The 86,564-nt window shown below is 69.8% G+C and carries 70 protein-coding genes, 4 pseudogenes and 1 riboswitch; of the genes and pseudogenes, 43 read left to right on the forward strand and 31 right to left on the reverse strand.

Features of this window, described 5'->3' with window-relative positions:
* Positions 1–31: 31 nt before the first annotated feature.
* Positions 32–415, reverse strand: coding sequence for a hypothetical protein (locus tag KBX63_RS26440; protein ID WP_210915880.1), 384 nt, complete (start codon positions 413–415; stop codon positions 32–34).
* A gap of 79 nt (positions 416–494) precedes the next feature.
* Here KBX63_RS26440 and tnpA point away from each other — a divergent pair.
* Positions 495–898 (forward strand): annotated as a pseudogene (gene tnpA / locus KBX63_RS26445) (IS200/IS605 family transposase).
* A gap of 107 nt (positions 899–1,005) precedes the next feature.
* Positions 1,006–1,416 carry a glycosyl hydrolase family 65 protein gene (locus KBX63_RS26450; RefSeq protein ID WP_374102268.1) on the forward strand — a complete coding sequence of 137 codons (411 nt, stop codon included), beginning with the start codon at positions 1,006–1,008 and terminating at the stop codon, positions 1,414–1,416.
* A 78-nt stretch (positions 1,417–1,494) separates the two neighbouring features.
* Here the strand turns inward: KBX63_RS26450 and KBX63_RS26455 are convergent.
* Positions 1,495–2,949 (reverse strand): annotated as a pseudogene (locus tag KBX63_RS26455) (CoA-acylating methylmalonate-semialdehyde dehydrogenase).
* Here KBX63_RS26455 and KBX63_RS36875 point away from each other — a divergent pair.
* On the forward strand, positions 2,950–3,090 hold the full coding sequence (locus KBX63_RS36875) for a DUF4326 domain-containing protein (protein WP_374102270.1): 141 nt from the start codon (positions 2,950–2,952) through the stop codon (positions 3,088–3,090). It abuts the pseudogene before it with no gap.
* Positions 3,091–3,110: 20 nt separating this feature from the next.
* Here KBX63_RS36875 and KBX63_RS26465 read toward each other — a convergent pair whose 3' ends face one another.
* Positions 3,111–3,506, reverse strand: coding sequence for a nitroreductase family deazaflavin-dependent oxidoreductase (locus KBX63_RS26465; protein WP_210914668.1), 396 nt, complete (start codon positions 3,504–3,506; stop codon positions 3,111–3,113).
* A 321-nt stretch (positions 3,507–3,827) separates the two neighbouring features.
* On the opposite strand from KBX63_RS26465, the gene KBX63_RS26470 reads away from it, so the two are divergent.
* On the forward strand, positions 3,828–4,982 hold the full coding sequence (locus KBX63_RS26470) for a hypothetical protein (protein WP_210915885.1): 1,155 nt from the start codon (positions 3,828–3,830) through the stop codon (positions 4,980–4,982).
* Positions 4,983–5,052: 70 nt separating this feature from the next.
* On the opposite strand, the gene KBX63_RS26475 is transcribed toward KBX63_RS26470, so the two are convergent.
* Entirely contained in the window at positions 5,053–5,502 is a 450-nt protein-coding gene (locus KBX63_RS26475) for a VOC family protein (RefSeq protein WP_210915887.1), read from the reverse strand.
* 123 nt (positions 5,503–5,625) lie between these two features.
* On the opposite strand from KBX63_RS26475, the gene KBX63_RS26480 reads away from it, so the two are divergent.
* Complete coding sequence (locus KBX63_RS26480) at positions 5,626–6,060, forward strand: TIGR03668 family PPOX class F420-dependent oxidoreductase (RefSeq protein WP_307871855.1); 435 nt, start codon at positions 5,626–5,628, stop codon at positions 6,058–6,060.
* Positions 6,061–6,076: 16 nt separating this feature from the next.
* Here the strand turns inward: KBX63_RS26480 and KBX63_RS26485 are convergent, their stop codons facing one another.
* The 3 genes from KBX63_RS26485 to KBX63_RS26495 are packed head-to-tail and all read right to left on the reverse strand — an operon-like array spanning position 6,077 to position 7,890.
* Positions 6,077–6,988, reverse strand: coding sequence for a TIGR03619 family F420-dependent LLM class oxidoreductase (locus KBX63_RS26485; RefSeq protein WP_307871856.1), 912 nt, complete (start codon positions 6,986–6,988; stop codon positions 6,077–6,079).
* Between the two features lie 41 nt (positions 6,989–7,029).
* Positions 7,030–7,422 carry a DUF2267 domain-containing protein gene (locus KBX63_RS26490; RefSeq protein WP_210915894.1) on the reverse strand — a complete coding sequence of 131 codons (393 nt, stop codon included), beginning with the start codon at positions 7,420–7,422 and terminating at the stop codon, positions 7,030–7,032.
* 48 nt (positions 7,423–7,470) lie between these two features.
* Positions 7,471–7,890: a DUF2267 domain-containing protein gene (locus tag KBX63_RS26495; RefSeq protein ID WP_210915895.1), complete on the reverse strand. Its 420-nt coding sequence runs from the start codon at positions 7,888–7,890 to the stop codon at positions 7,471–7,473.
* A 563-nt stretch (positions 7,891–8,453) separates the two neighbouring features.
* On the opposite strand from KBX63_RS26495, the gene KBX63_RS26500 reads away from it, so the two are divergent.
* A complete protein-coding gene (locus KBX63_RS26500) occupies positions 8,454–9,683 on the forward strand; it encodes a CdaR family transcriptional regulator (protein ID WP_210915896.1) in 1,230 nt (409 codons plus the stop codon).
* Positions 9,684–9,727: 44 nt separating this feature from the next.
* On the opposite strand, the gene KBX63_RS26505 is transcribed toward KBX63_RS26500, so the two are convergent.
* The gene (locus tag KBX63_RS26505; protein ID WP_210915897.1) at positions 9,728–11,641 is read right to left on the reverse strand and encodes a CocE/NonD family hydrolase; all 1,914 of its coding nucleotides are present in this window, start codon (positions 11,639–11,641) and stop codon (positions 9,728–9,730) included.
* A gap of 376 nt (positions 11,642–12,017) precedes the next feature.
* Here KBX63_RS26505 and KBX63_RS26510 point away from each other — a divergent pair, with 376 nt between their 5' ends.
* From KBX63_RS26510 to KBX63_RS26535, 6 genes are all read left to right on the forward strand, one after another.
* The gene (locus KBX63_RS26510; protein WP_210915898.1) at positions 12,018–12,851 is read left to right on the forward strand and encodes a carbohydrate ABC transporter permease; all 834 of its coding nucleotides are present in this window, start codon (positions 12,018–12,020) and stop codon (positions 12,849–12,851) included.
* Positions 12,848–14,149 (forward strand): sugar ABC transporter substrate-binding protein, encoded by a 1,302-nt coding sequence (locus KBX63_RS26515; protein ID WP_210915900.1) that lies wholly within the window; start codon positions 12,848–12,850, stop codon positions 14,147–14,149. Before KBX63_RS26510 ends, KBX63_RS26515 begins: the two co-directional genes overlap by 4 nt.
* Positions 14,142–15,152, forward strand: a complete 1,011-nt coding sequence (locus KBX63_RS26520; protein ID WP_210915902.1) for an ABC transporter ATP-binding protein — start codon at positions 14,142–14,144, stop codon at positions 15,150–15,152. The genes KBX63_RS26515 and KBX63_RS26520 overlap by 8 nt, the downstream gene beginning before the upstream one ends.
* The gene (locus KBX63_RS26525; protein WP_210915904.1) at positions 15,149–16,030 is read left to right on the forward strand and encodes a carbohydrate ABC transporter permease; all 882 of its coding nucleotides are present in this window, start codon (positions 15,149–15,151) and stop codon (positions 16,028–16,030) included. Before KBX63_RS26520 ends, KBX63_RS26525 begins: the two co-directional genes overlap by 4 nt.
* Before the next feature lie 18 nt (positions 16,031–16,048).
* Positions 16,049–16,516 carry a hypothetical protein gene (locus tag KBX63_RS26530; protein ID WP_210915908.1) on the forward strand — a complete coding sequence of 156 codons (468 nt, stop codon included), beginning with the start codon at positions 16,049–16,051 and terminating at the stop codon, positions 16,514–16,516.
* Positions 16,517–16,657: 141 nt separating this feature from the next.
* Positions 16,658–19,045, forward strand: a complete 2,388-nt coding sequence (locus KBX63_RS26535) for a sialidase family protein (protein WP_247663171.1) — start codon at positions 16,658–16,660, stop codon at positions 19,043–19,045.
* A 176-nt stretch (positions 19,046–19,221) separates the two neighbouring features.
* Here KBX63_RS26535 and KBX63_RS35550 read toward each other — a convergent pair whose 3' ends face one another.
* Entirely contained in the window at positions 19,222–20,109 is an 888-nt protein-coding gene (locus tag KBX63_RS35550) for a hypothetical protein (RefSeq protein WP_247663173.1), read from the reverse strand.
* 45 nt (positions 20,110–20,154) lie between these two features.
* Between KBX63_RS35550 and KBX63_RS26545 the strand changes: the two genes are divergently transcribed.
* The gene (locus KBX63_RS26545) at positions 20,155–20,475 is read left to right on the forward strand and encodes an alpha/beta fold hydrolase (protein WP_210915912.1); all 321 of its coding nucleotides are present in this window, start codon (positions 20,155–20,157) and stop codon (positions 20,473–20,475) included.
* Positions 20,476–20,532: 57 nt separating this feature from the next.
* Here the strand turns inward: KBX63_RS26545 and KBX63_RS26550 are convergent, their stop codons facing one another.
* The 5 genes and pseudogenes from KBX63_RS26550 to KBX63_RS26570 all read right to left on the reverse strand — a co-directional run bounded on the left by KBX63_RS26550 (position 20,533) and on the right by KBX63_RS26570 (position 25,666).
* A complete protein-coding gene (locus tag KBX63_RS26550; RefSeq protein WP_210915914.1) occupies positions 20,533–22,965 on the reverse strand; it encodes a M14 family metallopeptidase in 2,433 nt (810 codons plus the stop codon).
* A gap of 301 nt (positions 22,966–23,266) precedes the next feature.
* Positions 23,267–23,956: pseudogene (locus tag KBX63_RS26555) on the reverse strand (transposase); the annotation flags it as partial.
* Positions 23,957–24,076: 120 nt separating this feature from the next.
* Positions 24,077–24,919 carry a hypothetical protein gene (locus KBX63_RS35555; protein ID WP_247663175.1) on the reverse strand — a complete coding sequence of 281 codons (843 nt, stop codon included), beginning with the start codon at positions 24,917–24,919 and terminating at the stop codon, positions 24,077–24,079.
* A gap of 196 nt (positions 24,920–25,115) precedes the next feature.
* Positions 25,116–25,367: a hypothetical protein gene (locus tag KBX63_RS26565; RefSeq protein WP_210915915.1), complete on the reverse strand. Its 252-nt coding sequence runs from the start codon at positions 25,365–25,367 to the stop codon at positions 25,116–25,118.
* On the reverse strand, positions 25,364–25,666 hold the full coding sequence (locus KBX63_RS26570) for a DivIVA domain-containing protein (protein ID WP_210915916.1): 303 nt from the start codon (positions 25,664–25,666) through the stop codon (positions 25,364–25,366). The genes KBX63_RS26565 and KBX63_RS26570 overlap by 4 nt, the downstream gene beginning before the upstream one ends.
* A 232-nt stretch (positions 25,667–25,898) precedes the next feature.
* Here KBX63_RS26570 and KBX63_RS36880 point away from each other — a divergent pair.
* The 3 genes and pseudogenes from KBX63_RS36880 to KBX63_RS26580 all read left to right on the forward strand — a co-directional run.
* Positions 25,899–25,988 (forward strand): annotated as a pseudogene (locus KBX63_RS36880) (XRE family transcriptional regulator); the annotation flags it as partial.
* A gap of 126 nt (positions 25,989–26,114) precedes the next feature.
* On the forward strand, positions 26,115–26,321 hold the full coding sequence (locus tag KBX63_RS26575; RefSeq protein ID WP_210915917.1) for a DUF397 domain-containing protein: 207 nt from the start codon (positions 26,115–26,117) through the stop codon (positions 26,319–26,321).
* A 40-nt stretch (positions 26,322–26,361) separates the two neighbouring features.
* Complete coding sequence (locus tag KBX63_RS26580) at positions 26,362–27,573, forward strand: PD-(D/E)XK nuclease family protein (protein WP_210915920.1); 1,212 nt, start codon at positions 26,362–26,364, stop codon at positions 27,571–27,573.
* Between the two features lie 288 nt (positions 27,574–27,861).
* Here KBX63_RS26580 and KBX63_RS26585 read toward each other — a convergent pair whose 3' ends face one another.
* Positions 27,862–28,953, reverse strand: a complete 1,092-nt coding sequence (locus KBX63_RS26585; protein WP_210915921.1) for an IS630 family transposase — start codon at positions 28,951–28,953, stop codon at positions 27,862–27,864.
* A gap of 146 nt (positions 28,954–29,099) precedes the next feature.
* Between KBX63_RS26585 and KBX63_RS36530 the strand changes: the two genes are divergently transcribed.
* Genes KBX63_RS36530 through KBX63_RS35570 form a run of 3 tightly spaced genes read left to right on the forward strand, consistent with a single transcriptional unit; the run spans position 29,100 to position 30,188 of the window.
* Positions 29,100–29,366: a helix-turn-helix domain-containing protein gene (locus KBX63_RS36530; RefSeq protein WP_307871857.1), complete on the forward strand. Its 267-nt coding sequence runs from the start codon at positions 29,100–29,102 to the stop codon at positions 29,364–29,366.
* Entirely contained in the window at positions 29,305–29,769 is a 465-nt protein-coding gene (locus KBX63_RS35565; RefSeq protein WP_247663177.1) for a helix-turn-helix domain-containing protein, read from the forward strand. Before KBX63_RS36530 ends, KBX63_RS35565 begins: the two co-directional genes overlap by 62 nt.
* Positions 29,766–30,188, forward strand: a complete 423-nt coding sequence (locus tag KBX63_RS35570) for a transposase (protein WP_247663179.1) — start codon at positions 29,766–29,768, stop codon at positions 30,186–30,188. Before KBX63_RS35565 ends, KBX63_RS35570 begins: the two co-directional genes overlap by 4 nt.
* Positions 30,189–30,299: 111 nt before the next feature.
* On the opposite strand, the gene KBX63_RS26595 is transcribed toward KBX63_RS35570, so the two are convergent.
* Positions 30,300–32,450, reverse strand: a complete 2,151-nt coding sequence (locus KBX63_RS26595; RefSeq protein WP_210915922.1) for a UvrD-helicase domain-containing protein — start codon at positions 32,448–32,450, stop codon at positions 30,300–30,302.
* A 260-nt stretch (positions 32,451–32,710) separates the two neighbouring features.
* Here KBX63_RS26595 and KBX63_RS26600 point away from each other — a divergent pair, with 260 nt between their 5' ends.
* On the forward strand, positions 32,711–35,713 hold the full coding sequence (locus KBX63_RS26600) for an N-6 DNA methylase (RefSeq protein ID WP_210915924.1): 3,003 nt from the start codon (positions 32,711–32,713) through the stop codon (positions 35,711–35,713).
* On the opposite strand, the gene KBX63_RS26605 is transcribed toward KBX63_RS26600, so the two are convergent.
* On the reverse strand, positions 35,694–36,125 hold the full coding sequence (locus KBX63_RS26605) for a hypothetical protein (protein WP_210915926.1): 432 nt from the start codon (positions 36,123–36,125) through the stop codon (positions 35,694–35,696). The genes KBX63_RS26600 and KBX63_RS26605 overlap by 20 nt on opposite strands.
* Entirely contained in the window at positions 36,122–36,640 is a 519-nt protein-coding gene (locus KBX63_RS26610; protein WP_210915929.1) for a hypothetical protein, read from the reverse strand. Before KBX63_RS26610 ends, KBX63_RS26605 begins: the two co-directional genes overlap by 4 nt.
* Positions 36,641–36,758: 118 nt before the next feature.
* On the opposite strand from KBX63_RS26610, the gene KBX63_RS26615 reads away from it, so the two are divergent.
* A complete protein-coding gene (locus KBX63_RS26615; RefSeq protein ID WP_210915933.1) occupies positions 36,759–36,995 on the forward strand; it encodes a GntR family transcriptional regulator in 237 nt (78 codons plus the stop codon).
* A 113-nt stretch (positions 36,996–37,108) separates the two neighbouring features.
* Here KBX63_RS26615 and KBX63_RS26620 read toward each other — a convergent pair whose 3' ends face one another.
* The 3 genes from KBX63_RS26620 to KBX63_RS26630 all read right to left on the reverse strand — a co-directional run bounded on the left by KBX63_RS26620 (position 37,109) and on the right by KBX63_RS26630 (position 50,446).
* Positions 37,109–41,203, reverse strand: a complete 4,095-nt coding sequence (locus KBX63_RS26620) for an Eco57I restriction-modification methylase domain-containing protein (RefSeq protein WP_210915936.1) — start codon at positions 41,201–41,203, stop codon at positions 37,109–37,111.
* On the reverse strand, positions 41,203–44,145 hold the full coding sequence (locus KBX63_RS36085) for a DEAD/DEAH box helicase (protein ID WP_210915937.1): 2,943 nt from the start codon (positions 44,143–44,145) through the stop codon (positions 41,203–41,205). Before KBX63_RS36085 ends, KBX63_RS26620 begins: the two co-directional genes overlap by 1 nt.
* 64 nt (positions 44,146–44,209) lie before the next feature.
* Positions 44,210–50,446, reverse strand: a complete 6,237-nt coding sequence (locus tag KBX63_RS26630; RefSeq protein WP_307871858.1) for a protein kinase — start codon at positions 50,444–50,446, stop codon at positions 44,210–44,212.
* 241 nt (positions 50,447–50,687) lie between these two features.
* On the opposite strand from KBX63_RS26630, the gene KBX63_RS26635 reads away from it, so the two are divergent.
* Both KBX63_RS26635 and KBX63_RS26640 read left to right on the forward strand, forming a co-directional pair.
* Entirely contained in the window at positions 50,688–50,987 is a 300-nt protein-coding gene (locus tag KBX63_RS26635) for a hypothetical protein (RefSeq protein ID WP_210915940.1), read from the forward strand.
* A 14-nt stretch (positions 50,988–51,001) separates the two neighbouring features.
* A complete protein-coding gene (locus KBX63_RS26640; RefSeq protein WP_210915942.1) occupies positions 51,002–51,385 on the forward strand; it encodes a hypothetical protein in 384 nt (127 codons plus the stop codon).
* A 2-nt stretch (positions 51,386–51,387) separates the two neighbouring features.
* Here KBX63_RS26640 and KBX63_RS26645 read toward each other — a convergent pair whose 3' ends face one another.
* Positions 51,388–53,292: an N-6 DNA methylase gene (locus KBX63_RS26645; protein ID WP_210915944.1), complete on the reverse strand. Its 1,905-nt coding sequence runs from the start codon at positions 53,290–53,292 to the stop codon at positions 51,388–51,390.
* Positions 53,293–53,394: 102 nt separating this feature from the next.
* On the opposite strand from KBX63_RS26645, the gene KBX63_RS26650 reads away from it, so the two are divergent.
* The 7 genes from KBX63_RS26650 to KBX63_RS26680 all read left to right on the forward strand — a co-directional run bounded on the left by KBX63_RS26650 (position 53,395) and on the right by KBX63_RS26680 (position 59,577).
* Entirely contained in the window at positions 53,395–53,919 is a 525-nt protein-coding gene (locus KBX63_RS26650) for a DUF4352 domain-containing protein (protein ID WP_210915946.1), read from the forward strand.
* An 82-nt stretch (positions 53,920–54,001) separates the two neighbouring features.
* Entirely contained in the window at positions 54,002–54,745 is a 744-nt protein-coding gene (locus tag KBX63_RS26655) for a hypothetical protein (protein WP_210915947.1), read from the forward strand.
* A 27-nt stretch (positions 54,746–54,772) separates the two neighbouring features.
* Positions 54,773–55,591: a ribonuclease HI gene (locus tag KBX63_RS26660; RefSeq protein ID WP_210915948.1), complete on the forward strand. Its 819-nt coding sequence runs from the start codon at positions 54,773–54,775 to the stop codon at positions 55,589–55,591.
* A gap of 203 nt (positions 55,592–55,794) precedes the next feature.
* The gene (locus KBX63_RS26665) at positions 55,795–58,251 is read left to right on the forward strand and encodes an AAA family ATPase (RefSeq protein WP_210915951.1); all 2,457 of its coding nucleotides are present in this window, start codon (positions 55,795–55,797) and stop codon (positions 58,249–58,251) included.
* Positions 58,248–58,637 (forward strand): hypothetical protein, encoded by a 390-nt coding sequence (locus tag KBX63_RS26670; RefSeq protein ID WP_210915953.1) that lies wholly within the window; start codon positions 58,248–58,250, stop codon positions 58,635–58,637. The genes KBX63_RS26665 and KBX63_RS26670 overlap by 4 nt, the downstream gene beginning before the upstream one ends.
* Positions 58,638–58,667: 30 nt before the next feature.
* Positions 58,668–59,066, forward strand: a complete 399-nt coding sequence (locus KBX63_RS26675; RefSeq protein WP_210915956.1) for a DUF4190 domain-containing protein — start codon at positions 58,668–58,670, stop codon at positions 59,064–59,066.
* A gap of 91 nt (positions 59,067–59,157) precedes the next feature.
* Positions 59,158–59,577 (forward strand): PPOX class F420-dependent oxidoreductase, encoded by a 420-nt coding sequence (locus tag KBX63_RS26680; RefSeq protein ID WP_210915958.1) that lies wholly within the window; start codon positions 59,158–59,160, stop codon positions 59,575–59,577.
* 50 nt (positions 59,578–59,627) lie between these two features.
* Here the strand turns inward: KBX63_RS26680 and KBX63_RS26685 are convergent, their stop codons facing one another.
* Positions 59,628–60,512: a bile acid:sodium symporter family protein gene (locus tag KBX63_RS26685; RefSeq protein ID WP_210915960.1), complete on the reverse strand. Its 885-nt coding sequence runs from the start codon at positions 60,510–60,512 to the stop codon at positions 59,628–59,630.
* 144 nt (positions 60,513–60,656) lie between these two features.
* Here KBX63_RS26685 and KBX63_RS26690 point away from each other — a divergent pair, with 144 nt between their 5' ends.
* Positions 60,657–62,000, forward strand: a complete 1,344-nt coding sequence (locus tag KBX63_RS26690) for a glycoside hydrolase family 18 protein (protein ID WP_210915961.1) — start codon at positions 60,657–60,659, stop codon at positions 61,998–62,000.
* Between the two features lie 102 nt (positions 62,001–62,102).
* Here KBX63_RS26690 and KBX63_RS26695 read toward each other — a convergent pair whose 3' ends face one another.
* Positions 62,103–62,474, reverse strand: coding sequence for a hypothetical protein (locus KBX63_RS26695; protein WP_210915962.1), 372 nt, complete (start codon positions 62,472–62,474; stop codon positions 62,103–62,105).
* 166 nt (positions 62,475–62,640) lie between these two features.
* Here KBX63_RS26695 and KBX63_RS26700 point away from each other — a divergent pair, with 166 nt between their 5' ends.
* Complete coding sequence (locus KBX63_RS26700; RefSeq protein ID WP_210915963.1) at positions 62,641–65,460, forward strand: M14 family zinc carboxypeptidase; 2,820 nt, start codon at positions 62,641–62,643, stop codon at positions 65,458–65,460.
* Between the two features lie 1,890 nt (positions 65,461–67,350).
* Here the strand turns inward: KBX63_RS26700 and KBX63_RS26705 are convergent.
* Complete coding sequence (locus KBX63_RS26705; protein ID WP_210915998.1) at positions 67,351–69,438, reverse strand: cellulose binding domain-containing protein; 2,088 nt, start codon at positions 69,436–69,438, stop codon at positions 67,351–67,353.
* Positions 69,439–69,772: 334 nt separating this feature from the next.
* Here KBX63_RS26705 and KBX63_RS26710 point away from each other — a divergent pair, with 334 nt between their 5' ends.
* On the forward strand, positions 69,773–71,176 hold the full coding sequence (locus KBX63_RS26710) for a serine hydrolase (RefSeq protein WP_210915964.1): 1,404 nt from the start codon (positions 69,773–69,775) through the stop codon (positions 71,174–71,176).
* Positions 71,177–71,226: 50 nt separating this feature from the next.
* Positions 71,227–71,937 (forward strand): vancomycin high temperature exclusion protein, encoded by a 711-nt coding sequence (locus KBX63_RS26715; RefSeq protein WP_210915965.1) that lies wholly within the window; start codon positions 71,227–71,229, stop codon positions 71,935–71,937.
* Between the two features lie 63 nt (positions 71,938–72,000).
* On the opposite strand, the gene KBX63_RS26720 is transcribed toward KBX63_RS26715, so the two are convergent.
* A complete protein-coding gene (locus tag KBX63_RS26720; protein WP_247663181.1) occupies positions 72,001–72,987 on the reverse strand; it encodes a LacI family DNA-binding transcriptional regulator in 987 nt (328 codons plus the stop codon).
* A 273-nt stretch (positions 72,988–73,260) separates the two neighbouring features.
* Here KBX63_RS26720 and KBX63_RS26725 point away from each other — a divergent pair, with 273 nt between their 5' ends.
* The 4 genes from KBX63_RS26725 to KBX63_RS26740 all read left to right on the forward strand — a co-directional run bounded on the left by KBX63_RS26725 (position 73,261) and on the right by KBX63_RS26740 (position 76,672).
* The gene (locus KBX63_RS26725; protein WP_210915969.1) at positions 73,261–74,883 is read left to right on the forward strand and encodes a glycoside hydrolase family 43 protein; all 1,623 of its coding nucleotides are present in this window, start codon (positions 73,261–73,263) and stop codon (positions 74,881–74,883) included.
* A gap of 53 nt (positions 74,884–74,936) precedes the next feature.
* Positions 74,937–75,089: riboswitch (cobalamin riboswitch) on the forward strand.
* 34 nt (positions 75,090–75,123) lie between these two features.
* Positions 75,124–75,327 (forward strand): CbtB domain-containing protein, encoded by a 204-nt coding sequence (locus KBX63_RS26730; protein WP_210915972.1) that lies wholly within the window; start codon positions 75,124–75,126, stop codon positions 75,325–75,327.
* Positions 75,318–76,088 carry a CbtA family protein gene (locus KBX63_RS26735; protein ID WP_307871859.1) on the forward strand — a complete coding sequence of 257 codons (771 nt, stop codon included), beginning with the start codon at positions 75,318–75,320 and terminating at the stop codon, positions 76,086–76,088. Before KBX63_RS26730 ends, KBX63_RS26735 begins: the two co-directional genes overlap by 10 nt.
* Complete coding sequence (locus KBX63_RS26740) at positions 76,085–76,672, forward strand: histidine phosphatase family protein (RefSeq protein WP_210915974.1); 588 nt, start codon at positions 76,085–76,087, stop codon at positions 76,670–76,672. Before KBX63_RS26735 ends, KBX63_RS26740 begins: the two co-directional genes overlap by 4 nt.
* A gap of 22 nt (positions 76,673–76,694) precedes the next feature.
* Here the strand turns inward: KBX63_RS26740 and KBX63_RS26745 are convergent, their stop codons facing one another.
* Both KBX63_RS26745 and KBX63_RS26750 read right to left on the reverse strand, forming a co-directional pair.
* Positions 76,695–77,525 carry an ABC transporter permease gene (locus KBX63_RS26745; protein WP_247663183.1) on the reverse strand — a complete coding sequence of 277 codons (831 nt, stop codon included), beginning with the start codon at positions 77,523–77,525 and terminating at the stop codon, positions 76,695–76,697.
* A 57-nt stretch (positions 77,526–77,582) separates the two neighbouring features.
* Positions 77,583–78,782, reverse strand: a complete 1,200-nt coding sequence (locus KBX63_RS26750; RefSeq protein WP_374102269.1) for an MFS transporter — start codon at positions 78,780–78,782, stop codon at positions 77,583–77,585.
* A gap of 68 nt (positions 78,783–78,850) precedes the next feature.
* Between KBX63_RS26750 and KBX63_RS26755 the strand changes: the two genes are divergently transcribed.
* Complete coding sequence (locus tag KBX63_RS26755) at positions 78,851–80,140, forward strand: ROK family transcriptional regulator (RefSeq protein ID WP_247663191.1); 1,290 nt, start codon at positions 78,851–78,853, stop codon at positions 80,138–80,140.
* On the opposite strand, the gene rpsD is transcribed toward KBX63_RS26755, so the two are convergent.
* Positions 80,128–80,736: a 30S ribosomal protein S4 gene (rpsD, locus tag KBX63_RS26760; protein WP_210915980.1), complete on the reverse strand. Its 609-nt coding sequence runs from the start codon at positions 80,734–80,736 to the stop codon at positions 80,128–80,130. The two genes, KBX63_RS26755 and rpsD, sit on opposite strands and share 13 nt — an antisense overlap.
* A 113-nt stretch (positions 80,737–80,849) precedes the next feature.
* Between rpsD and KBX63_RS26765 the strand changes: the two genes are divergently transcribed.
* Entirely contained in the window at positions 80,850–81,524 is a 675-nt protein-coding gene (locus KBX63_RS26765) for a DUF2470 domain-containing protein (protein WP_210916001.1), read from the forward strand.
* A 92-nt stretch (positions 81,525–81,616) separates the two neighbouring features.
* Here the strand turns inward: KBX63_RS26765 and KBX63_RS26770 are convergent, their stop codons facing one another.
* Positions 81,617–82,222 (reverse strand): TIGR03086 family metal-binding protein, encoded by a 606-nt coding sequence (locus KBX63_RS26770; RefSeq protein WP_210915981.1) that lies wholly within the window; start codon positions 82,220–82,222, stop codon positions 81,617–81,619.
* A 120-nt stretch (positions 82,223–82,342) separates the two neighbouring features.
* Between KBX63_RS26770 and KBX63_RS26775 the strand changes: the two genes are divergently transcribed.
* The 3 genes from KBX63_RS26775 (at position 82,343) to KBX63_RS26785 (ending at position 85,251) form a co-directional block, all read left to right on the forward strand.
* Positions 82,343–82,723 (forward strand): YccF domain-containing protein, encoded by a 381-nt coding sequence (locus KBX63_RS26775; protein WP_210915982.1) that lies wholly within the window; start codon positions 82,343–82,345, stop codon positions 82,721–82,723.
* Positions 82,724–82,837: 114 nt separating this feature from the next.
* The gene (locus KBX63_RS26780) at positions 82,838–83,635 is read left to right on the forward strand and encodes an SAM-dependent methyltransferase (protein ID WP_210915984.1); all 798 of its coding nucleotides are present in this window, start codon (positions 82,838–82,840) and stop codon (positions 83,633–83,635) included.
* A gap of 197 nt (positions 83,636–83,832) precedes the next feature.
* Entirely contained in the window at positions 83,833–85,251 is a 1,419-nt protein-coding gene (locus tag KBX63_RS26785; RefSeq protein WP_210915985.1) for a WGR domain-containing protein, read from the forward strand.
* Positions 85,252–85,354: 103 nt separating this feature from the next.
* Here the strand turns inward: KBX63_RS26785 and KBX63_RS26790 are convergent, their stop codons facing one another.
* On the reverse strand, positions 85,355–86,203 hold the full coding sequence (locus KBX63_RS26790) for a peptidoglycan-binding domain-containing protein (RefSeq protein WP_210915986.1): 849 nt from the start codon (positions 86,201–86,203) through the stop codon (positions 85,355–85,357).
* Positions 86,204–86,564: the final 361 nt, after the last annotated feature.

Here is an 86,564-nt window from a genome sequence, read left to right on the forward strand (position 1 = left end):
GGGAACAACCGGACCTGCACGACGATCTTCACTAGGCGTCCTGGTCGGCGTAGTCCTCTTCGGCGGCCATCGACTTCGGCCACCGCCGCCAGGCAGCCCGGTCCGCTTCGTCTTCGGAGCAGCGAGTCACGGTCGTCAGGTGGGTCACGGCGTCGTCGATGTAGAGCGCAGCCTGATCAACCGTGCCGAGGTCCGGGGCGTCGTAGCCGAGCCGCGCCAGTTCCGCGTCCAGCTCTGCGGCCCGCGCCTCGCTGGCCTGCTGCACACTGCCCGCGTGGCGACGTCGCGCTTCGATCAGCCAGTCCGGCCTGCTCTCACGCAGCGACCGCACGTCCCGTTGGCTCCAGGGGCGGTCAAGTTTCGGCAGGTCCGCGTCGTCGATGCCGAGGACCTTGGCCGCCCAACTCGGCTTCACGACCTCGTCCAGTTTTTCGCAGGCATGACCACACCGTCTCATCTTATCTATGTCACCACCATGAACCCCGGACCCGAATATTCGCAGAGGTAGAAGCGTTGTCTACAACCTGCACCTACATCTTGTCTTCGTCACCAAGTATCGGCGGGACGTCCTCAACGACCCGCGATGCTCATCCACTGCGAACAGGTCATGCCACAGGTCTGCGCCGACCTGGGCGCCGAACTGCGCGAGTTCAACGGCGAGGACGACCACGTCCACCTGCTCGTGCACTACCCGCCCAAACTGCCGATCTCCACACTGGTCAACCGACTCAAGGGCGTCTCAGCGCACTACCTACGCAAGGAGTACACCGACCGGATCAACCGGCACGTCATGCACGGGCACCTATGGTCCCCTTCGTACTTCGCCGCGTCCTGCGGCGGCGCCCCACTAGAAGTGATCAAGGACTACATCAAAGAACAGAAACGTCCCGGTCCGTGACGCGACTCCTCCCAGCCCTGAAGGGCCAGGATTCCTCGCTAATCCAGTTGAGCCGGGTAGCGCACGCATGGGTTCTGGCCCGCACCGATCGCGGCCGATCCTTCGAGATGCTGCTGACCGCACTCGGCACCGACCTCGCGGATCCGGAGCACAGCTCGACGCGGAACGGCATACACCTCGGCGCCACTGCCGGAACGCTGGACATCCTGCAACGCTGCTACACCGGCCTGGAGGCCCGCGGCGACGTGCTCCGGCTCAACCTGCTGCTGCCCGAAGGGCTCGACCGGCTCGACTGCGTGATCCGGTACCGAAACCAGCTGATCTCCCTGCATGTCTACCACGAGCGGTTGCGGATCTCGGCCGCCCCCGGGTCGGGGCAGCCCGTCCCGGTGGCCGTCCGGGGCAGGTCCTTCATGCTCTGCCCCGGTACGATCGTCGCCGTCGCGCTCCACGGCCGCGCCGAGCCCGCGAGTCGACCGGATCAGGGCAGTGCACCGCCCGACGCGGCGGAATCGTGACGAGACCTGGCACGGGCAGCGGGCCGCCCGATGCCGGCGAGATGGCCGTCCCCGGGCGCAGTTGATTCAGGCCGGTGCTCAGCTGTTCTGTGGGAAGCCGAGGTTCACGCCACCGTGGGACGGGTCGAGCCACCGGCTGGTGACGACCTTGGATCTGACGAAGAAGTTCACTCCCTCTGGCCCGTACGCGTGAGCGTCACCGAACAGTGAGTCCTCCAACCCCCGAAGGAGTAGTACGAGACCGGGACCGGGATCGGGACGTTCACCCCGATCATGCCGATCTCGACCTCATTCTGGAACCGGCGAACTGCGCCACCGTCGTTGGTGAAGATCGCCGTACCGTTGCCGTACCGGTTGGCGTTGACGAGTTCGACGGCGGCGCCGTAGCTGGGCAGCCGGAGCACCGAGAGGACCGGTCCGAAGATCTCGTCGGTGTATATGGACATGTCGCTGTCGACATGGTCGAAGAGAGTCGGTCCGAGCCAGAAGCCGGCTTGCTCACCGTCGATCGGGTGGTTCCGCCCGTCGACCACCAGCTGCGCCCCCGCGGACCGACCAGCGTCCAGGTAAGACATCACCCGGTCGCGGTGAGCGCCGGTGACCAGCGGCCCCATCTCGCAGCCCGGGCGACGGCCGTCGCCGACGTGGAGTGCCGCGATCCGTTCGCTGATCTTGCCGACGAGCTCGTCACCGACCGGGTCGACGGCCACGACGACGGAGATGGCCATGCAGCGCTCGCCGGCCGAGCCGAAGCCGGCCGAGACGGCGGCGTCGGCGGCCGAGGTCGAGGTCGGCGTCGGGCAGCACGACCATGTGGCTCTTCGCGCCGCCGAGCGCCACCCGCTTGCCGTTACGGGTGCCCGTTTCGGAGCCGACAAACGAGATAGCCTTGACCGTCGGGTGTTCGAGAATCCGGTCGACCGCCTCCTTGTCGCCGTGCACGACGTTGAGAACGCCGTCCGGCAGCCCGGCCTCCGCGAACAACTCCGCCAGGAAGTTCGACGCGGACGGGTCCTTCTCGCTCGGCTTGAGCACCACCGTGTTGCCGCACGCGATGGCGTTCGGCACGAACCACAGCGGGACCATGGCCGGGAAGTTGAAGGGGGTGATCACCCCGACCACGCCGAGCGGCTGCCGGATGGAGTACACGTCCACCTGGGCCGAGGCGTTCTCGCTGAACCCGCCCTTCAGCAGTTGCGGGATCCCGGAGGCGAACTCGACCGCCTCCAGCGCACGCTGGATCTCCCTCGCGGCGTCGGAGAGCACCTTGCCATGCTCGGCGGTGATGATCTGGGCGAGGTCGGACTTTCGGGCGTTGAGCAGTTCCCGGAAGGAGAACATGACGCTCATCCGCCGGGCGAGGGATGCGCTACGCCATCGGGTGAACGCCTCGTCGGCGGCGGCGACCGCCTCATCGACGACCGAGGCGGTTGCGAAGTCGACCTGTCCGGAGACCTGGCCGGTGGCGGGGTCGTAGTCCGCCCCGACCCTGACGGCACCCGAAACGAGATCCTCGACAAGTACCGGGCGTATCTGCTCGGCCGACCCGACCTCCTCGCCCTCCGCGCCGGCCTGCGCGGACGCCGGCTCGGCTGCTGGTGCGTGCCGGAGCGCTGCCACGCCGAGGTTATCGCCGAACTCGCCGACTCGCTGCCACCGTCGAGCCTTCGGTAGAAAGCCCGGCGGAGATCTGCCTAGCGGACGTGGTCTGCATCGGGCACGGTGTCGAGATAGAGGAAGTCGGTCACGCCGATCACCCCGACGACCTGGCGCACGACCGGCGGCATGTCCCGGCGGGTGGGGTCGTGCACGAGGCGGGGACCGGTGAGGGGCACTCGCCGGCCGCGGGTCTCCAGCTCACAGCCGCCGGCCGCCAGTACGTTTCTCGCCCAGTCGGTGACCCCGTAGGTCAGCGCGGCGACGTAACCGTCGGACGTCCGGAAGATATTGATCGGAGTCCGGTACACCCGACCGGAGCGGCGGCCCCGGTGGATGATGACGCCGAAGCCGGGCAGCCGCCCGGCCAGCGGACCGGTCACGCGGTTGGTGACGACCCAGTTGAACCGCGCCAAGCGTCTGGGTAACACCATGGCCACCATGTTCGCCCAGGTGCGATCGACGCGTCGGCCGGACACTTCGATCGCTGCACTGGTTTTGCTAACCGCCGACCGGGCGGCATGGTGCTGCCAGGATTCCAGAACGCCCACATTCACCCGCCCTCGGCCCGGCGCAACCGGCCACGGGTCTGGCTCAACGACCTCGGGGGCGTCTGCCGACCGGCTCGCCGAGTGCGGCGGCGACAATAGCACGATTAATGCTATTTGGCGGCACATGTGGCGTTGCAAACATAGCAGCACCCGTATGGCCAGCCGGAGAGATGTGAAGCAGCATGTAGACAAAGTTTTAGTGGGGTGGTTCAGGTGGTCAGTACCTGTAAAACAATTCGCAATTTTCGCCAGTTCCCCGTGGAGGCCCAGCGATCGGCGGATGGGGCGGCACAGGAGCGTGAGCGGCGCCTCCAGACGATCACCAAAAAGCGCAGCAGCAAAGCTGCGAAGCTGTCGGCTCACGCAAGCCAGCGGCTGCAGCGCCTGCTAGGAGACGACACCTGGGCGGACTTGAGGCAACTGATGCAGCAGGAACGGCTGACGTTTCGTGACCTGCTCCAGCCGCCCCAAGGGTTGAGGTCGCCCTACGCGAAACTCAACAAAGCCAGGAAACATAAGGCCGACGCATTCCTGCGAAGTCGAGACGTCAGACGCGAGGCCATTGCCGCAATAGCGACGGATTACCACGATTCAATAACCGACGTCTTCACGGTCGACGACAACATCAGCACCGGATTCCACCTCTCGAGCAACCTCGACAAGTGGTTGAGCCTGTCTCCGTTCCACGATCATGCGCTCCCCTGGGGAGTCTTCGAACCCGACGACAGCCAGGACCCGCACCGGTGGGAAGTGTTCCGGCCGCCGTTCTTCGGGTTCAACTTCGGCTTCACCCCGGTGCACAACGACAACTTCGTCGTTGATCGCATCCATACGCTCAACCCGTCGGTCGGCGACGTCGGCATCTCGATCACAATGGACAACAGCGACGCAGGCGACTTCGACTACGCGTCCGGCGACGCGTTCAGCTCGATAGCGTTCGGCTTCGTGCCGCCCACCACCGGCCTGGTCGAGGTCCTCATCGACGCGCAGTGCGTCGAGGCGACGCACCGCCTGGAAACAGAGGACGAATGGGGCTGGTCGAACTCTGGCACAGGCCAGCGGAACTTCCTGATGCTCGACGTCCTGCATCCCAACGTGGCCGAGCCCTCGTATGCCGAGATGTCGGTCTTCCACGAGGAGACCGACGATGACGAGAGCTTCCTGCAGGAGAAGTTGACCCGTGGCGCCCACTACTTCGCGCAACTGTTCAGCGCGGGGCCGGTGCCGGCAGGTCAGTCCGTCGTCGTGTGCGCCGGGACGCGTTCGTTCGACATCAGCGGCACAAACGACGTGTCCATTGACAGCACGTCCGACTTTAGGTGGTTCATCAGCTCGGTAGAGGTACGAGTCTCGCCCTGATCACCAGGGGCCCGATCACGATGGTTGGTCTGGCCGTGACCAAGGGTGCCGGCGGCGCCTGTCGTCAGGCTCAGGCAGAGGCTGCCCGACCCATCTCGGCGAGGATCCCGGTGCCCTGGCCGAGCTCGATCAGGTAGCCGTCCGGATCACGCAGGTAGCACCGGATCTCGACGCCATGGTCCTTCGGCTCGGTCAGGAACTCCCCACCCCGTGACCGCCACTGCTCATAGACCGCCCGGACGTCGGTGACCCGGACGTTCATCGCGCCGCTGAGCGTCCGCGAATCCGGCGGCGCCTGCGCCTGCACATCCGGCTTGTCGTCGGTCGGACCACCCTCGTCGTTGATCACGATGTAGCTGTTGTGGAACCGCAGGATCGCCGGCTGGCGTTCCCGCACCACCGTCGCTCCCAGCACCCGCTGGTAGAACTCCCGTGAACGGTCCACATCCCGCACGATCAGCAGGTGCGTCAGCACCAGCCCAGCCTCGGGCTGGAAGTAGTCGGGCGCCTCGCTCGCCATCACGCCTCCCCCGGGTCCGATCGGCACGGCGTACCCGAGTGCGGCGCTGGCACACCCACCGGCTCGACGATGCCGCGGCCACAACGAGTCACCATGGCCGGGTCGGCTGTTACCGTCGGGTCTGTGCCCGCCGACGAGATCCGGCATCGGGTCCGGTCGGCCAGGGTGGCCCGGTTGGCCACCGTCGCGGCGGATGGGCGTCCCCACCTGGTGCCCGTGTGCTTCGTGCTGCTCGACGAGGTCGTCTACCACGTGGTGGATGAGAAGCCCAAGCGCCACCGGCGGCTACGCCGGCTCGAGAACATTCAGGCGACGGGGCACACCTGCCTGCTGGTCGACGAGTACGACGAGGACTGGTCGCGGCTGTGGTGGGTCCGGCTGGACGGGCACGGCCGGCTGGTGCAGGACCGCGCCGAGGAGGCTACGGCCCGCGCGGCCCTGGCCGACAAGTACCCGCAGTACGTCCAGCGGCCACCAGCCGGACCGGTGGTCGCGATCCGGGTGACCGGCTGGTCGGCGTGGACTGCGGCGGACGCGGCGACCGACCCGGCCGGGTGAGCGCCGGTCAGGGGTGTCAGCGGGTGGGAGCGAGGGCGTCGAGCACCTCGTCGGCCCGGCGCAGCGACGCCTGCGCGTCGGCGCGGGGTGAGCCGATCTCCGGATCGAAGTTGAGGTCCACGAACAGTTCCGTGATGCCGGCTTCGGCAAGCCTGCCGAGATCCGATCGGATCTGCTCGAGCGTGCCGGTGAGCGGCTCGCGATCGGGCGGGCCGGTCGGGCGTACGCGGACCGCGCCGCGGCAGACGAATCGCAGTGAGCCGGGATCGCGGCCGGCCTCCGCAGCGGCGGCCTTGACGGTCGCGACCGCCTCGCCGATGCCCGTCAGGTCCGCCTGGCTGCCACTGACCCAGCCGTCGGCGAGCCGGCCGGCCCGGCGCAGCGCGGCGGGCGCCTGGCCGCCGAGCAGGATCGGCGGGTGTGGCCGCTGCACGGGTTTCGGCTCCAGGCGCGTCGGCGGGACCTGGTAGAACTCGCCGCGATGCTCGGCGACGTCGTCCTGCCAGAGAGCGCGGAGAACGGCGAGGAACTCCTCGGCGCGCTGGCCCCGCCGATGCTTGCTCACCCCCGTCGCCTGGTACTCCTCATCCGCCCAGCCCAGGCCGAGACCCACGTCGAGTCGTCCGCCGGCGAGGATGTCGAGAGTCGCTGTCTGCTTGGCCAGCAGCACCGGAGAGACGAACGGCATGTTGAGCACCGCGACGCCGAGCCGGATCCGCGTGGTGTGGGCCGCCAGGAACGCCAGCGTGGTCAGCGGGTCCTGGACGCCGTGGTAGGTCTCGCTCCAACCGAGGTCAGCGGGGACCAGGAGCCGCTGGAACGTCCAGAGCGAGTGGTATCCGAGCTGCTCGGCGCGGCGGGCGACATGGATCATGTTCTCCGGTGTGGCCCACGAGCCGGAGACGGGCGGGGCGAATCCAACCTCCACCCGCGCACCGTACCCGGATCGGACCAGAGAAGTGGCTAGGTTCAGGCCCCGACGCTGCGGTCCACCGGACGCAGCAGCCGCCGGAAGTCCTTCGGCAGCTCGGATTCCAGGCTCTCAAGGTCTTCCGCGCTCACCGCCTCGCGCAGGGTTGTCAACACGGCGCGGGCAACCTCAGCGGTCCGGTCGCCATCCGTTCCCGCGCGGACCCCCACCTCATTGAGGAACTCCACGAGGTCGAGCTGTTCGGCGAAGTCCACGTCCTTGTGCAGGTACCCCCGCAACTCCTCGGGGACCTGGGAAGCCAGGTGCCGCGCCTCGCCGCCACTGACGCCTTCCCCCAAGGTCGTGAGCGTGGCCCCGACGATCTTTGCCGCCTCCGCCGCCGGCATGCCCGCCCGCTTCCCCACCGATTCGAGAAACTCGGCGTAGTTCACCAGTTCTCCTTCCCGACCAGTTGGTGTGCCTCGCAGCGTCCGTGCGTGCTACGAGCCGAGGTGCTGCCGGCCACCGGCGCCCACCGGTTCGATCACCTGCTGGAACTCCTTCGGCAGCTGGGCCAGCGCGTCCTCGAACTGGTCACGGGAAACAGCCTCACGGAGCGTGGTGAGCACCGCGCCGACCCCGGCAGCGGCGAGCGCACGGTCGATGGCCGGGTGGTCCGCCACCCGCCGCACGAACTCGTCGAGCCCGAACGACTGGGCATGTTCCTGCCTTCTATGCGGTAGGGGTCTGCGCAGGTGATCGTCAAGCCCTCCGGGAAGCTGATACGCAAGGTTCTCAGCCTGGCCGGCACTGATCCGATCTGCCAACGTCTCCAACGTCGCGCGGCTGAGTGTCGCCGCCTGATCGGTCGACACCTTCGCCCGCGTGGCCACTGCGTTGATGAAATCCTGGTATTCCACCTGATTCTCCTTCCAAGCCGGATCGCCGTCGAACCGCCAGTTGCGAGCCCCTGACCTCAATGCGCCGCGATCGCACACTTCACCTCTCGGGTGCCGAGCGAACTGGTACCTCGACAGCCTCCTGGGACGGGGGGTGACCCCGCCTCATCCCCATCGGGCGAATCACCGAGCCGCGCTACGGTGACATCCTCAACATTCCGATGGACGGCACGGGCGGCAGCGCCGGCCCCGCCTGTCGGGCTTGGGCGGGCGAGCAGCAGCAGGCCATCGGCGCAGCTCGCCGCCATCCTCAGCTCGCACAGGTCCGCGTGTGGTCTCCTCGCCCACGGCACCACTGTCGGTATGTCCGGCCAACGGCCGATCTCGGCGGGTGGCCGGCAAATGGCCCGGCGGTGTCCACGGCCGGAATCACCGGCTACGGCCCGATAGACGGTTGTGAAGGTCCGCGTCGCCCAGCATGATCGTTCTGTGGCGCGGTGGCCACCCGGTCGCCGGGAGACTCGGGCAGCCCCTCGGGGTGCTGCCGCGGTGACGACCCAGTGAGGAGGTGACGGGACGATCTCATGCAAGGGGAACTGCAACGCCTCGTCGACGCACTCGCCGCGTACGCGGGCCGCCCGGCGCTGATCGAGGACCGCCGTCAGCGGGTGGTGGTCTACAGCGAGCACACCGGGTTGATGGACGACGTGCGCAAGGCGTCAATCCTGCGCCGGCAGAACACCCCGGAGGTGATGGCGTGGTTCCGGGACGTCGGCGTCATGGACGCCCGTACCGCGGTGCGTACGCAGGCGTCGCGAGAGCTCGACCTGCTGCCGCGGGTCTGCGTGCCGATCCGTCACCAGGACCTGCTGCTGGGGTTCGTGTGGTTCATCGACCCGGACGGCACGATGGCCGACGCGGACATCACCGCCACCGGCCTGATGAGCGAGCTGTCGCTGGCGCTGTACCGGGAGAACCTTCTCGGTGAGCTGGCCTCCCAACGGGAGACCGAGGCGGCGCGGACCCTGCTCTCCGACAGCGACGTCAGCCGGGACCAGTCGCTGCGGACCCTGCGCGAGACCGGCCTGATCGTCGGGGACGGGCGGGTCACCGCGCTTGTCGCGCAGCTGGTGCCGCCGCACGGCGAACTGCCCGACGAGGTTGCCCGGCTGGCCCTGGAGCAGGCGCTGGTCACCACCCGGCGGTGGATCGGCACCCGGGAGGCGCTGCACCTGGTCCGCGACGACCACGGGGTGCTGCTGCTCTGCGGCGAGCGGGGCGCCGGGCGCCCTTCCCCCGAGGTCGTCGCGAAGCTGCTCGACGACAACCTGCGGCAGGCGACCCGCGGGCTCGGCTCGGTGGAGCGCGTCGTGGTCGGGGTCGGGCAGCCGCGGCCCCGGCTGACCGAGGCGATCGCGTCGTACGGGGAAGCGCTGCAGTCGGCCCGGGTGGGCGTGCGGTTGCCGGCGCTCGGCCCGGTGGTGTCGTGGGCGGGGTTGGGCATCTACCGCGTGCTGTCGCGGATGGAGGGTCGGCACCTGGACATCGCCGACGTGCACCCCGGGCTTGATCGGTTGCTGCGGGAGCAGCCGAATCCGGTGTTGCTGCAGACCTTGGAGCGCTATCTGGATCTGGCCGGGAACGCGCACGCCACTGCCAAGCAGCTACGCCTGCACCGCACCACGCTCTACTACCGGCTGCAGCGGATCGAGGAGTTGGCCGACACGGACCTGAAGAACGGAAACGAGCGGCTCTGTCTGCACCTGGCGCTGAAGCTGGGCCGGTTGACCGGCGCCTACCGGCCGCAGGAGTGACGCCGGTGGGCAGGGCGCTACCGCCCCGCCCACCGGGTCCCCAGTTACAAGCCTGCGGCCACGGCCGCCGACCGGCCACCGACGATCGGTAGCTCGATCCGGCTGCGGTCGAAGTGGACGCTGATGTCGGCCCGGTTCTGCTTCGCCCGGCTGCTGTAGCCGGAGTACGAGCCGAGTAGCACGACGCCGACCTGGTTGCCGGCCGCGAAGACGTAGTCCTCGGGGAGCAGCGGCACGTCGACGGAGTTCTTCCTGCCCGGCACCAGCGGCGTGGCCACGGACGGCGACTTCAGGTTGAGGCCGTCCAGGATGCCCTTGGTCACCAGCTCCTGCGGATCGGTGACGACGGTCTTCTCGGTCTGTCGGTAGCAGGCGTCCTCGGCGTGTCCGCCCCAGGTGGCCGAGTCACCCCAGCAGTCCTCGGTGGTCAGCGTCCGGATGCCGTCGCCCGAGGTGCTGAACCGCGGCCGGGTGCCGTAGTCCACCAGCAGGCCGGCGAAGCTGGTGTCCTCGCCGTTCACCGATGCGTTGATCTTGACGATCGGGGTGCCCGAGATGTGCAGTGGCTGGCGCAGCGGTTGGGAGAGCAAGACCAACCGGTTCTCCGTGTTCGCCGCCGGGTCCGACGGGTGCCGGATCGCGTTGGTCTGGCTCATCGACGGGGTGTCCTGGAACGTCCGGGACGCCTTACCCGGCTGCGGGCGGACCGACAGCCCGCCGGCCGCCCCCTCGTCGCCGGGGCGCAGGAACACCTGGGTGCTCCGGACGGCCGGGACCGGCCAGCTGCGGTAGGTCTCCCAGACGTCCGGCGTCCGCTCGATGTCGGCCATCGGCTCGGCCATGATACCGTTCTTCACCCCGTGCAGCCAGAAGTCGAACCACCGGTGCAGGGTGTCCACCCACTCACCCCGCCGGAAGTCGAACGGGTCGATGTGACCGGTGCCGGTCAGCCAGAGCTTGCGCGGCACGTTCTCCTCGGCCAGCGCGTCCCACCACTTGCTGAAGTGGTCCGCGCGGACGTTGTTGTCGTTGATGCCGTGGACCACGAACACACTCGCCCGCACCCGGTCCGCGTGCGGGACGTAGTCCCGCTCGGCCCAGAAGGCGTTGTAGTCGCCGGTGACGTCGTCGCCGTCGACGCCGAGCTGGGTCCGCACCGGCGCACAGTGCTCCCGCCGCTCCGGGTTGGTGACCGTGTTGGAGAGACTGCCGGAGTAGTTGTTCGCCCGGGTGACCAGGCCGTTGCTGCGCGAGTAGTCGTACCAGCTGGAGATCGCCGAGATCGGCACGATGGTGGTGAGCCCTCGCACGCCGCTGGCGGCAGCCGCGTTGGCCAGCGTCCCGTCGTACGACTTGCCGATCATGCCGGTCTTGCCGTTGTGCCAGTCGGCGACGACCCGCTCGCCGGTCGCGTCGGTGCCGGCCCGACGACCGTTGAGCCAGTCGATCGCGGTCGGCGCGCTGACGTTGTCGGCGCGGCCACCGGTGACCGGACAGCCGGTCGAGTTGTTGGTGCCGATCATGTCGAGCAGCACCACCGCGTAGCCGCGCGGGACGAAGTAGTTGTCGTAGAAGAGCGGCCACTGGTCGTTGAGGCCGTCGCCGTCGATGTCAGCCTTGCACTCGCTCTCGTTGCCTCGACACACGGTGGAGTAGTAGGGACTGGCATCCATGATCACCGGCACCCGCAGGCCGGCCTGGCTGGCTTTGGGCCGGATGATGTCCATCGCCACGACGTCGCGGGCGCCGTCGCCATCGGTGTCGACGTCGGAGGTGACGAACACCCGCTCGCGGATCGCGTCGGCATACCCGAACACCGGCTGGGTGACTCCGTGCTGAATGACCGGCCTGACCCGGCCCGCCGTCGGGTTCGCCGTCGCGGTTGCCGCCGGCAGGCCGACGGCGATGGCCGCAACGACCACCACCGACGCTCGCCACCAGCTCCTTGTGGTTCGCATGGTGCTCCTCCCCATCTCCGGCACCGGCCGTGGACCTGGTCGTCCCGGGCGAGGACGACGTGCCGGCGGTGCGGCAGTTGTCTCGCACCCTAGAAACCGATTCACGGATGGTCATCGGACAGATGCGGGAGGTGATCGCCGTCCGGTCCTACGTCTGTCGCATCTCGACAGGCGTAGGACCAGAGAGCGGGTGATTCCAACAGGTGCCCGATGACGCGCCGGCCGCCCGGCCATAGGTTCGCCGCACCACCTCCGCCGGCCGACCCGACCGTCACCCAGGATCACCAGCGGAGCCCATCGGCGGCATCGGAGACGAGCGCGCCAACTAGTCGACGGGCGACGGGAAGGGCGGGATGTGCGGTTCTCGGGTCCAGCCGTGATCCCGCGGTTCATGGGGCGGTTCCTGGTGCCGGCGGCGTTCGCGGCGCTCTTCGCCGCACCACTGTGGTTCATGGTGGTCGGCTCACTACGACCCGCAGGCCTGCCCCCGCCCCGCACCTTCGAGGTACTCCCACCCGAACCGAGCGTGGCCGCGTACGCCCGGCTGCCTGAGCTGATCCCACTGTTCCGATACCTGGCCAACTCCGCGCTGGTCGTCGCGGTCGCCGTGCCGCTGACCGTCATCGTCGCCTCACTGACCGGCTTCGGGCTGCGGCTGTTGACGCCGGCGGCCCGCCGCCGGGCGGTCCTGGGCCTGCTGGCGGTGCTCCTGGTGCCGGTCACCGCGGTGTGGGCCACCCGGTTCGAGCTGTTCCGGCTGGCCGGCGTGGTCGACACGTACGTCCCGTTGCTGGCCCCGGCACTGCTCGCCGGCAGCCCCTTCCTGGTGCTGCTCTACGCGTGGAGCTTCGGCGGCGTACCGGACACCCAGCTCGGGGCGGCCCGGCTGGAGGGCGCCGGTTGGTTGACGATCTGGCGCCGGGTAGCGCTGCCGCAGGTGCGCCCGGCGACGCTGGCCGTCGGCGTGCTCGCCTTCACGCTGCACTGGTCCAACCTGATCGACCCGCTGCTCTACCTGCAGAGCGGTGACCGCTACACATACCCGCTCGGCCTGCAGTTCCTGCGGCTGCTGAACCCGACGGACTGGCCGCTGCTGATGGCCGCCTGCGTTGTCGCGACAGCGCCGTGCGTGGTGGTGTTCCTGCTCGCTCAGCGAATCCTGCTCAACGACGATCCGCTGGCGGCACTGAGATCTGGAGGTCGTAGGTGAGCACGTTCCGCGCTCGACGATGGGTTGCCCTGATCACCGCCGCGCTGTTGCTCGGCTACGCGGCCGGCTGCGGCGCAGGCGACCGCGCGGTCGACCGGCCAGGGATTACGGTCGTGCTCTTCGGCGACGCTGAGGAGATCGCCGGCTACCGCAGCCTCGTCGCCGCCTTCGAGCAGGCCCACCCCGACGTGCCCGTCAACCTCTCCCCCGTCGCCACCCAGGACGATCTGATGGCCCGCCTGACCACCTCGTTCGCTGGCGGGCAGCCACCGGACGTGTTCCTGCTCAACTACCGCCGTTACGGCCAGTTCGCCGCCCAGCAGGCGATCGAGCCGGCGCAGGCGTACCTCGACCGCAGCGAGGCGCTGAAGGAGAGCGACTTCTCCCCGCGGGCACTGGACGCCTTCCGGTTCGACGGCAAGACGCTGACCTGCCTACCGCAGAACATGTCCTCCCTGGTCGTCTACTACAACGCCGACCTGTTCGCGGCGGCCGGCGTGCCACTGCCGAAGGCCGGCTGGACCTGGGACGACTTCCTGGCCGCCGGGCAGGCCCTGACCGGCGACGGAAAGTACGGCGTGGGCGTGGAGCCGTCCCTGCCGCGGCTCGCCCCGTTCGTCTGGTCCAACAGAGGTGAGCTGGTCGACCACCCGGACAAGCCGACCACCCTGACCCTCACCGGTGACCCGGCCAGCCGCGCCGCCGTCGACTGGTTCCTCGACCTGCAACTGAAGCACCACGTCGTGCCGCCGGACGCCGAGGAGCAGAGCGAGTCGAGTGAGGCCCGGTTCCTGCGCGGCACGCTCGGCATGTACCTCAACAGCCGGGTCGCCGTGCCGACGCTGCGCACCATCGACGGCTTCACCTGGGACGCGGCACCGCTGCCGATCGCGCCGGGCGGCGTACCCGCGTCGATCCTGCACAGCGACGCCTACTGCATGAGCGCCGGCCTACCCGACCACGACCAGGCCTGGCGGTTCATCGAGTTCGCGATGGGCGGGCAGGGCCAGCGGATCCTCGCCGGGTCGGGCCGCACGGTGCCGTCCCGGCTCGACGTGGCCAACTCCCCCGACTTCCTCAACCCGCAGCAGCCCCCTCGGTCGTCGCGGGTGTACCTCGACGCCGAGCCGCACCTGCGCGCCACCCCGCGCACCGGCACCTGGTCGCGGGTGGAGCGCGAGGCCGGCGGCCTGCTCGAGGAGGTCTTCTACGGCCGGATCGGACGCGAGGAGGGGCTGCGACAGCTGGAGGAGAAGCTCCGGCCGCTCTTCGCGCTCCCGGTGGGCGCCGGTGGCTGAGCAGGGCGTGATCCGACTCGAATCGCTGACCAAGTCGTACGGGAAGATCATTGCCCTCGACGGCGTCGACCTGGCGGTGCGCGCCGGCGAGATGGTCACCCTGGTCGGCCCGTCCGGCTCCGGCAAGTCGACGATCCTGCGGCTGATCGCCGGGCTGGACCGGCCGGACCGTGGTCGCGTCGTCGTCGACGGGCAGGACGTGGCCCAGGTGCCACCGCACCGCCGCGCGGTGGCAATGGTCTTCCAGGACTACGCGCTCTACCCCCACCTCACCGTCCGCGGCAACCTCCTGTTCGGGCTGCGGGTCCGCCGCGTCCGGCGCGCGGAGGCCGAGGAGCGGGCCCGGGCGGCGGCCGACCGGCTCGGCATCGCGGATCTGCTCGACCGCTACCCCGACGAGACCTCCGGCGGGCAGCGCCAGCGCATCGCCCTGGCCCGCGCGCTGCTACGCGAGCCGACCGTCTATCTGCTCGACGAGCCGCTGGCCAGCCTGGACGCGCCGCTGCGCTTCGCCACCCGCGCCGACCTGCTCACCCTGCACCGCGAACTGGGCACCACCACCATCCACGTCACCCACGACCAGGCCGAGGCGATGACGCTCGGCGACCGGGTCGTCGTCCTCGACCACGGTCGGGTCCGTCAGATCGGCCCGCCGCAGCAGGTCTACGACGAACCCGCGGACACCTTCGTGGCCGGCTTCCTGGGCAGCCCGCCGATGAACCTGGTACGCGGTGGCGGCGTGCTGGGCGGCGCCACCGACGGCATCGTCGGCGTACGCCCGGAGGATCTGCGGATCGACCCCGACGGACCGGTGGCGGCGACCGTCGAGGCGGTGGAGGCGCTCGGCAGCGAGGCCATCCTGCTGACCCGCTGCGACGACGGCACGCGGCTGACCGTCCGCACCGGCCCCCGGCCCGGCGTGTGGCCGGGCGACCAGGTGCGACTGCGCGCCGACCCGGGCCGGGTCCACCGCTTCGACGCCGACACCGGGCGACGCCGGTGAGCACCGGCCGGGTCAGCCGGCCGCTGACCGCGTGGGCGTTCCTCGCGCCGTACGCGGTGGCGGTCGCGCTGCTGATCGCGCTGCCCGCACTGCTCAACCTCGGCTACGCGTTCACCGACCACACCGGACTGACCCGGGACCCGCGGTTCGTCGGCTTGGACAACGCGCGCCGCCTGCTCGCCGACAATTTCCTCGCCGACAGCATCCGGGCCTCCGCGATCCACCTGGCGCTGGCCGTACCGCTGCGGCTGCTGGCCGCCATCGGGCTCGGGCTGCTGCTGGCCGCGCCCCGCCCTGGCGGCCGCTGGTTCCGCGTCGCGGTCTACCTGCCGACCGTCGTACCCGACGTGGCCCTGGCGGTGCTCTTCCTGTGGGTGCTCAACCCGCTCTACGGCCCGCTCAACCAACTGCTCGGGCTCTTCGGCCACCCGGGCATGAACTGGCTCGCCGAGCCCGGCTCCGCGCGGCTGGCGGTGGCGCTGATGCTCGCGTTCCCGATCGGTGAGGGGTTCATCGTCGTGCTCGCCGCCCGACGGATGCTCGACGGACGGCTGTACGAGGCGGCGGCGCTGGAAGGTTGCGGCCCGTTCGGCCAGCTGCGCCGGCTCACGCTGCCGCTGCTCGCGCCGGTGCTGGTGCTACTCGCCGTCCGCGACACGATCCTCACCCTGCAGGTCAACTTCGTGCCGGCGTACGTCCTCACCGACGGCCGGCCCGCCAACGCCACGCTCTACCTGCCGGTCTACATCTTCGACCAGGTCTTCGAGTTCTCCGGCTTCGCCTACGGGGCCATGATCACGAGCGTCCTCATGGTGGTCACCGGGGTCATCATCACCGCGCTGCTGCTGATGGTGCGACGCTGGCGGGTGCTGCGCTGAGCATGACATCCTGCTGCGGTGAGACTCCGGATGTTCGCCGTCGTCGTCACGGTTCCGCTGCTCGTCGCCTGCGGCGGCACGGACGCCGGGCAGCCCACCGACCGGGGGCCGGGAATGCTCGCGAACCTGCCCAGCTGCGACCGAGTGCCACTGGACGCCGACGCCGAGGTTGACAGCCAGGTCACCGGCCTGCTCCTGCCGGAAGGCGCGCGGGTCACCTCGGTGGTCGAGCAGGGCGCCCTGACCACGGTCGCGGCCACCATCCGGATGACCCCGCTGGACGTCCGCGCCCACTACGAGAGCCGTGGCGACATCGACCTGCTGCGCGCCGAGGACGAGGTGTTCGAGGCCGAGGTGCTGATGCGGGCGCAGGAACGACGGACGTACCTGCGGGCCACCGCGCTCTGCGCGGACGGAACGACGCTGACCGCGGTGGTCGGTCCGGACTCGGAAGATGCCGGCCTACCCGAGTTCCAGAGCAACTGACCATCAAACCGCTCTCGACAGCTGTCCTAATCAGCCAGGTCGAATCGCAACAGATGCTGGGTGACGTCGGCCACTCCACTGTCTAGCGTGCGCACTGAAGACCACTTTCCGGTCGCCATGGCGCGTGGACAGGGAGACTGCATGAGACTCACGCTCGCCCGAAGGTACCGCGGCCTCGCGATGACAACGAGCCTGGGGCTGGTCGTCGCGCTCGCGCTGACGGCCTCGTCCGCACCCCGGCCGGTCCAGGAGTCGCTGGCCACCAACTCGCCCACCGGTCCGATGGAGATCCCCGACGAGTGGATGACCGCCCAGCGGATGAGCGACGGCAGCCGGGACCTCTCGGTGGCCAAGTACGCGAAGGCTCGCGGCGAGGCCCACGATCTCAACCTGCGCACCCGCCTCCTCTACCGCGACCTGGCGCAGCGGAAGTGGAACTTCTTCGGGCCCAGCAACATCGGCGGCCGGGTCGTGGACATCGCCGTCGACCCGCAGGTCCCCGACCAGATCTTCATCGCCGCCGCCTCCGGCGGCGTCTGGAAGTCCGACGACGCCGGCGCCACGTTCGAGACGGCCTGGCCGGACGACGGGACGCAGAGCATGGGCGCGGTCGCGATGACCAGCGACGGCGTCCTCTTCGCCGGCACCGGCGAGGCCCAGCCGGGTGGCGGCTCGATCACCTTCGGCGGCGACGGCATCTACCGCTCGAAGGACCGAGGCAAGACGTGGCGGCACGTCGGCCTGAAGGACAGCCACGCCATCGGCCGCTTCGCCATCGACCCGAGCAACGAGGACCGGATCTTCGCCGCCGCCAGCGGCAACCTCTTCGTACCGGGTGGCCAGCGCGGCGTCTACCTCTCGGAGAACGGTGGGAACAGCTGGAAGCAGGTGCTCGCGCCGCCGAACGCCACCACCGGCGCCACCGAGGTCGTCATCGACCCGAGCAACCCGCGCCGGATGTACGCGGCGATGTGGGACCACCTGCGCGAACCACATCAGCGCACCTACGGCGGGCTCGGCTCCAGCCTCTGGCGCTCCGACGACGCCGGCCGCACCTGGTCGCGGATGACCAACGGCCTGCCCACCGACGCCGACCAGGGCCGCTGGGGCATCGCGGTCGCCCCGGACAACCCCCAGCGGCTGTACGCGTACGTCGGCACCGCACTCGGCCCGTTCCGCGCCTTCTACCGCTCTGACGACGGCGGCGACAGCTGGACGCAGACCCCGGTGACCGCCGGTCAGGCATCCCAGTCCACGTTCAGCTGGTGGTTCGGCAAGCTCTTCGTCGACCCCGGCAACTCCGATCACGTCTTCCTCACCGGGGTCAACCTGATGCGCTCGACGAACGGCGCGCAGAGCTTCTCGTCGGTGAGCGGCGTTCACGCCGACCAGCACGCGATGCGCTGGGACCCGAAGGTGCCCGGGCGGGTCTACCTGGGCAACGACGGCGGCCTCTACCGATCCGAGGCGAACGGCGCGAGCGGCTGGGTCAAGGCGACCTACGAGCCCTACACCCAGTTCTACACCGTGGACGTGGCGCAGACCGATCCGGTGTTGAAGGTCGGTGGCGCGCAGGACAACGGCTGCAATCGCGGCTACAACGGCGTCGGTGGCCCATGGAACGCCATCGGCTGCGGTGACGGCCTCCAGGTGGTCATCCACCCGCAGTTCCCGAACATCGTGTTCGGGTGCAGCCAGTACGGCTCCTGCTACCGGTCGGAGAACTCCGGCGGCACTCCCCGCCAGAGCATCGGCACCGGCCAGACGACCTCAGAGCGGCGCAACTGGCTGACCCCGCTGCAGTTCGACCCGAGCGACCCGAACGTCATGTACTACGCCGGGAACATCCTCAACCGCTCGACGGACAACGGCCGCACCTGGACGCCGATCAGCCCGGACCTCACCGGCGGCGGCCCCAACGACCCGAACGGCTACCCGTGGGGCACCATCACCACCGTCGCCGCCGCGCCCACCGACGGCAACAAGCTCTACGTCGGCACCGACGACGGGAGGCTGTGGTGGACCGACGACCTCGGGCAGAACTGGCAGCAGGTCGACCCGGGGCAACTGCCCGGCACCTGGGTCACCCGGGTGGCGGTGAACCCCGCCGACAAGAACATCGCCTACGCCACCTTCTCCGCATTCCGGTCCGGTAGCGACCGGTCGCACGTGATGATGACCCGCGACGGCGGTCGTACCTGGAGCAACATCGGCCAGGGCCTGCCGGACGCGCCGGTGAACTTCGTCGTCCCGACCGCCGACGGCCTGCTGCTGGTCGGCACCGACGTCGGGGTGTTCATGTCGGCGTGGAACGGTGGCGAGTGGGCGGCGCTGGGCACCAACCTGCCGCAGGCGGCCGTCATGTACCTGCGTTACCACGAGCCGAGCCGGCAGCTCACCGCGGCGACCTTCGGGCGGGGCGTCTACGACCTCACCGTGCCCCGCTGCCCCGCAGCGTCGACCAAGCTGCCGCTCAAGCGGACCGGTGTCGGCGTGATCGGCGTGCTCGCCTCCTGCCGAGCGGGCTGATCAACCGGTAGTTCGTCGCGTCTGACGCGGCTCGCAGGCCACCTTCCGGACCCGGGAGGTGGCCTGCTCGTTGACGCGCAACGCAGTCGACACCCGAAGCCCTTCGACTGGTCGGCCAACGCCCACCGACGGTGATCGGCCAGCCCAGCACGAGCCGGCTTCTCCGTGGCTAGTGCTCACCGCCGGCGCTTGTTCAGACTCGGCAGACCGCCGGACGCGGTCCGCACGCTGCCGTCCGGGTTGCTCCGGCCGGGCTTTTGTTGGGCCTCAGTCACCCGGCGCCCGGCCAGGTCGGAGGCACTCAGGTTGACGACGACCCGGTCTGACCGCCGCCAGCTCCGTAGGTGAGCCAGAGCTTGCTGGCTGTCGGCTGCGCCGGTCAACGCACGGATGGCCGGCATAGCCCTGGATGGGTCAGCGAGCAGGAGATGGGCGACATCGGCGGGGCTCAGCCGGTGTTGCGAGGCGTTGGCTACCGGCACGAGGAAGGCGTGGATCTTCCCGTTCCGGGACCACAGCCACACCGGCCGCTTGCCATCGCCGGCTCGCATCACCGGAGTTGTCGACGGGGTAGCTGGTCTGGACGACGGCGTGAACGAGGCCGGCTTGGCCGAGATGTGGGCTTGCAGAGCGGCCGGCGGCTGCACTCGTCGCCGCGACTGTGCCGGGACGTCGACAGTCGGGCAGGACGAGGCCGCCCCTTGCGACGACCTGCCCGCGCCAGATTGCGGCGGCTCGGTCGGGACCGCTTGCCGTTCCCCCACGAACCAGCCGGCGAATTCCCACTGCTCCGGCGTGAACCTGACCGGGATGATCTCGGTCAGGTCTGGTGCCGACGTGTCCCACTGGTCTGCGGTGCTGATCCGCCCGATGGGGCTCACACACCGCACGACGAGGTGCGCGCCTTCCCGTTCGAGTTGCAGACTGAACGGCTGCTGCCGCCCGCCGGTGAAGACGACCGTGCCGAGGAGCGCGCCGTCTCCGGGTTGGTTCCGCTCCCACTCGACCGCGAGGCCGGGCAGTACCACGCGTGCCAGCGCGTTGAAGCGCTTGAGCTGCTCCATGGCGCGCGTCTCGTCCACCGCCAGCGGCCGGTCCTGCCCATCGAGGTGCTCGGGGCGTACGGGAAAGGCGGTCCGGAGCGGTTCGGCCGGCGGCGGGCGGGGCAGCGCAACGATGACGCAGCGGCCGTCTACTACTCGGCCGGGGCCGTCGACCCGGAGGCTGTCAGGTCCGCCCTCGGTCACCTTCAGGCGCCGGTCTTGCTGCTCGCCGGCGAGTACGACGTCGGGCGCCCGCCGAAGCGCGCCGCCGAGTACGCCGGCCTGTTCCCGCGGGCCGAGTTAGCGGTGCAGCCGGGCGCCGGGCACTATCCGTGGCTCGACGATCCGGAGTGGTTCGTGGAGACGATGGCCGGATTCCTGCGTTGAGCGGTGACGGCCGCGGCGCCCAGGAGCGCCGCGGCCGTCCCTACCTGCCGTGATTCGTCAGCTGGTCGGCAGGACCGCCTGGCCCTTGCGGTAGTTCTTGCCGCTGCCGTCCGGGGTGTAGTTGTTCTCGACGTTGCCGGCCGAGTCGACCGAGAACCAGTTGATCCGGGTGCCGGCCGGGATCGTCAGGGTCTCCCCACCCTCGCGGATGCCCGCCGAGCCGTAGAGCGTCGACGAGTACGTCGGCGTAGCGCCGTCGAGGGTGTAGAAGACCGAGGCGGGCTCGGAGACGCCGAAGGTCACGTTCACCATGCCCGGTGTCGAGCTGGGGGCGACGGTGAGGGTGCTCTCCGGGCGGGTCCGGTCCTTGGCGAAGTCCCGGGCTACCCGCATCAGCTCGACCAGGCCATTGGAGAACTCCATCGCCTCGGCGTGCGCCTCCTCCCAGTTCGGTTGGAAGGACGTGCCGACCTCGAAGTTCCAGGCGTAGATGCCGTACTTGTACCAGAGCATGTCGCCGGAGTTGCCCGCCGCCGAGTAGAGCACGTCGGAGATCGGGCCCGTGCGGGCCGGGGTGACCGCCATGTTCCGGTGCTGCTTGATGGCGGTCAGGATCCGCGAGGACGCACCCCAGAAGGCCGACTCCTCGGCCAGCGTCGGCCGCGGCGCCGAGGTCCGGTCCGGCAGGGCGTACGCGCCCGGCGACCACATGAAGTAGTTCCCGGAGGAGTGCAGGTTCATCGAGAACTTGATGTTGGGGCGGGCAGCCAGCCAGTCGACATTGCGGTTCTCCGGCTCGGAGAGCTCGCTCGGCCCGGCGTAGGTGCCGCTGGTGCAGCTGCTCGACGCGCCCGAGTACCCGTCGAAGAGGCTGTACTCGGTGTAGTTGCGGTTGTTGTCGACGCCCCACGAGTCCCGGCCGAGGAAGTCTGCGGCCCCGGTCGACGGGCAGTGGTTGGTCATGTTCTTGCGCTGCGAGTTGAAGTCGTGGAAGGAGTAGTGGCCGCCGTCCGGGTTGACCGACGGGGCGATCCAGATGTCCAGGTTGTTCAGCAGCTGCTTGGTCTGCCCGTCGTGCGCGTAGTTGCGCAGCAACCGCTCGGCGGTTTCGACGGCGACCAGCGGCGGCACCCACTCCCGCGCGTGCTCCTGCGCGTAGGCGAGCACCCCGGGCTTCGAACCGTCCCTAACCTTGCCGATCCGGATCGCGTACACCGGGTGCGGATCGCGGGAGACAGAAGCCGGCGCACTCAGGTCGTCGGTGAGCGGGGTCCGCGCCGCCGGCGCGACCACGCCGTTGCCCGGGCTGCCGCGATAGGTGTACGCCTTGACCAGCGACCCGGCTGCGGCGTTGAGCGCCGCGACGACCTCGGCGGCGGTGCTGGTCACCGCGCCCGCGCCGTCGGTACCGAGGGCCACCCGGATGGCCTTACCGCTCACGGTCACCGCCAGCGCCGCGTTGCCGGCGCCCGGGTTCACCAGCTCCACCGAGATGTCGTTGCCACCCTGGTGCCCCCAGGCCAGGGAGTCCACCGCGACCCGGCTGGCGTTGGCGCTGCCGAGGACGGCCTGGGCGTGCCGCCGGTAGCCGTTGGTCTTGTACGGCAGCTCGACGATCTCGGCCAGGTTGGGGAACTCGGCGGCGAGCTGGTGGATCCGGGCGTACAGCTCGGTCGGGGTGAGGTAGCTGGTGACGAAGTCCTTCTGGTAGCCCGGTCCCTCCGGGCTGGTCTCCGGGGTGGGCAGCCACTCCTGCACCTTGACCTCGGCCACGTCCCCGGTGGGGCTGGTGATCCGGATACGGTCCGGCCGGCTGGTCACCGCCGAGGCACCACGGTGGTAGAGGTAGACGCCGGCGTCGACGAAGCGGGAGATGGTCTGCGTGCCGCCGGAGCCGATCACGGTGCCCGGCCCACTGTCCCGCTCGACGGTGAGCGTGTTGCTGGCCGTCTGGCCCTGCGCCCACTTCGCCTCGACGGAGAGGACCTGGCTGGCACCAGAGGTGTAGTAGTCCGCGCGGATGATCTTGATGTCGGAGACGTCCGGAGCGGTCGGGTCGGCCGCAGCGGCGGCGAACTCCCGGTTCTCGGCGAGGTGCGCGGCGATGGTCGACTCGCGCTCCTCGACGCGGGCCCGGGCGTCCTCGGGGCGATGCAGCACGTCGCCGAGGGTGAAGCCGGCCGCAGTCAGCCGGGCGGCTTCGCTCGGCGTGAGCACCGCGTGCGCGACCACGCCGTTCTCCGAGCGTTCGACATGGTGGTCGAGGTCCACTCCGGTGGCGACCAGCGCGTCCAGCTCCGCGGTGCCGGCGAGCAGCACCTCCACGACGTTCGCCGGCTCACCGGCGACCGGGCCGGAATCGGCCGGCGCGGCGGCGTCGGGCGCGGTCGCCGAGGCCGGACTGACCAGCAGCACGACGGCCATAGCGGCGGCCAGCGCCGCCGGGACCGGGAGACGGCGTCGCCACCGCGCGGGTAGGGATTTCGGCATGGTGATGTCTGCCCTTCTGGCTACTCGGCCTGATGGCCGTAGGAGATGGCCGAGGGGCACGCCCGGGGTACGCGGCTCCATCCGTTGGGTCGCGCGCGGTCGTTGCGGCAACCGAGCGCGCGACACGCTGACAAAGGGAAGGTGACGTCGTCCGGCTCCGTCGCCTCGACAGGACCCGCATCGCCGAATTGCGGAGCGTCGAACGATGGTGACGGAGGCTCTCCGGTGACAGTTGGTGGACTGAAACAATCCTCAGCTGTCACAGCGTGAACTGTCAATCCTCTGCTGGGCCCGTTGACTCTCGGGCGGTAGTCCTCACCGAACACGCCGAAGAGGTGGGGTAGGTGGGGCGGTCCCGCGCCACGCCCAGCCGGGGCCCGTCGTACCCAGCATCCGCGACAATCCATACGTCCGGACCACCGGACTGCCACTGCCCGGCAGCGATCAGCCGCTGCACCACGTCCCGCAACTGGCCGGCGGTGACCGTGGCAGCACCGGCGCCAGGCGCCAGCCGCCGGGCGTCCAACGGCGCGGTCCACGAGGTGCGCCCGGTCTCCAGGGCGGTGACCAACGAGTACGGCCAGCCCGGAACGCCGATGTGGGTGTCCTTGCCGCGTCCGTAGTTGTGGCACAGCACCCGCTCCGGGCAGGTGTGTGCCTCCGGCCGCAGCCAGCAGGTCACGTCCACCGCCAGGCCGATCCGCCCGTCCGCGGCCCGCGGCAGCGGCACCGCCGCCACTGCGGTCCGCAGCCGCGCGATGTCGATCCGGCCGCGGTTCAACGCCGCGTACAGCGAGCCGTGACCGCGGCGGTGCTCACCCACCAGCGACAATTCCACGAGGGACCGCACCGGCGCGTCCGCGCACAACAGCGCGTCTGTCAGCTCGAACAACGCGTCCTCGCGAGCGGTCAGACAACGGTGGAACGCGCGCCGGAACGTGGCCAGCCGCCCGACCTCGTCGGTCGTCCCGGCATCGTGCACACTGATCACCAGACAGCCCTTGGTTCTCGATCTTCTTCCCTAGACAAGAGGAATGATCGATCAAGGGCTGTCCCCATGATCAGCCGGGGTCGATGCCGCCGCCCAGCAGGTTAAAGATCAAGTTAGTGCTCAGCGCCGGCGGTTGTTCAGACTCGGCAGACCGCCGGACACGGTCCGCACGCTGCCGTCCGGGTTGCTCCGGCCGGGCTTTTGTTGGGCCTCCGTCACCCGCCGCCCGGCCAGGTCGGAGGCACTCAGGTTGACGACGACCCGGTCTGACCGCCGCCAGTTCCGTAGGTGAGCCAGAGCTAGCTGACTGTCGGCGATGCCGGTCAGCGCACGAATCGCCGGCATGGCCCTGGTCACGTCTGCGAGCAGGAGATGGGCGACGTCGGCTGGGCTCAGATTGCGCGGTGAGGCGTTGCCCGCCGAAACGAGAGACCCGTGGATCTCCCCATTCTCAAGCCACAGCCACACCGGCCGCTTGCCATCGCCGGCCCGCATCACCGGAGTTGTCGACGGGGTAACTGGTCTAGACGACGGCGTGGACGAGGCCGGCTTGGCCGAGAGGTGGGCTTGCAGAGCGGCCGGCGGCCGCGCTCGTCGCCGCGACTGTGCCGGGACGTCGACAATTGAGCGAGGCAAGGCCGCCCCTCCCGACGACGTCCCCGCGCCGGATTGCGGCGACTCGGTCGGGACCGCCTGCCGTTCCCCCACGAACCAGCCGGCGAATTCCCACTGCTCCGGCGTGAACCTGACCGGGATGACCTCGGTCAGGTGCGGTGCCGACGGGCCCTGAACGGTGAGTTGCGCGCGTCGCTTCGCATGGTCGGCCGCGGTGAGTGACCCGATGTCGAGGATCGCGGCCAGCGGTATCCGTCTGACGTAGGTCCTCGGCCACGGCAGTAACCGCCAACGCCGGAGGGCAAGGTGCTCCTCCTCGAACCAGGCGTCCCAACGCTGAGCGACCATCCCCGTCACCTCCCGTGCTGCGCACGTTAGCGGCGTGATGATCACGACAGCACTCGGCTCAACGGCCAGTTGAGATGACGGATCATCTGGTTGTGTCAGCGATGCAGGCGGCGCGAGCAGTCGTCATCGTGACGGCCGCGGAGCACCGGGCACCGACTACTGGTGGCGAAGGAACTGCCGGCCCTCTCGGGGACGGTCATCTACGCAGCCGGCGGGCGCAGGGGCCGTCGTGGCGGTCGCGGAGGAGACAGCGCCGGCCGCCAGGTAGTCGCAGGTCGCAGAAGACCCGGTGCCGGAGGAACTGCTGGTCCTCTTCGGAGACGGTGGTCTCCCCCGGGTCAGCCATCGGGAGCACCAGCATCCACCGCCCGATGACCCGGGCCAGGCGTTGTGCGGCAGACAGGTCGCTGGCAACCACGGGCAGGTGGATGACGTACCGCTGGCTCATCTCGTGTTGTCCCGCTCGTTGCGGGCACGGGCCTGGTCGGTCTGCCAGCGGCGCAGCGCGTTTTTGATCCGGACAGTCTCGAGGCGGCTCTCGGCGAGAGCGGCGTAGACGGCGGCCATGTCGACGGCGACCCGGTCGAGGAAGGCGTACACGTCGTCGGGGTTCAGACCGCGACGGCCGAGCCCGGTCGGCGCGAAGCGGCGCTCACGCACCTGCCACGGCAGCAGGCTGGTGTACGCGGTGGAGCGATACGTCGTACCACCGCTCGACGGCCCTGGTCGCTGGTTTCTGGCGTTCATGTCTGCCTGCCTTCCGGATGCGGAGGGGCGAGGGGTGTTCGGGGAAGCACGACGGCCGTTCGGGGGGACCGGCCGGCCGCCGTGCTGTGATCCGCCTGCGACAGTCCGCAGTGGAAGCGCAACGTTCCATACCGCAATTTCGCCGCCGTGCATTGACTTTCTTTGCTGAAACCCGTAGGAGTTGCGGGAGCAGGTAACGCAGTGTTGCGTGGTGGAACCAGGGAGTGTGCGGATGCCCGAAGACATCGGATCGACCGTGCCGCGCCGGCAACTCGGCCGGCTGCTGCGACAGTTCCGCAACGAGGCCGGGGTGACGCTCGACCGCTCTACCTCGACAAGCCCGACGAGTTGGCCGCCTACGACCGCGTCTGGCGAGGGCTGGATGCGCTTGCCCTCGGCGAGGCAGAATCGACTGACATGATCAAGCGGATCGCTGGGGAGATGCGGCATGACTGACCTGACCGGCGCCGTCTGGCGCAAGAGCACCCGCAGCGGCCACAACGGCGGCGACTGCGTCGAGGTCGCCACCAACATCCCCGGCATCGTTGCCGTACGCGACTCCAAGAATATTGAAGGGCCGGCTCTCCGCTTCAAACACCACGCCTGGCTCCTGTTCACCAGTGCCATGAATGCCACTGATTCTTCCACTGGATGACAGGACACACAGCCAAGCGGCGTTCTGACATCATCTTGCCGTGACGGAGCGAGGCGACACAGGCCCAGAAGTGTCGCACCAGAGGCCCACCGGCCGGATTGAGGCCTGGGAACACAACCTTTCCGTGCTATCTGCCGAAGCAGCGGAGATCAAGGCGGCCGGAGGCTGGCGCCGCGGCCCACGGACGATGCTCCAGTTGCTCAGCATCGAGCAGTCAGAACTGAGACTCGTCAAGATACTCGGGTGGCTACTCTCTCCCAACGGACACCATGGTCTAGGAAATTCGGTGGTAGCGGCTCTACTGACACGCGTCGGCATCCCCTATATAGCGAGCGATGTCGTCACCGTCCGGCTGGAGGAGTCTCGCCTCGATCCCATCGACAGCACACGCACTCGCGCAGACCTCGTGCTACGAGTGGGTCGGCTGTGCGTGCTAATCGAAGCCAAGGTGTGGGCCATCGAACAACCTGAACAGTGTGACCGCCTTGCTCGCCTCTGGCGAGACGAGAATCCCGAACTGATCTTCCTGACGCCTTGGGGCAATCCACCCAGCACCGCGACGCGCGCCGACAATTCATGGGTCACGATAAGTTGGGAGGATATTGCCGATATCGTATCTGAAGCTTTGTCCGCGAACAACGTAGATGGGAGCCTCAAGGAAGCGTGCGGGGCGTGGGACTACGTCCAAACTCTCCAGCTATTTCAGAGCGGCCAAAGGAGTTCCGAGGGAATGTCCGATGAGTCAGGACGCTTCTACGCGAGGCACTGGGAACAGCTTGAGGAGTGGGTAGCGATGCGGGCGCAGGCCGTCGCCACGATCGACACCACTATGCGGGTAGCGTTCACCGACTGTCCACCGTTAATCGCGGCCCGGGCCGTGCCGAACTTGGACCTCTCATCGCCCCGTTATCCCACATTTGAGTTGTACCGCGCAAGCTGGCGGTCAATCTCGATCGCGGTGCAGTGGCAGCCTCAGCCAAATGGAGGCAATCCCTGGCCGTACGTGGGAATCCGGACTCATAGCGGCGCGGCCCGGCACAAGCAAATCGCGGATCTGAATGAGGCCCTCCAGCAGGAGATCGGGCGACTGGGCTGGCTGGAGCACAAGCACGGAGATCCCTTCCTGTGCTGGAAGCACATCGTGCCGGCCGACGGTGACCTGTTCAACCTCGGCAATCTGTGTCGCATTGAACTTGAGAATGGCTGGCGCGAGTTGGCCGATCGAATCGATGACCTTTTGAGCGATGATTAGTAGACGCTCGACTCAGACCACACCAATGAACTGACGGCGGGCGTCCCAGCAGGCTCCATAGAAGACGCGTTAGGAATTACCGTTGGGGAGTCGCAGGGCCATTGTCGTTCGTTCCCTCCAGCCTCCATGTCTCAGCAGGCAAAAGTCGCTCAGCTTCGGTGAGGAAGCGGCCCCGGTCAGCCGGAGCGGCGAAGCGGAGGGTGACCCTCCCACCGCTCATGTTCCAAGACTTGGCTGTTGTGCCTCCCCACGCGATTTGTGGGTACTGCCCCGAGTAGCAATGCCGAGCTAGTGTCCTGCGCCGGAAATTCGCCTACAAAATCGGGCGAGTGATTCGAGGATCTCTTCTGCGGTCTTGGTCCAGATGAACGGTCGCGGATGGTTGTTCCAGTCGGTGATCCAGGAGCGGATGTCGGCTTCGAGTGCGTGGACGCTCTTGTGGGTGCCGCCGCGGATCTTCTGGTCGGTGAGGAACCCGAACCAGCGTTCGACCTGGTTGATCCAGGACGAGCCGGTCGGGGTGAAGTGCATGTGCAAGCGTGGGTGTTTGGCGAGCCAGGTCCTGACGGCGGGGGTTTTGTGGGTGCCGTAGTTGTCGCAGACGAGGTGCACGTCGAGGTCGGCCGGGACGGTCTTGTCGATCGTGATCAGGAATTTCTGGAACTCGATCGCGCGGTGTTGGCGGTGTAGTTCGCTGATGACGGTGCCGTCGGCGATGTCGAACGCGGCGAACAGGCTGGTGATGCCGTTGCGGTGGTAGTCGTGGGTTCGCCGCTCAGGCATCCCCGGCATCATCGGCAGGACCGGTTGCGAGCGGTTGAGTGCCTGGATCTGGGATTTCTCGTCTACACAGAGCACGACGGCCCGTTCGGGCGGGTGGTGATAGAGCCCGACGACGTCAACGACCTTTTCGATGAACTGTGGGTCGGTGGACAGCTTGAACGTGTCGGCCCGGTGCGGCTTGAGGCCGAAGTCGCGCCAGATCCGGCCGATCGTCGACTTTGACAGCCCAGACTTCGCGGCCATTGAGGTCCGAGACCAGTGCGTGGCGTTACGCGGTGTCTGCTCAAGGGTGGCGACGACCACCTCTTCGACTTTGTCCAAGGCGATTGACGGGGGCCGGCCGGGACGCTGCTCATCGATCAACCCGTCGAGGCGTTCGACCAGGAACCGACGCCGCCATTTACCCACTGTGGACATATGAACATTCAGAGCTGTCGCCACATCAGTGTTCGAAGCACCTTCCGCGCACGCCAGGATGATCCGCGACCGCATCGCGAAAACCTGTGAAGACTTCGCCCGACGCGACCAGCGGATCAGCGTCCTGCGTTCCTCGTCGGTCAACACCAACGGCGCGGTAGGGCGCCCGGTCCGTGCCATCACCGCACCCTACACCAACTTATCAGGCGAATTTCCGGCGCAGGACACTAGTGCCTCGTCTTTGAACGTTGATCGTGTAATCCGTCGGTTCTGAGGATGTGTCGGGCAGGCTGTCTTCCATCGCTCGTGGTGTGGGAGGTGGTGGTGTGGGCAGGCGTCCGGAGGTGTTCGTCCGGCAGGTGTCGATGCTCGAGGGTCAGCGGTTGCAGCGGATTACCCGGACGGCGAAGGATCCGGTGAAGCTGCGGCGGGCGATCGTGATGTCGGCCCAGGGTCAGCCGGCGCCGGACATCGCTCACCTGCTCGCCGCCAGCGAGGACTACGTCCGTGACGTGATCCACGCGTTCAACGATGGGGGGGTTCGAGGCGCTGGACCCAAAATGGAGCGGGGGCGCACCGAGACGGATCGATGAGCAGACCCGCGACTGGATCTGTGTCATCGCCCGGTGTGACCCCCGTTTCCTTGGCCAGCCCTTTTCCTGCTGGTCGTTGAGCAAGCTGCGGGAGTACCTGATCGCCGCCGGTTACGTCGCCTCGGTCAGTGTCGAGGCGGTCCGACGGATCCTGCACGAACGCGGGGTGTCGTGGCAGGCCACGAAGACCTGCAAGGCCAGCACCGACCCCGACTTCACAACGAAGATGCGCCGGGTCCTGGACCTCTACGACCACCCGCCGCCGGGCGGGCGGGTTCTGTGTGTGGACGAGTTCGGGCCGTTGAATCTGCAACCCCGACCAGGACGTGCGTGGCGACCGGTCGGACAGCCTGTGCGACTACGTGCCACACCTACACCCGTGACCAGGGTGTACGGCACATGATCGCCGCCTTGGACCTGACCACCGGGAAGCTGCACTACCGCATCCGTGACCGGAAACGGTGGCGCGAGCTCCTCAGCTTCCTCAAGACCCTGCGCGCCCGCTGGCCAGGCGAGCATCTCTACCTGATCTGCGACAACTTCTCCCCGCACAAGCATCCCGAGGTCCAAGCGTGGTGCGCGACGAACCAGGTCGACTTGGTGTTCCTGCCGACGTATGCGTCCTGGCTGAACCGGATCGAGGCCGAGTTCGCAGCCGTTAGGTACTTCGCCCTCAACGGCACCGACCATCGCAGCCACGCCGAGCAGGACAGCGCGATCGGCAGCTACATCCGGTGGCGCAACCAACGGGCCCGACCCAAAACCGAATTCGCGATCGGATCCAAGATCCGCCACCCGGATTACCCGTTCAAGGCTGCATGACGAAGCACTAGAGCCCGGAGCATGTGCAGGACGGCCAAGTCGTCCGTCCTTAAAGTGACGCTGTACCTACAAGCAGCGTAGTTCGCAGGAGCCACTGTAGTGCCATCCTTCCTACTGACGATCGGAGACAAACGATAGGAACGGGCTCGGCTGCCCGCTCCACGACACATGCAGCGCCTCCCGTGCCCGAGTGCTCGCGACGAAGAGCAGACACCGTTCCCGGAGCAGGTCACTCTCGTGCTGCAATGAGTCCACCTCGGACGGCGTGACCTCCTTGGCGAACGGCACAGCCCGCGCGGTGACACCGACAACGGCGACGCACCGGAATTCCAAACCCTTCATGGCGTGCATCGTGGCGAGTCGTACCCCGTCGACGTCAGCGCCCGGCTGGTCTCGGACGAGCGCGGACGGAATCCCGGCATCGGCCAGCGCATCGCGCACCGCGTTCAGCGTCAGGTTGAAGCGGGCGCAGACGGCGATCTCGCTGGCCGCCACGCCCTGCTTCAACCACTCCCCCACCCGCTCCACCAGTGCCGCAACCTCATCCTGGCTGGTCGGATACCCGGCAGAGTAGGGCCGATTGCCGTGCAACAGCGATCGGTAGCCGGCGAGGTTGTCGTCACCGTCGCCGCCGAGGTCCTCGACCCGCGAGCCGACCAGCACACCGGTGGACCAGGCGAGGATCTCCTCGGTGCTGCGGTAGTTGACCCGCAGCCGGTTGCTGCGACCGGTGACGGAGATGCCGAGCGCGCTCAGCGAAACTCGAGAGTCATAGATCCGCTGGTGCGGGTCCCCGGTGAGGAAGAGGTCATCCGGGCCGGGTGCCACCGCGGCGCGTAGCACTCGCCACTGTGCGGGGTGCAGGTCCTGCGCCTCGTCGACCACGACGTGGTCGTACCCGTGGGCGGTGCGGTCGGCGCCGTCGAGCAGCTGCGCGGCCCGCGCGCAGATCTGCAGGTGGGTGTTGGTACCGGCGGCCGACACCTCCTTCTGGAACATCTCGACGGCGTCCCACACCCGGTCGCGCTGCCGCAGCCCCAGCGCCGACCCGCGGCCGCGCCGGCTGGTCGCCCGGTATTCCTCCCGGCTCTGCACGTTGTGGGCCAGGATGACGTGGCGGAACTCCTGCGCCAGGAACTGCTCAGTCCAGGGCAGGTTCAGCCTCCGGCACACCCGCCGCCAGACCTGCCGCTCGTCCAGGTCGCCGATCGGGGTCGGCACCCGCCCGGCGAGCGCCCGCACGGCACGGTTCGCGAAGGCGTTCACCGTGGTCACCTCAACCCGCGCCAGCTGATCCTCGTCGTCGAGGAGCAGCGCCAGGTGCTCGCGCAGGGTCGCGGCCAGGGCATTGGTGTACGTGGTGAGCAGCACCCGACTGTCGGGCGTACGCGACAGCAGATGCTTGACGCGGTGCAACGCCACCACCGTCTTGCCCGTGCCCGGCCCACCTGTCACCTGCGCCGACCCGTTGTAGGAGACCCGGTAGGCGACCCGCCGCTGCGACGGGTGGAGGAAGACGCGCCAGGCGGCGAAGGGCTTGTCGAGGATCTCGGCGAGCTCGTCCGGCCGGGTCACCAGGGTGATGCGGTTCTTCGTGTTGGCGATGGCCACCGCCAGGCTCTCACTCGGCTCCGGCGTCGCGTCCGCTGGCCGGCGCTCGGCCACCACGTCGCGGTAGACCTCGTCTGGCGTGAAGCCCTCGGCGAGGTACTGCAGAACCTCGAACTGGTCCTCGGGCAGCAGCGTGCCGAACGCGTCGAGCTGAGCCTTGTCGGTGATCGTGCGGACGGCGCGCAGCACCTGGTCGTCGATGCCGAGGTCACGCAGCACCGTGTTGGAGTGACGGGCGAAGAGCAGCGTCGGCGCCTCCGCCGCCGCCTTCTCCAGCGCCGGGGTGAGCTGTTCGATCGCGACGACGTTGCGCACCTCCAACGCCCGGGTCGCCGTGTTGACCGTGTAGAGCCGCTTCGCGGCCCAGGTGTACGCGTCGTCGTGCGGCACGACGTTGAGCAGCAGGAAGGTGTCGCTGCCGTCGTCGGGCGCCAGCACAACCCCGCGCCAGAAGTCGTTGATCCGGATGGTCCGCATCCGCGGGTCGCGGGCGTTGTTCACCGACTCCAGGTGCAGGCCCTTGTCGGCGTGCAGTTCGGCGATGGTGAGCAGCTGAAACTTGTCCATCGCCTTGCGTACGCCAGCCTTGACCTGCTTTTTTAGGACGTCGAAGCTCTCCCAGAAGCTGTTGGCGAAGGCGAGCTGCGGCACGGGCGGAGCCTCCTGCGTGATCGGTCGGCGCGGCGGATGCGACCCTACCGGCCACGCTATCGGTTTCCGGGCCCACCTGAATCCCATCACTACCGGTAGCTGTCCATAATCCGACAGCGATTCACGATCCCCTTGGATCCGATGAGTCACCAGATCCACACTGATGCATGGCCCGCTCGGACGGTACGCCACATGCAAGCCGTAGCCGCCAGACGTCACCTCGACCGGAGGTGCGTGCGCCCGACGGTTTTCCCCCTTCGTTGCAGCCGTTGCTGGCCCGGATCGCCGATCGCCGGGCCGCCCGCAGCGAAGCGACCCTGCAGGCCGACATTCGACAACTCCTGCTGGCCGGCGACTTCGGCCTCGCTGACTCCCACCTCGACGTCGACCTCGAGGCCCCGGCCGGCGGCGGCAGGCGCATCGACATCGAGGTCGGTTACACCGTCATCGAGGTCAAGCGCCGGCTCCAGAACGGACGTCCGCTGCAGGAGGCCGAGCGGCAGCTCAGCGGCTACGTCCGGTCGCGGAGCCAGGAGAGCAGCCAACGGTACGTCGGCATCCTCACCGACGGCGCCACCTGGCGTGCGTACCAGCTGACCGGCGACTCGCTCACCCTCATCGACAGCCACGTGCTGGCTGCCACCCGCCCCGACGGGTTGGCCCTCTTCTACTGGCTGGAAGGCGTGCTGGCGACGAGCCAACGGGTCCGGCCGACACCCGCCGAGGTGGCCCGCCGCCTCGGCGCGGCGAGCACCTCCCACAAGCTGGATCGCGCCGCGCTCGCCGCACTCTACGAAGAGCACGCGCAGGTCCCGACCGTGAAATTGAAACGGCAGCTCTGGGCGGGGCTGCTGGACAGCGCGCTCGGCACGCAGTTCGTCGACGACCCGGACCTCTTCGTCGAGCACACCCTGCTGATGAACAGCGCGCACATCATCGCGCACCTGGTCGTCGGCATCGATGCCATGGATTTGCAGCCGCAAGACCTCATCACCGGGCAACGGTTCGACCAGGCCCGCATCCTCGGCGTGGTCGAGCACGACTTCTTCGGCTGGACCACGGAGGTGCCCGGCGGCCGCGAGTTCGTCCAGGGGCTCACCCGGCGGCTGGCCCGGTTCGACTGGCTGCGGGCCGACCACGACATCCTGAAGGTGCTCTACGAGTCGATGATCGGCGCCGAGACGCGCAAACGGATGGGCGAGTACTACACGCCGGACTGGCTCGCCGAGCATCTCGTCGACACCGTCGTCACCGATCCACTGCGGCAACGTGTGCTGGATCCCGCCTGCGGCTCCGGCACCTTCCTCTTCCACGCCGTACGCCGGTATCTCGCCGCGGCCGAGGCGGCGGCCGTTCCGCTCGACGCCGCGTTGACGCAGCTCACCAAGCATGTGGTTGGTGTCGACCTGCACCCGGTCGCCGTGGCGCTCGCACGGGTGACCTACCTGCTCGCCATCGGCCACGAGCGGCTGACCGATCAGCGCGACGCCATCACCATCCCGGTCTACCTCGGCGACAGCATGCAGTGGCGGGAACGCCGCGACCTCTTCAGCGAGGAGCACGTGCGGATCAGCGCCGGCTACAACGCGAGCGAGGTCGAGGAGTGGCTCCGGTTCCCGAAGGAGCTGCTCAACGAACCGAGCCGCTTCGACCAGATCGTCGCGGGGCTCGCCAGCATCGCGGCGAAACCGAGAGAGGGGAACGGCCCGCCGTCACTGAACGCGTTCTTTCACCGGATGAAGATCGGGCCAGACGATCAGCCGATGATCCTCAGCACCTTCGAGGCGATGTGCCGGCTGCACGACGAGGGGCGCGACCACATCTGGAGCTACTACCTGCGCAACCTGGCCCGACCGGTCTGGCTGGCCATCGACGACAACCGCATGGACGTCCTGATCGGCAACCCGCCATGGCTCGTCTACCGTCACATGCCTTCGGGCATGCAAGCGATATTCAAGCAACTCTCGCAGGACCGCGGGCTGTGGCGCGGAGGTCAGTTCGCGACACAGCAGGACCTCTCCGGCCTCTTCGTGGCCAGAGCCATCCAGCAGTATCTGTGCGACGGTGGCGCGTTCGCCTTCGTCCTGCCCAACGCCGCTCTCGACGGCAAGCACTACGAGGGCTTCCGCAGCGGGCGGTACAAGGACAAGGTCGAGCCGACGGAGGTTGCCTTCAGCGGCTCCTGGGACCTGCGCCGCCTACGTCCCCACCCCTTTCCGCGGGGCGCCAGCGTCGTCTTCGGCAACAAGGCAGCAACGTACAGCCCGCGCAGCCTTCCATCGATCACTGAGCGGTGGACGGGACACCTCGGCGTCGATGCCAGGAGCTGGAAGCAGGTCGCGCCATCCATCCAACGGGAACTCGTACCCCTGGGGCGGGCGTCCCTCGCCGAGTCTCCGTACAAGCCACACGTGCACAACGGCGCGACGATCTTCCCCCGGATCCTCTTCTTCGTCGAGACGGACTCCGGCGGGCGGCTCGGCCTCGGTGCCGGCCGCCGCTCCGTACGCTCCGCGCGCAGCAACCTTGAGAAAGCCCCGTGGAAGGACCTGCCCGCTCTCGAAGGCGTCGTGGAGGCCGAGTTCATCCGGCGCGTGCTGCTCGGCGAGAGCCTGGTGCCGTACCGGATCCTGCCGGCGAAGGAAGCAGTCCTCCCGCTTGACGGCGACGTGCTGATGGCAGGTCCCGGATCGCGACTCGACTACTACTTCGGCCTCGCCGAGTGGTGGCGACGGGCCGAGGCCATCTGGGAGACGCACCGCAACAGCGCTCGTCTCGCCCTGGCCGAGCAACTGGACTTCCGACACAAGCTCACCACTCAGTTGCCTGCGCCACCGCTACGTCTGGTTTACGGCAAGTCGGGCATGCACGTCGCCGCTGCGATCGTCGACGATCCAGCCGCGATCATCGACCACAAGCTCTACTGGGTCCCAATCGCGACCCGGGAAGAGGGCCTCTTCCTATCCGCAATCCTGAACAGCACCGTGCTGACCGAGCTTGTCCGGCCGATGATGTCTTACGCCAAGGATGAGCGCGACATCGACAAGTACGTGTGGGACCTGCCCATCCCTCGGTACGACAATGCGAACCCGACCCACCGACGACTCTCGGAGTCCGGCCGTGAACAACACCAGACCGTGGCCGGGCTCAGCCTTGTAGAGGGCATGAACTTCGTGACGTTGCGCCGCCGGATCCGCGCCGAACTCACTCGGCACCCCGCCACCTCAGAGATCGAGGCCATCGTCACGGAGATGCTCGGGTAACAGAGTCGGTCGGCCCCTGCTGGTCCTCCTCCGGCCGCAGCGCCGCCACCCTGGCCAGCGCCTGCCGGAATGAGCGACCCTGGTCGTCCGGCCCGATCTCGACGCCTTCGAGCCACACCCACCGGCCGCCGTACCACTCGCTGACGTCCAGCCGGACCCGGACGATCCGCAGCCGGAGCGGCCCGTCGGCATACCGGTAGTCGGACTCGGCAAGCCGGACCACGTCTCCCGGGACGACGCCGACGCGCGGGATGACCGGTACGCGGGTCACCGGCACCGTCGACACCACCCCGACCAAGCCTTGCGCGCATGCCCCCGGACGTTGTCGGGCTTCGGCGGCCAGGGCCGCCCGACGTGCTTGCAGGATCAGCCGGTTGCGGATCTGCGCGGGCGACAGATCAAAGACGTTCATCTCTGGTACGTCCGCAGGCAGCGCATGATGATCGAGTCAGCCCAGGCCGCGCGGGGGCAGGTGCCGTCGGCCCGGCAGTCCTCGCACTTCCTGATCCGCGCGTCCTCGGTGGGATGCCGCCAGTGCAGGTCCACCAGCCGGTTCGCCCGCGCGAGCTGAGCGGGGGTGACGAAGAGGTCGCCGTCTGCCTCCGACCCACCGGGTTCAGTTGGCTCGACACCGAACTGCGTCTCGTCGACCGGTGTGGCGAACCTTCCGCGGTTCCGCTTGCCGGACCGGTCCGAGTCGTAGCGGGTAACCCTCTGGTTCCGCGCCAGGAATGGCGCCGGCCGCTCCTCGGGCCGCTCGTAGACCAACGCGCCGTCGCACCGCGAGGTCACCCGCAGCTCCGGTACGACGTGCTCGACAGCCAGCCGCCGAAAGCGCCCCGGAACGTCCCCGTCCGGCACCGCCTGCCCGGTCAGGTCGAGCACGACCTCCCCGGGCCTCAGGAACCACTTCCATCGCCTGCCCATGTTCCCTCCCGGCGTTGCCTGCCGTGATGACAGGCAGAGTCTACGCCACCTGTAAAGCCTATAAATACAGGATGGGGACGCTTTACTAGCAGCTTCGAGTGAGTGCTTCCCTGATCACATGCCGTACGCCCAGCCACTCTGGCGCCAGATCAGAGACGATCTGCGCGCCAAGATCCGGGCCGGCATCTACCCACCGGGAAGTAAGCTTCCCTCCGCTCGCCTACTCGCCGAGGAGTACGACACGAGCCACATGACGATCAGGCGCGCGCTGGACTCCATGATCGAGCTTGGCGAGCTGGTCGGCCGAATGGGGATCGGCGTCTTCGTCGCCGACACGTCCGAGCAGGAGTCCTAGACCATCACACCTGGGCCGACGATCGAAAGTCTCGCGCGATCGGCTGCCGGCAGAGCCGCACAGACGGAGCCCAGACAACTACCCTTGCCTGGGCTCCGTCACGTCAGCGTTATCTAGCGAGCACGGCCTCGACTCACCTGCTGGACGTCGGAGCTTCCGGTCCGCTGCCGAGGAATGGCCGGGGTCGCCGGATGGCGGAGGCCGTGTCCGGGCGGCGGGGTGAGGGTTGAGGTGTAGTTCTCTCCGTCAACCAGCGGGTTGGCCAGACTGACCCCGGCAGCGGCCATCCGGTCATACTCGGCGAGGATCAACTCCTTGGTTCGATACGTGCCGAACTTCGCCTCGTCCTTGCGCTTGATGATCGGGAACGTCTCCATGATGTAGTCCAAGTCGTCGCGCCCGATGCCATAGAGGTGGAAGAGTAGGGCGTCCAACTCGGCGCGAATAGCCCACCGCCTTTCCACATCCCACACGAAAGGCGCACCCTCGCCGCCAAGGTCGCGGACAAACGGAATGATGTCGTGGGCGGTGTGGGCGAGCTCCAAAATGCGCGTCACTAAGAATTGGCTGTGAACCTTGACGCGGCCGGGAGGAAGCACCGGCAGTTGCTGCGAGATGAAGAAGTTGAGGTGAGTGCCACCCACCTTCAGGCGCGCTGCGAAGTCAAAGACAAGCGACGACAGAACCCCGACCAAGGAGGCCCCGAGGCGGACGTCCTCCGTGTTGAACGTTGTGATGGGGAGATTGTTTCCGACAGCAGCGCGGGGGAAGGCTCCGATAATCGCCGTACGCTCATTAGTAGAGTTCGTGATGTCGCGCCAACCAAGGAGCCAGCCCCGCGTCCAATGCCTGGAAGCGAGCTTCTCATCGACCTCGCGTTCGGCTACCCAATAACGGGGCACAACTACAGCACCCGGATTCTGCTTCTCGTCCAAGGCAAGGTCACGGGTCCCGCCATTTTCATCGAACATAGCCCAGCGGTGGTCGTAGTGGTGGATCATTTTGGCTTCGTAGAGGGGGTGCATTTTGGCGGGCCCCTTGGTGAAGATGTTGCCGATGAGGGTCCAGCCGTCGGATTCAAGCTCCTCCCGGGTGTGAAAGAGGTGTGAATCGCTGGTCATGTTGAAAAGGCCCTGCATGAACGACACGCCCCAAGGGTTGCCGTTCGGGTCGCCCTCCTTGATGAGCACCGGCACTCGCCGGTAGATGCCGAGGGTGATTTCCGCGTCGCGTCGGGAGCGGAAGACGGGGCACGTACCGGTGTTGGGATTGAGCAGGGTGATCTCTTCGGGAGTGAGGCTGAACGCCTTGCCGGCCTCGTCCAACTCGCTCGGGTGGTGGAGGAAGAAGGCGAACTCGGCTGCCGGTTCACGCAGTGCGCGCCCGGCGAGGGACAGGACGCTGAACTTGAATGAGCGATGCACGCCGGGAAATAGCGGTGCCGCGTTTTCGAAGTCGTAGAGTGCCGTGATCGAACCGTTGAGCACCAGATCCTTGAAGAAGAACTGCGTAGTCGCGTCCGTAGCGATTCCGGTCGGGACAATCACGCCCATCCGACCGTAAGGGCCTGTCAATTTGCGAGCCTGCTCTGCAAAGACCGGGTCCGTCTTAATCCGGCCACGCCCACAGAGCGGAAAGACTCCCGAATTTCCGGCAAAATGCCGCACGCCATCGATCTGACGCTTCGCGGCCTCGTATGCCTCGAACAGCAACGGATTCTTAGCGCGCAGCCCATCAATCAGCTTCTTGCGCTTGGCCCCTGCCGCCTCGGCGACCTCAGCGGCTCGCGCGGAGAAAAATTCTTGTTCCTTGAGCTCAAGGTGTTCCCATGGGGGATTGCCGAGGACACAGTCGAAGCCGCCGTCCCAGCCGGTGGCCGGGTCGATGTCGGTGCCGCTCCCCGGCACGTCGAAGACCTCGGGGAACTCCAGGTGCCAGTGAAAGAACCGGTACTGCTCGCGCAGCCGGACGATCTCGTCGTGGGTCGCCCGCGAGGCGGCGGCCGCCGTAGGGTCGCTCAGGGCTCGGAAGACCCCGTGAGTGACGGCCACCGGGACGCCGGCGGTCTTCTTCCACATGAACGCCGCGCACCAGGCGTCGGCGACGTGCAGGGCGCGCGCGTACTCGGCGGAGGTCTTCCAGGTCCGGTATGCGGACGCCTGCTTACGGACGTCACCAAGGTTGTTGGCGGGAGCGGTCGTGATGCGGCGCAGGTCCCGCGCGAAGACGGTGTTGGCGACCTTCGCCCCTGCGTACAGGTCGAAGAGGCTGCCCTGCCCCTGCCGCTGCTTGGCGTTCTGCTTCTCCAGGCCTTTGGCGAATGTCTTGTCGTCGCCCTCGATGGGCTTGAACGCCTCGTCGGGGATGCCGCGCTTGAGCAGCGCTGGCGTGGCCCCAATCAGCGCGTTTCCACGCTTCACGTGGGCGTCGAGGAAGCTGAGCGCCTTGCCCGGCTCCAGGGCTTCCATCCAGAGCGAAACCTTGGCCAGCTCGACGGCCATCGGGTTGAGGTCGACGCCGTAGATGCATTTGGCGACGACCTCGTGCAGCGCGTGGCGGACCGCATCGACTGTCGGCTCGGGGTTGCGTTCGCGGACTGCGGCGACCTGCTTGGCGATCCGGCGGGCCGCCGCGACCAGGAAGTGGCCGGACCCGCAGGCCGGGTCACAGACCGTAAGCGACAGCAACTCGGAGACGATCGCGTCGGACGGGTCGGGCTGGCCGGCAGCGGTGGCGGCCACCTCGCCGCGCTTGACCGCGTCGTCGATCACCGGGTCGAGCGCCGAGTCGAGCAGGCAGTCGATCAGCGAGGACGGGGTGTAGTACGAGCCGGTGGTCTTGCGGGTGTTGCCGGCCAGTGCGACCAGCTCGAAGGTGCGGTCCACGGCACTGTGCTTCGGCACCAGCTCCAGCAGCGATTCGTAGATCGAGCCCAGCTCTTCGGCGTCGAGATTGCGGTAGTCGACCGAGCGCCAACGACGGGACCCACCGTCGCGCACCAGCGACAGGTGCCGGATCGCCAGCAACAGGTACTCGTTCGACAGCGACAGGCCGCGCAGCGGGGCATCAGCGTCGCTGTCGTCGAAGAGGCCACCGAGGCCGGGCAGGCCCAGCTCCGGGCGGCCGTTCTCGTTGCCCAGCGCGTCGAGCACGATCCGCAGCGCCTGGTAGAGGTCGGCGTGCGTGGTGCCCCGGCGGCGTCGGGCCTGCTGTCGCAGCCGCGCGGAGGAGAAGTAGGCGGCGTACCGCTCGCGGGCCTGTTCGTCGGCGTCGGGGTGGTGCAGCGCGTCGCGGTCCTCGGCGACGAAGAGGAAGAGCAGCCGGTAGACCATGCGCAGCAGCGCGTTGTGCAGGGCCTGCGGGTCGACGTTCTCCCGTAGGGCGGCGTTGCCGGGGTGGCGCAGGAAGCCGGTGCCGAGTGCGGTGATCGCGTCCTGGACACCGGCCCGGAGGTTGTCGAGCGCTCGGGTGCCGGCGGCGATCGCCTCGGTGCGCCACTTCTCCAGCCAACCCGTCGACGGGGTGGCGCCCTCGGCGACCTCGAAGCGGGAGACGTGCAGCAGCCGGTACAGCAGCACGAACTCGCTGAACAGCTCGCCGTCGAAGATCGCCTCCAGGTCGAACTCGACGTACGCGGCGGTGGCCATCGCGCTGGAGTCGCGCAGCACCCGTAGCTGCCGGCCGTTGGTGAGCACACCCCAGAGGTGTGCCTCGGACCGGTTCAGGCACTCCTGCACCAGCGACTGCGGCGGCACGGTGCCGGCGCCGCCGGGCCGCTTGTCCAGCGTCGCGTTCCAGGCGGCCAGGTGGATCGGCACGTGGTTCCAGCGATGGCTGATCGGGAAGGTCTTCCCGCCGTCGTCGGAGGTGATGCCGGTGGCACCCAGCGCGGTCAGCCGGCCGAAGCCCAGCTCCGCGAAGAGCGGCTCCAGCCACTGCGTGACCGCCAGGCCCGTCGGGTCGGCGGGCGTCTCCGCCTCCGGCAGAACGGGGAGGCGGTCGCGGAGTTCCTTCCACACCGACTTGAGGTAGTCCCAGTGACGGTCGGCGTCATCGCGGACGGACCGGGAGCCGATAACCCGGTAGTCGGCGGGCTTGGAGCCGCTGACGTCCTTGCCCTCGGAGATTCGGACCAGCATGTCGGCGGGGATCAGGCCACCGATCGTGTGGACGGCGGAGAAGACCTGGTTGCGGGCGGTGGCGGACATCAGGCGTTGCCTCCGGCGGCGAGGGGGGCGGGGGTGGAGGAGGCCGGCAGGTAGACGTAGGCGCCGAGGATGTCGGCGGGCTTCTGCACGGTGACGGTCAGGCCGCGGACGATCTCGCCGGCGGCGCTGCGGACCCGGCGGTGCGAGGCGAGCAGTTCTGCCGCCAGCTCCTCGCCGTACGTCTCAAGGTGGTCGGTGACCTCGGGCAGCGCGTCGAGGATCCGGCTCATCGTGCGCTCGCCGAAGCCCGGGTCGGTGTTCTCGTCGGCGGTGACGTCGAGCAGCCGCAGCGAGTCCTCGGTGGGCAGCCAGGTGGCGTTGGCGGGCGCGCCGGCGAAGGAGAGCAGCCGGGCGTCCTCGGCGACGAGCTGTCGTACCCCGGTCCGGGACGGCAGGGTGAGGTGGAAGCGGTAGCGGACCAGCAGCAGTGTGGTGCGGCTGTCGACGGCCTGGGTGCGGATGACGCCGCAGCGGCGGGCCGGGCGCGCGCCGCTGACCTGGTCGTCGAGGGCGGCGTTCAGGACGTACCCGGCGAGTGCCACCACCGCCGGGTCGGTGCGGACCAGGGCCGCCTCGCCGCGGCCGACGGCCGCGATGGTCTTGAACGGGACGGGACGACCGAGGTCGACTTCCCCGCCCAGCACTGGGGCGAGCGCGTCGCGGAGCCCGGCGGGGGTGCCGCTCACGTCGGCGGTGAAGTCGCCGGATCCACCCGGTTCGTCGCGCAGCACGCCGTCGAGCGCGCGGAGTGACCGTCGGACGAAGTCGCGGATCTCGGCGGCGCGGCCGAGCGTGTCGCGGATCGCGGCGACCTCCTTGGCCACCTCGTCCGGTCGGATGGTGTGCTGGGCGAACCGGGACCGGGACGCCTTCTCCCGCTCGGCGGCGGACTGCCACTGGGTCTCCAGCGCGGCGGCCTTCTTGTCGATCGCCCGGTACTCATCGGCGTCGAAGAGGCTGGCCTGCTCGCCGTCGCGGCCGCGCAGCAGCAGCCACTGCACGATCGCGTCGGTCACTCCGGCCGAGGCGGCGTCCGGGACGGAGACGGAGATGCCGAGGTCCTTGCGGATCTGCCGGTGCTTCGTGATGAGCACCTCGAGGACCTTGCCGTCGATGCCGTTGTCGCTGCCCCAGAGGGTGATGACCCGGACGACGTCGCGCTTCTGGCCGTACCGGTCGACGCGCCCCTCCCGCTGGTCGTGCCGGGTGGGGTTCCAGGCGAGGTCGTAGTGGACGACGGCGTCGAAGTGATGCTGCAGGTTGACGCCCTCGGAGAGGCAGTCGGTGGCGACCAGGATGCGGCGGGCGGCCGGGTCGTCGCCCGCGTCGGTGGCCAGGTCCTCGATGCGTTGGATGCGCTGCTGCGGGGAGAGGGTGCCGGTGACGGCACGCACCACCGTCTTCTTGCCGAGTTTGCCGTCCAGGTGCTCGGCGACGTACTCGGCGGTGGGGATGTAGCGGCAGAAGACGATCGGGTGGTAGCCCTCCTTGAGCAGCTCCTTGAGGTGCTTGACCAGCGCCGCCAGCTTCGTGTCGCCGGCCGGCCCGTCCAGCTCTGCCGCCCGGTCGGCCAACTCGGCGAGCCGCGCGCCCGCGTCGACCTCCACGGCACCGATCTCCGCGCCGGGGGCGACGTCCAGCCCTTCGAGCGCGTCGATGTCGGAGAAGTCGCTGGTCAGCGGGGCGCCGAGCCGGTCGGCCTCCTCGGCGGTGACGGCGGTCGCGGTCGCCGAGCGGGTCCGCAGGGTCTGCGCGGCAGCGCGCGGCGAGGAGACCAGGGAGCGCAGCAGGGCGATCGCCGACCACCAGGCGATCCGGGCCTCCCGCCGGCCCCGGCTGTCCGCGGCGGTCACCCGCTCGCTGGCGTACGCGATGGCGTCGTCGAGCAGTGCCCGGTAGGCCGGGGAGAGCTTGTAGGTCTCGTCCTTGAAGTGCCGGTCGGACGGGAAGGCCGTCTCCTCGGCGAGGCTGTCGTCGGCGAGGCCGTCGTCCTTGGTGAGGTACTGGCGTACGTCGGCGCGCTTGCGGTGCACGAAGTGCTGGGCGAGCATCCGACGGCCCGCCTCCGACCCGAGGTCGACGTTCGCGAGTTCCGGCCGGACCAGGCCGAGGAGGTTGCGGAAGGCGCTCTCCTTGCCGCTGTGCGGGGTCGCGGTCACCAGCAGCAGGTGCCGCTCGGGGTCGGCGGCGACGCGCTGCAGCAGCTCGTAGCGGAGCTGGTTCTGTGCGGAGGTGTTGTCGTCGGTCGCGACGCAGGTGTGGGCCTCGTCGACGATGACCAGGTCTGGGCAGTGGCGGACGAAGTCGTCGCGGTGGCGGGTGGACTTGATGAAGTCCATGGAGACGATCACGTGCGGGTGCTTGTCGAAGAGCGACTGGCCCAGGTCCAGACCGCGCTCCAGCCTGGACACCGTGGATGCGAGCACCAGCTCGGCATCGATGCCGAACTTGGTACGCAGCTCCGCCTGCCACTGCTCGGCCAGGGCAGGCGAGCAGAGCACAGCGAGCTTGCTCGCACTCCCCTGCGCCAGCATCTCGCTGGCGATCAGGCCCGCCTCGACGGTCTTGCCGATACCGACATCGTCTGAGATGAGCATGCGGACGGTTCGCTGCCGCAGGGCCATCAGCAGCGGCACGAGCTGGTAGGCGCGGGGCTCGACGGCGATGCCGGCGAGCGAGCGGAACGGGCCGGCGCCGGACCGGAAGCCGATCCGCAGCGCGGAGCGGAGCAGACCGGCCGCGTACGCGTCACCGAGGTCGGCGGGGGTGGGCGGGGCGAACTCGGCACTCTTGACCGGCTCGAAGGCCGGGAAGACGGCCGCGACGTCGTCGTCTGCGCCCCCGAGGGGGCGTAACACGAGCATGTCGGCGGCGCTTTCGGGCAGTACGACCCAGTCGCGGCCTCGGGCGGAGACCAACGTGCCGGCGCTGAAGGTAGTCATGAGGGGGGTCCTCGCGCGTCGTGATGTTCGGTTGTGGGTGGTGCCAGGGGTGACGGGCTGAGGGTCAGCCGCCGAAGCAGTACCGGTGTTTCGCCGCGATCTCCGACCAGTCGGCGTCGTGCGGGAAGCGGACCACCTCCCAGCCCGCGTCGTGCAGCCGCTCCTCTGCCTCGCGGTCACGGTCGGCGACTGCCGCGTGCTCGTGGACGGGTCCGTCGACGAAGACCGCGACGGTGACGCCGGGCAGGCGGTAGACGTAGTCCGGTCGTGCCAGCGCCGCACTGACGAAGGTCTGCGCCTCGTCGGGCAGGCGCAGGCCGCGCTGCTTGAGCCAGGTGATGAGTTTGGCCTCCAGCGCGGTGTCCGACTGCCCGGTCAGGCGCTGGAGCTGCTCGGTCCGCGACTCGCCCTGCCCGGTCGTCCGCGCCGACGCCCCGACGAACCGCAGCAGCAGGTCACGGATCAGGTGCCGGTTGATCGACTGGTGGTTGAGCTGGTTGCCGTACGTCAGGAGGCACTCGTAGCAACCCCAGGCGCACGGGCGGTCGGGGTGCGGACCGCCCCGGTCGGTGCCGTCCGGGCCGAAGTGACAGATGTCCAGGGCCGCGGTGGCGGCTCGGGCCAGCGCCGTCGGATCCGACTGCATGAGCCGCAGTACGCCGGCGCCGCCCTCGGCCGCCTCGGTGAAGAGCATCCGGTCGCGTGGGCCGTCGTTCGGCGGGAGCAGCTCGGTGGTGAGTTCGGAATCCTCCAGCTCGAAGGCCGCCTCGATGCCGCGCTCCAACGCGTACATCAGGGTGAGCGCGACGTCGTAATCCAGCGGCTCGTCGAGTTTGACGACGAGGATGTTGCGGCGGTCCTCGACGTACGGGATGACCCGCTTCTTGCGGCGCTTCTCGTTGCCGTCGGCGTCGACCACCGGCATTTCGCTGGAGTCGCCGGACGCCTCACCGGCGTCACGTTCGTTCATCCATCGTCCGTCCGCCGGGTCGAGCCAGAAGCCGTCCGGCTCGTCCTGCTTGGCGCGGACGCGGCCGACGTTGGTGATCCGGACGGTCGCCGAGTCTCCGTAGGAGACGGTGGCGAGCTGCTCGTTTCCCTCGGAGACGACGGCGTCCTGCCGGCCCGACCGCGCGCCGTGGTCCTGGAAGCGGTAGGACGTGACCAGCCGGTAGCCGGCCCGTCGCCGCTCCTCCTCGTCCGAGGAGATCCGTTCCCGACGCTTGGTGTAGACGGTGTGCAGGTGCAGCAGCCCGTTGGTGGTCACGTCGAGCTTCTCGTTGCACATCTCGCAGCGGACCGCGCCGCCACGGGTGTCGTGGTGGTAACCGCAGCTGACACACCGCCGAGCCTCGGTCGTCACCACCTCGCCGGCCGCGTCCGGCGGTAACTGGATGCGGGTGACCTGGTAGCGGGCACCCTCGTGGTAGATGAGCGCGCCCGGCCCGAACTCTCGGATCGCAAGAAAACGTGGGCGCTGCAGGTAGTCACCGTCGCCGAACGGGCGACCCGAGGTCGGCACATACGCGGCCAGCGGAAGACGCGGGAACGAGTAGCCCGGCAGGAAGCCCTCGCTTGCGAGATAGCGATAGGGGTTGAAGTCCGAGAGCACCGACCGGCTCTCCACCGTCTCGTTCTTGAGCAGGTTGAGCTGGGTCTCGGCCTCTTTGCGGCGCCCCACGGCGATTTTTCGGTCGCGTTCGGAGAGGGTGTGGTCGAGGACCCGGCGGTTCTGCTCCGCCTGGTCGACGAGTGCCGCGCGGAACAGGTCCCGCCAGCGGTCGAACGCGCGGTTGAACCGCTCCGGTGTGGTCCGGATGGTGTCCTCGATCCAGTTCTCGTCCCACCACGTCGACTGGCCGAAGTCGGGCAGCAGCCCGGCGAACACCGTCCGGGCCGCGGCGACGGCCCTGCCCTGAGCGTGGGTGTCCCGCAATGCCGCCGCGACATGATCCTGCAACCCGAGCGCTGGATCGGGGCGGCGGCTCTCCTCCAGGTAGCTGATGTCAATGATCTCGGGGATCGCCCGGCCCAGCTTGAGGCCCGCCTCTGCCAGCCAGACGGCATGCACGTGCGAGCGCACCAGGTCCTCGTTGGCCAGGTCCAGCCGGGGCGGGGCCACCGCACCGGCCACCATCCGCTCGGAGCGCCGGAAGTAGTACTGGTCGTGGCTGTTGCCGGTGGCGCAGTAGGTGGTGACCAGCGCCGGCTGCCCGGATCGCCCGGCGCGTCCGCTGCGCTGGGCGTAGTTCGCCGGGGTCGGCGGAACGTTGCGCATCATGACGGCGTTGAGCTCGGAGATGTCGACGCCGAGCTCCATCGTCGGCGAGCAGTAGAGCAGCTTCAACTCCGCCTTGCGGAAGGCTTCCTCCCGCCGTTCCCGCTCGACCGGATCGACCTGCGCCGTGTGTTCCCGTGCGGTCAGGCCGGCGAGGGTGCCGGCTGCGGTTTGATACAGGTCACGGAAGAACGTGTTGACCCGAGGGCCGTCGCCGCTGGCGTACGTCCGGGTCAGCGGGTCATGGCTACCGGTCTGACCCGACCCGGCCCGCCAGATGAGGGCCGCTGCCGAAACCTGATAGCCGGTGACGGGCGTGCCGGCCGACCGCCGGAACCGACCCGCGCGTTCGGGCACCTGGGAAACCTCGGTGACCTGACCGCCCCGCTTGAGCACCTCCAGCAGGTCGACGATCATCTCCTGGGCGTCGCTCCAGGACAGATCGGGGAAGTGCACCCTGCGCAGGTACTTTCCGACCTTTCCCCGCCCAGAGAGGAAGAGGTTCGACCGATCCAGGCCCCGCCCCGAGGGCTGGGGGTAAGCCGCTCCGACCTTGGGTCTGTCGCTTCCAGAGAGCAGCCAGGGGTCGATGAGACGTTCCTCGCTGGCCCGCTGGAGCGAGTCGAAGTCGTCGCGGAAGTACTGTACGTCGATTGCCAGTGCTCGACGCATCTCGTCCAGCACCACCCGCATGATCTTGACCCGTTCGTCCGGCTCCGCCGCGCGCAGCTTCTCGTGAGCTGCTGACCAGCGTTCCTGCCTCCCGGCGAGCCAGGCCAGATCCTGATAGTCGATCTTCAGAAGACCGGTCTGCTCCAGGTTGGGCATGGTGATGCGCCAGCCGCGTTCCAGATCGAGATAGAGCCGGAAGGCGATGACGTCTCGGAGGGTCTTCGCCGCCAAGCTGGCCATGGACGGCGCAAGGTCGGCTTCCCTCGCGTAGTCGCCGAGGCTCAGGCCGAGCGCTGCGGTGACACGCTCGGCGAGTTTCTCGTGGTTGACGCCCTCGTCGCCCGCCTCGACGACGGCGCGGTAGAGGGCACCGCGAAGCTGCGTGACCTGCACGAAGTCGTTGAAGTGACCGGCCTGCAGCGAGGCGTCCTGCCGGTTGTCCACGAACGTGAGCAGTTTGCGCGCCTTCTTGCTCAGCGCCTCCGGAGGCGCCTGCATCAGCGACCGGACGATCGAGGCGGAGACCAAGGAGGTGGCCGAGGATCGGCCCTCCTGGTCGAGCGTCGCGAGCTTGGCGAAGTCCTTCCCCCGGGTCTGCTCATAGCTCACACCGCAGTGCAGACAGAAGAGGAACGGAGACGGGATGAATGCCGCCTTGAGATCCCCGTGGCCCTCCCAACCCCGCGGGTTGACCGTGATCGCCTGCGGCAGTCGCTGCCGGTAGGAGCCACGGACCACCTCAGCGCCGCCGGCGTCGGTCTCCAGCCAAGATTCGGGAACCCGCCGGGCCTCGATCGCCTCCTCCTCGGTGGCGGGCCAGGGCCGGTCCGGGTCGATGTAGAGGTATCCGTCGCCGCCCGTACGACCACCGGCCGCAGCGGTGTCCCGGCGCGGCGCGTAGACCACCCTGCCGTCCTTCTCGGACCGCCACACGGTCAGGTATTCCTGACCGCACTCGCGGCAGAAGGCCAGCGGTAGCAGAATCTTGCCGTCCGAACCCGGCAGGACGAGCTGGTACTCGCGAGTGCGGTGCCGGGTGAGTTTGTCCTCAAGAGTGACGTACACCGTGTCGCCCTTGGACAGGAACTGGTGCAGACGGAACGCGAAGAGCGGACGCTCGGTGACTGGATGCCGAGCCTCGGAGCCGGCCTTGAGCGTGGCCCGAATCGCGCCGGCACAGTCGGCGGCGGTCAGGCTGCTCTCCCGAGCCAGCTCCAGCGCGGCCACTTCGATCTTGGCTGGCTTCTGGCGTACGAGCCGGCCAGTTGCGACGTCGGTGGCGAGGCCGAATCGGGTCTCGATCCACTGGGCCAGCGGGTCATTCACTAGGTCCTTGTAGGCGCGGGGTGCGCCCGGCGCCGTGAGCCGCGCTGCGGGGACGGTGTCGGGTGACGCCCCTGTCGCCCGGATCAGGGTCTCCCCAATCACGTTCTGTGCGCTGACCGGAGTACCGAAGAGCGTCGTGGCCACTCGGGCCACCGCCGCCCGCTGCTCGTCAAGGCTCCCCTCGGTCGACATGGTGGCGGAGGTGCCGATGCACTGCAGCTGGTCTGCCTGGCATGCCTCGCGAACCCGGCGGATCAGTAGGGCCACGTCGGCGCCCTGACGGCCACGGTAGGTGTGCAACTCGTCGAAGACGAGGAACTCCAACCCCTGGGCCATCTTGATCAGCGAGCGCCGGTCGTCCGGCCGAGTGAGCATGAGCTCGAGCATTACGTAGTTGGTGAGCAGGATGTCCGGCTTGCTGTCGCGGATTTCCTTGCGCCGCTCGTCGCTCTCCTGCCCGGTGTACCGGGCGTACGTCACAGGCTCATGGCCGGGTCCGTAGCCGTCCTGGAGATATTTGTCGAGCTCCTTGAGCTGGCTGTTGGCCAGCGCGTTCATGGGGTAGACGATGATGGCGCGGACGCGCTTCTCGGCCTTGGACCCCTCCCGCTCGCGCTCCTTGAGCACCTTGTCGACGATCGGCACAATATATGCCAGGGACTTGCCGGACCCGGTGCCGGTGGTAAGGACGTAGGAGGCATCCGACTGCGCCTTCTCGATTGCCTCGCGCTGGTGCCGATGCAGGGTCAGTGGCCGACCGTCGCAGTCCGTGCCGCCCTCCGTCTTGTTCGCCTGGAAGATGCGCGCGCACTCCTGGTGCAGCACACCCTCGTTGACGAGCTCCAGCATGTTGCCGCCGGAGGCGAAGAACGGGTTCAGCGACAGCCAGGGATCGGGCCACTGCGACTTCGCGTCCAGGTCGTGCTCGACGAACTCGGCGATGCGCTCATCGCGGATGGTCGTGCCACCCTCGGTGAAGGCGCGGTACTCCCGGATGAGTTCCCGGTGCACCTCGAAGACGTCCATGCCCGGTGCCGGGCGGGAGAAGGCTTCTGCAGCCGGATCCGCCGGCCGAGTGTGCGCAGCACCGATCGTGTGGCCGGCCTGGAAGTGGCGGACCGGGTTGAAGTCGTCCCAGCCGGGGACCTTGGCCTCCCCCTGCACCAGCGGCAGCAGCACCTCGCGGACAGCGCCCGCGTCCTCCGGCCGATCCGCGGGATCCTTGGCGAGTAGCCGTTCAATGAGTCGTTCGAGACTCCGCGGAACGTCCGAGCGCAACACCCGCACCGGCGGCGGCGGCTCCTCCAGGTGTTTCTGCCCCACCTCGTGGGCCGAGCCGCTGTGAAACGGCGGCACGCCGCTCAGCAACTCGAACAGGACACAGCCCAGGGCGTAAAGGTCGGCGGCCTGGGTGACCGACGACGCCCGGAACTGCTCCGGAGCCATGTAGCGGGCGGTGCCCACCGTTACGCCGGTGCTGGTGAGCCTCTCAGCTTCGTCAGCTTCGATGAGCCTGCCCATGCCGAAGTCCAGGACCTTGACGAGCCCGCCGCGCAGCAGCATTACGTTGGACGGCTTGAGGTCGCGGTGAATGACACCGGCGGCGTGCGCGGCGGTGAGCCCGTCAGCGATCTGGGCGCCCAACGCGGCAACCCACGAGATCGGCAGTTGCGGTTGCTCAGAAATCAGATCGCGCAGCGTCTCCCCGTCGAGGAATTCCATGGCGATGTACGGGAGGCCGGAGGAGTCGACGCCTCCGGAGATTGAGCGCGGAAGGTTCGCGTGGGTAAGGCGGCGCATGATGCGCGCCTCGCGTTCGAATCTCTGGACCGCCTTGTCATCCGCAGTCGAGTCGATGACTGCGCCGGACCGGCTCCGCAGGATCAACTTGACCGCGATGACGCGATCCGGTGAGCCCTCCGACGCCCGCATGTCCTCCGCTCGGTGGACCTCCCCCATGTTTCCCCTGCCGATTGCGTTCAGCAGGCGGAATCGGTCCGCCACCAGTTCCAGGTTCACGGCCACCCCACAGTCCCCATTAGCCGTCTTCGATAGCTCTGCGTCGCTCGGACACGCGCCAGGTCAGCGGCGGCTCCCCGCTCGACCCCTCATCGACTTCCTTTCGTTTTCCTTAAGGCGAGCAGTATGCCCGGCCACCTTCATGACCGTGGTCCGCTAGACGGCCAAGATGATCAACCGAGTTTCAGTGGGTCGGTTCCTTACGGACGATTCATACTTCGCTAGGTTTCGGCGTAGGAGTCGGCGTGTGACGATCTCCGCGCCCGATGACGTGGCCGAGCAACTGGACGCGCTACCCGCCCGTCAGGTTTCCGCCTACGTCACCGAGGCGCTGCGCCGCCGTCGGGTATCCGACGACATGCGGGCCGCCCCGTGGGCGGCCGGGCACGGCGAGTTCCCGTACGACCCGGAGGGCGCGGCGCGGCGGCTGGCGGCCCGCCCGGTAACACCGGAGATGCGCGAGGCGGCGATAGCCCGTGCGGCGGAGCTGCTGGAGCGCCCGGTCGACGAGGTCCGCGCCGACTTCGACCGGCCGAGTGCGGCGTGAGCGCACCGGTCTACGTGCTCGACACCGGCGTCCTGATGGCCTACGCCCAGGGTGTCGACGCCCTCAGTGAAGCGATGGTGGCGGCGGCCGACGCCAATGCGACGGTTGCCGTGCCGCTGGTCTGCCTGCTCGAGGCGTACAGCCTGCTCAACCATACCGAGTACGCGTACCTGTCGATGATGCGTCGCAATCCGGCCGTACGGGTCCTCACACCGGCCCTGCAAGTCGACCGGGCCGACGGCTGTCCGGTCGCCGGGGGCATGGCCCGGCAGGCCGGGCGCCTCGGAGCCGGCCACGCGGCCTTCGTCGCGATCAGCAGCGCTGCCGGCCTCATCACGTCTCGGGCCGATCAGGTGCGGAAGGTGCTCGGCGACGACTGGCCCATCGTCGAGGTCTGACCTCACTGCGGGGCGTCCGGTCTGATCGACCCGCGCGCCAGCCCGTCGGCCGTGAGCTGGGCCAGCTCCGCACCCAGCAAGGCGGCCTGCCTGATCGCTGACTCGAAGGCGTCGAGGCGCCGGAACGCGTCCCCGTGCGCCCGTTGCTCGTCGAGCGACAGCCGCCGCACCTGCGCCCGCCGAATGTCGAACCGCATGGTTCCCGAGAGACTCGACGCCTGCTTCTCGTTCGCTGACGTCCGCAGCTGGCCCGCCAGGAACCACGGGTCCAGCGCCGCCGGGTTGGGTCGCAGCAGGTAGAGGTTGCGCCCCAACAGCGCTCCCTCTGCGGTGACCACCCGCGGGATGAGCTGCCGCGCGATCATCGGCACCACCACGTCCCCCACAGCGAGGGGGATCTCCTGCCCGAACCGGTCGTCGACCCGCCCGGACGCCTCCACCCCGGCGAGCACGTCCGGCACGGTGAGCACCGGCGGCCCATCGGGTGCGGGTATGGATGTGCCGGCGCGGACCGGGCCGATGAGTTGAAGCGCCCCGGTCTTTGCCAGCTCCCCCACCGTGAGGAAGAGGCCGTCTGGCCCGTCGGGCGCGGGTGTGACCTGCGGCAGCAGCGCCGGCAGCTCGCCGACGATGGCGGCCAGGCGTTCCCTGGTGCGTACCAGATGCTCTCCTGAAGCCTCGCCCGCGACGGCCGGTTGTCGGCGCGCGGGGGTGAGGTCGACCTCCTCGTCGAGTAGCTCGATGACCGGGACCGCTCGGGCGAAGCCGGCTTCCTCGACGTCGGCGTCCTGGGCAGTGGCGAAGGCCCGCCACGCGGCCAGCACGCGCGGGGCGGTGTCGGCCAGGTCGCCGCCGGCGGCGTCGATCAGCAGCGCCCGCGCCGGTGGCGGCGCGTCGGCTGCGGCCCGCCGCAGCACCCACAGGTGCAGCGGTACGCCGTGCGGCGCCGCCACCCCCGGCGGGAGCGCGATGACGGCTCGCAGGTGGCCTCGGCGCAGCAGTTCGCCGCGGATCCGTTTGCCGGCGCGCCGGCTGGCCACCGTGGGCGGCATCAGCAGTACGGCGTGCCCGCCCACGCGCAGGTGTGCCAAGGCGTGCTGCGCCCAGGCCAGCTCCGGTTCGGTACGGGGTGTGGTGCCGACGATCCAGCGGGGATCGTGGCCGAGTTCCTCGTCGCCCCAGTTGGTGGCGCCGAACGGCGGGTGGCAGACGACGGCGTCGACGGCGCGGCCGGCGAACGCGTCAGCGCGCAGGGAGTCACCGGGGCAGACCTCGCCGGGTACGTCGTGCAGGGCGAGCCACAGGCCGGCGAGCCGGGCCAGGTCCTCGTCGAGTTCCTGCCCGTACACCGAGGTGCTGCCGGCGCGGACGGCGGCTCGCAGGATGGCGCCGGAGCCGGCGGCCGGGTCGAGCACTGAGCCGCCGCCAACGCTGGCGAGCCCGATCATCAGGTCGGCGAGGTCATCGGGGGTGGCGAAGGGGCGGCCGGGCCCCGGTGCGGAGAACCGCTGCCACAGCTCGTCGAACGCGCCCTGCGGGCGCAGCTCGTCGGCGAGCGCGTCGACGTCGGGCAGCAGCGGCGCGAGCTGTGTGTCGGGGTGGCCGCTGCGGGAGCCGCGCTGACGGGCCAACAGCAGCGCGCCGACGGCCGCGAGCCCGGCGGCTGGGGAGTCGCTGGCCGCGGCGAGGTGTCGCCAGAGCCGGTCGGCGGTGGCGAGCTCCGGGAGCTTGCCCTGGGTGCGTAGCCACTGCTCGACCTGGATCAGGTCGAACTCGGGGCTCGCCGTCGTCCCGCCCACCGGGGCGGGGAAGTCGGCGTGCCGTTTGCGCCAGTTGCTGACCGCAGCGCGACCGACGCCGGCGAGCCGGGCGATCTCCGCTGCCGTGATGGTCGGGTTCTCCTGCACGTCGAAAGTCTCGCACGCCTGTCAAGCACGAGATTGTCTGTTGACACCGCTGTCGGACGATGCTCTTATTGACGCCGCAACGTTCACATCAGGAGGACAACGATGCGCAAGACCACCACTCTCGCTCTGATCGCCACCGGCCTCATCGCCCTGGGCTGCGGCTCCGGCGCCGCCGACACGTCCACGAGCTCCGGCGGCAGCGGCAAGGGCGAGGACGCCCCGGCGAAGACCGCCAAGGTGGGCGAGGCGGCCCGCGACGGCAAGTTCGAGTTCACGGTGAAGTCCGCCAAGTGCGGCGTCGCCAAGGTCGGCAGCGACATGCTCGGCCAGAAGGCGCAGGGCCAGTTTTGCCTGGTCACGGTCAACGTGAAGAACATCGGCAAGGAAGCGCAGATGTTCGACGGCAGCAGCCAGAAGGCGTATGCGGCCGACGGCACCGAGTACTCCGCCGACGGCGGCGCGGCGATCTACGCCAACAAGAACGCCGAGACGTTCCTCAACGACGTCAACCCCGGCAACCAGGTCAGCGGCGTCGTCGTCTTCGACATCCCGAAAAACGTCAAGCTCGCGAAGCTCGAGCTGCACGACTCGCCGTTCTCCGGCGGCGTCGACGTCGCCCTCGGCTGACCTCTCCCCTGTAGCCCGGGGCGGGTCTGAACGATCCGCGCCGGCTGCTCACAGCCCATCTGTTCACATGAGGAGCCCCGTCATGACCGATCCGACCACCCCGAATCCGCCCGACCAGCCGACCGAACTGCCGCAGCCCTCGGTGCCGCCCGTCGGCGGTCCGCCGTCCGCCGCGACTGCCGACACCACGCTCGTCGGCGAGTTCGGCCCTGCCACCCGGGAGAAGCGGTCCCACGTGCGGGCATGGGCTGTCGGTGGCATCGCCCTGGCCATCGCCCTCTGCTGCGGCGGCGCTGTCATCGGCACGGTCGCCGGCGACGAACCGGAGGCGACCGCCGGTGCCAGCAGTTCGCCTGCGATCAGTCCCACGAGCGTGTCGCCGACGACAACGGCTCCCACCACTGCCGCTCCGACCAGCGCGGCCCCTACCAGCGCCAGCCCCAGCCCGACGAAGACGGCCCCGCCGCCTAAGCCGAAGCCGCCGTCGTACAAGACGCTCACTGAGCGGCAGTGGAAGCTGATCGCGAAGGACCCGGACGGTTACCTGGGGAAGACCTACGTGGTCTACGGGCGGGTCACCCAGTTCGACGCGGCCACCGGCGTCGACAGCTTCCGGGCGGACGTCGCTCACCGCCGCATGGCCGACGAGTACGACTACGAGACCAACACCATCTTCAACGGATCCCAGTCGGACCTCGACAACCTCGTCGAGGACGACACCTTCCGCGCCAACGTCACGGTGCTCGGCTCCTACAGCTACGACACCCAGATCGGCGGCGAAACCACCGTTCCGCTGCTCCAGGTCGACTCCATCAAAGTCCTCTGAAACTCCCCTGAGACGTCAGGAGGCGTCGTGCGGCCCGATGAATTCCTCCGCGCCCTGGCGCAACTCCCCCCACCATTGCACGACCGGGCACTCACCCTCCGTCCCTACGCCCGCTCCACCCGCTGCGACGACTGCCAGCGCATCGGTGACGCCGTCCGCCTCGCTCTCACCGCCGCCCACTACGAGGAGCTGACCTCCACCGGCGAACTGCTCGATACCGCCGAGCGCCTCGCTGTCGAGCACACCGAGCACGTCCCGCCGCGCCTGGACCAGCAGCGCGGGCGCGGCCGGGTGATCCGCTGGGCGGAAGCGTCCGCGCCGCTGGTGGCTGCGACCGACGCCAGCTGGAAGGGCCGCGCCGGTGGCCTCGGGTACGTCGTCAGCGACGGCCATTACGGCGTGCTCGGTCGGGGCACCGGCCGGCTCGACCCGACCGGCGCCTCCCGGGTGCTCGTCGACGAACTCCGCGCGGTCGACTACCTGCTGACCGGGTATGACGAGGTGCCGACCGGCATGACCGTGCTGCTGGACAGCCTGACGGCTCTGCGATACCTGCACCGCTGGCAGGCCGGCGATACCGATGCGATGCCCGCCGGCTACAGCCTGCGGGAGCGCCGCTGGTCGGACCAGCCCACCCTGGTCCGGCTCGCCGAGCAGGTGGCCCGCCGCCGCGACCTGACGTTCGCGCATGTCAAGGGGCACAGCGGCCACGCCCTCAACGAGGCCGCCGACGGCCTGTCGCACATGGCCCGCCGCCGGCGAGAGGAGTCGTTCGACCTGCGCCCTCGGGCGCACGCCCTGGTCGACGCGTTCCTGCGCGACTGGCACGCCAACGCCACGCTCTGACCGCTCCGCGGGGTGCCCGGAGCGGCCGACGTTGAACCACTGATTCGTTTGCGACATCAGCTCTACAGCGTCCGACAACCACCACCCTCCCGACCACGCTGCTCGCCCCAGCCGGGCCGATAACGGCCTCCCCACTTCCACCGCTCATCCCGGGCGGGCCGGCGAGTCGTCGGCCCGCGGACACCACACGCCTGGAGATGACCATGACCGACCCCGCGCAGCCCACCACCGCACCCCTGATCGAGCTGATCTTCGACCGACTCGCCGCCGCTGATGACGTACCGACCGAGACCGCCGAGCTGGTCCTCGCCGCGCTGACCAGCGAGGACCACCTGACCGCGGCGCTCGCCGGCACTCCCACCCGTCTCGACCCCCGGTCCCCCACCGGCGACGGTCCAGCGGACCGGATCTGGCTGAAGTCGGTGACCGTTGCCGGCTTCCGCGGCGTCGGTCCGGAACGGACCCTCCGGATCGACCCCGGTCCGGGCCTCACCCTGGTCGTTGGCCGCAACGGCTCCGGCAAGTCCAGCTTCGCCGAGGCCGTCGAACTCGCCCTCACCGGCGACAGCGCCCGATGGGCCGACAAGACGAGCGTCTGGCGTACGGGGTGGCGAAACCTGCACAACCCGGATCCGTGCTGGGTCGGTGTGGAGCTGCGGGTCGATGGGGTGGCCACGCCGACCCGGGTGCACCGCGCCTGGCCGGTCGGCGCCGAGCTGGCCGACGCCGAGGTGACCGTCACCAGCGTCCGGGGCCGGCACACCGGCCTCACCGAGTTGGGTCTGGCCCGCCCGCTGGAGCTGTACCGGCCGTTCCTCACCGCCGCCGAGCTGGGCAAGCTCGCCGCCGGCACGCAGAGCCAGCTCTTCGATGCGCTCTTCGCGATCCTCGGCCTGGACGCGCTCACCGACGCCGACCAGCGTCTGCTGCGCGCCACCCGGCCGCACGACACGACCATCAAGGAGGTACGCGCACAGCGCGCCGCCCTGGCCGACGCGCTCGCCGGGATCACCGACGACCGGGCCCGGCGAACCGTCGCGCTGCTACGCGGCCGCGGCGCGGTCGACCTCGCGGCGGTGACGGCGATCCTCGACGAGCCCGACGAACCGACCACCGACGGGGCGGTGCTGCTCTGCCGGGAACTCGCCGCTCTCGCTCCACCGCCGGTCGACGAGGTGACCCGGCTGGCCGGTCAGCTGCGGGAGGCGGCGGTCGAGGCCCTGCGGTACGACGGCGGCCGGTCCCGGGCCGCGCTGCGCAGCGCCGAACTGCTCCGCCTCGCCCTCGAACATCACGAGGACCAGGGCGACGGGTCGTGCCCGGTCTGCGCCACCGGCACCCTCGACCGCGGATGGCGTACCGCCGCCGCGCAGTCGCTGACCGACCTCCGGCAGCGCAGTGTCGCCGCCCAGACGGCAACGACCCGGCTCACGACTCTGCTGCGGCAGACGCACCACCTGATCGATGACCTCGCGGTGCCCGAGGGTCCCGGGTCGGAGCCGGCGGTCGGGGCGCTGCGCGACGCCGTGGCCGCGCTGCGACGCGTACCCGGGGAGCCGGCCGACCTGGCCCACCACCTGGCCGCGCGGTACCCGGCGGTGGTGACGGCGGCGGACGCGACCCGCGCGTACGCCGAGGCGTTTCTGCGGCAACGCGACACCGGCTGGCGGGCGGCCGCGGCCGAGGTGCGCGAGTGGGTGACCGCCGCCGGCGGGTTGCCGGCGCGGGAGGCCACCCTGACCCGGTTGAAGGCCGCACGCGGCTGGCTGAAGAACGCCGGTACGGAGATCCGCAACGAGCGGGTCGCACCGTTCGCCGGGCACTCCCAGCGGATCTGGGCGCAGCTGCGCCAGGAGAGCAACGTCGAGTTGGGGGCGATGACGCTCGAAGGCGCGAACACCCGCCGGCGGGTGGCCTTCCCGGTCAGCGTCGACGGCGCCGACAACGGCACCGCGCTGGGGGTGATGAGCCAGGGTGAGATGCAGGCGCTCGGGCTGGCCACCTTCCTGCCGCGCAGCTGCGCCCCGGAGAGCCCGTTCCGGTTCATCGTGGTCGACGACCCGGTGCAGAGCATGGACCCGTCGAAGGTGGACGGTCTCGCGCGGGTGCTCGCCGAGCTGGCCGAGCAGCGGCAGGTGGTGGTTTTCACCCACGACACCCGACTGCCCGACGCGGTCACCCGGCTCGGCCTCGGCGACGCCCGCATCGTCGAGGTGCACCGGGCGGAGAAGTCGGTGGTGACGCTGCGGCCCGGCTCCGATCCGGTGACCCGCTACCTGGACGACGCGAACGCGCTGTCGCGCAACAAGGACATCCCCGCCGAGGTACGCGGGCCGGTGGTCGCGGAGCTGTGCCGCTCGGCCATGGAGGCCGCCTGCCACCGGGTGGTCTGGCGGGTACGGGTCGCCCGGGGCGTCCCGCACGACGACATCGAAGCGGCCATCGAGGCCGCGTCGCGCCGGCTGACCACCATCGTCGCGTTGGCACTGTTCGACGACGCCGATCGGGGCGGTGACGTACTCGGCCAGCTGAGCCGTCGGCACGGACGGCGGGCGGTGGACGCGTACGAGGCGTGCCGCAAGGGCGTGCACGGCGCGTACCTGGCGGACCTGCCGGGCCTGGTCGCGGACGCCCGCTTCCTGACCGAGGCGCTGCGGTGACCGCGCCGACGCCGCAGCGCTGCCTGGCGGCGGCCGACCAGTTGCTGCGCGGCACCGGCGTGCTGGGGGGCGTCGCCGTGACCGGCGGTTGGTGGCCTCGGGTCTGCGCCTGCCTGATCCGGCTCGCCCTGGAAGGCGGCATCGACGCCTACTGGCGGCGGGTCAAGCCGACCGTCGCGGCCTGCCGGCAGGGCCGGGCCAAGCAGCTGATGCTGCGCGGACGGCTCGGGCCGGGCACGGAGACCGCCCGGCGGGTGGCGTACGCGTGGGCCACGCTCTCGACCGCCGCCCACCACCACTGCTACGAGCTGGCGCCGACGGCCGCGGAGCTGCGCCGGCTGCACACCGAGGTGAACGCGCTGCTCGCTCGACTCGACCAGCGATGACCAGACCTATTCACTTGCACAGGAGTGACCATGAGCTACCACCCCGGCTATGACCCGCAGCGGCCCGCGTTGCCGGCATCGGCCCCGCCGGCCAGCCCCGGCCCGTACCCGCCGATCGGTTACCCGCCGGCGCACATCGTCGTGCACGGCCCGCCCACCTCCAGCCTGGCCGTGACGTCGCTGGTGTTCGGAATTCTCGGCGTGGTCGGCGGGTGGTGCCTGTTCGGGGTGCCGTGCCTGCTCGCCGTCGTCCTCGGTCACGTCGGCCTGCACGACACCCGCAACAACTCGAAGTCCGGACGCGGCATGGCGGTCGCCGGCCTGGTCCTCGGGTACGTCTTCGTCGCCCCCATGGTCATGCTCACGATGATGGTCTTCTTCGGTGGACTGATCGGCGCGGCGACGCCGTCGACCACCCCCACCCCGTGAGGCGGAACGACAGGCCGCCCCATCCGAAGGCGGTCGGACCGGCGGGTGCGTAACGTGCAGGGGTAACCCCCTGACGCGAAGAGGAGACTTCATGTCCAAGCCACCGCTTCCCGAGGCCGCGGTCGCCATGCTGCAGAAGCCGAACCCGGCCGTCATGACGACCCTTCAGGCGACTGGTCAGCCGGTGTCCGCGGCCACCTGGTACCTGTGGGAGGACGGCCGGATCCTGGTGAACATGGACGCGAGCCGCCGCCGGCTGGAGCACGTCCGGAACGACCCCCGGGTCTCGCTCACCGTCCTGGATGAGGCCGGCTGGTACACGCACGTCAGCATCATCGGGCACGTCGCCGAACTGCGCGCGGACGAGGACCTCGCGGACATCGACCGGTTGTCCGAGCACTACACGGGGAACGCGTACCCACGGCGGGAGCGCGCTCGGGTCAGCGCCCTGATCAAGATCGACCGCTGGCACGGCTGGGGCTCGCTCAAGGACAACAACCAGGTCGGCTGACCAACGCGGCCCGGCCGGCGGCACCGGCGGCCGGGCCAGCGATGCCACGGTCAGGGTTGAACGGTGGTGGCGGCCGGGGCGCGGACGCGGGTCACCAGGTAGCCGAAGGCCGCCGCGGTGAAGAACATGACGATGCCGTAGACCGCCCCGGGGATCGCCATCTGGGTGCTGTCGAGCAGCGCCGGGCTGAGCGCGATCGTGATGGCCAGGGTGCTGTTGTGGATGCCGATCTCGAACCCGGCCGCCGTCGCGGCGCTCCGGTCGACCCCGGCCAAGCGGGGCACGCCGTACCCGATGGCGAGGCTCAGCAGGTTGAACGCGAGCACGGCGAGGCCGACGGAGACGAAGTAGTCGGCGATGTTCTCGCGTTCGCCCAGCACGGCGCCGGCGATCACCGCGACGAGCACGACGACGGACAGGATCCGGACCGGGCGGTTCAGGCGTTCGGCGATCCGGGGCACCCGGGCGCGGATCAGCATGCCGATCGCGACCGGGACGAGCACGATGGCGAAGACCTGCAACACCTTGTCGAACTGCAGGCCGATGCTCCTGCCGTCGGGCAGGAAGTACGCCGCCGACAGGTTGACCAGGATCGGCAGGGTGAACACGGCGAGCACCGAGTTGATGGCGGTCAGGGTGATGTTCAGGGCCACGTGCCCGCCGAAGAGGTGGCTGTAGAGGTTGGCCGTGGTGCCGCCGGGGGAAGCGGCCAGCAGCATCATCCCGACGGCCAGCTCCGGTGCCAGGTCGAAGGCGAGGACCAGGCCGAAGCAGAGTGCCGGCAGCACCAGCACCTGGCACACCAGGGCGATGACGGCGGCCTTCGGGTGCTGGGCCACCCGGCGGAAGTCCGCAATGGTCAGTCCGAGACCCAGGCCGAGCATGATGATCCCGAGGGCGATGGGCAGGCCGATCAGAGTCAGGGCTGAGTCCATGACACAACATCGTTACCACCCGGTAACGACTCCACCATCCCCCATGTGGCCGTACGGCTCTTGACCGTCGACGGTGATCGCCTTAACTTCATCAATCAGATAAGTGTCTTTACTAATTCCGCTCCATTCCTTGTGGGAGTGCCGATGCGACCATTCCGCCACCGCCGCCTGACCGCCGTCGTCGCCCTGGCGACCATGCTGGTCACCGCCGCCCCGCCAACCGCCGCAAGCGCAGGTGAGAAGACCGACCGCCGGGCCGGCTACCACCGGGTCGGCTACTTCACCCAGTGGGGCATCTACGGCCGGGCCTTCCCGGTCAAGAAACTCGACACCTCCGGGGCCGCGAGCCGCCTCACCCACGTCAACTACGCCTTCGGCAACGTCAGCGAGGACGGACGCTGCTATATCGACGGTGGGCCGGGCGAGGGTGACGCGTGGGCCGACTACCAGCGCCCGGTACCGGCCGAGGAGAGCGTCGACGGCGTCGCTGACGCCCCGGGCCAGGCGCTCAACGGCAACTTCGGCCAACTGGCCAAGCTGAAGGCCAAGCACCGCGACCTGAAGGTGCTGATCTCGCTGGGCGGCTGGAGCTGGTCGACGTACTTCTCGAACGCCGCCCTGACCGACGCCTCCCGCAAGGCGTTCGTCGCCTCCTGCATCGACCTCTACCTCAAGGGCAACCTGCCGGGCGGAGACGGCGCCGCGGGCGGGCCGGGTGCCGCCGCCGGCGTCTTCGACGGCATCGACCTCGACTGGGAGTGGCCAAACTGGGCGGGTGAGCCGGGCAACGTCATCCGCCCGGAGGACCGCGAGAACTTCACCAAGCTGCTCGCCGAGTTCCGCCGGCAACTCGACGCGTACGGGTGCACGACCCGCGCGCACTACGCGCTGACCGCCTTCCTGCCGGCCAACCCGGCCACCATGGACGCCGGCTACGAGGGTCGCAAGATCTTCAAGTACCTGGACTTCGCCACCGTGCAGGGGTACGACTTCCACGGCGGCTGGGACGCGGTCACCAACCAGCAGTCCGCGCTGCGCGTACCGGCGGGGGCCCCGGACAACCCGGACTTCTCCGCCGAGGTGGCCATCGACGGCTGGATCGCCCGCGGCGCGCCCCGCGACAAGCTGGTCCTGGGCATCCCGTACTACGGCCGCGGCTGGACCGGCGTCACCGGCGGCGGCAACGGCCTGTTCAAACCCGCCACCGGGCCCGCGCCGGCCACCTTCGAGGCCGGGTACGAGGACTACAAGAAGCTCAAGACCCTGGCCGGCAACGGCTACACCGTGCACCGCGACCTACGCTCCGGGCACGCCTGGCTGTTCGACGGTACGACGTTCTGGACCTACGACGACCCGGCGGTCGTGCTGCAGAAGACGCTCTACATCCGGCGGGCCGGCCTGGCCGGAGCGATGATCTGGTCGCTGGACGGCGACGACGACAACGCCACGTTGACCAAGACGATCGGCCTCGGGCTGACAAACTGGTAGCCGTACCCCGCTCTTGCGGTAGTTCCCCGGCCCGTCGTGGACCTTCATCGGTCCGCGGCGGGCCGGTGGTCCGTGCGACCGCCGGCGATCGGTCGGCTCGGTCTACCCCTGCTCGGATGCCACCGCACGTACCGCGGCCTCGATGAGCGCGGTCACCTCGTCCATGTCCCGAGCCCTGGGCACGTCCAACTCCCCCGACCATCCCTCCGGACGCGTGAGCTTCACCGTCACGTCCTCGCGGCGGTGCGTCAACCAGCCGGCGATCGCCTGGACCAGCACCATGACGGCCCCGCCGCTGTCGACCGCCACCAGCAGCACATCCGCGCCCTCCGCCGACGTGTCGTCGGACGGCGTCGTCACCTTTTCGCGAAGCCGGTCCTCGGACCGAAGCCAGGACGCCAGAGAACGCCGAGCATCAGCAGATGGAAGATCCGGGAAGACCGAGAGCGTGATCGTCTCCTGAGAGGCCAGCACCGTCTCCTCCTTCCAGGCGAGACACCCGCACACCGCCATCCTGCCAGCCAGCGCCGCCGCCGGCATCCCACGCAGTCATCAAAGTCGATCAGACCTTGACCGGGGTATCGACGGTTCATAGGCTCCGGCCACTGCGAGGCTTTTCCCGAGAAGGGAAACACGAGACATGGCCCCATCGATGCGTCCGTCCTGGACGGTCCCCACGAGGCGGCTGGCGAGTGCCGCCGCGATCACACTCCTGCTCGGCACGATTCCCCTGCTCAGTGGCACATCCGCCGCGAGCGCCGCCCGGCCCTCCTCCCCCTGCGGCAACGACCCGACGGCGCGTTTGAGCACCGTGCCCGCCCCGGAGACCGTGCTCGGCTTCCCGCTCGGGGTGGGTCAGGAGCGGGTCGTCACCAACGACGAGGTGCGGACGTACCTGGGAGCGGTGGACGGCGCCTCCGACCGGGTCGTCACCGGTGTGATGGCCACCAGCGTGCTCGGTCAGCCGCTGCCGTACGCGGTGGTGTCCAACGAGCGCAACGTCCGGCCGTCCGCGCTGCGCGAGATCGCCGACGATGTCCGGGACCTGCGCGATCCCCGCCGGACCAGCGCGAGGACGGCCGCCCGGACCGCCAAGGACAGCCCGGCCATCGTCTGGGTCACCGCGAACGTGCACGGCGGCGAGAAGAGCGGCACCGACGCGGCGCTCAAGACGCTGTACGAGCTGGCGGCCGGCCTGTCCTGCGCGGTCGAGGAGCGCAACGACAACCTGGTCACCATCATCGTCCCGACGCAGAACCCGGACGGTCGCGACGCGACGCGGCGGCAGAACGAGTTCGGCTTCGACATGAACCGGGACTGGTTCGCCCGCACCCAGCAGGAGACCGACGGCAAGCTCGAACTCCTGCGCCGCTACCCGCCGCAGGTCTTCATCGACGCCCACGAGATGGGTGGCCGCCAGTACTTCTTCCCGCCCAACGCGGACCCGATCCACCATGAGATCGCCGGCGAGGCGGTCGACTGGATCAACCGGATCGGCGAGGCCAACAGGGCCGGCTTCGGCTACAACGGCGCCTGTGAAGACGACGACGCCGTCGAGTGCTACTTCAACTACTCGACCTACGACATGTTCTTCATGGGCTACGGCGACACGGTGCCGACCACCGGCTTCGGCGCGGCCGGCATGACGTACGAGAAGGGCAGCGCCTCGGCGGTGGCCGACCGGGTCCAGCAACAGTTCAACACCCAGTGGGCGACGCTCGGTTGGGCCGCGGCGAACAAGCACGAGGTGCTGACCGACTACTTCGACATCTGGACCGACGCGCTCGCCCAGGGCAGGGCGGGCACGCTGGAGCCGAACGAGGTGGTCCAGCCCACCAACGAGGTCCAGTTCCCGGTGCCCGATATCAAGATCCGCTCGTACTTCCTGCTGCCCGACCGGCAGCTCGCCGACGTCCGCCAGCTCGTCGAGCGGCTGCGCCGGATGGACGTCGAGGTGTACGAGGTGCAGAAGCCGACCCGGGTGCCCACCGCACGGATCTTCGGCGGCCGGACGGCCACCAACGTGACCGTGCCCAAGGGCGCGTACTGGATCCCGATGGACCAGCCGCAGAAGCACTGGATCCAGGCGATCATGGGCGAGGACCCGTACGTCCCCTTCCCCTACTTCTACGACGTGTCGTCCTGGAGCAACCCGCTGCTGATGGGCGTCTCCACCATCTACACCGGCGACAACGTCCGGCCAAAGGCCCAGCTGGTCCGCACGATCTCCGGTGGCCGCAGCGGGCTGGCGTGGCCGTGGGGCTCGTACACGTACCCGCTCGACTCCGCAGCGGCCGCGGAGTTCACCTTCACCCTGCTCGGTCGCGGCGTGCCGCTCGTGCGCAACCTGGAGACCAGCGTGGTGGCCCTACCGGCGACCAAGCTGAGCCGTGCGGTCGACGAGCTGGCCGAATCGTTCGGGGTGACCCTCGCCCCGGGCGGGCGGGCCAGCGGGACCCGACTCGACCTGCCGGACGTGGGGCTGTTCCAGGGCACGGGCATCTCCACCACGTCGGGCTCACACGGCGAGGCCCGGTACGTGCTCGGCAAGCGGTGGGGCCTGGACCTCAAGCCGGTCACCACGGCTGACATCAACGACAACACCGAGGCGTTCACCGGACGCACGGTCCTGCTGGTGCCGGACGGCAGCAGCCCGACCGGCGGCCTCACCGCCGCCGGGCAGGCCAACCTGCGCGACTGGATCGCCCAGGGCCACACCTACATCGGGCTGCGCAACGAGGGCACCCGGGTGGCCCGGGCGGCAGGGCTCACCTCCACCACCGAGAAGACCAAACCGGCCGGGTACCAGGTGATCGGCTCACACCTGCGGGTCGACGTCGACCACGACAGCCCGGTCGCGCTGGGCCGTCCCGCCGAGGACTTCGAGTTCAACAACAGCGACCCGATCCTCAACCCGAGCACCACCGGGACCAACGTGCTCACCTACCCGGCGGGCGACACCTTCTGGGCGAACGGCTACACCGTCGGCGGCGACGCGCTGAAGGGGACGGCGGCGCTGGTCGACGAGCCGACCGGCGCCGGCCGGGCGGTGCTGTTCGCGTTCAACCCGCTCTTCCGGGCGTACAACGAGAATGGTCTGCACCTGGTGGCCAACGCGTTGCTCTACCCGACGGCGGGCGGCGCGACCGGCGCGCCGGACGCCCGGCGCTCGACCGGGATCGACCCGGCGCGGGCCAGTGCCGCCGCCGCGCCGGTGGCGGCGGACCTGGGTGGCGGGTGGCGGCCGATCACCATCGAGGTGGCGGCGGGCGACCTCCCGCGCACCCGGGCCATCGTCGAACGCTTCACCACGGACGCCCGGGCGTCCGCGACGGGCGGTTCAGCGTACGTGGTGATCCCGAACCCGCAGGGACTCCAGGTGGACGAACACCCGTTCGCGAGTGATCTGGTGCGCGCCCTTCTCTACGCCAAGGTGCCGCTGCGGTCGGTGGTGGGCTGACGAATCGCTGCACAGCGAAGCGCCCGCCCCGACGGGGCGGGCGCTTCGGCGCGTTCTGGGGCCGGTTCCGGATGCGCCGGCCCCCGCCCTTCCTCCGGTCGGTGGAGCTGACCTTCGGCAGTGACCCGCAGCCGAGACCCGGCTGGGCTACGGAATGTTGCCCTTGACGACCAGGCCGACCTGGGGGCCGGTAGTGGCGTTCGGAGCCTGTGGAGCTGATGTCGCCAACGATTCAGGTGGGCAGGGCAATCGGGTGAATCCTTGGTGACATCAGCTCCACAGCGTCACCAAGGATGGCACCCTCCGTGGGGACGGCCAGGGAAGCCAATCGGCTCCTGCGCCCGTACCGATCGTCCACGGGGCACGGCCGCCGCGATCCAGCTCGCGGCCCGCGTCAAGCGACGCCGGGACGTGGGGGTGACCCGCATGCTGCTACCTCCATCAGCACCGGGGCATCGCCGGTGCAGAGGTAGCCACGACCGGGTGGGCCGGCGAGGTACTGGCCCCCTTCGAGGGCGATGCTGTGGGCCACAGCGGCCGACCGGTTGCTCGGGGCCAGCACGAGGCGTACCCGGGTAGCGGTTTACGCATGAGCGGCCCCTGAGGGGACACCCCCACATGAGGGTGTGTCTGGAGCCGATCAGGAGCGATGAGAGTGGTGTTGACCTGGGCTGTGAGCGAGTACGGGGGGTCCGTTCGGGGGTCGGGATCAAGGCGGACGGTGAAACGGGGACCGACATCGACACCGTAACGGCGGGTCACACCGCGTCCCGCGTGACGGTGCGCTGAGAGTCTGCGTGAGCCGGGTCGGTGACGGCGTTGGCGGCGCAGGTGATGGTCGTGGTCATGATGCGTGAAGCTCCTCGATCAGGAATGCGGACGGGCTTTCGATGCGGGCCCTCGCTGCTGCGCCCAGACAGCCGCGGCGGGCGACGTCGCGGTGACAGTTCTGTCAGGTTCTGCCAGGTTCTGTCAGGTCGCCGGCTTGCTGCCAGACGAAAGAACTGGTCTGACAGCGGCGACCCGGGCTGACAGAAGACCTCGTGGTTCGGTCACGCGCCTCCATTCCCGGCAGTTCCGGCGCGGTCGGTGGAGTGATCTCGACGCGCACGAGCGCCGAGGCGGTGGCGTTTGACAGCTGATGCCCGTCCAGGCACAGCTGTCCGGCGAGGGCCTTGCGGGATAGCGATGTCCCCTCGACAGTAAGGGCGCGGGCGGCGGTCCGGGCGGCCGGACCGCCGCCACCTGCGGACCGCCGTCGCCGGTTGCCGCCTCGCGGTCCCGGCGGTCCGGGGACCGTCCGGCCCGGTCCGCAGCGGCGGGAACCGCGGCAATGGGGTACCGGACCGTCTCGCTAGGGTCCGAGACGAACGTGTCAGCGACGAGCGCCGGTCGTGGCCCGGTCCGGTCGGGCCCAGCGGTCCGGTCGGGCCCAGCGGTCCGGTCGGGCCCAGCGGTCCGGTCGGACCGAGCGGTCCGGTCGGACCCAGCGGTCCGGTCGGACCCAGCGGTCCGGTAAGGGGTCGGGTCCCAGCCGAGGGCGAGCTTTATCATCGCCAGGAATCGGAGCGCCGGCAGCGCGGCGGCGATCCAGCCGATCACCGACGCCTCGGCCTCCACCACCTGCGGGGCCAGGGACAGCAACACCGCCAACGTCAGCACCGTGGCGGGGAAGCCAACGCTGGTGCCTAGGCGCCGGGTAGCGGCGCAACTCCAAACCGGCGGCGATCGACGTCAACTCCAGCACGACCGCGTCGGCCCAGGCCAGCCAGCCCAGCTGGTCATGCGCCGCCGCGACGTCATGCACATAGGTGAACACCCCCCCCGGCTGGCCGTGCCATGGTGGTCCGGCCGGCCCTGCGAACGGGCCGGCCGGCCACGGTGGCCCTGTCAGCCGCTCGTGCAGAGGATGCCGTTCAGGCTGAACGCGGTGGGCAGCACGTTCGGCCCGCTGTACGCGCCGACGAAGCCGGCGCTCACGCTATCGCCGGCGGCGATCTGCCGGTTGTCGTCGGTGGGGGTGACCCGCACTGCGGTGCCGACCTGCTCCCAGGTGGCGTTCCAGCCGCTGCTCACCTGCTGCCAGGCCGTCGGCCAGGTCCAGGTGAGCGTCCAGCCGTTGAGCGGGCTCGTGCCGCTGTTGGTGATCTCGACACCGCCGATGTAGCCGTTGCCCCAGTCGCCGCTGGTGGTGAAGCGAACGCCGCACGCGCTGGTGGCCGGGCTGCCGGTGGCGAAGGTGAGCGGCGGTGAGGACCAGGACACCCGGCCGGCGGTGTCGCGGGCCAGTACGTTGACGGTGTACCTGTTGCCGGGCACCAGGTTGCCGACCGTGAACGAGGTGGACCTCGTCTCGCCCAACTGCTCGCTGATCGCACCGTTCTGCCGGTACACCTCGTACTTGGCGATCGGGCTGTCACCGGCTGCGGCCGCCGGCCAGGAGATCGTCGCGGTCCGGTCGGTGACGACGCCGGCCGTGGGCTGGCCCGGCGCCGCGGGCCGCCCGGCGGTCGCGCCGGCCGGGCGCAGCACGAGCGTGGTCAGCGAGTACGGCGGCAGTGTCCGGCTGGTCGCGGAGCCGGACTGGCTGGTGGCGATGCCGGTGGCGCCGTTGGTGAGGGTGGACACCGTCGGCGCGGCGGCGGACGGGGTGAACCCGGCGTAGTCGATTTCGACCGGATGCGCCGTGTCGGGGTCCTTGTTCACCAGCAGCACCGCCAGGTCACCGTTGCCCCGGCGAACGGCGTGCGCGGTGACCAGCGGCTGGTCGGTGCCGGCGCGGACGAACTGGTCGCCAGCCTTGGCGAAGACGTTCATCATGGCCAGCCCGTGGTAGGGCGCGAACGGTGTGTTCAGCGGCGGCTCGCACACCGAGCCGTCCTCCGTGCAGGCGCCGCTGGAGAGCACCCCGAAGTCCCCGTAGTCGGTCTGGCCCGCCACCTCCGACACCGTGCCGATGCCGTTGTGCACGTTCCACCACTGCACGGTGAAGACGCCGTTCTCCAGCAGCCCGCTGTAGGCGTCGGCCAGGAAGAGCGCCGCCGGCTGGGTGGTCCGGCCGGCGTCGACGTTCAGCTCGGTGAAGCTGACGCCGATGCGCGCGGCGTTCGGGCCGGCGTACCGGGTGAGCTGCTGCCGGAGCAGGTAGGCCGCGTCGGGGATGTGGCTGGTCCGGGCCAGCGACTCCGCGGCCGTGCCACCCGGGTACCAGTGCACGTCCACGAAGTCGATCTTCGGGCCGGCGATGGAGAGCACCGTCTGGTTCCACGGGCCCGGGTCGGCGCCGGCGGTGATCCCGTCCGGCCAGTTGCCCGGCATCGTCAGCACCGCGCCGACCTTGATGCCCGGGTCGACCGCCTTCATCGCGTCGGCGTACTCGACGACCAGCCTCGCGTACTGTGTCGCGCTCTTGTCCGGGTGGTCGTCCGCCTCCCAGGCCGATCCGTAGTGGCCGTTGCCGTAGTTCTCGTTGCCGACCGTCCAGTATTTCGTGCCGTAGCCCTTGGTCACGTTGGCGTACCGCACCCAGTCGGCGGCCTCGGCCGGGGTGCCGGTGCCGTAGTTCGCGATGATCATCGGTTCGGCGCCGACCCGCTGGACCGCGGCCATGAAGGTGTCGAAGTCGGTCCCCGGTGCGACGTACCCGCCGGGCGCGGTGTGGTCCTGCCAGTGGTAGATGTCGGCGTACGAACCTCCGGGGTACCGCATCATCCGCACGCCGGCGTCGCGCAGCAGGTCCGACGTCGCGGTGCTGCCGAGGTGCTGGTCCCAGATGGCGTGATTGACGCCCAGTGCGGTGTCGGGCACGGTCGCCAACCCGGCGCGCGCGTTCACGGTCACGGCGACCGGGTCGGCTGCCGCGTTGGCGGTCGCGGGGTTGATGCCGGCGAGCGCGCCCACGGCGAGCAACAGGCTCGCCAGGAGAGCCGCGCGACGGGATCGGGCGGGCCGGGCCCTGCGGGTTTTCGGGTACAGCATTTGGCTGGGCTCCTTCGCGGAGAACGACAGTGAGTCGCCCAGCCAGTGACGGGTCGGTCGCATCAGCAGACGCGACGCGGCGGCGGGGCAGACTCCTGGACGGACGGCTCCCGGTGTGCCATCTCTCGTGCCACCGTCCCCCGGGAATCCACCAAGGGATCCCGGCTGCCCATGGACGGGCGTCAGCCCCGCGCGCGCGGCATGTCATCGACGTTCAAGAGTCTCACGGTCGATTCGACGATCTCAAGGGCCGTCACCGTCAGTGGTCCGGAGGCTCCGCGCCCGGGCCGGACGGGGGTGGTGCGCGGGCAGGACGGCTGCCACCATCACGGGCATGCCTGTCGCCCGTCGTACCCTGCTCGGGGCCAGCCTGGCCGCCGCAACCTCCGCCGTCGTCGGCTGCGACGACAGGCGCGGACCGGGCGCGGGGTGGACCGGCCGGGGCGATGCGGCGACCGCGACCGACGCCGCCGGCAACGGGGCGGGGTTCGGCCCATCCGGGAAGCCGTCGGCGGCGTCGCCCGCGGCGGAGTTCGGCACGGCGGAGCCCGGCACGGCGAACCACGGCGCGGCCCCCGGTGGCGGCAGCATCCCGGCGAAACAGGCCCGCTACGTGACCGCGCTGCTCCGGCAGCACCTGCCCGCCACGCCGCAGACCTTCCAGCACAGCGGCTTCCCCGGTGCTGTCGCCCTCGTCCAGGTCAACGGCAAGACGACGGTGCACGCCGCCCTCGGGGAGGCGCTCCGCTACTCGGCCGGCCCGAAACTCCTCCCGGTCGACAAGCGCGTCCCGATGCGCCCCGACTCCATCTTCGACCTCGCCTCGGTCACCAAGGTCTACACCTCCATCCTCCTCCTGCAACAGGTCGACAAGGGGCGCGTCGACCTCGCCGCCCCCGTCCTGGACTACCTGCCCGCCTTCACCGGTGCCGGCAAGGACCGGGTCACCGTCGAGATGCTGCTCACCCACACCAGCGGCCTCCCGGTCGGCGCCAAGGTCACCGGTCTGCCGGACAACGCGGCACGCTGGAACGCCGTGCTCGCCACCCCACTGGTCTCCGGCGCCGTGCCCGGGGACACGTTCCGCTACTCGAGCGTCGGGCTCATGGTCGCCGGCAAGATCGTGGAGAAGGTCACCGGCCAACTCCTCGACCAGGCCCTCAAGTCCACCATCACCGGGCCCCTCGGCCTGCGGGACACCGGCTTCAATCCCAACACCTGGCTGTCCAACGACGCCAAGGCCACCCGCCTGGTCGCCACCGACGCCCGCTCGTCGCGCGGCCTGCTTCGCGGCACCGTCCACGACGACGTCGCCAACCACCTGGGCGGCGTCGCCGGTCACGCCGGCATCTTCGCCAGCGCCACCGACCTGGCCGCCATCGGCGAACTCCTCCTCAACGGCGGCACATACCAGGGCACCCGCATCCTCGCCGCCGCCACCGTTCAACGGATGCTCACCGACCACAACGCCGGAAAGCCCGCCGTCGACCCCGAACGCCCCAACCGCACCGCCGCTCACGGCCTCGGTGTCGTCCTCAACCAACCCTGGTTCATGGGCAGGCTCGCCTCCCCGCGAACCTTCGGCCACACCGGCTTCGCCGGTCCCTCACTCCTGGTCGACCCCAACCGCAAACTCGTCCTTGCGCTGCTCACCAACCGGGCCCACCCCAACTGGAGCTGGGCGGATCCCGACCCGGTACGCGCCGCCGTCGGCGACGTCCTCGCCAAGCTCCTCTGAGAGCCGCCCGCCGCACCGGCGGTCCGGCCGAGCGGGGATAATCTCGCCGCATGCGGGGACGAATCGGTGCGGTCCGACGGTGGTACGGGGAGCGCAGGCGGGCAGTGCGCCGCCACATCCTGCTCGCGCTGGTCGCTGGTGTGGTGCTCGTGATCGGCGGGACCGTGGCCAGCGTGGCGTGGGTTCGCGGTGACGCGGACGGCCACATCTACAGCGAGGCCGGCGTGCCGGACGCGCCGGTCGCCCTGGTCCTCGGCACCAGGGTGGACGCGGACGGCGAGCCGTCACCGTTCCTCGCCGCCCGGCTGGAGATCGCGCGGCGGCTGTTCGACGCGGGCAAGGTTCGGGCGATCCTGGTGTCCGGCGACAACATGGACGCCGACTACAACGAGCCCGGGGCGATGATGCGCTGGCTGGTCGGCCGCGGCGTGCCGGCGCAGCAGGTGGTGCTGGACCACGCCGGCTTCGACACGTACGACTCGTGCGCTCGGGCGGAACGGATCTTCGGGGTGAAGCGCGCGACCGTGGTGACCCAGTCCTTCCACCTGCCCCGCGCCGTGGCTCTGTGCCGGCGCCTCGGCATCGACGCCAGCGGCGTGGGCGACGAGACCGTGAAGCGGTACGGCCGACCGTGGCGGGTCAGCTCCACCCGCGAGTACGGTGCCTGCCTGAAGGCAGCCCTGGACCTGCTCTCCGGCCGGGACCCGGTCCATCTCGGCCGCCGCGAGACCGGCGTCGACGACGCTCTGCGGAAGGGCTGACGACAGCCGCGGGTCCTGGCCTCCGACCGGCGACGCGGAGCCGCGGCCCCGACCGGCGGCCCGTCAGCGGTGCCGGGGTGGCCCGGCGCTGTCGCGTTCGATGAGGTCGGTGGCGAGTTCGACGCGCGGGCTTTCGATCGTCTCGCCGGAGGCGAGCCGCAGCACGGTACGCGCGGCCAGCATGCCCATCTTGGCCAGGGGTTGGCGGACCGTGGTCAGCGGCGGGGAGCACCACTGGACCTCCGGCAGGTCGTCGAAGCCGACCACGCTGATGTCGTCGGGCACCCGTAGGCCGCGTTTGCGGACGGCCTCGTAGGCGCCGAGCGCCATCTGGTCGCTGGCGGCGAAGATGGCGGTCGGCGGGTCGGGCAGGGAGAGCAGTTGGGTACCCGCGGTGTAGCCGGCCTCGTGGTAGAAGTTGCCGGGCCGGATCAGGGCATCGTCGAGGGCGATGCCGGCGGCGCCGAGCGCGGCGCGGTAGCCGTCCAGACGGGCCCGGCTGCACATCAGGTGCGGTGGACCGGCGATGAAGCCGATGCGGCGGTGGCCGAGGCCGAGCAGGTACTGGTTGGCGCTCAGGCTGCCCGCCCAGTTGGTGGCGCCGATGGTGGGTGCCGCCTGCGGGTCGATGCCAGCGGGGTCGATGATGACCACCGGTACGTGGAGCCGGCTCAGCTCGGCCTGCAGCGGTGGGTTCACCATCGAGGTCACGAAGATGACCCCGTCGGTGGAACGGGCGCGCATGTTGTCGAGCCACTGCTTCGCCGAGGAGATGCGCCAGTGGATGGCCGAGACGACGGTGCCGACGCCGCTGCTCATGGCGACGTCCTCCACCCCACGGATGATCTCCACTGCCCACGGGCTGTCCAGGTCGTTGAAGACCAGGTCGATCAGGGCGGCATCGGTCCCCCTCACGGGCGAACGGCGGCGGTAGCCGTGCAGGGTGAGGAGTTGCTCGACCCGTTCGCGGGTCTGGGGTGCGACGTCGGAGCGGCCGTTGATGACCCGGGAGACCGTGGGTACGGAGACACCGGCCAACCGCGCGATCATCGCGATGGTGACGTTTCGACGGTTGTCGGAGCCCACGGTCGGCCCTTCGGCTGGCTGGAGTCTTCAGGTCGGCTCGACGGTTCGACGATGCATGTCCGGAACTTTCGGTGCTTCACCGGTACTGCGAATCGATGGCCGGGACGCTACGAGCTGTTTCCATACTGGTCAAGGTCTCTGTCCAATTGCGAAAAGAGCGGCTAGCGTAGTCAGGGCTTCCACAGCTACCGGTCTCGCAGACCCGGAAGTTTCCGAAAGCCGCCCAGAGGAGCCCTCGTGTCGACCGACACCGCTGCCGCGGCGACCGCTGCCCGGTCGATCCGCAACCCCGTCCTCGCCGGGTTCCACCCGGACCCGTCGATCCTGCGCGTCGGCGACGACTACTACCTGGCCACCTCGACGTTCGAGTGGTACCCGGGGGTTCGCGTACACCATTCGCGCGACCTCGTGCACTGGCGGGCCCTGGACGGGATCATCACCGACCGTCGCCTGCTCGACCTCCGCGGCTGCGGCGACTCCAACGGGGTGTGGGCACCTGACCTGACCTACCACGACGGCGAGTTCCACCTTGTCTACAGCGACGTGGCCAGCTTCGCCAGCGGCTACTGGGACCCGCAGAACTACCTGGTCACCGCGCCTGACATCGCCGGCCCCTGGTCGGATCCGGTACAGCTGCACGGGCGCGGTTTCGATGCCGCGCTGTTCCACGACGACGGCACCACCTGGCTGCTGAGCATGAGCGCGGACTGGCGACCCGGCCGGGACCGCTTCGGCGGCATCGAGATCCAGCAGTACGACCGGGTGGCGCGTGCTCTCGTCGGCCGGCCCCGCCTCCTGTTCACCGGAACCCCGGTCGGGATGACCGAGGGCCCGCACCTCTACCGCCACGACGGCTGGTACTGGCTGATCACCGCGGAGGGTGGCACAAGTTGGGAGCACCAGGTCACCGTGGCGCGGTCACGGGAGCTGTTCGGGCCCTACGAGGTGGACCCGGACGGCCCGCTGCTCACCTCCGTCGGCCGACCCGACCTGCGCCTGCAGAAGGCCGGCCACGGCAGTCTGGTTCGCACGCCGGACGGCGCCTGGTACCTGGCGCACCTGGCCAGCCGCCCCTACTCGCCGCTGGGCAGCTGCGTACTCGGCCGGGAGACCGCGATCCAGCGGGTCGACTGGCCGTCGGGGGGATGGCCTCGGATCCCCGGCGGCGTGCCGGCGGAGGAGGTCACCGCACCCGACCTGCCGGCGCACCCGTGGCCGGCGGAACCCGCCACCGACCATTTCGACGCCCCGGAGCTGGGCCGCTGCTGGTCGACGTTGCGCCGGCCGCCCAGCGCGGACTGGCTCGACCTGCGCTCCCGTCCATCACACCTCCGGATCCACGGCGGGCAGTCGCCGGTGGGCCGGCAGAGCCCCAGTCTGGTCGCGCGGCGGGTCGGGGCGACGCGCTGCTCGCTGGAGACCGTGGTCGAGTTCGACCCGGTCGACCACCGCCAGCTCGCCGGGATCACCGCCTACTACAACACCCTCAACTGGCACCACCTCTACCTGAGCCGCGCCGACGATAAGCGGGTCGCTCTGGAGCTGCTCAGCTCCGACAACGGGCGGCGCACCCCGTACCCGGCACTGACCGTCGACGCCAGCGACGTCGCCCGCGTCGGCCTGCGGGCGACGTTCGACGGGCCGGTCGTGCGCTTCGACTACGACCTTGGCGCCGGTTGGCGCCAGCTTCCGGTGGACCTGGACGCGACCATCCTGTCCGACGAGCACGCCGCACTGATCATCGACGGAGAGCCGGCCGCGTGGGGCTTCACCGGAGCGTTCCTCGGCCTGTGGGTGCAGGACCTCGGCCGCGACGGCGCCCACGCCGACTTCGACCTGGCCACCTACCGGGAGCACTGACCAGCGTCCACCCCACGGCTGCCTGATGCCGCGCATCACAGGAAGCGTGGTTGACCGGCCGGATCCGCGCCGATACCGTCGACCCACTATCTGCGGCGACGCGAGGGAAGCCGGTGTGAATCCGGCGCGGTCGCGCCACTGTGAGCGGTTCCCACCTCAACGGGCGCCGCGAGCCAGGACACTCGGTCGTCCGCAGCCTTGCGATGGGGACGCGTCATCCCCGAGGAGGTTCGCGTACGCATGTCCAGCTCCACTTCCAGCCAGCCGTTGGCGCATCCCGCCAACACCGTCCGTCTGATGTGGACGACCCTGGCCGCCGTCGCCGTGCTCTCCCTGCTGGTCTATCTCGTCGCCTTCGACCAGGGGGCGGTGTCGCGCAGCGGCATGTACCTGCACGAGCTGATGCACGACGGCCGGCACCTGCTCGGTGTCCCGTGCCACTGAACGCCGCCCCCGTACCCACGTTCGTCACCGTTCTCCTGCGCGGCCTGCTCGCCGGCCTGGTCGCCGGCCTGCTCGCCGGGACGTTCGCCTTCGTTGCCGGCGAACCACACGTCGAGGCGGCCATCGCGATCGAGGAGGCCGCGGCGCACGCCGATCCCGCCGCCGGCGGGCACCATCACGAAGACGCGCTGGTGAGCAGGAACGGCCAGCGTGGCGGCCTGTTCCCTGCCACGGGCCTGTTCGGCGCGGCGATGGGTGGCCTGCTGGCCACCGCGTACGTCCTGCTCTGCCGTCGGCGGCGGGCGTACGACGACGGCCGGTCGGGCCTGCTGCTGGCCGGCGCCGCGCTGCTCGGCGTGGTGATCGTGCCCTTCGTCAAGTACCCGGCGAACCCACCGGCTGTCGGTGACCCGGCCACCATCGACCAGCGCACCGGCACCTACCTGCTGATGGTGGCGCTCGGCCTGGTGGCCGTCTGGGCCGGCTCGCTGGGTTACCGGTCGGTCGGCGGCGCGGCACCACAGTGGCTCCGCGCCACTGCCGCCGTCGGCGGGTTCCTGCTGGTCACCGTCGTGGCCTACGTGGTGTTGCCGTCCTTTCAGGAGGTCCCGGACGACTTCCCCGCAACCCTGCTGTGGAACTTCCGGCTCGCCTCACTCGGCACCCAGGTGGTGCTCTGGGCCGGGATCGGGCTGCTGTTCGCCGCCCTGATGAACAACGACGGGCGCCGCCGGGCCGCCACCGCAACCCCCAGCACGTGACCACGACCCGCCTGCGGCTGATCGCCCACGGGTACACGGCCGCACTACGGCGGGCGAGGTTCGGCGGGGCAAACGAGGGCCTGGACGAGGGCGGCCGGCGGGCCGCCCTCGCCCTCGCCTCCGCCGAGCCGGACCGGCGAGAGCCGCTGGTCCCCTGCCTGTCCAGTCCCGCACCGGCGGCCATCGAGACCGCGGACGCCCTCGGGCTGTCGCCCACCGCCGAAACCGCGCTGGCCGACTGCGACTACGGCGACTGGACCGGACGGTCGCTGGAGGAGGTCGGCGTCGAACAGCCCCAGGCGCTGCGCACCTGGCTGTCCAGTGCGGACGCGGCACCGCACGGGGGCGAGTCGGTCCTGGCGCTGCGGAACCGGGTCGGTCAATGGCTGGACGCGCAGCGGGGGCGCGGCGAGCGGATCGTCGCCGTCACCCACCCGATGGTGATCCGGGTCGCGGTCGTCCACGCGCTCGGCCTGCCGATGGCGGTGTTCCGGCAACTGGACGTCGAGCCGTTGGCGATGGTGCGGCTCACCGGTCACGGGTCACGGTGGCAACTACGACTGGGCGCACCACCGGCCGACTGAGACGGATACCGCCCGGTGGAGGTCAGGCCTCCTCCCGGCGGGCCGGTGGTCGTCGGGACAACCACGGCGCGAGGCGGGTCCAGGCCCGATCCGTTCGCCGCGGCGCCGGTCCGGCGCGCTGGAGCAGGCCACGGGCGACCAGCTCGACGGTGAGGACGACGGCGACGGCCTCGACGGCGAGGAGCCCGACGAGCACGACCAGCTGCGTCACACCGGCGGCGAGGGGGCTCGCCCCACCGAGCAGCACCCCGACGAACGCACCCGGCAAGGTCACCAGGCCCACCGTCCGGGTCTGGTCGAGAGCCGGGACCAACGCCTGTCCGGCCGCCGGACGGCACACCAGCAGCACGGCGTCCCGTGGCAGCAGGCCCAGCGCCAGGCCGGCCTCCACCTCACCGCGCCGGCTGGTCAGCTCGTCCAGCGCGCGGCGGCCGGCCAACGAGGTGGCGGTCATCGCCCCGCCGATCAGGATCCCCGCGACCGGAATGATCGCGATGCCACGCGGCGGCACCAGACCCGCCAGCAGCAGGCCCAGCACCACCAGCATGCTGCCCGTGACGATCGGCGCGCCGGCCCACCACCCCTGCCCGCCGCCGGTGATGCGCCGGCCGGAGGTGCCCGCCGCCACCACGCACATCAGGACGACGAACGCGGCCGTGGCCCAGAGCGACGACACGATGGCCGCGATGAGCAGCGACACGGCGCCCAACTGGATCGCGGCACGGACGGCGGCGACCATGACCTCTCGACCGTGACCCAGCTTTCCCACGGTCACGACGACCGCCGCCACGAGGGTCAGGACCACCAGCGCCACGGCGAGCTTCGGGCCGACCACCAGCATCGTCGAGGACATGAGATCAGTTTCCCGCCGCGTTGACCCGGACGCGTCCCCAGGTCCCCGCCCGGCGGGTCAGTGCGCGACGGCGACCGGGTCTGGTTCGCGTGAGCGACGGTCGGCGGCGAGGCTGACACCGGCCAGGACCAGCCCGAGGACCGCCAGGGCCAGGCCCACCCGGGCGGGTGCGAGATAACCGAGCCCGGCGGCGATGGCGACGCTGCCCAGCGCAGCGCCCAGACTGTTCGCGATGTTCATGGCCGACTGGTTGACCGCGGCACCCATCAGCTGGGCTCCAGGGGCGACGGTGATCAGGCGCGCCTGCAGGACCGGGCCCAGATAGAGGCTGGTCGCGCCGACCAGGAACGCACCCACGAACAGGCCGGTGCGGGTCGACGCGACGAGGCTGAACACGGCGATGCTCGCGATCATCGCGACGAAGCCGATGATCATGCTCCGGCGCAGGTCCCGGTCCGCGAGCCAGCCTCCCAGGGCGTTGCCGACGGTCATGCCGAGGCCCACCGCCACCAGCGCCCACGGCACAGCCGCGGCCGAGAGGCCGGCGACGTCGGTGGTGACCGGCGCGATGTAGGAGTCGACCGCGAAGAACCCGGCGAAGCCGACCGCCCCCGTCGCCGCGACCAGCCAGACCTGCGAGGTCCGCAGCGCCCTCAGTTCGGCGGCCGGCGAGCCGTCCGCCGCCGCGGCGACCTCCGGGACGACCGCCAGCACCGCCACCAGGGTGAGCAGGAAGACGCCGGCGATGACCAGGTAGGCGGTACGCCAGCCGGCCGCCTGCCCGAGCCGGGTGATCAGCGGTACGCCCACCACGTTGGCCGCGGTCAGGCCGCTGAGCACGGTGGCGAAGCCGCGCGCCTCCTTACCCGGACCCATCAGGGCCGCCGCGAGCAGGCCGGCCGCACCGAAGTACGCACCGTGCGGCAGCGCCGCGACGAACCGCGCCACCAGCACCAGGCCGAACGTCGGGGCGATCGCGGACGCGACCGTGCCGACGGCGAAGAGGACGAGCAGCCCGAGGACGAGCTTCTTGCGGGGTACGCGCGCGCTCAGGGCGGCGATCAGGGGCGCGCCGACGACCACGCCGAGCGCGTAGGCGGTGATCATCCAGCCGGCCCGGGCCACCGCGCCCGACGATGACTGGGCGTACTGCTCGGGAAGCAGGCCGCGCGCGATCTCGGGCAGCAGGCCCATCGCCACGAACTCGGTCAGGCCGACCGCGACGCCACCCAGGGCCAGGGCGACGACCGCGGCCACGCGTCGACCTCTGCTCAATCCGTGCACGGAGCGAATTTAGCAACAGCGTTGCGTAATAGGGTGGTGAGATGACTCGCACCACAGCCGACGTGACGTTCCTGCGCGGCTACAACCAGGCGCTCGTCATGGCGGTGGGACGTACCGCGCGGACGTTCGAACGGTCCACCGTCGTCAAGGCCACCGGCCTGACCCCGCAGGCTGTCTCCAAGGTCATCGCCCGCCTGGTCGCCGACGGCCTGATCCGCTCCGCCGGTGTCCGCCGCGCGTCCATCGGCAAGCCCGCGGTGGTCTACGAACTGGTCCCCGACAGCCGGTACGCCATCGGCGCCCACGTCGCCAGACGCACTCTGCGGCTGGTCCTGGTCGACCTGGCCGGCACCGTGCGGCACTCGGCGGTCAGCCCGCTACCCAGCGACTTCACCCCGGAACAGCTTCTGCACACCCTGAAGTCGGGTATCGACGCCATCACCAGCGGCAACGACCTCCGCGCTCGACTGACCGGCGTCGGGCTCGGCATGATCGGCCCGCTGGACCACGAGCACGGCCTGGTGCGCGACGCGCACGGTCTGCGGCACTGGCACGACGTACCGCTGCGCGAGCTCGCTGAGGCGCACCTGGGCCTGCCGGTGCATCTCGACAAGGACGTCGCGGCGGGGATCACGGCCGAGGCGTGGCGTCATGGCGGGACGTTCGGCGACGCCGCGCTCATCATGGTCGAGTCGGGCATCGGCGGCGGCTTCTGGCTGGGCGGCACCGCTCACCGGGGCGCACACACCAACGCCGGGGAGTTCGGCCACACCGTTGTCGATCTGGACGGGCCCCTCTGCGTCTGCGGACGCCACGGCTGCCTGGAGATCGTCCACAACCAGGCCGCCGACGCGGGAGACATCCCCCGCGCGGCCCGCGTCCTGGCGATCGGCGTCGTCAACCTGCTCCAGACACTCGACCTCGCCCACGTGGTGCTGGCGGGGGCGGATCTCCTGCGGCACGCGGACATCTACCTCGCCGCGGTCGAGCAGGCCGTCCAGGCGGACACGCGGCGCAGGGACTGGCTCAGCACGGACGTCGCCCTGTCGAGCCTCGGCGCGGACGCGATCGCCGCGGGCGCCGCCATGCAGGTCCTCGACGAGCACTACGGCATCCCGGATCTTGCCCCCCTCGGGGCTCAAATCGACCACTCCCCCGGCACGCGACTGCTGGCCCGCGCTGGCGTCGCCGTCGCACCTCCGGCCGACGAGACCGGAGCATCGCCGCTCGACGGCGACGCGGAAGAGCCGTCGTCCCGCGTACCGCAGCCCGCCGCGGCAGGGCCGCGCGGCGGCGGCCGCGGGCGACCGCCGCTCGGTCAGCGCGAGTAGTACTCGACGACGAGCTGTTCGTCGCAGACGACCGGAACCTCCGGCCGCAGCGGAACCCGGGTCAGGCGAGCGGTCAGACCGGTCAGACTGACCTCCAGGTACGGCGCGGGACGCTCCGGGGCATGCGCCCCGGCAGCCGCGACGACGAACGGAGCCTTGCCCCGGCTGCGCCCCGCCACGGCGATGACGTCACCGGGCTGCAGCCGCGCGGACGGTCGGTCCAGCCGACGACCGTTGACCGTGACGTGCTGGTGGGTGACGACCTGGCGGGCCTGGTAGATGGTCCGGGCGAAACCGGCCCGCAGGACCAGCGCGTCCAGCCGGCACTCGAGGTCGACGATCAGCTCCTCACCGGTCTTGCCCGGCCGCCGCACGGCCCGGTCGAACGCGCGCCGCAGCTGGCCCTCGTGCAGGTCGTACTGCGCCTTGAGTCGCTGCTTCTCCAACAACCGGACCTTGTAGTCGCTGGTGGTGCGGCGGGCCCGACCGTGCTGGCCGGGCGGGAACGGGCGGCGTTCGAAGTAGCGCACACATTTCGGGGTCAGTGCGATGCCCAGAGCACGGGAACGCTTGACCTTGGGGCGGGCCTGATTCATCCTTCACCTCTCAAGTAAGGCAAGCCTAACCTTATTAGGAGGTGATCGCGTTGAGCAACCCCTCGACCAGCACGACGGACTCCACCGACGACGCAGCGGTCCGGCTCCGATCGATGCTTGTCGCCGCCCACTCCCTCACCCTGCACATCCCGGGCCACGAGGCGCACGTCGCCGGGCGGCACACGGTGACGGGTGACGGACGGGTGCGAGTCGACCTACCGGCCGAGTGCCGCCTGGCGCAGCGCCTCGCGCACCAGCGGGAGACGGTGGCGATGATCGAGGTGACCGACCTGGCACCCACCCCGGTACGCAACCGGGTCCGGGGGCGCGGCACGCTCACCGGCTGGCTGGCTCCCACCGCAGGCGACACCCCCGGGTACGACAGCAGCGACGACGACCTCGTGGCGGTCCTCGATCTCGCCACCGCCGAGGTGACCACCGCCGAGGGCACCGCCTCCATCGATCCGGCCGCGTTCGCTCTCGCCCAGCCCGATCCGCTGGCCGCCGCCGAAGCCGACCTGTTGTGCCACCTCGACCACCACCACCCGCACACCGTCGAACGGCTGTGCCGACTGATACCCGCCCACCAGCTGCGGGGTGTTCGCCAGGTCCGGCCGCTGCGCCTGGACCGGCACGGTGTCGTGCTCCGACTGGAGCTGCACACCGGTGACCGGGACATCCGGCTGAGCTTCCGCTCGACGCTGCGCCATCCGGATCAACTCGGCGACCAGATCGACGCACTGCTCACGGAATCTCGGAGCTGCCGGGCCCGACGTGCCCGCGGGTGACAGTGCCAGCGGAGCCGGCAACCGTGCCGTCGCACCAGCAGGACCGGCGGATGCGGGCCGACATCGAGCGGCGGCCGATCGGCTGATCCCTGCTAGGAAGCCACCGGTGCCGTCCAGGCCGGGTCGCGGCCGGTGAGCCCGACGACCCGGTCGAGCAGCGCGGCATCGGCCGACACCACGATCGACGGCCCGAACAGGCCCGGGGTGCCCTCGCTGCTCGCCTGCTGCGACACCAGACCATGGACCCACTCGACGGTCCGCGGGTCGACGTCGTACGCCTGACCGGTCGCCCGGGCGAGATCCCAGCCGTGCACGAGCACCTCGTTCAGCGCGAACAGGCCCATGACCTCAGCCGGCAGCACGACCCCGCCGGCCGCGGCCTCACCCGTCCACGCGCTCGGTACGCGCCACGCGGCGGCCAGTTGGTCGAGCTGCGCGGGCAGAATCGTGCGCCACCCAGGGTCCAGACTGGCCATCGTGGACTCGCCGGGGCCGCCCGGCGCAGCGTCGGGAGCCTTCTCCGCGGCCATCCGGAACGCGATCGTGAGCCCGACGAGATGATCGAGCAGGTCGCCGACGACCCATCCCGCACACGGGGTGGGAGAGGTGAGCTGGTCATCGGTCACCCCGTGCACGAGCGACGTCAACGCGCGGGACGCCGGCTCGAAGTCCGGGGTGGCGGTGGTGATGTCGGGCATCGCGCTACTCCTTCGGGACGAATCGTCCGCACGCTAGTCGGTGGGTCCGACACGACCGCGCAATCCCTCCAGCTCACAAGGGCGCACTGTCCGGTGGCGAGCGTCGCTCATGCTGAAAGAGTGATTCGCTTCGTCTTGAACATGCTGTGGCTCATCTTCGGCGGTGGCATCGTGCTGGCGGTCGGTTACGGCATCGCCGCGCTGATCTGCTTCGTCCTGGTCATCACCATCCCGTTCGGGGTCGCGTCGCTGCGTCTGGCCGTCTACTCGTTGTGGCCGTTCGGCCGCACGCTGGTGCCCAAGCCGGGCGCGGGTGTCGCCTCCGGGCTGGCCAACGTCCTGTGGGTGGTGCTGGCGGGCTGGTGGCTCGCCCTGTCCCACATCGTCGCCGGCATCGCCCTCTGCGTCACGATCATCGGGATCCCGTTCGGTATCGCCAACTTCAAGCTCGTCCCGGCCGCGTTCTGGCCCCTCGGGCGCGAGGTCGTCGACGCCCCGTGAGGTCAGCTCAGCCCGGTCCGGCCGGGCATCGTCGACAGTGGACGCGCGGGTACCATGCTGGTCGTACCGCAGCGGTGGACTACCGTCCGACGAACCTTCCGATAGGAGCCTGGCATGGCCGGCCCGGATGCCGAACTCGCAGCGAAGCTTGAGCCCGACGTGCCGCACGCGGCGCGGATCTGGAACTACTGGATGGGCGGCAAGGACAACTTCCAGGCCGACCGGGCGGCCGGCGACGCCGTGGCCGAGGTCTACCCGGAGATCGTCGTCATGGCGCAGCAGTCCCGCCGGTTCCTGGTGCGGGCCGTGCGCCATCTGGCCGCCGAGGCGGGCATCCGGCAGTTCCTGGACATCGGCACCGGCCTGCCCACCATGCAGAACACCCACGCGGTCGCCCAGGGGATCGCGCCCGAGTCGCGGATCGTCTACGTCGACAACGACCCGATGGTTCTCGTGCACGCCCGGGCACTGCTGGCCAGCACGACCTCGGAGGGCGTCACCACCTACGTGCCCGCCGACTACCACGACCCGGAGAAGATTCTCGCCGAGGCCGCGCAGACGCTGGACTTCGACCAGCCCATCGCCGTGATGTACATGGGCGTGATGGGCTACGAGCCCGACCTGGCGGTGGTGCGCTCGATCGTCGGGCGGACGATGGACGCGACCGCGTCCGGCAGCCACCTGGTCCTGTGGGACGGCACCAACACCAGCCCGGCGGTGGTGTCCGGCGCCGAGCGGCTGGCGGAGAACGGCGGCGTTCCGTACATCCTGCGCAGCCCCGAGGATCTCGCCAGTTGCTTCGCGGGGCTGACGATGGTCGAGCCCGGCCTGGTGCCGATCCCCCTGTGGCGTCCGGACGACGCCGACGCCAAGGGGATCGACGCGTACGGCGCCGTGGCCCGCAAGCCCTGACCAGCGGGGCCCGAGAGCGCCGACGACCCGGCTGATCGGTTTCCAGAAACGCGGCCGGCCCGATCGGGCCGGCCGCGTTTCGGCGTTGCGCTGGCGGTGCCAGCGGCAGCCGATCTTGTCGGAGGGCGCGGTTAGCGTGTGCTCACTGTCGCCGCGCCGGCCACGTCGGGCCGGTCGCTGACCCCTCGGAGGCCCCCATGCCGCAGGAGACGACCTACCTCGAACTGTCCGAAGTGGACGGTGCGCACAAGTTCTACGAGGTCGCTGTCGATGACGCCACGCTGACCGTGCGATACGGCCGGATCGGCGACCAGGGGCAGGTCAAGGCAAGCGCCTACGCGGACAACGCCCGGGCGAGGGCGGCCGCGGCCAAGAAGATCGGGGAGAAGGTCCGCAAGGGGTACGCTCCGGCGGTTCCCGGCATCCGCCAGAAGCGCAGTGTCTCCCGGCGGCAGATCGTCAGCACCCGCTCCACGGCCCGCACCGCCCCGGTGCTCTGGCGCTACGACTCCGGTGCCCCCGCCTTCGGCATCTTCGTCGACGAGCAGCACTGCATGGTGGGCAACGAGCACGGCGTGATCACCACCCTCGGCCACGACGCCCAGGTGCGCAGTCAGGTTCGACTCCCCGACGGGGTGAAGTGCATCGTCGCCGACGACGCCTGGGTCTACGCGGGCTGCGACGACGGCAACGTCTACGACCTCTCCGGCAAGGTGCCCCGGGTGGCGTACGCGATCGCCCCCGAGATCGACATCTACTGGTTGGACATCCACGACGGCGTCCTGGGCGTCTCCGACGCCGACGGCGGGATCGCCGCCATCGACCACGAGGACGAGTTCCTCTGGCGCCGGCCCGGGCGGGGCCGCTCCGCCTGGATGGTGCGCTGCGACACCGACGCGCTCTACCACGGCCATTCCCAGGGGGTGACCGGCTACGACTGGCGTACCGGCCGGGAGCTCTGGCACACCAGGACCGGTTCGGTGCTCTTCGGATGGCAGGAGCGCGGCAGCGTGTTCGCCGGGACGGGCACCCGTGAGGTGGTGCGGCTGGCCAAGGACGGCCGGGTCGAACGCAGCTACCGATGCGACGCGCCGGTCTTCTCCTGCGCTACGGCCGAGGGCGGCCGGTTCGTGTTCGCCGGCGACAGCCAGTCCTCGATCTACTGCTTCGACGCGGCCGGCACCCGGCTGTGGAAGCTCGGCACCGGCTGTGGCTCGGCGTACTCCATGCAGTACCACGGCGATCGGCTCTACGTCGTCACCACCGGCGGCCATCTGGCCTGCATCGACGCCAGCGAGCCGGCGATCCGGGCGGCCCAGAGCGGGGACGTGCCGGACGTGCTGGACGTCAAGGCGCCCCGCCAGGCACCGCGGACCGTGGAGCCGACGGTGGTCGAGGTGACCAGCGACGCCGGAGCGGGCGTGGTGGTGCAGTGCCTGACCGATCGCGGACGGATGCGAGTCCAGGTGGTTTCCGACGGCTACCGGCGCGACTGGTCGGTGCAGTTCCCCAAGGGCATCCGCGAGCCGGGTGCCCGCTACCTGGTGACCGAGGTCCGCGAGTCGGGCCGCGGGGGGTTCTACCGGGCGTACGGCGACATCCGCCGGCTGCGCTGAGCGGCCGTCCGGACCGGGCGGTAGCCGCAGGGGGCCGGGCGCTCGTGCGTCGCCCGGCTCCCGCGGGTCTGGCGTTGATCAGGATTCGAACCCGTTCACCACCTCAGGTCGTTCGCTGGTACTCCTCCCAGGACAGCTTGGGCGTGACGACCGGTCCGTCGTCGGCGCCCCGGTTGGCGAGCCCGTTGAGACCCAGGTAGTAGTCCCCAGCCTGGTGCTGCGCGGCGGCCGACTGGTCGGTGTCCGCCAGCGCGATCGCGTGGATGTGGTACGGCCAGTCACCCTGCGACGGCGTGCGCAGCCACGCCGCGAAGCCCACCCGGCGCAACTGCCGGACCACGGTGGTGCGGTAGGTGGTGGACAGGCCGCTCACCGAGAGGTCCAACGCGCCGCCGCCGTCGTGCGTGCCGGCCGAACTCGAGTTGCCGGAGCTGTACGAGCCCTGCGTGATTGACAACTGCGTGCCGAGCAGCCGCTCCGCCTCCAGCAGCATGGCCCTGGTGCGCGTGTTCACGGTGACACCGCGCAGGGCCACCGTGCTGCCCGGCGAGAGCGGGAGGGTCACCGTGTACCGCTGGTCTCCGAGCAGGCGCAGCGAGGTCAGCCCGGGCAGGCCGGTGGCGTCCAGCCCCGAATACCCCAGTGACCGCTGGTACGCGGCGTACGCCGCGACGGTGCTGGTGCCGAAATGGCCGTCGACGTAGGTGGCGGACAGCAGGCCCCGGGCCTGCAACGCTCGCTCCACCTGGAGCACGCTGTCCTTGCTGCCCGCGGTGATCGCGCTGTCGGCGCGCCGCGGGTCGATCTGCGCGGCCTTGATCAGCGCCTCCATGTTGACCTGAGGCAGGGCGGCGGCGGGCGCAGCCTGGGCGGGCTGGGCGGCCTGCCCCGCCGCGACCAGCGACGCCGTCGCGGCGGCCGCGGTGACCAGCAGATGTCTCCGAGTGGGCACTGATCCTCCATGACGATGATCGGGTACAACACGGACGACGAAAAGTTTCTATACGTCGATGGATAGTGTCAGAAATCTTCTCAGACCGAAAGCCTCCGGACCGCGGTGCACGATCTACCCCGCCCCCGCCCCCGCCCCCGGCAGCAGCAACTAGTACGGCAGCCGCCGTTTGAGATGTTGCTGGTGGGGGCCGGTTAGACGAGGTGCGGCCACCGCGTGATCGTCTGTATGTTGTGGACAAACTTTCAGATCTGGCGGTGGCCGCGTGCCACAGCGTAAACCCTGCCCGGTGGGGGCAGGTCCTGGCCGGGGTGTGCGATGCGTTCGCGGGTCGGTTCGGTCGGGTCGAGCCGCGTCGGGC

Source organism: Micromonospora sp. U21 (assembly GCF_018070045.1).
GTDB lineage: Bacteria > Actinomycetota > Actinomycetes > Mycobacteriales > Micromonosporaceae > Micromonospora.

Coding starts and splice junctions, on each gene's coding strand:
- KBX63_RS26450 (WP_374102268.1), top strand. CDS start 1,006: ATGCTGCTGACCGCACTCGGCACCGACCTCGCGGATCCGGAGCACAGC.
- KBX63_RS26465 (WP_210914668.1), bottom strand. CDS start 3,506: ATGGTGTTACCCAGACGCTTGGCGCGGTTCAACTGGGTCGTCACCAAC.
- KBX63_RS26475 (WP_210915887.1), bottom strand. CDS start 5,502: ATGGCGAGCGAGGCGCCCGACTACTTCCAGCCCGAGGCTGGGCTGGTG.
- KBX63_RS26500 (WP_210915896.1), top strand. CDS start 8,454: ATGCAAGGGGAACTGCAACGCCTCGTCGACGCACTCGCCGCGTACGCG.
- KBX63_RS26505 (WP_210915897.1), bottom strand. CDS start 11,641: ATGCGAACCACAAGGAGCTGGTGGCGAGCGTCGGTGGTGGTCGTTGCG.
- KBX63_RS26535 (WP_247663171.1), top strand. CDS start 16,658: ATGAGACTCACGCTCGCCCGAAGGTACCGCGGCCTCGCGATGACAACG.
- KBX63_RS35550 (WP_247663173.1), bottom strand. CDS start 20,109: ATGGAGCAGCTCAAGCGCTTCAACGCGCTGGCACGCGTGGTACTGCCC.
- KBX63_RS26550 (WP_210915914.1), bottom strand. CDS start 22,965: ATGCCGAAATCCCTACCCGCGCGGTGGCGACGCCGTCTCCCGGTCCCG.
- KBX63_RS35555 (WP_247663175.1), bottom strand. CDS start 24,919: ATGGTCGCTCAGCGTTGGGACGCCTGGTTCGAGGAGGAGCACCTTGCC.
- KBX63_RS26565 (WP_210915915.1), bottom strand. CDS start 25,367: ATGAGCCAGCGGTACGTCATCCACCTGCCCGTGGTTGCCAGCGACCTG.
- KBX63_RS26570 (WP_210915916.1), bottom strand. CDS start 25,666: ATGAACGCCAGAAACCAGCGACCAGGGCCGTCGAGCGGTGGTACGACG.
- KBX63_RS26575 (WP_210915917.1), top strand. CDS start 26,115: ATGACTGACCTGACCGGCGCCGTCTGGCGCAAGAGCACCCGCAGCGGC.
- KBX63_RS26585 (WP_210915921.1), bottom strand. CDS start 28,953: ATGGCACGGACCGGGCGCCCTACCGCGCCGTTGGTGTTGACCGACGAG.
- KBX63_RS35565 (WP_247663177.1), top strand. CDS start 29,305: ATGGGGGGGTTCGAGGCGCTGGACCCAAAATGGAGCGGGGGCGCACCG.
- KBX63_RS35570 (WP_247663179.1), top strand. CDS start 29,766: ATGATCGCCGCCTTGGACCTGACCACCGGGAAGCTGCACTACCGCATC.
- KBX63_RS26605 (WP_210915926.1), bottom strand. CDS start 36,125: ATGAACGTCTTTGATCTGTCGCCCGCGCAGATCCGCAACCGGCTGATC.
- KBX63_RS26610 (WP_210915929.1), bottom strand. CDS start 36,640: ATGGGCAGGCGATGGAAGTGGTTCCTGAGGCCCGGGGAGGTCGTGCTC.
- KBX63_RS26615 (WP_210915933.1), top strand. CDS start 36,759: ATGCCGTACGCCCAGCCACTCTGGCGCCAGATCAGAGACGATCTGCGC.
- KBX63_RS26620 (WP_210915936.1), bottom strand. CDS start 41,203: ATGTCCGCCACCGCCCGCAACCAGGTCTTCTCCGCCGTCCACACGATC.
- KBX63_RS36085 (WP_210915937.1), bottom strand. CDS start 44,145: ATGACTACCTTCAGCGCCGGCACGTTGGTCTCCGCCCGAGGCCGCGAC.
- KBX63_RS26650 (WP_210915946.1), top strand. CDS start 53,395: ATGCGCAAGACCACCACTCTCGCTCTGATCGCCACCGGCCTCATCGCC.
- KBX63_RS26655 (WP_210915947.1), top strand. CDS start 54,002: ATGACCGATCCGACCACCCCGAATCCGCCCGACCAGCCGACCGAACTG.
- KBX63_RS26665 (WP_210915951.1), top strand. CDS start 55,795: ATGACCGACCCCGCGCAGCCCACCACCGCACCCCTGATCGAGCTGATC.
- KBX63_RS26675 (WP_210915956.1), top strand. CDS start 58,668: ATGAGCTACCACCCCGGCTATGACCCGCAGCGGCCCGCGTTGCCGGCA.
- KBX63_RS26680 (WP_210915958.1), top strand. CDS start 59,158: ATGTCCAAGCCACCGCTTCCCGAGGCCGCGGTCGCCATGCTGCAGAAG.
- KBX63_RS26685 (WP_210915960.1), bottom strand. CDS start 60,512: ATGGACTCAGCCCTGACTCTGATCGGCCTGCCCATCGCCCTCGGGATC.
- KBX63_RS26690 (WP_210915961.1), top strand. CDS start 60,657: ATGCGACCATTCCGCCACCGCCGCCTGACCGCCGTCGTCGCCCTGGCG.
- KBX63_RS26700 (WP_210915963.1), top strand. CDS start 62,641: ATGGCCCCATCGATGCGTCCGTCCTGGACGGTCCCCACGAGGCGGCTG.
- KBX63_RS26705 (WP_210915998.1), bottom strand. CDS start 69,438: ATGCTGTACCCGAAAACCCGCAGGGCCCGGCCCGCCCGATCCCGTCGC.
- KBX63_RS26710 (WP_210915964.1), top strand. CDS start 69,773: ATGCCTGTCGCCCGTCGTACCCTGCTCGGGGCCAGCCTGGCCGCCGCA.
- KBX63_RS26715 (WP_210915965.1), top strand. CDS start 71,227: ATGCGGGGACGAATCGGTGCGGTCCGACGGTGGTACGGGGAGCGCAGG.
- KBX63_RS26720 (WP_247663181.1), bottom strand. CDS start 72,987: ATGATCGCGCGGTTGGCCGGTGTCTCCGTACCCACGGTCTCCCGGGTC.
- KBX63_RS26730 (WP_210915972.1), top strand. CDS start 75,124: ATGTCCAGCTCCACTTCCAGCCAGCCGTTGGCGCATCCCGCCAACACC.
- KBX63_RS26745 (WP_247663183.1), bottom strand. CDS start 77,525: ATGTCCTCGACGATGCTGGTGGTCGGCCCGAAGCTCGCCGTGGCGCTG.
- KBX63_RS26755 (WP_247663191.1), top strand. CDS start 78,851: ATGACTCGCACCACAGCCGACGTGACGTTCCTGCGCGGCTACAACCAG.
- rpsD (WP_210915980.1), bottom strand. CDS start 80,736: ATGAATCAGGCCCGCCCCAAGGTCAAGCGTTCCCGTGCTCTGGGCATC.
- KBX63_RS26765 (WP_210916001.1), top strand. CDS start 80,850: ATGCTTGTCGCCGCCCACTCCCTCACCCTGCACATCCCGGGCCACGAG.
- KBX63_RS26770 (WP_210915981.1), bottom strand. CDS start 82,222: ATGCCCGACATCACCACCGCCACCCCGGACTTCGAGCCGGCGTCCCGC.
- KBX63_RS26780 (WP_210915984.1), top strand. CDS start 82,838: ATGGCCGGCCCGGATGCCGAACTCGCAGCGAAGCTTGAGCCCGACGTG.
- KBX63_RS26785 (WP_210915985.1), top strand. CDS start 83,833: ATGCCGCAGGAGACGACCTACCTCGAACTGTCCGAAGTGGACGGTGCG.